Raw genomic sequence first — 114,350 nt, 5'->3', positions numbered from 1 at the left:
GAGCGTGGACGGCTGGTCCGGATCACCGCTGCGGGCCTCAAGGAGAGCCACCCGCACGACATCCAGATGACTGTTGAAGCACCCAACTACCACACGCGGTAGTCGGGCCCTGTAGGAGGAGTGACTGTGCGGGAATTGGTCGAGATCGGCCCCGGCAAGATCGTGGCGCGGGGCTGGCGGCTGTCCGAAGTGGCGCTCGTGCCGACCCGGCGTACCCGGGACATCGACGACGTCTCCACCGAATGGCAGCTCGACGCCTACCGGTTCGAGATCCCGGCCGTGGGGCACCCGTCCGACGCGACGATGAGCCCGACGTCCGTGATCGAGATGGGCCGCCTCGGCGGCCTCGGCGTGCTCAACGGCGAAGGGCTGTGGTGCCGCTACGTCGACCCCAACTCGCTGCTGAAGGAACTGGCGGACACGCCGGCCGAGAACGCCATCGAGCGGCTCCAGGAGATCTACGCCGAGCCGGTCAAGCCCGAGCTCATCGCCGAGCGCATCGGCGAACTGCGCGCGGGCGGCATCACCACCGCCATCCGCTTCAGCCCGCAGCACACCGCCGAACTCGCGCCGCTCGCGGTCGAGGCCGGGGTGGACCTGCTGGTCATCCAGGGCACCATCGTCTCCGCGGAGCACGTCTCCTCGGGCGGCGACGTCCTGAACCTGAAGCAGTTCATCGCGGACCTGGACGTCCCGGTCGTCGTGGGCGGGGCCACCAACTACAAGACGGCGATGCACCTGATGCGCACCGGCGCGGCCGGCGTCATCGTCGGCGTCGGCTCGGACGACTGGTCCACCACGGACACGGTCCTGGGCATCGACGTCCCGATGGCCTCGGCGATCGTGGAGGCCGCGGCGGCTCGCCGCGACTACCTCGACGAGACCGGCGGGCGCTACGTGCACCTGATCGCGGACGGCGAGATGACCAACTCGGGCGCCATCGCCAAGGCCATCGCGTGCGGTGCCGACTCGGTCATGCTCGGCTCGATCCTCGCGGACGCGGCCGAGTCCCCGGCCGCCGGCGCCTGGTGGCACTCCGCCGCCTCGCACCCGAAGCTCCCGCGCGGCCGCTTCCGCCCGGGCGACTCCGGCGACGTCGAGGTCCCCGACCTGGAGGCCATCCTCTACGGGCCCTCGAACTCCTCGGACGGCAGCCAGAACCTCTTCGGAGGCCTGCGCCGCGCCATGGCCAAGACCGGTTACACCACGGTCAAGGAGTTCCAGAAGGCCAGCCTGGTCACCGCGTAGCAGCACCAAGCCCATCGAGGCCCGGTCCGTGAAAGCGGACCGGGCCTCGGCGCGTTCAATGCGGACCGTTTCGGGTTTTCGGGGTTGGAGCCTTGAGGGGTTCGGCTCGTGTCAGAGAGTTTCATCGGAATGGGCGGGATCGGCGGGTTCTGCTGGGGCGTCCGGTTCGGGCCCGACGGGTTCAGCCTTTTGGCTGACCGGCCTGCCCGCTTCACGGACATTTGTGCTCCTGCACACAGGTATCTGTCAGGTAGGCCACGTATCCTTGCGAGCGTGAAGCGCAAGAACCACCCCATTCCCACAAGGAGTGGGGAACAACACACCCTGCCCACGGCGTTGGTGCTGCTGTGACCTGCCCATTCTGCTCCGTGCCCACCGTGCCCGGCGCGCGCTACTGCCACAACTGCGGTGCGCCCCTCTCCCCTGAGGCGACCGCTCCGCAGACAGAGCGCCGGTACGTCACGGTGCTGTTCGCCGACCTCTCCGACTTCACGACCTGGTCCGAGAGCCTCGACCCCGAACGGGTCTCGTCCGTCACCGACCGGCTGCTCGCGGAGTGCGTCTCCGCCGTCAACGAGTTCGGCGGGCATGTGGACAAGCTCATGGGCGACGGCCTCATGGCCGTCTTCGGCGCGCCGCTGTCGCACGAGGACGATGCCGAGCGTGCGGTTCGTGCCGCTCAGGCCATGCAGAAACGGGTGCGTCGTCTCCTCAAAGCCGAGTCCGGTGGTGGTCTTCCCATCGGACTTCGCATTGGGCTGCGCTCCGGTCTCGTCGTCGCCGGCATGCAGGCGAACCTCGAGTACACGGTCATCGGCGACACGGTGAACACCGCTTCCCGCATCTGCGCGATCGCCTCCGTCGGCACCATCTGGGCCGGCGAGGAGACGATGCGCTCCACCAAGCACGCCGCCGCCTGGCGCCGCCTCACCCCCGTGCGGCTCAAGGGCAAGCGCGAACCGGTGGACGTCTACCAGCTCCTGGGCCTCGAAGACGAGCCCGGGACGCGCGCCAGCCTCGGCGACACCGCGCCGTTCATCGGCCGCGACGCCGAGATCGGGCGCGTCAACGGCAGGCTCGAAGCGGTCATCGACCGCGGCGAGCCCCTGGTGCTCATCCACACCGCCGAAGCCGGCATGGGCAAGACCCGCTTCGCCCGCGAAGTGCGCACGGTCGCCACCGAGCGCGGCGCCCGCGTCCTGACCGTGCGGGTCGCCCCGTACGGCGAGGGCCGCCGCTTCGGACCCCTCGCCGACCTGGTCCGCAAGGCCGCCGGCATGCGGTTCGACGACGACCGCGCGACCGCCGAGGCGAAGCTCCGGCGCATCGCGGACGGGCACGCCGACCACGGCGAGTGCCGCCTCAACATCACGCTGCTGCTCGGCCTGCTCGGCCACGGCCGCCCCGGCGCGGCCGACCGCGTCGGCGGGTTCACCGGGCAGCAGTCCGACGCGTACACGATCCCCGAGGCCGTCGCCGAGCTCATCACGCACATGGCCACCCAGGGCCCGCTCGTCCTCAACATCGACGACCTGCACACCGCCTCGGCGGCCGGTATCGACGCCCTCGGCGTCGCGCTCGCGAAGATCCACGGGCCCGTGCTCGTGCTGCTCTACGGGCGCCCGGAACTGACCCGGTCTTCAGGTGTCCTCACCCGGATCTCCGAAGCCGAAGTGCACCCGCTGCCGCCGCTCGCCGGCGCCGACGCGGCCCGCCTGCTCCGGGAGTTCCTCGGCGGCGGGCGCATGCCCAAGCCCGACGAGGACCGCCTCCTGGGCTTCGCGCAAGGCAACCCGTACTACCTCGCCGAGCTGGTCACGCTCCTCACCGAGCAGGGCCTGCTGTCGGGCGACGGCGACCACTGGCGCCTCGCCGCCGGGTCGCTCACCGGCCGCGTGCTCTCCCGCGACCTCGCGCAGGTCCTCGGCGCCCGCATCGACGCGCTGACGCCTGCGGCCCGCGCGCTGCTGCGCGCCGCCTCGATCTTCGGCGACGCCGTGCCCCCCGAGGCCGCGCAGCTGCTGGAGAAGGAGGTCCCCGGCGAGTTCGAGGCCGCGCTCCAGGAGCTGCTCGACCGCCGCATGCTGCGCCGCCGCTCCTACGGCGGCTACCGCTTCGTCACCCCGCTGCTGCGCCAGGCCGCCTACGCGCCCATCGGCAAGGCCGACGCCGCGCACGCGCACGCCGAGATCGCCCGCTGGGCCGCCGACACCGAACTCGAGGGCCAGAGCGCCGACGACCTCGTGGTCTACCACGCCGAGCAGGCCGTGACCCTCGCCAAAGAGGTCGAGATCGAAGCGCTCGACGAGGTCTGGAACGTCCTCCCGCTCGCCGTCGAGGCCGTCCGCAAGCAGGCGGCCCGCGCCATGGACGCCTCCGAGCCCGAGCGCGCCGTCGCGCTCCTCAACGGCGTGGAGCGCCTCGCGCCCCTGTCCTTCGACGACCGCCTCCTGCGCGGCCGGGCCCTCACCCGCCTGGGCCGCAGCGAAGAGGCCGAGTCCGAGATCGAGGGCCTCGCCATCGACATCGGACTCATCGTCCCCGCCGACGAGCACGAGCAGGGCGACCACGAGGAGCACCCGTCCGTGCGGCTCTTCGGCGACGACTTCGCCGAGGACGAGGCCGAACTCGTGGCGCAGCTGCTGCTGCTCCGCGGCCGGCTGCACCGGTACAAGGGCGAACTCCAGGACGCCCGCACCGCTTGGACCGCGGCCCTTGCACTCTCACGCCGCGAAGGGCTCGCCGGGCCGCGCTGCGACGCGCAGTGCCGCATCGGCCTCCTCGACTTCCTCGCGGGACACCTGAACGAAGCCGAGGCCCGCTTCCTCGACGCCTACGACACCGCGTTCGGCGTCGGCGACGACAAGCGCCTGGCCTGGGCCCTGCAGCACCGCGCATGGGTCCTCGTGGCCCGCGGCGACTTCGACGGCGCCGACGACGTGCTCCGCGAAGCGGCGAAAGCCTTTGCGCGCCAGATGGACCTGGTCGGCCGGGCGTGGGTGCGCGGCGTGTCCGCGTTCGCGCTCCTCATGGCCGGGCGCTTCACCGAGGCGAAGCGACTGTCCGATGTGTTCATGCCGATCGGCGAGCGCTCGGGCGACGTGTTCGCCGTCGGGCTCCTGCGCGCCATCGGCGCCGCCGCCCAGGTCTCGCTCGGCCACCCCGAAGGCGCCGATGCGGCCGCCCGCAAGTCGTTCCGCGACTTCGAGCGCATCGACGACGACTGGGGCCGCGGCTTCGCCAAGTACGTGCGGGCCCTCGCGGCCCGCTCGATCGGCGCGCTCGACCACGCCCTCGACCTCGCCCAGGGCGCGGAGGAGTACGGCGCGAAGACCGGCCACCCGCTCCTGATCTCCTTGGCGCACAACCTCAGAGGCCAGTGCGCCCTCGAACTCGGGGACGCGGCGACCGCCGAGGCCGCCGCCGAGGAGGCGCTGGCGCTCGTCACCGACGACGTGCTCGAGCCCGGCCGCGCGGCCAACACCGCGCTCCTGGCCGACGTGCGCGCCGCCAAGGGCGACCGCGCCGGGGCCCTCGCCATGCTCGAACCCCTGGCGGCGCATCACGACGAGCCCGCACTGGGCCGGGCGCGCCGGGCGATCGTGGCCCGCTACGCCCGCCTCCTCGACGAGGACGGCCAGGTCGAGGCGGCCCGCGAGTGGGCGCAGACGACCTTGAAGTCCTTCGGCGAGGACCCGGCGTCGACCGCCTGGGCCGAGCAGTACCTCGAGGCCGCGAAGGTCTCCTGAACGCACGGGCCGCAACGGCTCTCAGGCGCTGTCGCCTGAGCGCCGCCGGCTCGCGTTTGCCGCCCGTCGAGGGCACCGCCACCTGAGGGCATCGTCTCCTGTAAGGACGCACACCCTGTACGCCGGAGGCGACGTGGGTGCTGCCATGCTTGACGCGGAGTGGGGGAGACGCAGCGGGTGGACGGGCGGCCCTTGCGGGCCGAGGCCTTGCGGCACGGGGCCCGTTCCAGTCGGACCGCCCGTCCTCCCGCGCGCTACACGGGGGATGCATTCACTATGAGTCACACGGCTCTTCCGCAGTGGAAGCGACATATCAACCGTTCGGCCAGTTATCGCTGGCTCTTCGTCCAGGGGTATACAGAATCGTGGGCGCGTTGCCGTAACGTTATGCGTCAAAGGTCCCATGACTCGGTTCCCCCAGGCCCGAGTGCCGCGACCTGAGGTCCGGAACAACCCCATGTGCCGATCATCTGATCGGCCCACCGACCTGCACCAGGCACGATGCCAGCACGGTTCGCACCCGTGTGCGTCGCCGAGAACGGAGGCTGTATCACAGTGGACACCATCTCGTCCTACGGTGCTCCAACCGATCCCCACCTCGCCCCGTCCACCCCCGTCTCACCCCCAGGTCAGCGCCCCGAAGCCGACCCGGAAGCCCTCTTCCAAGGCATCGAGCGCCTCACCGGCTTCCGCGAGATCGACCGCGGCGCCTTCTCGATCGTCTACAGCGCCACCCGGTACGACGACGGCTCCGAAGTCGCCGTCAAGGTCGAGGCCCGGCCGCTCACCGACGACGACGCCCGCGAGCGCTTCCGCCGCGAGGTCCAGACCGCCGGGCGCCTCTCCGACCACCCGTGCGTGGTCAAGATGCTCTCCGCCGGCCTCACCCACCAGGCGAACCCGTACGTCGTCATGGAGCGGTGCCGCGGCACCGTGGCCGACCTCCTCGACCGGCACACGACGATCCCGCCGCACCGGACCATCGAGATCGGCATCCGCATCGCGGACGCCCTCGCCGCCGCCCACGAGGCCGGCATCGTCCACCGCGACGTCAAGCCCGCGAACCTCCTCGTCGACCACCACGGCCACGCCGTGCTCGGCGACTTCGGCCTCTCGAGCCTCATCGCCGCGCCCCGCCCGGGCGAGCCCGTCTCGACCATGGCCACGCCCGCGTACGCGCCCCTGGAGGTCTTCCAGATGCGCGAGGTCGGCCCGAGTGCCGACGTCTACTCGCTCGCCGCGACCCTCTACACGATGCTCTCCGGCATGCCGCCGCGCTTCCCCGCCGACGGGGTGCTCGACATCAACGACGTGGCGGCCCTGTTCGATCAGCCGATCCCGGCGATCCCCGGTATATCGCCGCTGCTGCTCGAGATGCTGCGCACGGCCCTGATCAACAACCCCGGCGGGCGCCCGACCGCGGTCGAGTTCCGCGAGTTCCTCGCGAGCATCCCCGAGGCCTCCACCGGGGTGTTCTCCCGCGTCACCGACGACCCGCCGCCGAGCTCCCCCGCGCCCCAGGGCGTCGGTGTCTTCGGCGCGTACTCGTCCCCGCCGAGGGACGAGATCCGCTCGGCCTCGCCTCCCGGCTACGCCCAGCTCGACCCGAGCGCGTTCCCGGACGCGCCCACGACGCTGCGGCTCGCCCCGGGCAAGCGCCGCGGCCGGGTCCCCGAACCGCAGGCGGCGCGCGCGGCCGCGCCCGTCCTCGAGGAGCCGTTCACGTCCCCGGTCGTCCCGGACCTGAACACGCGCCCCGCGAGCCCGCCGGTCAACCCTCCCGCGGGCCCCATGGAGGACGACTTCGGCAACGAGACCACCGCGTGGAAGTCCTTCGCCTCCGGCGGAAGCCGCGACGACCACGACGCGCGCCTGCCGGTTCCCGTGCCGCGCAACGAGACCGGCCTCACCCGCCGCGAGCGCCGCCTCAAGGAGGGCGACAACGACTCCAGCGTCGGCCGCATCGTCGGCATGGGCGCGGGCGCCCTGGTCATCCTCGCGCTCCTCATCTTCGGCGGCATCAAGCTCTTCGGCGGGGAGGAGACCCCCGACCTCGCGGCGCAGTCCAACGCGGGCGACTACGTCAGCTCGTGCACGCTCGAGACCGAAGGGGTCGGCTGCGTCTCGGAGGCCGCGTGCTTCGACGAGGCGTTCGCCGCCACCGACTGCGACGCCGCCCACCGGTGGGAGGCGTACGCGACCGGGCAGCTCCCCGAGGGCGTCACCGACGCCGACGGGGCCCGCGCCGACGCCACCGTGGCCGCCGCCTGCGTCGACGCGCAGGCCGATGGCGGGCCGCTCTCGCAGCTCATCGGCGGCGACTCCCTCGACTGGACCACGGACGTCTACGTCTCCGGCGACGGCACGTTCCAGTGCGTCGCCCAGTTGAAGGACGGCGCCGAGGCCACGGGCACCACGTTCGTCCGCGACGCCGGCTAGCACCGGCCGCGAAAAAAAGGGCCCGGTACCGCGAGGTACCGGGCCCTTCGCCGCGCATGGGGACTGGACACATTCACGGCTCGCAAGCTTCGCCGTGTGCGCGGCTCCAGATCAGAACTCCTCGTCGAGGTCGACCTTGCCTTCCACGGCCACTTGGTAGGCGGTCGCTCGGCGTTCGAAGAAGTTCGTCAGCTCTTGCACGTCCTGGAGCGCCATGAACGGGAACGGGTTCTCCGAACCCCACCGCTTCGGCATGCCGAGGCGCACGAGGCGCTGGTCGGCGGCGTACTCCAGGTACGACTTCATGTCCTTGACGGTCATGCCGGGCATGCCGTCGCCGATGAGGTCCTCGGCGAACTGGAGCTCGGCCTCGACGGCCTCCTCCATCATCGCGACGACCTCGCGGTGCATCTGGTCGTCGAACAGCTCGGGCTCCTCCTGGCGGACCTGGTCGACCACGCTGAACGCGAAGTTCATGTGGCAGGACTCGTCGCGGAAGACCCAGTTCGTGCCGGTGGCGAGCCCGTCGAGCAGGCCGCGGCTGCGCAGCCAGTACACGTACGCGAAGGCGCCGTAGAAGAACAGGCCCTCGATGCACGCGGCGAAGCAGATGAGGTTGAGCAGGAACGTGCGGCGGTCCTCGGCGGTCTTGAGCTCCTGCATGTCGAAGGCCGAGTCGATCCACTTGAAGCAGAAGTCGGCCTTGCGCTTGATCGAGGGGATGTTGTTGACCGCGTCGAACGCCTTCGTGCGCTCCTCCGGGTCGGGCAGGTAGGTGTCGAGCAGCGTCAGGTAGAACTGGACGTGCACGGCCTCCTCGAAGAGCTGGCGCGACAGGTACAGGCGCCCCTCGGGGGAGTTGATGTGCTGGTAGAGGTTGAGCACCAGGTTGTTCGCGACGATCGTGTCGCCGGTGGCGAAGAACGCCACGAGGCGGTGGATGAGGTGCTGCTCCTGGGGCGTGAACGCGTTCAGGTCGGTGAGGTCGGACGCGAGGTCGACCTCCTCCACGTGCCAGGTGTTCTTGATGGCGTCCTTGTACTGCTCGTAGAAGTCCGGGTACTTCATCGGTCGCAGTGTCAGGTTCATGCCCGGGTCGAGCAGCATCGGCGGGTCCTCTCTCGTTTGCGGTGGGCGGGGGTGGTGGCGCGGGGGTGGTGCGGGCGGGACCCGAAGGCCCCGCCCGGACTGGTCGTGCGAGCCGGTCGGCCCTTTACTGGCAGGCCTCGCAGCTCTCCGGGTTCTCCAGGGAGCACGCGATGTCGGCCGGGATGACCTCGAGCTCGGTCGGCTTCTCGCTCTCGGCGGCGGGCGCGCTGACCGTGGTCTGGTTGATGCGCGTGGCCGGGCGGCTGCGCAGGTAGTACGTGGTCTTCAGGCCCGACTTCCAGGCGTACCGGTACATCGAGGAGAGCTTGCCGATGGTCGGCGCGGCCTGGAACAGGTTGAGCGACTGGGCCTGGTCGATGAACGGCGTGCGGGCCGCGGCCAGGTCGATGAGCGCGCGCTGCGGGAGCTCCCAGGCGGTGCGGTACCGCTCCTGGAGGTCCGCCGGGATCTCGGCGATGCCCTGCACGGAGCCTTCGGCGACGATGATCGCCTGGCGCACCTTCTCGCTCCAGATCCCGCGCTCCTTGAGCTCGGTGATCAGGTGGCGGTTGACCTGCAGGAACTCGCCCGAGAGGGTCTCGCGCTTGAAGACGTTCGAGACGACGGGCTCGATGCACTCGGCGCAGCCGGCGATCGAGGCGATCGTCGCGGTCGGCGCGATCGCGATCATCAGCGAGTTGCGCAGGCCGTGCTTGCCGATCTCGGCGCGCACGGCGTCCCAGCGCCCGCCCAGGGTCAGCCGGGCGTCCGCGTAGTGGTCGATGTGGAGCACGCCGTCGTGGGCGCGGGTCTCGTCGAAGTTCGGGTGCGCGCCGAGTTCGGCGGCGAGCTTCGCGGAGGTCTCGTACGCCACGATGGCGATGCGCTCGGCGATCGCGGTCGAGAGCGCCAGCGCCTCCTCGGAGTCGAACGCGAGCTTCAGCTTGAAGAACACGTCGGCCAGGCCCATGCAGCCCAGGCCGATCGGGCGCCACTTGCGGTTGGCCTTCTCGGCCTCCGCGGTCGGGTAGAAGCCGAGGTCGATGGTGCGGTCGAGGAACTTGACCGCGGTGCGCACGGTCTCCTCGAGCCGCTCGAAGTCGAAGCCCTCGGCGGTGGTGTGCTCGGAGAGGTTCACCGATCCGAGGTTGCACACGGCCGTCTCGGAGTCGTTGGTGACCTCGAGGATCTCGGTGCACAGGTTCGAGAGGTGGATGACGTTCTCTTTGCGCGCCGTCTGGTTCGAGGTGCGGTTCGCGGTGTCGGAGAAGGTCATCCAGCCGTTGCCGGTCTGCGCCAGCGTGCGCATCATGCGCCCGTACAGTTCGCGGGCCGAGACGGCCTTCTTGGCCTTGCCCGCGGCCTCGGCGGCCCGGTAGGCCTGGTCGAAGTCGTCGCCCCACAGGTCGACCAGTTCAGGGGTCTCCTTGGGGTCGAACAGGGACCACTGGCCGTCGTCCTCGACCCGGCGCATGAACTCGTCGGGGATCCAGTTGGCGAGGTTCAGGTTGTGGGTGCGGCGCTCGTTGTCGCCGGTGTTGTCGCGAAGCTCCAGGAACTCCTCGATGTCGGCGTGCCAGGAGGCGAGGTAGACGCAGGCGGCGCCCTTGCGGCGCCCGCCCTGGTTCACCGCGGCGACCGAGGAGTCGAGGGTGCGCAGCCACGGCACGATGCCGTTCGAGTGGCCGTTCGTGCCCCGGATCAGCGAGCCGCGCGAGCGCACGCGCGACCAGGCGATTCCGATGCCGCCGGCGTACTTGGAGAGCCGTGCGACCTGGCTGTACCGCTCGTAGATCGAGTCCAGCTCGTCCTTCGGGGAGTCCAGCAGGAAGCAGGAGGAGAGCTGCGCGCGGCGCGTGCCCGAGTTGAAGAGGGTCGGCGACGACGGCAGGTACGAGAGCGTCGACAGCAGGCGGTAGAGTTCGGCGGCCTCCTCGACCGACTGGCTCAGTCCGCATGCGACGCGGAGCATGAAGTACTGGGGGCGCTCGAGCACGGTGCGGTGCTCGGGGTGGCGCAGCAGGTAGCGGTCGTAGACCGTGCGCAGGCCGAAGTACTCGAACCGGTCGTCCGCGGTTTCGTCGATCACGGCGTCCAGGGCCGCGGCGTTCGCGTTCACGAACGCCACCAGGTCGTCCGCGAGCAGGCCGTTCGCGTTGGAGGCCGCGATGGAGGTCGTGAACGAGGTGACGCCCTCGCCCGCGGTCTCGTCCGCGATGTGCTCGGCGAGGAGCCGCGCCGCGAGCTTGGAGTAGGTGGGCTCGGAGGCGACGGTGGCCGAGGTGATCTCGATGGCGCGCTCGCGCAGGGCCGGCACGGTCGCGCCGGGCCACAGGCCCGCCTCGATCTGGGCGATGACCTTCTCGGCGTCCACATAGGGCAGTCCCGCGGCGTGCGCGCGGAGGCGCTCGGCGATGCGGGCGGCGGGACCCTGCTCGGGTTCCCGCTGCTGCGGTGCGGTCGTGGTGGCGGATGGCGTGGTGGCGAGCCCGGTCATCTCTGCATCCCCTCGGAGTCCTGGTGCGATCTGCTGCGGATCGCTCTGGCGGCGCGGCGGCGCCGCCCTCCCCACGCAGTGGGAACGGGAGATGACAGCACCGACCTGACAGAGCAGAATCATACATGTAGTGGTCGGTGCTCGGGGTCGACCCAAGATGTTGCGGTCATCCAGTGTTTTGAACACCGAACCCCCAGCGTGTCAGCTAGGCTCGGAGGTTTCCGCGGGGTCAGCCTAGACCCGCCGTCCGACATTCCTCCCGCGAAACGGCCGCACTCACCCGGGTGTGATCCTCACCGGCCAAACCGCCTGCGACCCCGCCCCCGCCGACTGGTAGCATCGTGGCGGCCTGTTCAGTCAGGCCATGCCTCCGTAGCTCAGTGGATAGAGCACTGGTTTCCGGGACCAGGTGTCGCAGGTTCGAATCCTGCCGGGGGCACAGAATTGCAAGCCAGGTCAGAGCCCGAATTCCTTCCGAACTGGGAGGGATGAATGGCTGGCCAAGGCGGCAATGGAGCCAAAAAGGGGGCCTACGCGAGTTCGCGTAGGCCCCCTTTGGCGTTCCCGTGGGCTGGCTCCTACTTCTTGTCCTTAGGAGGGTTCGGGTCGTTGCCGTAGGAGTTCTTCTGGCTGATCTTCCCGTCCTTGTTCTTGATCACGTGCTCCGCGCCGAGATCTTTCGCCTGCGCCTTGCCCTTGGATACGGCGTCTTTCTTCGTCGCTGCCGTGTTGCTTGCCTTGGTGTTGCCGGTGACCTTGTTCTTCCATTGCCCACCTTCGTGGTAGGTCTCGACGCTCTTTGGCTTCGGCATGGTTGAACTTCCAATCGCTCTGAACTGTTGGCGTGATCCTCGCAGGAGGGCACGACACAATCGATTACTGAGAGTAATACTCTCGTTGCGAGTCGCGGGGAAGTCGTCGAACGGTCAGTGTCTAAAACGGAGCGGATGGGGCCCGCTCGGCTTTTGTACGACCCCACCCAATCCGTTCAGACCTACTCGTCGCTGAAAGCCGCTTCGATCATCTCGGCTCCCTTTGTGATGACTGGCCGGAGCTGGTGGCGGTAAACCTGGCGCGTGGTACGGGTGTCCTTGTGCCCGACCAGGTCGGCGATCATTTCGAGGTCCGCGCCGAGGTCCGACATGATCGACACGAAGGTGTGCCGCGTCTCGCGCGGGCACCACTCGTCCGGGTTGAGCCCAGCGCTCGTAAGAACGGACCGGTAGAACCGCCGGACGTTGCGGGCGAGCTTCACCGTGTTGTTGCGGGTGCCGAACACGTAGCGCGGCTTGGTGCTGTAGCCGTGCTCTGCTCGCCAGGCGAGGTCGCTCTCGCGGTGCTCAAAGAGCGCCGCTACAACCATCTTCGGCAGGGCGATCGTGCGCCTGCTCTTCTGGGTCTTGGTGTCTCCATGCACGCGGACCGAGCGCCACACTTCGACGTGTGGTGGCAGCGTCTCAGTGTGCACCTGATCGCAGGTACACCGCTCGCCCTTGACTGGGTTGAGGTGCGTCCGCTTCCACTCCAGCGGCCGGACTTCTTCGGTGCGGATGCCAGTCATGTTCGACACCACCAGGTAGGCGTGAAACCAGGTTCCCTTGCTGGCCTTGAACACTGCCTTGACCTGCTCGGGGCTCATGGACTTGCTCGGCCGGCCGGGCTTGCCCTCCGGGATCTCCTCGATGAGCGCGGCGACGTTGCGCCCGACCTTGTCGCGGCGCTGCGCGTGCTTGATCGCTCGGTTCAGGACGCTGTGGATCTTCTTGAGCGTGCTGGTCGCATGCGTAGCTGAGTAGTGGATGAGCATGTCGTCAACGTCGTCGGCGGTCAGCTCTTTGAGCTTGACGCCGCCGATTGCCGGGATGATCTGTCCATCGATGACGTAGCGGTCGCGCTTCCGGGTCTCCTCTCCGGCCTTCTGGCCGCGCTTGTGCCAGTCGTTGACGGCGTCTGCGACCGTGTAGGTGGTCGAGGTGTCGAGTCCGGCGTTGAAGTCCTTCAGCTTGTCCCTGAGGGCCTTCTTCGCCTTAGCCTCGGTCTTGCCATATGCCTTGAGACGCTTCCGGCGGCCGGTCCGGGTGCGTCCAACGGACAGCTCGGCGCAGAACGTGTTCTTGGCGGCGTCCCAGTAGACGGTGCCCTCGCCCTTCTCGGCCCGCTTGCGGCCTTCCTGGTTTTCGTTCAATTCGGGCACGGTGCTGCCTCCAGGCCTTCGGCGATGAGCAGGTCGCGGTAGTCCTTCAGCCACTCGGCCGGGATGCGGGTCGCGCGCCCGACCTTGATGGCCTTGAGCCTGCCTTGGGCCATCTCCTCGTAGAGCTTGCTGCGGCCGATCCTGAGGATCTCGCCGCTCTCCCTAACGGTGTAGAACGGCTCCACGTCGAGGTCGGCCCGCCCGGTGTGTGCGTTGACGGCGGCGGTTGTGGGTGTCATGCTGGTGGTTCCTTCCTTCTTGGCGGACGGGAGGACTTGGGCCGGTGACTTGCTGCTAGGCGTGGTCACCGGCCACTCCCATGTCTGGGTGGAGGTCGTAGCGGGGCGAGGCGGGACGCCCGCCCTTGCGGGCGGCACGGGGCCGCTCGCGGAGGTATCCGTGGTCGACCAGGCGGGAGGCGGCGTCGCGGACGGCGGCGGCCGTGCCGAGGGAGCGGCGGCCTCGGACGCCTCGGTACATGTCTCGGACGCTGAGGCCGGGCTTGCCGTGGCGGGTCAGCCAGTCGAGCAGTTCGGCCGCGGGGCCGACTTCGGCGCCCACGCCCATGTAGGACCGGACGCCGAGTGCGTGGTCGGCGAAGTAGTAGCCCAGGATCGTGGCGGCGTCGATCGTGTCGGCTTCGACGGGCGCGGCATGGCCGCTGGTGGGGTAGCGGGCCATGTGGAGCAGGCCCGCGATGCGGACCACGGCACCGGTCCACTTGTTGGCCCAGTTCAGGATCGGCTCCCACTCGCCACCGGGGCCCAGGCGCGGTTCCCGTTCGGCCTCCAGGGCGACCACTCGCGCGCGCGCCTCGGCGGTCAGTTCCAGGACCGTTGCCTCAGAGCGGTGGTGCATGGTGTGGACGAGCCCGGCGACCTTGCGCCCGTAGGTGGCCTTCACCGCGCCCGGGACGGCGGCCGGTGACGGGTTGCGGAACCCCACCCGGGAAGTCGGGAGCGTGAACAGGAACCGCGCCATCAGCCCCCGGTCCTCGAACCCGGGCATCCGCGCGGCCTCGCGCAACACCTCGGGCTGCACGGCGAGGCCGAGCGTCAGCGCGGGAGCGGCCACGTACTCGGCCGGGGCCGACTTGCGGATCACGCGCAGCATGTCCCCGGCGTGGCCCTTGAGGAACACGTCCAAGTCCGGCACGCCGGAGTAGCGGCCCGCGATGGTCGCGAAGATCCCGCCCTCAGCGGACAGGATCGCCAGGCGCCCGTCCTGCTCGGCGAGCAGGGACTTGGCGGCCTCGGGCGTGATGTCGTCGGCGACCAGCTTCGGCTGCAACGGGATACGAACGGCGTCCGCTTCCATCGCGGCCGACTTCGCCCCGTTCGCCGCATCGGGGTCACCGGGGTTCTTGGACGCGACGGCCAGGGCTTGCTCGGCGGCGCGCTTGGCGATCTCGGCTTCGGTGATCGCTTCGATGATGCGGGGCCGGGCGGCCTCGGCTAGTTCGGCCTCGGCTTCCAGGATCGGGCGGACCATCGCCGCGAACACCGACGATTTCCGGTTGCCTGGGGGGAGTGCGCAGCAGGTGAACAGGTTGCACGGTTCGATCCAGTCGGGCCCGGCTTGGACGTGTACCCGGCCCTGCGCGGCCGTCGACAGCGCGGCGAGGGCGATCGAACCGGCGAGGTCGGTCGGTGTCTGGGTGGCCTCGGCCACGGCATCGACCATCGCGCCCAGCCAGTCGGGCAGGCACGCGGCCGGGAACACCGGGAGCGCGCGGGCCTCGGTCAGCGGCACCGGGGCGGGCCATTCTTCGCCCGCTCCTTCGATGCTGTCGAGGAAGGCGCGGGAGCGGGCGAGGACGGCGGCGACGGGTTCGCCGGTCTTGTCGCCGAGCTGGTTGATCTGCGCGGCGGCGACCTTGATGGCGCGGCGCTTGGCGGCGTCGGCGACTTTGCCGGCGTAGTACTCACCGGAGGCGGCGGCCGGGGCGGCGGCCACGAGGTCGTACAGGTAGGGGCCGCCGCCGATCTTCTTGAGATCGCCTTCGGCGTCGAGCCGGAGCGCGACGGCCGTGGCGGCGGTGGGCTCGCCTGTGACGTGTTGGGCGGCGATGGCGTCCCAGATGAGGCCGTGGCGGGGCTCGTCGAACGATCCGGCGTCGACCAGGGCGGCGAGGGCGGGCACGGTGGCGGCGTCGAGCATGGCCGCGCCGAGAACGGCTTGCTCTGCCTGGTGGTTCGGGTTCTTGGGCTTCATGACATTCGGTGTCCTTCCTAGGGGCCGGGGCCGCCGTGCGGCGGCCCCGGTGGTGCGGTGCTTAGAAGTCGCCGGGGGCGACTTGGAGGCAGGTGAGGCCGAGCGCGCGCCAAGCGGCCACGGTCTGGTTGCGGTCGTCGAAGACCCAACGGACGTTGAAGTGCGGTTCGATCCGCTCGCGGTAGATCTCGGTCTTGACCTCGGCATCGCGGCGCTTGTCGCCGATGGCGCGCATGTGGAGGGCGCTGAAGTAGAACGGGAATTGGCGGTGGAGCCAGGTCTCGGTGTCCTCGCGGCACGCCTCGGTGCGACCGGAGACGAACACGATGCGGTAGCCGTTCATCGCCAGGACGGTGACCAGGCGGACGACTTCGACGTTCGGCTGGTCGTCCAGGACGCGCGTCTCGTCGTAGGGATCGCGGTCGCCCATGAGGGCCACGGTCCCGTCGATGTCGGCGATGAGCGCGTTCGGCAGGTAGCCAGCGGGTTCGGTCAGGCTCATGGTGGTGTGCTCCTTCGGGTTGCGGTGGCGGACGGGTTAGCGGGTGCCGTTGCGGTATTCGCGGCGGATGCGGTCGTGGATGCGGCGGCCGAGGCGCACCCGGCGGCCGGAGCCGTCGCAGCGGCGGCAGTAGGTGCCGCCTCGGATGCCGTCGCCTCGGCACCAGATGCACCGGCCGTAGGGGAAGGCCCATAGGCGGAAGGCGTAGGCGGCGGCGAGGCCGAGGGCGATAGCGGCGAGCGGGAGGGTCACGGGAGCCCCTTTCAGCGTGTTTTTGGGTGAGGTCAGGGAGGGGCGCTAGCGGCTAACGCCCTGATCAGGTGATGTGTTGTCCGCTAGCGGGCCCGCTATCGTTAGCGCAGGGCCCGCTAGCGTTAGCGGCCCTTATCGGCCCCCGGATCGGCCCTCGCGGGCCGTGTCGAGGTCGGTTTTGGCGAGGCCGCGCCGGTTGACGACTTCGCCGCCGACACGGCGGCCCACGCCCTTGGTCGATAGGCCGTAGGGCTTGACGGCGGCGGTCAGCGCCTCGGTCTTGGCGGTGTCCTCCAGATCGGCCCACAGCCCGTAGACATCGGGCCGCAGCTCGGCGAGGCGGCCGACCAGGGTCGAGTTCCAGACGTTCGCCTCCCCTGCAGGCCAGACGGCGTGCAGGTCGTCCAAGACGTTGTGCGCGGGCTCCACGGCGACCGTGGTGGCCTGTCCGGCGGCGTGGCCGGTGAGCGTGCCACGTTCGATGCGGAGCGCGCGGGCCCTGGCGGCGATGGCGTCACTCTTGGGCCCGTCGACGAACGCGCCCTTGACGATCAGTGGCTCGTCGGCGGCGCCGACCAGGTAGAACACGCCCCGGTCGCGCTTGGTGAACATGGTGGCGCGGATGCCGTTCTTGTAGGCCGAGGTGCCGAGGATCATGTCGTTCTCGACCTGGCCCATGACCCGCAGGCACGCCCGCGTCCCCACGTTCGCCGAGACACCGGTCGGCAGGGAGTCCTTGTCGGGCCGTTGGGTAGCGAGGATGAGGATGACGCCGAGGGCGCGGCCGAGCTTGACGATCTTCTCGGCCAGCTCGGCGGCCTCCTTCCCGAACTCGGCGTGGCTGAACAGCTCCTGGCACTCATCGATCGCGACCACGAGGGGGTGCAGGCCGAGGACCTTGCGGGACGCCAGTTCGGGCGTGACCTTGTTCTCCGGGCAGATGTCGCGGGGCAGGTCCTTGATGATCCGGGCCCGCTTCTTGCACTCGTTCCGCAAGTCCCGCAACGCAATCAGCGCGGCCTCGATCTCGTCGTCGTCGGCGCCGGACGCGTAGCGGGTGGCGTACTGCTCGGCGAAGGCGAGGTCACCGGTGCCCTTGAGTTCGAAGACCTGGACCTCGGCGCGGGCGTCGAGCCCAGCGGCCAGGACCGGGAGCTTGACCAGGAACGTCTTGCCCATGCCCGGGATCGAACCGACCAGCCAGTTCGTGAACATCAGCTCACCCGTGACCGCCTGGCCGCGCGGGTCGACGCCGAGCGGGAACGGCTGGAACAGGTCGACGGTGCCCGACCGCGCGAGCGGCCAGGTGACGGCCTTGGCATCGGCCAGGTCGGTGTCCCCGACCCAGAGGACCAGGCGGCCCGGGTGCGCGTCGGACTGGCCTTCGGGCCACACGCAGCCCAGGGGCCGGGCGAGGGCGGCGGCGAGCTTGTCGCGCCGGTCGATCACCTCAACGGCAGTGGTCCCGGCGGGCAGGTCAAGGACGGCCCGCCAACCCGCCCCGTCGCGGATGATCGGGTCCACCCAGTGCACGCTCTCCCCGCCCTTGAACATGGCCGACAGGGCAGCGATGCCGATGCGGGACAAGGCTTTCTCGACCATGGGCGAGGTCAGCGGGCGCAGCTTTGCCTTGACCACGGCGCGGGTGACGAGCGGCTTGTCGGCGGGTTTCCCGGCCAGGCCGAGCCCGGCCACGGTCGTACCGAGCGCGCCCCAGGCGATCGGGTCGGGCGTGGCCAGGCCGAGGTACAGGCCCGCGCCGACGAGACCGGCCCCGGCGGTTGCGGTCACCATGCCGCGGAACCGCACCCGGCGGTCGCGGAGCTTGGCGAGCGACTGGTAGGCCTGCCAGTCGTGACCGGCCACCGCATCCGACCTGGCCGGTCGGCCTTCCTGGTCGGAGGCCCAGCGCCAGACCGTACCGATCGCACGGGCCGTACCGACCGGGGCCCAACCCGCAAGGCGCAGGCCGTAGAGCGGTACGCGCACACCGTGGTAGCCACACCGGTACGCCGTCAGGCGTGCCAACCGGGTCAGCTCGGCGGCCAGACCGGACCGCGACAGGACCCATGCCGGGAGGATCGGCGCGCGCCGGTCATCGGTCGGGGCATCCCAGGCCGCGTGCAAAGTCGGGTCGTCCACGAGGACCGTGCCGGCGTCGGCGCGGTCGCCCTCGTCAGGCTCGATCGTCTCGATCTCGAGTGCGGCCTTGTTTGCCTTGAGTTCGGCCTCGCGGGCCTGCCAGTCGAAGTTCTCAATAGTCATTGTCGTTGGCTCCCTTCCAGTTCGGAGCGGTAGCGGTGGGACCGAGCCGAGCAGCTGACCCGGCCCCACCAGAGGAGTTGGCTAGTTGTCTTCCTTGACCAGGTGCGCCAGGGCGGCGCCGAGGCCGAGGACGGCGACAGGGATGCAAGCGACGGCGGCGGTGATGATCGGGTGCGCCGCAGGGACGTTCGCGGCCGACATCAGGTGGTAGGCGATCTGTCCGGCCGCGCCGATGGACAGAGCCGTGAGTGCCGAGATGCGGGCGAACGCGATGGCCTTGGCCCCGGCCCGGCCGGACAGCCAGACGTAGAGGGCGTACGCGGAGTAGGTCTCCATGCCGATCGGGAGCGTGATCGACGTGTCGATCACGAACCCGTCCGCGATGCCCGGGAGCGGGTGCACGGGTCCGAACCCGGCGAGCTGACCCAGGCCCACCCAGCCCGACCAGATAGCGACCGTGGCCGGGAGCATGAGCAGCAGAACGGGCCAGGTCGCCAACCGCTTGCGCGGCTTCGCCTCCGGGACAGAACCGGTCTCGGTAACCGTGTCGGCGTCCGCCTCAGCGACGGGCGCAACCGGGTCTGCGAGGGTCGCGTCCTGCGGGTCCGCCACGACCTCGGCCGCGTCGGCCACGGGCGCGGCCTCGGGTACTTCGGTCTCGGCGGGTCCGGCGAGGACCGCGACGGCGGCGGGTTCGACCGGAACCGGTGCGGTGGTCTCGTCGGTCTCGGGCGGGTTCGGGACGTAGCCGTCCAGTTCGGCCAGGACCGCGTTCGCCTTGGGTGCGCCGATGCGCAGGCGGGCCTTGAGCTGGTTGCGTGAGGGCAGCGAACCCAGTTCGTCAGCCAGGGCCCGGGCCTGCGGCACCAAGTCCTGGACCGGGGCCGGGTAGGCGCTGCGCGTGGTAGTCATCGTCATCAGTGCTCACCCCTTACGAGAGAGAGAAGGTCGGGAAGCCGGGCGCGGTGGTGTCGCCGAGGGCGCGGTCAACGTCGAAGACGACGAACCGCTCCGGCGAGGGACCGGTGAGCGCGTGTTCCAGCTCGGCCAGGTCGCGCTCGATCCGGGGCCACTCGATCTCAATCGCGTCGAGGTCGGCGAACGTGGGCTCCTTGTCGAACCAGTCCGGTGTGGCAATTGCGGTGGTCATGGTGTGCCTCCCCAGGCGGTGTCTTGGCGGACGGGATTGGCTTGGCTCTTCAGCGGGGAGGGAGCCACCCTCACCCGGACAGCACGGGCCCCGCAGGGCCCGGCCGTTTCGCCGGTCAGTCCTCGCCGAACTGGCAGTTGCGCGCTCGCTCCAGCCGTTGCCGCTCGATCTCGCGCGTAGCGGCCTTGTTGGCCTCCTTGCGGTCGCTCGCGTACCGCTTCCACTCCCGGTCGGAGTTGTCGCGCGGCGGCTCGATGGCCTTGAAAAAACCCATGTCGGTGTCCTCTCCTCTGGCTGGCTCGTCAGCGGGCCGGGAGCCACCCGGGCCCGGACGCGGGCCCCGCTGCGCGGGGCCGCGTTTCGCCACTCAGGCGTGGGCAAGTTCCAGGAGGTCGTGGAGCATCTGGGCGTGGGCGGCGAAGACGCGTCCGCCTCGGGAGCGCACGGCGGCCTCCAGCTGGGCGTAGGAGCCTGCGGGCAGCCACAGGGCCCGGCGGGCGTCGTCGGTGCCGACGACGGCGGGCGGGGTGGCCATGTGGAGGTGGGCGATGCCGGGGATGGTGACCATCCAGGCGTGGCGGCCCGCGCGGGGGTCGGTGACGTACCGGGCGTGCTGCATCGCGAACGCCGAGGGGGAGAGCGCGAGGCCGGTTTCCTCGGTCAGCTCGCGGGAGACGGCGTCGAGCGGGGTCTCGTCGGCGTCGAGGCATCCGCCGGGGAGGGCGTAGCCGTGGTTGTCGTCGCGTTCGATCATCAGGAGTTCGCGGAATCCGGCGGCGTCGGTGTTGAACACGATCGCGTCGGCCGCGACTGCTTCGCCCCAGTGCCACAGCTCGCCCCGGCCCTCGGGGAGGTAGGGCTCCAGGGGGTTGAGGGGGAGGCCGGAGGCGTCGAGGTCGAAGCCGACCACGGCGCGGGACTGGCGCAGGGGCCAGTCGATCGAGCGCGGGTCGGTGGCGTCGGGACCATTTTGGACGGTGACGTTGAACATGAGAACTCCAGTGGTGCCTTGGCGGACGGAGGACATCAGGAGATGTCCTGTACAACCTGGCTAGCCAGGTTGGTTATCCATCACCATACGGAGCTTGGCTAGCCATGTCAACCACTTGGGTCAGAAATTTCCATCCTGGCTAGCCAGGTGTTAGCCTGGGGGCATGGATGACTACACAGACGAGTACGACTTCCTGGGGAAACTCGATCCAGACAGCTCCGACAGCTCGTCAATTCAGATCGCAAATCGGCTCAAGGCCGCAATCCTCACGGGCAAGTTCGCCCCCGGCGAGACACTGCCCTCCAACCAAAAGCTTCAGAACCGCTTCGGGGTCGCGCGCGAAACCGTCAAGAGCGCGTTCAAGATCCTCACCGACCGGGAAAAGCTCGTCGTCACCCAGCAGGGCAGGTTGCCGAGGGTGCGAGTCAAGACCCACCGAACCGTCGAGCTCAGGCCTCACGTCGAATCGCTCTTCAAGGACGATCACGTCGCGATCGACTTCGCGGGGTTCTCCGGTGAAACGCTCAAGGGCGTTGTGCTCGAACCGCTCGACCGCATCCGGATGGGGGAGCTGACGCCTCAGGACATCAAGCTCCGGATCATGGTGTCCGACATGCGAATGCCGATGTCGCTCCCGACTCCCGTCGACCCGTCTCAGGACGCAAAGAGCGTCACCGAGCGGATGGCTCGTATCACCGACCGCGCGCTCGAAACCATCGTGAACGACGTGCGCGAGCTGGAAGAACTCGGCCTGATCAAGACGGGATCGGTCGAAGTTCGGATGCACGGCATCTCGCCGGTCTTCAAGCTCTTCATCCTCAACGACGCCGAGGTGTTCTTCGGCTTCTACCCGATCGTCCAACACTCGGTGCCTATCAACGGCGATCGAGTCGAGATCTTCGACCCGATGGGCAAGGACGCCAGCCTGTTCCACTTCTCCAGCACCGGTGAGGACGCTGAACAGGGCGAGATGTTCGTGAGCGCCGCCCGGACCTGGTTCGATTCGCTGTGGGACACCGTCGCGACTACACGGGACATCGGATGAAGCTCGACTTCCAAGAAGCCCTCGCGGGCAAGTCGCTGCTACTGCTCGACTTCGACGGGCCCGTGTGCAGCGTCTTCGCCGGGTATCCCGCCTCGCAGATCGCTGCTGAACTCGTAGAGTCGCTTCGGGAGCTCGCCCCGCAGCTTGCCGACGAACTCAAGGACGAGCAAGACCCGATGGAGGTACTGCGCGGCGCCGCCGGTGCACTGCCTCGCGCTCAAGTCGACAGCATCGACGAGCAACTAAGCCTTGCGGAGCGCTCGGCCGTCGAGAGTGCGGAGCCGACTCCGGGCATGACTGACCTGATCGCCACGGCGGTCACGGCTGGCCTCGCGGTCGCGATCGTGAGCAACAACAGCGCGGAGGCAATCGCCAAATACCTCGAGCAACGCGGCCTCGATGAGGTCATCACGGTCGTCATCGGGAGACCGTTCGGGCTCCCCGAGCGGATGAAGCCGGACCCACACCTCCTGAGCGAAGCGCTGAAGGCGACGGGCACCGACGCGCGGCAGGCCTGCTTCATCGGCGATTCCGTGACTGATGTCGAGGCTGGGAAAAGCGCCGGCGTCATGACGGTCGGCTACGCAAACAAGAAGGGGAAGGCGCAGCGCCTCCAGGATGCGGGCGCTTCGCTCGTCGTCGAGTCATTCTGACCCCCTGGCCAAAATGGCCAATATGGCCAAAACTCCGGAATCACGCGTCTGACCAGGGAATTCATTTGAATCCTGGACATGGCCAAAACTCGGCCAAAACTCAAGAGCACATGGCCAAAAGTCCCGGCGCGAGACCGCGCCGGGACTTTTGGCCATGTCGGGAGGAGTATTGGCCGAGTTTTGGCCATGTCACGACACAGGGCGTTTCCGCAGGTCACTGTGCCTATCCGGGACTTTTGGCCATATTGGCCATTTTGGCCAGGGGTCCGCGCGCCTGGCTGCGGTTCAGTCGCCTGCGAGGAAGCGTTGCACCCGTTCGCGCTGTAGGTCGCGCCAGGCGCGGGAGCGGTCGGCGGCGGTGCCGCGCCAGACGATGCCCTTGAGCTGATCGCCGCTCCAGTAGAGCGTGCAGGCATTCTCCTCGGGAAGGGGGCGCCGGGCGGCCAGCACCAGGCACCCGTCCCGGCGGGAACGGTCGAGGTAAAGGCTCACGACCTCGGTGCGGTCGTCCCACGTGTGGAACCAGTTCATTCGCTCGGGCACGATGGCCGGTAGCGGCTCTGCACCGAGGTCTTCCGTTGCGCCATGGTTGGTAGATAGGCTGTCCATGTCTCTCCCCTTCGACGGGTGAGGCCACACCCTGGGGCCGGTGCAAGGCGGCCGCCAGGGTCTTCCTTTATCCAGGATAGGCCACCTGACTAGGCATGTCTACAGACGTCTAGGGATGTCGATCCTGGTAGATGGGGTTGCGTTCCGGTCTAGCGTCAGCGTATGGACGCAGACGCAGTGATCGACCATGAAGCGCCGACGCCCGTGTACGCGCAATTGGCCGCGATCCTGCGCGCCCGCATCGAGCGCGGCGACTGGCAGCCGGGCCGTCGCATAATGTCCGAGGCACAGTTGGTCCAGGCCTACGGACTCGCCCGCGAGACCACCCGGAAGGCCGTCCGCGTCCTGATTGAAGAGGGTGTTCTGTTCACAGTGCCGGGACGTGGCACCTTCGTTACGGATGACGGAGAGACGGCCGAGTAATTTCGGTCCTCAGGATGAGCGACGCTCAACAGTCACCACTACTCTGACCTTCGTGAGCAACGAAGCGTGGACCCCCGTAGTGCCCACTGGCCGCGAGGAGGCACTCACCGAAGAGTTCCCCAGCTACCTGCGGGAGGCAATCTTCCGGTGGTTCCAAAGTGTTCTCGGAGCGGAGAGCGGCTACGTCTACTCCCACAAGTTTGTGGACTTCCAGAACACAGCACGCACCGACATCGGCTTCCTTGCCGATACTCACCTCAGCTGGAGAAACACAGTACTGCCGCACCTCCGCAAGCTCGGCACCGCAGAATTCACAAACCTCACCGGCTATCTTGCCAGCATCTCGCACTTCAATACGTATTCAGCGCATCCTCTTGAAGGCATCCTCAACGATGGCGGCTCAGCCTGGACAGTGATCCGCTGGAACGACAACCGCGCGCGGCTCACCAAGCGCGTGCCGGATGGTGTCCTCAATGTGGTGCAGGGAGCACTCGACGCCACCGATGCGGCATCCCTGAAGCTCCAGGAGGCGTGGCTCGACGCGTACGGCACCAATCCCCGCGCATCAGTGGCCTACAGCCATGCAGTCGTGGCCGTGGAAACCGCTGCGCTGTCGGTGATCCAACCAAAGGCGGCCGAGCCCACCCTCGCCGACCTGTTCTCGATCTTGGAGGCCGAGACACCCAAGTGGAAGCTCCTCCTCAGGGACAGCACCAAGGCTCCTGGGGCTAAGAGCCTCGCGGTCATGCTCCGGACCCTCTGGAGAGGCCACGAAAGCAGGCACGGACGACCCGACTACGCAGACGCAAGCCTTGAAGAGGCACGGGCCGCAGTGATCCTCGCAGCCACACTCGTGCAGTGGTTCACCTCGGGTGTCGTCAAACCCGTAGAGAAGTGAGTTCCTGGAACGTCAGGTGTCGAGCAGAAGCCGAAATGCTCGAAAATCGACCCGCTGAGAGGCGCTGAGCCAAAACCGGTCTTACCCGAGGTAGGGACCTGTCTCTTACGGTCCGCAGGGACGCTCTCAGCCGGTCACGTTTCCGCAGGTAGCGGGCTGTTTTGCTTTAAATGTGCCGGACTCAGTCCGGAGCTGTTCGCCGGTGGATGAGATGCCCCCATTCCGGCGCGGTCAGGGTCGGTTCCAAGCCCCAGCCCCCGGGCAGCTGGTGCTTGAATTCAGTACGCAGGCGAACCTCTTGCGCTTGAAGCAGACCGACCATTCTCAAATTGGGCGCGTAGAGAATCCCCTGAATCTCCATTCCTCTGAACGCGGCGGGGCCGATGAAGGTCGCATTTGTGAATCGCGCGAGGCTGGAGAAGGTCGTGCCCTTGAACTGCGCGAGATCGTTGAAGGTCGCGCTCTGGAATCGCGCGGCGCTTTTGAAGGTCGCGCCCTGGAATCGCGCAGCGCTGTTGAAGGTCACGCCCTGAAACCACGTGGTGCCGGTGAAGGTCGCCTTTTCGAAATTCGCGGTGCCGTTGAACGTCGCCTTGGTGAGCCGCACAGTGCGGGTGAACGTTGCGTTGGCAAGCACCGCAATACTGGTGAAGGTCGCCTTATCGAACCACGCGGGGCTGTTGAAGGTCGCGCCCTTGAACTGAGCGGTGCCGTTGAAGGTCACGCTCGAGAACCGCACATTGCGGGTGAAGGTCGCGTCCAAGAATCCCGCAGTGCCGGTGAAGGTCGCGTTTGTGAATTGCGCAGGGCCGGTGAAGGTCGCCTTTTCGAACTTTGCGGCGCCGTTAAAGGTCGCATTGGTGAAGTCGGCTCGTGTCAGTTGGCAATCATCGAAGTGCAAGTCGTCAAGGTGGGCGTTGCGTAGGTTCAGCCGGGAGTGATCCCAGTAAAGGTCTTGACTGTCGGGTTTGAGATGGCGTTGTAGGACTTCCTGGGCGATGAGACGGACTTCGCGCTCGGTCTCATCGCTGTCGGGCTCGGCGGGTGCGGGTCCTATGGGATCAAACAGTGGCGACGGGAGCGGACGCTTATTCCTGGATGCCGGTGGCGTGTAGGGGAGACGGAGATAGGAACAGATCTCGTCAAGGACGACCTGACGGAGTTCGCCATGTAGCTGGCCGATGCGTTCGAGGTTGTGGAGGCCGCCGATGCGCACGGCGGGGTTGGTGGAGCCGAGCTGTTCGACCGCGCGGATGCGGGCGTCGGTAATCCGGCGTTGCTCAGCGTCTTCTTTCTCGTCGGCGGCTTTCTGCTCAAGATGCTCCTGTCGACGGAGGGCGTCTAGCTCGAGATGTTCTTGCCGGCGGCGGGCGTCGGCTTCGGCTGTGGCGGTGGTTTTCTCGTGGTGGTGCTGGCGGCGCAAGGCAAGGATGAGGGCGGCGATCGCAGCGGCTCCTGCGCCGGTGGCGAGGGTGTTGCGGCGGGCGTCGGCGCGCAGGCGCGCAAGCTCCAGTTCTGCGGATGCATTCTGGCTTGCGGCCTCAGCCGTGCTGAGACCTGAGTCGGTGGGCGGGTTATCGGGGATGGGGGCAGTGAAGAAGAAGTAGGAGCCGACGATCGCGGTGGCGATGAGGAGGCCAGCAATCAGGGCGGTCAAGGCCCATCCGCTGATCCGTCGTTTCGGCGCGGAGGTGTCGAACTGGGATGGCTGCGGGAGCATCAACCCAGGGTAGGAGTTCAGCGGTTCGCTGGAACCGGAAGGTGGACGATGGCAATGCGCGCGCCATCACTTGCATGCCGCCGAATGTAGGCTTGATCGGTCTACGACTTGTGGCTGCACTTTGGAGCCCTCGAGACTTGAGCTCGCACTCGGGGGCGTGGGAAGACGGCCGGGTGTTCATCAGGGTGTGGGTCGCCGCAGCGGGTCCGGTGTACCGCCCATGGAGCTGAGGGCGCCAGGGGGCCAAATGGGGGGCCTATCGACTCGGTCGGCGGCGGACAACCACGGATGCCCCAGACCTGGCCTGTCGCAGGTCAAGGGCGTGGCCGTCGTGACGACCAGGGTCGGAATATCCGCCGGAGTGCGTTCCGGGACCAGGTGTCGCAGGTTCGAATCCTGCCGGGGGCACAGCGAAGAACTGCGTAACTCATGTCGAGTTACGCAGTTCTTTTTTGCTTCCCGCCGGGTGAGGCCCGGCCGCTTCCGCGGCCGGGTGCTCGAATTGCCTTGTCGCGGTTCAGACCGCTTGGCGGGTGAAGCGCTGGTTGGTGCCGCCGTTGGGGGTGTACTGGGAGATGCGGGCGCCGTCGGCGGTGGAGCGTTCGTAGACGTCCATGGCGAGGCCTGATTGGCGGTTGATGATGCTGACGACGTTGTTGCCGTGGTCGGTCAGGCGCCATTGCTGGCTTGCGGCGCCGGTGTCGGCTTGCTGGGTGATGTCGGCGCCGTTCGAGTTGCTCGCGACCTGGAGGACGAGGCCGGAGTGGCCGGCCTTGATCTTGTAGTGGCCTTCGCCGACGTCGATGAACTGGAACTGCTGGTTGGTGCGGCCGGTGCCCGACCATTGGTGGAGCAGCGCTCCCGCACTGGTGGAGACGCCGTTGATGTCGGCGTATTTCCCGCTGTGCTGCGCGACGAGCCGGTAGGTGCCGGGTTCGGTGGGTGTGGTGTCGCCGAGCGCGGCCTCCCAGCGGGTGCCGGAGCCGGAGGCGTCGGCGGGCAGGCGGTCGCGGGCGGCGGTGTCGCCGTAGAGGCTCCAGCGCATCCAGTCGTGCCAGGTCCTCAGGGCGATGCCGCTGGTGGCGGTGTTCCAGCTGGTGCCGCTGTGGTCCGCGCCGAAGAAGGTGAGGAAGCCCTTGGGCGAAGGCAGTTCCGAGTAGGCCTGCCGCGCGGAGGAGTACGCGCAGACCTCGTCACGGTCGCCGTGGATGAACAGGACGTTGGCCTTGACCGTGCCGCCCGGGTTGCCCACGTCCACGCAGGAGATCGGGACCGCCGCCTTGATACGGGTGTCGGGCCAGGCGGTGAGCAGGCCGTGGGTGGTCATGCCGCCCATGGAGTAGCCGGACACGCCGACGCCGGCCGCGGTGTCGATGTGGCCCGCGAGCGGGTCGCTGCCGCTGTTCAGGGCCAGCGTCCGGGTGAGGACTTCCGAGACGTCGCGCGACAGGTTGCCGTTGTAGGCGTCGCCGACGCTGGAGCTGGTGAAGACGGGCGCCGGGACGATGAAGCCGGCCGCGGCCAGCGGGCGGATGTGGTTCAGGGCGCGCTGCGGGCTGGCGCCGGAGCCGTGCGTGTACTCGCAGATGGGGAAGACCCCGTTGGCGACGGGCGCGTTGGTGACCGGGTTGCCGCCGGGGCTGCCGGTCGCGGGGTAGTACACATAGGTCGAGATCTGGCGGGAACCGCGCGACCAGGTGTACTGCCGCACGCCTACCGCGAACGGCGTCGACGGTGCGGTGGCGGCGAGCGCGGACCCGGCGCCGAGGAGGGACGCGCCCACACCGACCGCTCCGGCCGCGCCCAGGCTCAGCAGGGATCGTCGATTCATTGACATGCGGATTCCTTCATGGAGGGTGGGGGCGGTGGCGAAGTGCCGCCCGGCCGAGTTCGGGGAGTGCGACCGCAGCTCTCGAACGGCTTGCGATCGAGTTGCTAAAAACGTTTCCAGCAACGTCGATTATATCGATACATTTCAATGACGTCAAGGGTGGTCGTGTTCGGGTCGGGGTCAGGCGGATTTGCGGACGACCCGTCCGGTGGGGAGCATGCCGGTCGTGGCCTCGGCGCCGTCGACGGCGATCGCGGCATCGTCGAAGCCCGCGAGGGCGATGGCGCCCGTCACCGACAGGCCGCGGGCGATGGCCGCTTCCACAGCGCCAGCGGCGAGCAGGTCCACGCCAGGGCACACCGCGACCGGTGTGCGCCGCCCCTCTTCGTCAGCGGACGGCGCCGCGCTCTCCTGGAGCACGGCCAGCGCCGCCGGGACGACCGCTTCGCATGAGCTCGGGAAGGGACCTAAGCCGGCTGGGCGGTGCGCTCGGCCGCCAGGAACTCGTCCTTCTTCCAGTGGTGGAAGACGAACGGCGCCAGCGGCACCACCGAGCAGACCAGGGCGATGAGGGTGGTGCCGAAGCCCCAGCCGAGGCGGCGGCGGATCAGGAGCGTCCCCAGGACCAGGAGCACGAACAGGGCGCCGTGCAGGGCCCCGAGCGGCATCACCAGGTCGATCTCCGAGATGCGGCTCAAGAGCGAGCCGAACACGAGGAGCAGCACGAACGACCACCCCTCTGCCAGCGTCAGCATGCGGTAGCGGAAGACGGGGTTCGCGAGCACGGCAGGGTGTCCTTTCGACGGCGTTCCACGGGGTGTCACATGGGGTTTCCTGCGGCCGACACTAACACCGGGATCCTCAACGGCCCCTGTGGTCTTCAACGCCCTTGCGGCAGGTCACGCCCGGGGGAGCGGGCAGCGCCCGGCCGCCGCGCGCACCGCGGCGCTCGAGGCCTCCGGCCGGTGTCGGCCACGGCATAGGATCGGCCCATGCGATCGATACCCCTCGTGGTCACCGTCGGACTCGCGCTCGTCGCGGCCGCCGCCTGCTCGGGCGGCGGGGACCTGCCGCCCGCCGACGAGATGCTCCCCGACGCCGCCACCGCCATGCGCGGCGTCGAGACCGTCCGCTTCGACCTCACCGTGGACGGCGACGTCCCCGGCCTCGACATCAAAGCCGCCGACGGCCAGATCACCGCCGACGGCTCCGCGCAGGGCACCGGCACCCTCACCGCCTTCGGCATGGACATCGAAGCCGAGTACGTGATCATCGGCGAAGACGCCTGGGTCAAGGGCCCCACCGGCGGCTTCCAGCAGATCCCCGTCGGCGACGACATGCTCCCCTACGACCCCACCCTCCTCCTCGACCCCGACTCCGGCGTCGCCGCCCTCCTCGAGACCGCCGAATCCGCCGAACCCGAAGACACCGAGGACATCGACGGCACCGACACCTACCGGTACGCCGTCGAGTTCGACCCCGCCGCCTTCGCCGCCCTCATCCCCGCCGAAGGGGACTGGAACACCGCCACCGTCTGGTTCGACCAGGAGACCTCCCGCATCGTCAAAGCCGAGTTCTCCCAAGGGGACGCGACGGTGACACTGCTCCTCTCCGACTACGACGAGCCGGTGACGATTGCGGCGCCCTGACGTGAAGCGCACCGAGTCCGGCCGCCGCCGGCTCGCCATCAGCGCCGCCGGAGCCGCCGTCCTCATCGGCTCGATCGACGCCTACGTCCTGGTCACCGTCCTGGTCGACATGATCGGCGAGTTCGACATCCCCGTCAACCACCTCGAACGCGCCACCCCGCTCGTGACCGGCTACCTCCTCGGCTACACCGCCGGCATGCCCCTCCTCGGCCGCCTCTCCGACCGGCTCGGACGCGCACCCGTCATCCACGCCTGCCTCGCCGCGTTCGCCATCGGCTCCGTCATCAGCGCGACCGCCACCGACCTCTGGCCCCTCGTCGCCGGACGCGCCCTCCAAGGACTCGCCGGCGGCGCCCTCCTGCCGGTCACCATGGCCCTCGCCGCCGACCTCTTCGCCGCCCGGCGGCGACCCGCCGTCCTCGGCTGGGTCGGCGCCGCACAGGAACTCGGCGCCGTCCTCGGCCCCCTCTTCGGCGCCGCCGTCGCCGCCCTCGTCGGATGGCGCGGCATCTTCTGGATCAACGTCCCCCTCGCCGTGCTCGCCGCGCTGGCGATCCACTACGCCCTGCCGAAGACCGAGCGGCGGCCCGGCGCCGGGCGCGTCGACTACCTCGGCGGGCTCCTGCTCGCCACCGCCTTGGGGCTCTTCACGGTCGGGCTCTACAACCCCGACCCCGAGCACGCCGTCCTGCCCTCCTGGGGGCCGCCCACCGTGCTCGCGGGCGTCGCCGTCCTCATCGCCTTCGGGCTCCAGCAGTGGCGCTCCTCCACCCGCCTCCTCGACCCGGCCGGGGTCTCCTGGCGGCCCTTCGCCGCCGGACTCGCCGCGAGCCTCGCCGCCGGGGCCGTCCTCATGGTCACCCTCGTCGACGTGCAGCTCCTCGCCCAGACCCTCCGCGGCCTCGACGCCACGGGCGGCGCGCTGCTCCTGCTCTGGTTCCTCATCGGCCTCCCCGCCGGCGCCCTCCTCGGCGGATTCCTCGCCTCCCGCCTCGGCGAACGCGTCCCCACGGTGACCGGCTTCGCCGCCGCGGCCGCCGCCTACTGGTGGATCGGCACCGCCGTCCCCGACATCGAACCGGGCCTCGCCCTCGCCGGGGCCGCCCTCGGCGTCACGATCGCCCCGCTCTCCTCCGCCGCCCTGCGCACCACCCCCGAGGACAGCCACGGCACGGCCTCCGCCGCGGTCGTCGTCGCCCGCATGATGGGCATGCTCATCGGCGTCGCCGCCCTCACCTCCTGGAGCCTCCACCGCTTCCAGCAGGCCACCGCCGACCTCGACACGCCCCTGCCCTTCGGCGTCCCCGAAGCCGAGTACCTTGCGGCCCAAGCGGAATACCTCAAAGCCTTCAACGCGGCCCTCGCCGCCCAGTACGCCGAGGTCTTCACCGCCGCCGCCGCCATCTGCGCCGCCGCCGCACTCGTCTCGCTGGCTATTCCCGGACGTGTGCGAGACCGCAACTCCTCGCTGACCGGGCCCTTCTCTGGATAGGGTTGGCCACATGGCGGATCTTTCTGTGGTCGAGAATGTCGACGAGCACCGGTACGAGCTGCGCGACGACGAAGGGGCCGTGCTCGGCTACCTCGAATACCTCCCCCGCGAGGACTTCTTCGTGCTGCCCCACACCGAAGTGGACCGCTCCCTGCGCGGCCAGGGCTGGGGCGACCGGCTCGTGCGCCACGCCCTCGACGACCTGCGGACCAAAGGCACCAAGGCCTACCCGACCTGCCCGTTCGTGGACCGCTGGATCCAGCGCCACGACGAGTACGAAGACCTCCGCTACCAGCCCTAGACACCTCTGCCGCGGACTGTTCACCTCCGCTTCAACTTCGGGTTCATCCACAGTTCACTTAGGGATGAAGCATCTTCAATATGCGTCTCCCGGTCGCCGAACCCCGGTCCTCGTCCCGCCTCCGCGCGAACGGGGGCCGCTGATGCTGTCCGCGCTCATCCTCCTGCGCCACGTCGCCCTCCCCGCAGCCGAACCCGCCCCCCTCACCGACGCGCAGTCGCGCCGCGCCTGGGCCCTCGCCGACTTCCTCCAGCTCTACAACCCCACCGCACTCCTCAGCGGCCCCGGCCGCGCCTGCGCCGACACCCTCGCGCCCCTCGCCAGCCGCCTCGACCTCCGCGTCACCGCCACCGACGACCTCAGCGCCGCCGCCCCCACACTCCCCGGCGCCCCCCACACCGCGGTCTGGCTGGCCGCCAAAGCACTCCGCACCCTCCCCGACCCCCGCCGCACCACCGTCGTCTGCGCCGAAGGCATCGTCCTCGCCGCACTCCTCGTCGCCGTCGCCGCCCGCGACGGCCACGACCTCGCCGGCCACGACCTCACCCTCCCGCTCGACGGCCCCGACACCGCCCCGCCCGGCACCGGATGGGTCCTCCACCGCGACGACGGCCGCCTCGTCGACGTCAAACCCCTCGCCGCCCGATAACGCCGTAAATCAATTGCTCCCGCAGGTCAGGAGACAGTAGGCTCGACCGTTCGTCTGCTTCAATCCTGTACAAATCCACCGGGAGACAAGCGTGTCTGCAAGCGAACTCCAAGCCGAACTCGACCACCACGAATACGCCCGCGCCCAGATGAGCGCCATGCGCGACCTCACCGAGGGCATCCACCGCATCTACTCCGGCGACTTCAACGAATCCACCAAGAACCTCGGCCTCGGCGACGTCCGCTCCGACCACCTCTTCGGCTGGGCCATGGCCAACTACACCGTCCCGCGCCTCGCCGACCTCACCGACCGCGACATCGCCCTCTTCTTCGGCCGCATCTGGATGGACGACGGCGAGGACTTCCACATCGGCCGCCGCCACATCCGCGACGAGCACGGCGACCCCGTCGTCCTCGACTGGCGCGCCCCGCTCTCCGAGCAGTACTACCGCGCCTCCGCCCACAACCGCCAAGACGTCGCCAAACGCCGCCGCTTCGGCTTCCAAGGCGCCCGCATCACCGGCTTCGAAGACGAGAACCTCCTCCTCGGCGAAGAAGTCGCCTCCGACATCCTCACCGAGGAGATCGAACGCCCCCGCACCGGCCCGATGCGCGACATCGTCGCCACCATCCAGCCCGAGCAGGACGAGCTCATCCGCCGCGAAGCCGCCGTCAACCTCTGCGTCCAAGGCGCCCCCGGCACCGGCAAGACCGCCGTCGGCCTCCACCGCGCCGCCTGGCTCCTCTACAACTACACCGAGAAGCTCGACAAGGCCGGCGTCCTCGTCGTCGGCCCCAACGAAGGCTTCCTCTCCTACATCTCCGGCGTCCTCCCCACCCTCGGCGAATCCTCCGTCTGGCAGGTCACCGTCCAGCAGCTCACCGGCGCCCACACCGCCCTCGCCGCCGACACCCACGAAGCCGCCCTCGTCAAGCACGACGCCCGCATGGCCCTCGTCTGCGAACGCGCCGTCTGGGGCCGCGTCGGCACCGCCGCAGACGGCGGCGTCACCCCCGACGACGGCCTCCTCATCGCCGACGGCGGCTGGCGCTGGCGCCTCGGCCAGCGCTACCTCGACGAGGCGATCGCCAACGCCCGCAAGCACACCCGCACCTACACCGCCGGGCGCGCGGCGGTGGAGGACGCGATCGTGCAGGGCGCGCGCCGCCAGGCCGAGATCCGCTCGGGCCACTCTCCGGACGGCAAATGGGCCACGAAGCTCAAGCGCACCGAGTCGGTGAAGGCGTTCATGGAGGCGGTGTGGCCGAAGCTCAACACCAAGACGGTGATGAAGCAGCTGTACGGCGACGCGGCCTTCCGCGCCGACGCCACGCGCGGCATCCTCACTGAGGAGGAGGCGGCCCACCTGGCGGGGAAGCCGACGAAGCCGACCCCGGGGGACCTGCTCATCTTCGACGAGATCGAGTCGCACCTGAAGCTCCGCGAGCCTTCGGAGTCCTTCGGCCACATCGTGATCGACGAGGCCCAGGACCTCTCGCCGATGCAGTGCCGGGTGATCGCCCGCCGCTCCGGCAAGGGCTCGGTCACGGTGCTCGGCGACCTCGCCCAGGGCACCACCCCGTGGGCCGCGTCGTCCTGGCAGGACCAGATGCGCCACCTCGGCAAGGAGCAGGTCGAGCACACCGAGCTGACCACCGGCTTCCGCGTCCCGGCGGTCATCATCGCCCTCGCCAACCGGGTCCTGCCGCACCTGGGGGTCGACGTCGCGCCCGCCCGCTCGATCCGCTCCGACGGCTCCCTCGACACGGTGGCGACCGCCGACCTCGAAGCGGGCGTCCGCGAGGCGGTCGACCGGGCGCTCGCGGAGGAGGGCCTCGTCGGCGTCATCGCCGCCGACGACCGGGCCGCCGCGCTGCGGCCCCTGCTGGAGGGCACCGAGCGGGTGGAGCTCGTGGCCGCGAGCCTCGCCAAGGGCCTCGAGTACGACCACGTGGTGGTCGTGGAGCCCGCCGAGATCGTCGCCGCCCCGCCCGTGCCGAACCACGGCCCGCAAGCGTCGCCGGGAGCGGAGGGCGCCGCGGTCGAGGGCATCGGCCTCCGCCACCTCTACGTCGCCCTGACGCGGGCGGTCTCGCGGCTCACCGTCGTCCACTCGCGGGCGCTGCCGCCCGAGATGGAGGCCTGAGACTCCGCCACTACCGGTTGTTTGTCCGAAACTTCCCGAAACCGGCCCTTCCAGGTGTAACGATGATCCAATTGCGGGCTTTGCGGCCCACAGTGGATCCACACACGGGGGAGTGGTCATATGCGACCAGCACAAGCGAGGGCCAGCGTCCTCGCCGGAACGGCGGTGCTCGCCGCCGCGGCGCTCGCCGCCTGCGGCGGCGGCAGCGATTCGGGCGGCGGCGACACCGACGTCACCTGGGCGGTCAGCTCGGGCTGGGAGTCGTGGAACGAGAACACGGCCGACGGCAACACCTCATACCTGCACCAGGCCCTGTCTCCGGGGACGACCGCGCTCGGCGACTTCGACCAGGACGCCGAGTGGGTCTTCAACGACGCGCTCCTCGCGAAGGCCCCGGAGTTGACCGGCGAGTCGCCGATGACCGTGGCGTACACGCTCAACGAGAACGCCCAGTGGTCCGACGGCGACCCGTTCGACGTGGACGACTTCACCTACATCTGGCACCAGATGTCAGGCAAGGCCGAGCACTGCGACCAGACCCAGTGCCTGCCCGCCTCCACCGACTGGGGTGCGAACGTCGCCTCGATCGAGCAGGAGGGCGACGTCGTCACCATGACCTATGTGGACGGCTACCTGGACCCCGAGTGGCAGTACTTCCAGACGCCGATGTACCCGGCCCACATCGCCGAGGCCAACGGCTTCCCGAACTGGGCCACCGACCCGGCCCAGATGGGCGGCAGCGCCACCTGGTTCACCCAGAACGCGCCCACCTGGTCCACCGGGCCGTACAAGCCGACCGACGCGTCCCCGGGCGAGTTCGTCGTCTTCGAGCCCAACGAGAACTACCAGGGCTCGACCAAGCCGGCCCTGGACAAGCTGACGATGAAGGTCGTCGAAGGCACCGAGGCGATCATCACCGAGCTGCGGCAGGGCTCCATCGACGGAGCCTGGCCCTCGGAGTTCAGCCAGGAGGAGCTCGACAAGGTCAAGGACGACTCGGCGGTGACCACCGAGGTCTACGAGGGCTCGATCTGGCTCCACATCGACACGAACATGAACAACACGTTCCTGGCCGACCAGGCGCTGCGCCAAGCGGTGTTCACGGCGATCGACAACGGGGACATCATCAAGAAGGCCTACCCGGACACCGAGGTCTCGGCGCGCCTGAACCACTTCTTCAACCAGCAGTCGGAGTTCTTCGTGGACGAGATCGGCTCGTCCGACCCGCCGCAGGGCACCGGCGACGAGGCCGCGGCCAACGCGGCGCTGGAGGCCGCGGGCTACACCACCGGCGAGACGCTGATGACGCCGGAGGGCGAGGCGGTCACGCTGAACTTCCGCTACGGCGAAGGGGACGCGACCCGCACGCTCGCCGGCGAACTCGTGCAGTCCTACCTGAGCGAGATCGGCATCGACGTGACCCTCGAGGCGATCCCCGACGGCCAGCTCGGCACGGTCCTCTCCGAAGGGGACTTCGACATGGTCATCTTCGGCTGGTCGGGCACGCCGGCGTTCACGACCGCGCCGCAGCAGTACTTCGGCTCGGACTCGTCGTCGAACTTCGGCCAGTTCCGGCTCGACGGCCTCGACGAGGCGATCGCGAAGGTGCGCTCGACGACCGACATCGCCGAGGCGGCGCAGTTCGCGAACGACGTGGAGGCGATGGTCGTGCCGCAGGCGTTCACGCTGCCGATCTTCGACGAGCCGCAGTCGGTCGTGTACCTGAACGGGAACCTCGCCGGGCTCGTCCCCAACGGCAACAGCCAGGCGGGCCCGATGTGGAACATCCAGGAGTGGAAGCCCGCGTAGGGCTCGGATTCCAGTGCGGGGGCGGCCTGAACGGGCCGCCCCCGCTGCGTATCGGTCAGGTAACAATGCTCAGGCAACTTCGTACCGATGCGTGGCCTTCGCCCGTGATACATGGCACTGTGGCACCCAGCACTGCCGAGCGGCCGCCTGGCCCCTCCGCGACCCCTGTGACGGCGACGAAGCCCCCAACGGCGCATCAGGCGAACCCCCTCGGCCGGACACCCTATGGAGGAGAACACACATGGCTCTGACTCGTAGAGCATTCGGCGGCCTCACGATCGGCGGTTCCTCCGCTCTCATGCTGGCCGCATGCGGTGGCAACGACGGTGACGGCGGCAGCGAAGGGGGCGGCGAACTCGTCTGGGCGGTCTCGTCGGGCTGGTCGGCCTGGAACCGGAACACCGGTACCGGCAACGCCTCTGCCACCAACATCGCCACGACCCCGATGAACCCGGTCGGCACTCTCGGGTACGACTTCGACCCCGAGGGCAACGTCTTCTACGACGAGGCGATCTTCGAAGGCGCGCCGGAACTCCTCAACGAGGCCCCGATGCAGGTCCAGCTCACCCTGAAAGAGGGGGCCCAGTGGTCGGACGGCAAGCCGGTCCGCCTGGAGGACTTCATCTTCCAGTGGTACTCGACCTCCGGCGACCCGCTGCACGCCAACCAGGAGAAGGCGCTGCCCGCCGGCACCGCCATGGCGAACATCGCGAGCATCGAAGAGCCCGAGCCGGGCAAGATCGTCCTCACCTTCAAGGAGGGCACCACCGACCCCGAGTGGATCTTCAACGGTGGCGTGTACCTGCCCAGCCACGTGGCCGAGGCCAACGGCTTCGAGGCATGGGCCACCGACCCTGAGGTCATGGGCGACGCGGTCAACTTCTTCAACGACGACCTGTGGGACGTCGTGATCGGCCCGTACAAGCCGGTCGAGTGGAAGGTCGGCGAGTACGTCATCTACGAGCCGAACGAGAACTACCAGGGCGAGCACAAGGCCTCGTACGACAAACTCACCATGAAGGCCATCGAGGGCATCGAGGCCCAGGTCACCGAGCTCCGCCAGGGCACCATCGCCGGCTGCTGGCCCAATGACTTCAGCCTCGAGATCATGCAGCCGCTCGAAGACCAGCCGGAGCTGGCGTACGAGACGTACGCGGGCGCGACCTGGTCGCACTTCGACATGAACGTCAACAACACGTTCCTCAAGGACGTGGCGCTGCGCCAGGCGGTGTTCACCGCCATCGACATCGAGGAGATCAAGTCCCGGGCCTTCCCCGGGACCGAGGCCCCGTGGCTCGGCAACCACTTCTTCACCGAGGAAAGCCCGTACTACGTGGACTACACGGGTCCGGCGAACTACGGCAAGGGCGACATCGAGGCGGCCAAGACGATTCTCACCGGCGCCGGCTACACCACCAACGGCGACGGGAAGCTCCTGGCTCCCGGCGGCGAGCAGGTGCTGTTCAACTTCCGCTTCGCCTCCTCGAACGAGATCCGCAAGCTCACCGGCGAGATCATCCAGGCGCAGCTGGTCGAGCTGGGCATCGACCTGGAACTCAAGGGCTTCGGCGACGACGAGCTCTCCACGACCCTCTCCGAGGGCGACTTCGACCTGGTCGTCTTCTCCTGGGTCGGCAATCCGGCGTTCACCACCTCGCCCGACCAGTTCTTCTCGCCGGATTCGGACTCGAACCACGGCAACTACGACGACCCGGTCATCAACGAGCTGCTGCCGCAGGTCCGCGCCACGCTCGAGCTCGACGCGGCGGCCGAGGTCGCGAACCAGATCAGCGCCCAAGCCGTGGCGCAGGCATACACCCTGCCGCTCTACAGCAGCCCCATGGCGGTCTTCTGGAACACCGAGATGGTCAGTGGCCTTGAAGTGAACCCGGCCAGCCAGGCCTCGGCACTGTGGAACGTCCGGGAGTGGAAGCGTCCCTAGTACCACATTCCGGGATGGACGGCCGCTCGAAGCCGTATTGGATTCGCCACCATCCGTCCTGTTAATTCAGTGAATTCCCCCGTGGGGCCGATGCCACATCGGCCCCACGGTCCATGTGTGGCACCGGCTTCGCGGCGCAAAGTCACGAATACATCACGAATAAACTCCAGTTGAGGCCGCGACCATGTCAATCCCCTCACGTCTGTGCAAGTGTTTGTCACAACACCGCCGAGGGCGCCACTGACGCCTTCCCCAACCCGATCCCTCGGGGCTCGGGTATCCGGACGCGAGGCATCGGCGCCTTCGCGAAGGCCCCTCGGCATCGATACCTGGAGGAGAACACTCATGGCTCTGACCCGTAGAGCTCTCGGCGGCCTGACCATCGGCGGTACGGCCGCCTTCACCCTGGCCGCCTGCGGCGGCAACGAAGGCAACGGCGGCTCCGGTGCCACCGAGCTCACCTGGGCGATCCCCTCGGCGTGGGAGTCCTGGAACGAGAACACTCAGTCCGGCAACAACTCGTACGGCCACCAGGCCATGTACCCCATGCGCTACGGACTCGACGGCAACACCACCGGCGACTGGGACGAGAACGGCGAGTTCCACCTCAACGACGCCGTCTTCGCCTCCTCGGAGATCATCTCCGAGGCCCCGCTCCAGGTCCAGTACACGCTGCAGGAGAACGCCCAGTGGTCGGACGGCAAGCCCGTCCGCGTCGAGGACTTCATCTTCCAGTGGTACAGCATCTCCGGTCTCGAGGAGCACGCCGACCAGACCAAGGCGCTCCCGGCCTCGACCAGCTACGGCCCCAACATCGCCTCCATCGAGTCCCCTGAAGAGGGCAAGATCGTGGTGACCTTCATCGACGGCTACCTCGACCCCGAGTGGCAGTTCAGCCCCACCGTCTACCTGCCCTCGCACGTCGCCGAGGCCGAGGGCTTCGCCGACTGGCAGACCGACCCGGCCGTCATGGGCGACGCCATCGCCTGGTTCGAGCAGAACCTTTCCGACGTCGTGACCGGCCCCTACAAGCCCGTCGACTTCAAGATGGGCGAGTACATCACATACGAGCTCAACGACAAGTGGAACGGCTCGGTCAAGCCCACCGTCAAGAAGCTCACCATGAAGGTCGTCGAGGGCACCGAGGCGGTCGTCACCGAGCTGCGCCAGAGCACCATCGCCGGCGCGTGGCCCAGCGAGTTCTCCCAGGAGGAGTTCGACAAGGCCGCCGAGGACGAGGCCCTCGGCCAGGAGATCTACGAGGGCGGCGTCTGGCTCCACATCGACACCAACCTGAACTCCGAACCGCTCAAGGACGTGGCCCTGCGCCAGGCGATCTTCACCGCCATCAACGTCGCCGACGCCATCGGCCGCGTTTACCCGTCGACCAAGGTCTCTCAGCGCCTCAACCACTTCTTCGGGCAGAAGAGCGAGTTCTTCCAGGACCTCATCACCCCGACCGGCCAGGGCTCGGGCGACCCCGTCAAGGCCGCCCAGATCCTCACCGAGGCCGGCTACACCGGCGCGGCCGAGGGCGAGAAGCTGACCAAGGACGGCACCGCGGTCCCCAACCTCGTCTTCCGCTTCGGCGAGGGCGACGCCACCCGCACCACGATCGCCGAACTGGCCCAGTCCCAGCTGGCGCTCATTGGCCTCACCGTCGACCTCAAGGCGATCCCCGACGGCGAGCTCGGCACCGTGCTCACCGAGAGCGACTTCGACCTGGTCATCTTCGGCTGGTCGGGCAGCCCCACGTTCGTGGCGGCCCCCAACCAGTACTTCAAGACCGGCGTCAACTACGGGAACTACTCCTTCCCCGAGCTCGACACGGCGATCGACGCGCTCAAGACCACGTCGGACCAGGCCGAGGCCGCGGCCCTCGCCAACGAGGTCGAGGCGATCGCCGTGCCGCTCGCCCTGACCCTCCCGCTGTTCGACGAGCCGCAGGGCATCCTGTGGAACAAGAACCTCATCGAGGGCGTCAAGGGCAACGGCAACAGCCAGGGCGGCCCGATCTTCAACTGCGCCGAGTGGAAGACCGTCTAAGAGCTCAGTGAGCTGAGCGGCGGGGCCTCCCTGGGCCCCGCCGCTTCAACGTTTCGAGAGCCGAGGTTTCGGCGGCGTCGCCGCGAGGTGAACGTTCGCCACTCCTCCGCCATCCCTCGCCCTACCTCTCTTCGCCTCGGCCGCACCGTCGCGGCCGACCCGGACCGACCGCGGCCCTCGTCTCCGCGACCGGACCGGCGCGCGCGGACGCCCTGCGGCGGTGACCGCCAGACGAGAGTTCTCGCTGGCAGACGGTGAATTTTCACTTATCGCCGCCATTCAGGGAATGAACGTCACGGGAACATAACGAACGAAGCTCATCTCGTGTTCGGTTGTCCGAAACCCGGGATTCCCGTGGAAGGCTGTACCTCGCGTCACTGACCGCCGCCGATCCGAACAGGAGCCCGGCGGCACGGCCCGGAGCCCCGAACCCACCTCGGTGCTCCCGCCGGTCGGTGGCGCAAACCTTCGAGAGGAACCATGAAGCGACACCACACGGCGGCCGTCGCCGCCCTCGCCTGCACCGCCCTGGTGCTGACGGGTTGCGGACAGGACGGCGAGTCCGCCACCTCCAGCCTCGATGCCTGCCTCACCGACCCCGCCGGCTGCAACTCCGGCGAGCGGGCCGACGGCGGCGAGATCACCTGGGCCCTCGACGGCTCGTGGGGCACCTGGAACCAGAACACCTCCGAAGGCAACAACGCGTACGTCAGCGCCGCGCTCGTCGGCATGTGGCCCTACACCGGCCAGTTCGACCCCAGCGGCGAGTACGTCTTCAACGAAGGCATCCTCGGCTCCGCCCCCGAACTCGTCAAAGAGGACCCGGTCACCGTCGAGTACACCCTCAAGGACGGCGCGAACTGGGGCGACGGCACCGACATCACCGTCGACGACTTCATCTACCACTGGTACGCCACCTCCGGGGACGAGTCGCTCTGCGACGGCTGCGACCCCGCCAACACCACCCGCGGCTCCCAGGTCGAGTCCATCACCGGCGACGGCGCCCACGTCACCGTGACCTACAAGGACTCCTACCACTCAGCCGAGTGGCAGTACGAGGAGATCCTCTCCTCGCCCGCCCACGTGGCCGAGGCGCAGGGCTTCGACTGGCAGAACGACCCCGCGGACATGAAGGCCGCCGAGGACTACTTCTCGGAGACCATCCCCACGTGGACCACCGGCCCCTTCACGATCGACGACGCCAAGGTCGGCGAGCACGTCATCTACGTGCCCAACGACGACTGGGCCGGTGAGACCGAGGTGACCCTCGACAAGGTCACCTTCCGCGTCATCGACGGCCTCGAGAACATCGTCACCGCCCTGCGCAACGGCGAGATCGACGGCGCCTCCCCGTTCTCGGTCACCGCCGAGACCATCACCCAGCTCCAAGGCGCCGACGGCCTCGAGTACGCGGTCGCGGGCGGGCCCTCCTTCGAGCACATCGACCTGAACACGAAGAACGAGTTCCTCGCCGACCCCGTGCTGCGCCAGGCGATCTTCACCGCCATAGACATCGAGAACATCATCTCGCGCACCTACGCGTACGTGCAGTCCGACATCGAGCGCAAGGGCAACCACCTCTTCCGCAACGGCTCGGACTACTACACGGACTACCTCTCGGCCACCGGCCAGGGCACCGGCGACATCGAACTCGCCTACGACCTCCTCGAAGAGGCCGGCTACGAACTCGACGGCGGCGTGCTGAAGGACCCCGACGGCAAGGCCGTCGAGCTCGACTTCCGCTACTCCGAGTCCAAGGAGAACCGCCGCATCACCGGCGAGCTCGTCCAGGCGAACCTCGCCGACCTCGGCATCCAGGTCGAGCTGCGCTCCATCCCCGACGCCGACCTCGGCACCGTCCTCGGCGAGGGCGAGTTCGACATGATCGACTTCGGCTGGAGCTCCGAGCCCGTGTTCGTCGCCGCCGCCTCCCAGTACTGGGAGACCGGCTCCGGATCCAACTTCGGCGCGCTCTCCGACCCCGACCTCGACGAGCTCATCGCCGAGATCAACGGCACCCTCGACATCGACGAGGCCGCCGTGCGCGCCAACGCCGCCGTCCAGCAGGTCGTCCAGGACGCCTACTCGCTCCCTATCGTGGACACACCGGTCGCGGTCATGGTCTCCGATAGGTTGGTCAACGTCCGCGACAATTGGGCGTCGCAGCAGCGAGCCGCGTACAACATTGCAGAGTGGGGCGTGGCCGCTGAGTGACCTCGAGCAGAACCCGAGCGGAGCCGCAGGCGCACCGCGAACCGGAAGAAGTTTGGAACAGTGCCAGGGGCTCACGGACCCGGCCGCAGAATGGGGAGTCAGTGAGCCGTAGGAGAGGCCGCGTCGCTGCGCGGCCGGGCCGGTCGGCAGGCGAACCGGTCCACACCAGAGAAACCGTTAACGAGGCATTATGGTTGTATTCATAATCCGGCGCATCCTACTGATGATCCCGGTGCTGCTGGGAGCCACTATCTTGTGCTTTGTCCTGGTCGACGCGGTGAACGACCCCGTCCAGGACATGGTCTTCGAGATCCAGCAGTCCACCGGCGAACCGGTGCCCCAGTCGACCGTCGACGCCCTCGAGGAGTCGCTGTACTACGACCGGTCCATCCCCGAGCGCTACTGGATCTGGCTCACCGGCATCGGTGACACCAACGGCGACATCGGCCTCCTCAAGGGCGAATGGGGCCCCTCCATCGAGGGCTCCGCCATGGACATCGGCTACGAGATCTCCACCCGCTTCTGGATCACCCTCCGGCTGGTCCTGTTCGCGACCCTCGCGTCCATCGGCCTCGCCATTCTCTCCGGTGTCGTCAGCGCGGTCAAGCAGTATTCTCGCACTGACTACACGCTGACCTTCCTGGGCTTCCTGTTCCTGGCCATGCCGGTGTTCTGGCTCGGCTCGCTGTTCAAGGAAGGCGCGGTGCAGCTGAACAAGATCCTCGGCTCCACGGTCTTCCAGACCTACGGCTCCGGCTCCACCGGCTTCCGAGGCAACGGCTGGGAGGTCTTCGCCGACTCCCTGCCCTACCTCATCGTGCCGACCCTGGTGCTCATGCTCGGCGGCTACGCCGCGATCTCGCGGTACCAGCGCGCCTCCATGCTCGAGGTCATGAACTCCGACTACGTGCGGCTCGCCCGCGCCAAAGGCGTTCGCAACCGCACCGTCATGCGCCGGCACGCCCTGCGGACCGCGCTCATCCCGGTCGCGACCTTCGCGCCCCTCGCCCTCTCCGGCGCGATGGGCGGCGCCATGGTCACCGAGAGCATCTTCGGCTGGCGCGGCCTGGGCGTCTACTCCCTGGACGCCATCCGCGCCGGCGACACGTTCGTCGTCATGGCCTACGTGCTCATCTCAGGTCTGGTCGTCCTCATCGGCGTCCTGATCTCCGACATCCTGTACGGCGTGCTCGACCCGAGGATCCGCTATGAGTAACACCGCATCGCCCCGCCTTGACGCGGAGGCCCTCACCAGCAAGGAACGCGGCCAGTGGGAGATGGTGGGCCGCCGCTTCTTCCGGCACCGCGCCGCCGTCGTCAGCCTCGTCATCTTCCTGCTGATCGTGCTGTTCGCCTACCTGGGCCCCTTCCTGTGGAAGTGGGACTACAAGATCCACTCGGAGATCCCCTCGTGGGCCGCCCCGAGCCTGGACCACCCGTTCGGCACCGACAAGGCCGGGCGCGACATGCTCGGCGCGATGATGCAGGCGACGAAGCAGTCGCTCAACGTCTCGCTCGTCGTGGCCATCGGCTCCACCGTCCTCGGCGCGCTCTACGGCGCCGTCGCCGGCTTCTACCGCGGCTGGGTCGACTCGATCATGATGCGCTTCCTCGACATCATGTTCGTGATCCCCTTCCTGGTCATCACCGGTGCGATCGCGGGCGCCATCGACTCCAGCGTCCGCTGGTACCACATGGCGTTCATCCTCGCGATCTTCGGCTGGACCTCGATCGCCCGCGCCGTGCGCGCCGAAGTGCTATCCCTGAGGGAGAAGGAGTTCATCGAAGCCGCCCGCTCGGCGGGGGGCTCGGACTGGCACATCATCGTGAAGCACCTGATCCCGAACACGATGAGCGTCATCATCGTCTCGGTGACGCTGCAGATCGCCTTCGCCATCCTGTCGGAGACGACCCTGTCCTTCCTCGGTCTGGGCATCCAGAGCCCCGACACGTCGCTGGGCCTCCTCATCGAGGCGGCGGGCGCGTCGGCGTTCAACGAGCACTGGTACCTGTTCTACATCCCGGGTCTCATGATCATTCTCATCGCGCTCACCATCAACTTCATCGGTGACGGCCTGCGCGACGCCATGGACCCGCGGCAGACGATGGTGAGGCGATAGCGATGTCGAACATCTCAGTGAGCACCAACGGCGCCAAGCGCTCCACCGGCACCAAGGGCGACATGGTCCTGGAGGTGAACGACCTCAACGTGTCGTTCCCGACCGACGACGGCCTCGTCCACGCCGTGCGCGGCGTGACCTACGAGCTGCGCCGCGGCCAGAGCCTCGGCATCGTCGGCGAGTCCGGCTCCGGCAAGTCGGTGACCTCCATGGCGATCATGGGCCTCCTGCCCAAGACCGCCCAGATCACCGGCTCCGCCCGGCTCGAGGGCGACGAGCTCCTCGGCCTCGGCGACGCCGAACTCTCCCGCATCCGCGGCAAGAAGATCTCCATGATCTTCCAGGACCCGCTGACCAGCCTCAACCCGGTCTACACGGTCGGCTTCCAGCTGTCCGAGGCCATCCGCGTCCACTACCCGGACGTCAACAAGGCCGAGGCCCGCAAGCGCTGCATCGACCTGCTCGACTCGGTCGGCATCCCGAACCCGCAGCAGCGTGTCGACGCCTACCCGCACGAGCTCTCCGGCGGCATGCGCCAGCGCGTGGTCATCGCCATCGCCATGGCGAACAACCCGGACGTCATCATCGCCGACGAACCCACCACGGCCCTCGACGTCACGGTCCAAGCCCAGGTCCTCGAGGCCCTGGAGAAGGCCCGCGAAGAGGTCAACGCCGCGCTGATCCTCATCACGCACGACCTCGGGGTCATCGCCGGGCACACCGACGACGTCCTCGTCATGTACGCGGGCAAACCGGTCGAGCAGGGCTCCGTCGACGAGATCTTCTACGAGCCGCGCATGCCCTACACGCTGGGCCTGATCGGATCGCTGCCGCGCATGGACGAGGACCGCAGCCAGCGGCTCACCCCCGTCCACGGCACGCCGCCGTCGATGCTCAACCTGCCGCCGGGCTGCCCGTTCCGCCCGCGGTGCCCCATGCACCAGGACATCTGCGCGGAGGTCGAGCCGGCCCTCATGCCGATCGGCCCCACCGGGCACGTCTCGGCCTGCCACTTCTCGGACCAGCTCGAGGGCAAGGCCCCCGACGACGTGTTCGCGGCCGTGGCCACCGACCTGTCGGTCGAAGCGGAGGTCGAAGCCGCCGAGGCCGAGGCCGCCGCCCTGCACGCTCAGGAGGAGGAGAAGTGAACGCCATGCTCGACACTCCGCAGACCGCGGCGAACCCCGTCATCGCCGGGAGGAACCTGGTCAAGGAGTTCCCCGTGCGCGCCAAGGGGATCCTCCGGCGCAAGGTCGGGGCGGTCCACGCCGTCTCGGGCGTGAGCCTGGAGATCGGCCAGACCGAGACGCTCGCGCTCGTCGGCGAGTCCGGCTGCGGCAAGTCCACGACCGCGCGGCTGATGATGAACCTCATCCCGCCGACGTCGGGCGAGATCCTCTACGAGGGCCGCGACCTGACGAAGCTCTCGCGCAACCAGATGCGGCCGATCCGCCGGGACCTCCAGCTGGTGTTCCAGGACCCGATGGCCTCGCTGGACCCGCGCATGACGGTCTTCGAGATCATCGCCGAGCCGCTGCGCGTGCACAACCTGTTCAAGAACGGCGGCCGCGACCGGGTCAACAGCCTGATCGAGATCGTCGGCCTGAACCCGGAGCACCGCAACCGGTACCCGCACGAGTTCTCCGGCGGCCAGCGCCAGCGCATCGGCATCGCCCGTGCGCTCGCGCTCCAGCCGAAGGTGCTCATGCTCGACGAGCCGGTGTCGGCCCTCGACGTGTCGATCCAGGCCGGCGTGATCAACCTACTGGAGGACCTGCAGGACGAACTGGGGCTGTCGTACCTGTTCGTCTCGCACGACCTCTCGGTGGTGCGGCACATCGCCGACAAGGTCGCGGTCATGTACCTCGGCAAGATCGTCGAGGAAGGGACCACGGACCAGCTCTTCGCCGGCCCGGCCCACCCGTACACGCAGGCCCTCATGTCGGCGATCCCGCTGCCGGACCCGCGCAAGGAGCGGACCCGCGAGCGCATCGTCCTCCAAGGCGACGTGCCGAGCCCGTCCAACCCGCCTTCGGGCTGCCGCTTCCGCACCCGCTGCCCGCTGTTCCAGGAACTCGGGGAATCGCAGCAGGCCAAGTGCATCGACGTCGAGCCGCTCCTGCGGTCCGACCACGCGGGCCTGACCCGCGCGGCCTGCCACTACGCGGAGCCGAAGCAGCTCGTCTAGCGAACGCTGCACGGGGCCGTTCCACCTTTCCGGTGGGGCGGCCCCGTCTCTTTCTCCCTCATCGGTTCGCGCGCCCGCGCCCTCCAGTGCGAGACTTCCGCCATGACCGCATCAGCCAAAGCCACCGTGACCGCCCTGCTCGCCGAACTCGGCGACCGGTGGGAGACCCGCGAGAAGATCGCCGCCGCCCGGGAGCGCCTCACCGCCGACCTCCCCGGCTGGAAGGTCCCGGCCGCCTACGGACTCGGGGTCTACGACGTCTCCGGCGAACTGGTCTTCGGCCACAAGAACACCGGCGACCACCCGCTCCCGGCCGCGGTCATGGCCACGATCCTCGGCCACGAGGGCGGCTCGGAGTCGTACGAGGTGGACGCGGCCACCCTGCAGCAGGCGATCCGCCTCCTCGAACCGGCCGGGGCGTGCCGGGACTACGACCACCCGAACCTGGCGGACTGGAAGCAGGTCCTCAAGCTCCTCAGGGGCGACCGGCAGCTCGAGGCGAGGATGGTGTTCGTCGCCGACTTCGACGACTGGCGCGACAACGACGACGTCGACGACCTCTGCGAGGCCGTCTACTACGCCGCCAAGGCCGCCGGGAAGGCGAAACCGGGCCGCGGCTGAGAGACCCGCGGTCCGGTCTGCAACGACTCGGTCAGTCGACGTGGTACGCCTGCATGCAGCCCACGTGCGCGAAGCCCCATGTGTCGTTCCAGTCCACGGCGACCCACACCTTCGACGAGGACCCGCAGGTCTTGTGCTGCCCGCCGTCGGTGAACGGCGAGCACCAGGACCCGTCGACCCAGGTCCCGGCCGGGATCTTCGGCCCGATCTGCTTCGCACTCGCGCTCGGGTACTCGCGCACCACGGTCGCGACGCTGAACGCCGCGCTGCAGTACACGCTCTCGGTGTCGTCGGCCGCCTGGACCGCCACCGGAACCTCGGACCCGACCGGCTCTGCCGCGGCGGGAGCGGCCCACACCGCCCCGATCGCCAGAGCAGCGGCCGCACTGGCCAGAACTCGTCGCATTTGACCACCTCGTTGTAGGACGACAATGCCGCCCCATGCTCGCAGCGGCAGGCGATCCCGGTGGCCTGAATCGCCGGCGCCCGATTGTCGGAAAGACGATAACGGGGGCCGACCCGACTCCCTCTCGGGACGGACTTGGCGCGGCTTCAAGCGGGCGCCGACGAAGGGGCAGAGTCAATGCGGGGTTGGGACGCGGGCCTCCGGCTTGGCTGGAGCCTGGTTCAAGCGGGCAGCGACGAAGGGGCAGGGCGAGGTCCGGATGCGGGTCCCGGGCCCGAATTCCCTCCGGTTCAACCGGCAGCGACGAAGCGGCAGGGGCAGGGCGAGGTCCGGATGCGGGCCTCCGGCTCGGCTAGGCCCAGGCTCAAGCGGGCACCGACGAAGCGGCAGGGGCAGGGCGAGGTCCGGATGCGGGACCCGGGCCCGATTTCCCTCCGGTTCAACCGGCAGCGACGAAGGGGTGGGGTAGCGGCCAGGCTGGGTTGCGGCCGACCGGCTTGACGGGGTGCGGGTGCAACCTGGCAGCGGCAAAGGGATGGCACCTTCCCCGGTTGCAGTCCGGCCCTTGGCCCTCACCTGGCCCGGGTTCAACCTGGCAGCGACAAGAGGTGCGCTCCCTCCCCGGTCGCACTGCGGCCTGCGGGTCGGATCTCCCCGCTGACTCCGCGAGGGCGCATCCCAGGTGCCCCTTTCGACCCTGGACATGCTGAGGGGCCCGGTCCCCCTTGGGAATCGGGCTGCGCTGGCCATGACCCGCGCTCCCCTCAGCAGTCGCCCGCTGAGGGCAGGTTAAGAACGGTGGATCGCCCGGGTCCTCCCGCATCGCCACGGGTGCCGTCTCTTTGGCGGCCTCGGTCTTCCGGAACCGCTCCCGGGTCTTGACGATCACGGCTTCCATGCTCTTCTGGGCGTACCAGGCGGCATAGTCGGTCAGCTCGCGTCGATACGTGGGCGACCATTCCGTGGAGTCATGCCCGTTCGGCAAGTCCTTGAAAAGGTCCGCTTCCCACTCCTCGTCGGTGCAGCCGGTGCTCTTGTGCCGGATCGAGACGCGGCCCGGGCCGGTCTTCTCAATATCCCATTTGCCCGTATGTATCCGACCGTGATGGAACCTGCAGAGGAGGACCAGGTTCTCAGCGGCCGTCAAGCCCCCGTCTGCCCAATGCTCCAAGTGATGCGCCTCGGTCCAAGCGATCGGAGCCCGGCAACCGGACCAGGCGCACCCGGTTGGCTGCTCGAGTTCGAGTTTGTGGCGGAGGGCCGTGTTGGGGAGGCGCTTGGCTCGGCCCAGTTCGATGGCTTCGCCGGTGCTGTAGTCGAAGACCGAGGGGATGACCCCGGCTTCGCAGGCGAGGAGGCGGGCCTTGGCGACGGAGACCGGCTTGCCGTCGAGCATGGGGAGCCGACCGGTCTTCTCGCCGCGCAGGGTCGCGAGGTCGCAGGTGAGGTTCAGGGTGGCGGTGTGGCCGTGGCGCTTGGGAGCCGAGGGGTCGGTGCCGTAGGCCGCTGCCATCTGGTGCAGCGCTTCGGCATTCCGGCCGGAGACTCGGGGGAGTAGACCATCGGCGTCCTTGTCCTCTTGGCGAGGAGGGGGAACGGCGGTCTTCAGGGCGTTGCTGATGAGCTTCCCAGTGTCATCGGTGAGCAGGCCTTCGATGTCCCACATGCCATCAGGGCGCTGGTTGACCTCCAGCCAGGCCAGGGACTGCTGGCTCAGCTCGTCGAGGAGCGACTGCTGGTCGAAGAGCTCGGCGCAGATGCGGTCGAGGTGCTCGGCGAGTTCGGCGCGGGTGGAGTGGATGCAGTACTCCCGGATCAGCTCCTCGGGAGTTCGGCAGAGCACTGCGCCGTACGGGGATTCGACCGGGGCGGGGTAGGGGACCCGGGAGTAGACGGCCAGGCCCTCGCGCTCGATGCGGCGCATGGCGTAGGCGATGGCGTCGATGCGGGCGGCCCCTGCGAGGGCGGCCTCGGTGAGGTGCTTGAACTTCGGGGAAAGGCGGGCAATGGAGGCGATCTGGCCCGCGCAGGCCTCATTGAGACTGAAGGACTCCTTGATCCAGTCGCGGATGCCGGAGAAGCCGTCGCATTCCTTGTGGAGCCCTTGAGAGGTGTAGGCGATCACTGCTTGCAGGAGATTGGCCTCGACTGCGCAGAGCTGAGAGGTGAGGGAATCGATCCGGGGGCGCAGGACTGCCGCCTGAGAGTTTCGATCTGTGCCATTCATCCTGCTCACCCCCTTGGGAGTTATCCGATTAGTCTTGTGGCGGTTATAGATTAATGATGACAGGTAATGGTCTTGGTGGCATCACTCGAAGGGGTGAATATCAGGCCATTGTGGACCGAGATGGCTCGGAATGCGGGCCGCGGGCCGACATCCGACCTGGGCTTCGTACTGCCTCTTTGTCGCCGCCGCTTGAACTTTGTGTACAGCACGCCGAAAGTCGAAGTGGGACACTGGAGGCACACGCCGCTTGTCGCCGTTGCTTGTACCGCAAGGGAAGTGGACCGCCAACTGTCGGAATCACGACACTTCGGTGTTCCCTCAGGTGAGCGCGCCGGACGGGAAACTTGGGGGGTCCATCACGCTCGGATTCCCGCTAGCGTGGCAGCATACGGGCCCGAGTGGTGGAATCTGGTAGACACAGTCGGCTTAAAACCGGCCGTCGTGAGACTTGCGGGTTCAAATCCCGTCTCGGGCACGGAGGTGGGATGAACTTGTCGGCCAACGGGATCGGACGGAGTGGGGCCGTCCGACCCTCGGAGTGTCGTTCCTCGCATTCCCGGCATCGCCGTCCGAACGGGTGATGGTCGCCCAGCCCCCGGATAACGTCACGCTCTGTGTTCGCACCGTCGATGACCTGGTGGATCGGTTCTGTGAACCGGGAGTTTCAGGCTCGGTACGGACTGCATGGACAGGTTGACTGCGCAGGGACACCGTGCTATCCAGGGAGGCGAGCGCGATACCATTTTGTCGAAACGGCCGGTGGGGACATGGCTTTCCATTGTGCTGCAATGACTTTGTCACTTCCCCGGTATCGCGGAAGCCGTAGGCCAGTGTCGTGAGGATGGCGATGCCCGAAACACCTCTGTCCACAACTCAAACTTTCCAGCCCACCGGTCCGCCGCCGCCTCATCCCTACGGTTCCATTGCCGCAGAGGGACCCGGGGAGTCGGGGGATCTCAAGGCCCGTCTGCTGCGCATCGCACTCCTGCCGCTCGTATCCGCGGTGCTGGTCGGTGCCGGTGTCGTGGTCTTCTTCAATCTGGCTCCAACGGACGGTCCCTCATGGACCGCTCCGGCGGTGCTCGGCCTCGCCGCGGTGCTCATCGCGCTCGTGGCCTACCTGTCCGCCAGCGCCGCCTCCAAGGTCGACGCCGACCTGGGCCGTCAGGTGGTCGCGGTCCGTCGAGCCACTGTCGAGACGCATTTCAAGGTCTGGCAGGTCCTCGACGACCTGCAGCGGGAGCTGCCCGTCGACCAGCGATGGTCGGTTCCGCTCCCCAACGCCTCGGCCAGTGCGGCCACGACCGGCGAGGCGTTGCGGCTCCTGGCCGCGGAGGCCCGGCAACTCCGTGCGGCCGCCGAGGCGGTCACGGCGCGAAGCGGGCGTCCCGCCCCGCAAGCGCCGGCCCGCAGTCCGCAGCCTGCGACGACTTCGGGTCCGATCGATGCGGTGAGCGTGCATTCGCGCGTGGGCATCTTCGTGAATCTGGCCCGGCGCCTGCAGTCACTGGTGCACCGGGAGATCGAGCAGCTCGACGAGCTCGAGAACCAGGTGGAGGACCCTGATCTCCTCAAGGGCCTGTTCTCGGTCGACCACTTGGCGACGCGCATCCGCCGCCACGCGGAGAACCTGGCGGTCCTGGGCGGTGCGACCTCGCACCGGCAGTGGTCGCGTCCGGTCAACGTCTACGAAGCGCTCCGCAGCGCCGTCGCGGAGGTGGAGCAGTACGCGCGAGTGAAGCTGGTGCGCCCCATCGACGGCACGCTCAAGGGCCACGCGGTCGCGGACGTCATCCACCTGGTGGCGGAGCTGGTGGAGAACGCGACGACGTTCTCGGCGCCGAACACGCAGGTGCTCATCCGGGTCGCCCGGGTGCGCACGGGCCTGGCCGTCGAGGTCGAGGACCGCGGCCTGGGCATGGAGGCGCACGAGCGGGACCGGTTCAACACGATGCTGGCGACGCCGGACCAGGTGGATCTGGACGAGCTGCTCGCGGACGGCCGCATCGGCCTGTACGTGGTCTCGTCGCTGGCGCACCGCCATGAGCTGACGGTGCAGTTGCAGTCCAACATCTTCGGCGGCACGCAGGCGATCCTGGTGATTCCCGAGGTGCTGCTGGGCGACGACACGCCCAAGGCCCCCGCGCCGCGGGAGCTGCCTGCGCCGCCGGTGCAGGCGATGCCGGTGCGCCAGCCGGGGGCGGCGGCGCCGTCGCCGCACCTTCCCTCGGTGCAGCTGCGCCCCTTGCCTACCGCGGGTACCCGACACTACGGTGGTTCCGTGCCTCAAGCTCGCATGGACGGACCGGTCAACGGCCACAGCACTGCAGCCACGAGGGTCGACACCGGTGCCCTGCCGGTGACGGCCGAGATCCCCGAGGTGGATCCCGATCACCCGGGCGGGCACGGCTTCGGTTCGGGCACTCGTCCGGAGCTTCCGAAACGCGCGAAGCAGACGCACCTGGCGCCGCAGTTGCGCGATGCGCCGCAGCACGGGGCCCGAGGTTCGGAGGCCGGCCACGACCCGGGTCTGATGAAGGCGTTCCAGCAGGGCCGACAGCGCGCGGACTTCGATCCGCAGATCCCCGCATCCGATGGTTCCGTTTCTCCGTACAGGAATGAGGAGTTGTAATGGCAGGCGATGAGGCAGGCGCGCCTTCAGATCTCAGCTGGCTGTTGGCCGGGCTGGTGAGGAAGGTTCCGCACACGCGAAGCGCACTCCTGCTGTCCTCGGACGGTATCAAGAAGGCGTTCCACGGCATGGGCGTCGACCAGGCCGACCAGCTCTCGGCGATCGCGTCGGGCATGTTCTCGCTGGCGCGGAGCGCGGGCGTGCAGTTCGGTTCGTCGGCGGGCGTTCGCCAGGTGGTGGCGGAGCTCGACGACACGCTGCTGTTCGTGTCGACCGCGGGCCAGGGCGCCGTCCTGGCCGTGGCGGCGGGACGCGAGGCGGACGCGGGAGTCCTCGGCTACGAGATGTCCATTCTGGTCAAGAGTGTGCGCCCGTATCTGGAGACGCCCGTGCGCAGGGCCGCGGCCGCCAGCGGTGAAATGGTCGGCTGATGGCCGACTTCGAGCATCAGCCGCTGCTCGACGACGATGCGGGGCCGCTGGTGCGGCCCTACACCGTGTCGAACGGCCGCACCGTGCCGACGAAGAAGATGGACCTGCTGTCGCTGGTCCGGTCGACCGGGCAGATGCGGCCGGCGCAGTTGGAGGCCGAGCACGCCGAGACCCTGCTCCTGTGCCGGGAGCCGATCTCGGTCGCCGAGGTCTCGGCGCACATGCGCCTGCCGGCGATGGTCATCAAGGTGTTGCTCTCCGATCTCGTCGACTGCGGAGCGATCGTCACCCACGCTCCGGACCCGGCCGTCGACCCCACTGACCAAACCGTATTGGAGGCACTCCTCAATGGCCTACAACGGCGACTTTGACCGCTCGCCAGCACAACAACCAGCACTGCCCACTGCCATCAAGCTGCTCGTCGCCGGGGGGTTCGGCGTCGGCAAGACCACCTTCGTCGGGGCGGTCTCGGAGATCGAGCCGCTGAGCACCGAGGAGACCATCACGATGGCCTCGATCGGCACGGACGACCTCACCGGCGTCGGAGACAAGGTGACGACGACCGTGGCGTTGGACTTCGGCCGTATCACCCTCGACCGGCAGCACATCCTGTACCTGTTCGGCACGCCCGGTCAGGACCGGTTCTGGTTCATGTGGAATGAGCTTTCGGACGGGGCCTTCGGCGCGGTGGTGCTGGCGGACACGCGGCGCTTGGAGGACTGCTTCCCGGCGCTCGACTTCTTCGAGCGGCGGGGCACGTCGTTCATCGTGGCGGTCAACGAGTTCGAATCCGGCTTCCACTACGAGCCGGAAGAGGTCAGGGCCGCATTGGACCTCAAACCGAATATCCCGATCGTCTGCTGCGACGCACGCGATCCACGTTCCGCGACCTTGGTGCTGGTCACGTTGACCAAGCACCTGATGTCGGCCGCTGCTTCCAGCGTCCGGTGAAGGAGCCCAGCATGTCCATGCCCGAGAGCGAGTTCCGACTCACGATCACGCCCGATGACCCGGGAGCCACCGAGCGGGCCAAGCGCCTGCGCGACCTGGGGATCGGCAATCTGCCCGACCCCGAGTTCGATGAGCTCGCCCACGAGCTGACCGAGCTCACCGGTGCGCCTTACGCGATGGTGAACTTCATCGACGAGGAGCACCAGTACTTCGCGGGCCTCGCGGCCCCGACCCCGGATGCGGCCAGCCAGGCGATCGCGGGGGCCTCCGAGGCCCCCGAGGTCGGCCGCGAGATGGACCGCGACCACGGTTACTGCCCGCATGTGGTGGTGCGCGGCAAGGCCCTCGTCCTGGGGGACGTCTGCGACTACCCCCGGTTCGCGGGGAACCCGGTGGTCGACAAGATCGGCATCCGCTCCTATCTGGGGGCGCCGCTGATCGACGACGAGGGGAACACGCTGGGTACGGTGTGCGTGGTCGACACGGAGACCCACGACTGGGGCCGCCCGGGCCTGGAGATCATCAAGGGCATGGCCGCCAAGGTGATGGACCGGATCCGGGAGCGCAACGCCGGGATCCAGTCCGGCAATTCTCTGCAGGGGTGAACGAATGGGGAGGCGGCCGACGCCGCCTCCCCATTGCTGCATGCCCGAGCTTCCGGCCGATCCTCCGGATCTCGCGCTCTAGTGCACTGCGACCGCCTCGCCGTTGACGATGCGCTCGGACCACTGGCCCTTGGTCCGTCCCATCGCCGCCTCGGCGAGGCGCAGGCGCTGCACGTCGGAGGTGCCTGCGGGGGCGAAGATGTGGTACGCGTCCCGCAGGAACCGCTCGATCGGCCGCTCGGTGGTGAGGCCGATCGCGGCATGGATCTCCATCGCCTCGCGCGCCGAGTCCAGTGCGGACTCCACGTTGACGAGCTTGGCGTTCATCAGCTCGATGTCGCAGGGCATGCCCTGGTCGAGCAGGTGCACCGCGTGGTAGGCGGTGATCCTGGCCGTCATGAGCCGTGAGGTGATCTGTCCGATCTTCTGCTTGATGTTGTCGAGCTCGGCGAGGGGCTTCCCGTACAGCTCCCGTTGGGACGCGTAGGCGACGGTCTCGTCGAGGATCGCCTGGTGGATGCCGAGCGACACCGCCGTCAGGTTGGAGCGCCCGTACAGGATCGACGAGGAGTAGGCGACCGAGAGGCCTTGGCCCTCTTCGCCGAGCCGGTTCGTGGCGGGCACGCGGCAGTTCTCGAACAGGAGCTCCCCGAAGCTGAACCCGTGCAGGCCCATCGTGGACTGCTGCGGGGCCAGTGCGAACCCGGGCCGGTCGGACTCGACGAGGAACGCCGTGAGCCCCTTGGGGCCCAAGCCGGTGCGCACGACCACGCCGTGGAGGTCGCCGACATGGCTGTTGCCGACGAAGACCTTGTGGCCGTTGAGGATGTAGTCGTCGCCGTCGCGGACGGCCCTGGCGCGCATGCCGAGCACGTGGCCGCCGGAGGCGGATTCGGTGACGGCGATCGTGGGGAGGCAGTCGCCGTAGGCGACCTTGGGCAGCCAGGTCTTCTTCTGCTCGTCCGAGCCGTAATGGAGGATCTTGGCGACCCCGAGCTGGGAGGCCTGCACCATCGCGCCCATGGCACCGGAGACTCGGGCCAGTTCTTCGATGATGATGGTCTTCGCCAAGTGCCCCATGCCCATCCCGCCGTAGTCGACGGGGATGGTGACTCCGAGCCAGCCTTGGGCGGCGATGAGGCGGGAGAGCTCGTGGTGGACGGTCTTCTGGGTCTCCATCTCGGGGACGCGCGGGCGCACTTCGCGTTCGGCGAAGGCCCGGACCTCGGCTCTGAGGGCGTCGTGCTGTTCATTGGTGAAGTAGCCGGTCGTCAACGGGTAACCCCCTGTGGGCGTCTTGCTCGCCTATGACCGCTCCGCAGCAGTCCCCACCGGTGACGAGCTGTATATGCGAGTTGTATTCGCAGTGACTGTAGCAACCGGTTTCGCATGGGGCAAGGGTCGACAATGTGGACACGCAGTTGTGACGGGTCAGTAACAAGTCGCTGTGCTGCAAGGGATCACGTGCGCGAATACGAGTCTCGTATCGCGAGAGTGAGGGTGCGCTAACCGTCGCATTGTGCTACGGGATAGGCCGTCTTTACTGTTATCGGGGCGTTGTGAAGGCGTTATGCTGCGTTGACTCGGGTGCAATCGTCCCATGATTGGATCTGACTGGGGGCAGCCCCGGCCCGCCATCCCATCGACCTCCAACGGAGTGCCATGTTCACCATCAGAAGGAAGCGCCGCGCCGTGGCCGTCGTCGGCGCCGCGGCGCTCGCCGCGACCACGCTCGCCGTCGGCGCGTGGTCGGCCAACGCCGGCCAGCACCACCCCAACCGCGAGGTGGACCTGCAGCTGCTGGCCCTCAACGACTTCCACGGCTACATCGAGGCCAGCGCCTCCAACACGTGGCCGATCGACGGCGTGAACACGCCCGTGGGCGGCGCCGAGTACCTGGCGACCCACCTCGAAAAGGCCCGCGAAGGCGAGCGCTACTCCACGACCGTGGCCGCCGGCGACCTCATCGGCGCCAGCCCCTTCCTCTCCGCCGTGTACGACGACGAGCCGACGATCGAGTCCCTGAACGCCATGGGCGTCGAGGTCTCCTCGGTCGGCAACCACGAGTTCGACGCCGGGTTCGACGAGCTCAACCGCATCATCGAAGGCGACGGGGACTTCGAGGGCGCGGACTTCCCATACCTCGGCGCGAACGTCGTCGACGAGGCCACCGGCAAGCCCGTCCTGGACCCGTACTGGGTCAAGGACTTCGGCCGCGGCATCAAGGTCGGCTTCATCGGCATGACCCTGGAGGGCACGGGCGACATCGTCTCCCAGTCCGGCATCGCGGGCCTGGAGTTCACCGACGAGGTGGAGACGGCCAACAAGTACGCCAAGGAGCTCAAGCGCAAGGGCGTCAACGCGATCGTGGTGCTCATGCACGAGGGCGGCGTCCCGGTCGCCGAGGACACCGGCCACGAGTGCGAGTCGCTGGACGGCACGGCGGTCGGCATGTCCGGCCCGATCGTGGACATCGCCGAGAACATGACCCCGCTCGTTGACGTCCTGGTCACCGGCCACACCCACAACGAGTACGTGTGCTCGGTGCCCGACCCGGCCGGGAACCCGCGCATGGTCACCTCCGCGTCCTCGTACGGCCGCGTGTTCACGCAGATCGACGCGACGTATGACAAGCGCACCAAGGACATCGTGCGCTCGTCGGTGACCGGTTCGAACACGATCGTCACCCGCGACGTGGAGCCGAACGGCGAGCAGCAGGACATCATCGCCTCCTACACGGGCGAGGGCTACGACGAGGTCGCCAACCGCCTGGTCTGCCTCATCGCCGAGGACATCAAGCGCGCGCCGAACGGCAACCGCGCCGTCGAGTTCCCCCTCGGGAGCCTCATCGCCGACGCGCAGCTGTGGAACACCGCGAGCGCCGACACCGGCGGAGCCGAGCTGGCCCTCATGAACCCCGGCGGGGTGCGCCAGGACCTCGTGTACGGCGCCGGCACCCCCGGCGAGGTCACGTACAAGGAGGTCTTCGAGGTCCAGCCGTTCGCGAACTACGTGGTCACGCTCGACCTGACCGGCGCGCAGATCCTGGCCGGGCTCCAGCAGCAGCTGCCGAGCGCGGCCCGCTCGACGACCCTGCAGCTCCAGGTCTCCGAGGGCTTCACGTACACATGGGACAAGACCAAGACGGGCACGGACCAGATCGTGGCCGACTCGCTCATGCTCAACGGCGAGCCGATCGCCATGGACCAGACCTACCGGGTCACGATGAACTCGTTCCTCGCCGACGGCGGCGACTCGTTCACCGCGTTCAAGGACGGCACCAACCGCCTCTTCGGCGAACTCGATGTGGACGCGTTCGAGGACTACCTCGCGGAGTTCGGCACCGCCGCGGCGCCGCTCCAGGCGCCCGAGCTCGGACGGGTCACAGTGATCTCCTAGCTGTCTGAGTGGATTCACAGCGGCGGAGCAGGGAATGCTTCGCCGCTGTGTCGTGTTCAGGGCAGTGACCGGATAGGCTGATAATCACCCTTGAAATTCCAACGGAGGACCGCAGGTCATGGCAATGCAGAGCAGGAACTCATCCCTTCGAAATATGGTGAAGACCCAGTACAACGAGCAGCACATGGGTGCCGCGTACGGGCCTTACGGGCAGATGACCCAGGCTCCGCAGGCTGAGACCATGCGGATCGACGACGTCATCGTCCGTACTGTGGCGCTGGTCGGCGCGACCTTCGTCGCGGCGATCCTCACGTACTCGATGGTCGCCGACGGCATCGCGAACAACGACGCGGACGCCATCGGCACCGCCATGATGCTCGGGACGATCGGCATGGTCGTGGGCCTCGGCATCATGATCTTCTCGATGTTCAAGCCGGTCACGAACCCGTTCGTGGCCTTCGCGTACGCGATCGGCCAGGGCCTGCTCCTCGGCGGCGTCTCCGCCGTGTTCGAGCAGCAGTGGCCGGGCATCGTCGTGAACGCCCTCCTGGCGACCATCCTCGTGTTCGGCGCGATGCTCGCGCTGTACAAGTTCCGCATCCTGAAGAACTCGCCGATGTTCACCAAGGTCATCGTCGGCGCGGGCATCGGCATCTTCGCCCTCTCGATGGTCAACCTCATCGCGGGCGCGTTCGGCATGGACCTGGGCCTGTTCGCCGCTCCCGGCGAGTCGGCCTCGGCGCTCCAGTGGATCATCGCGATCGGCATCACGCTGTGGGCCGCGTTCTCGTTCATCCTCGACTTCGACATGATCGAGTACGCCGCGAACAACGGCGCCGCGAAGAAGTACGCCTGGGCGGGGGCCTTCGGCCTCACCGCGGGCCTCATCTTCCTGTACTGGAACCTGCTGCGCCTCCTGTCCTACTTCCAGGGCGACTAGCGGCTTTGAGCACCGAACTCGAGCGGGCGATCGGGCGTGTCGTCGAAGGCACGCGCCACTGGTCGCCCGCTCGCCTGTCCTCTCGGGCGACGGCGATGCACGCCCTCGTCCAGGCCCTGGCCGACCTCGCGGCCGACGCCGAGGGCCAGCCGCGGCGGATCGTGCCGCGCCTGCCGAACGACACGCACCTGCCCGACCAGCTGCAGGTGATCGGCCTCGACCTCCTCGAGTTCGAGTCGAAGCTCACCGAGGAGCAGCGGGCCGCCGCCGAAGCGGCGATCCAGCGGGCCCGGTCCGCGCTGTTCTAGGCGTTCCAGCCGGCCATGAGCAGGGCGGCGTCGTCCAGGGCCTCCACCACGTTGTCGGACTCCCAGCGCAGCACGCTGCGCCGCGTCCGCGTGTCCCGGTCCTCGATGGCCGCGAGGCGGAAGTCGAGGCGCTGCACGGCCTCGCTGAGGTCGATGCCGCGCGGCGGCGCGTCGCCCCGGGCCAGCGCCGCCAGCCGCAGGTAGGCCGTGTCGAGCGAGTCCGCGAACGCGTCGACCCCCGCGAGGCCCGTCGCCTGCTCGTCCCGGCCCAGCGTCGCATTCACCGCCACCAGGGCCCTTGCCGCCCTTGACAATGCCGCCTCCGCACCGAGTGCGTCCGCCGAGAGCGGGCCCGGCCCGGCGACCGGTTCGGCCTTCGCCTGGTCGGCGGCGGCGGTGAGGGCGGAGCGGCGGGCCCGGATCTGGTCGATCGCGGCGTGCATGACCTTGCGGTCGTAGTCGGCCGGGTGCGCCTGGCGGTCCAGGGAGAGCCGGGCGTAGTCGCGGTAGGCGTCCACGAGGTCCCCCAGGAGGTCGCCGAGGCGGCGGGTCTGCCAGGTGGGGGCGAGCGTGTAGAAGCCGATCGCGAGCGCCGCGCCCACGAGGGTGCAGGCGCCCCGGTCGAGTGCGGCGGCGATCGGGTTCTCACCCGAGAGGTCGATCTGGAACACGGTGAAACCGGAGACGGCCGCGGCGAACACGAGCATCGACACCGGCCGCGTCAGATAGGCGATGAGCGCGTACGCGAGCACGACCAGGCTCAGCCACAGCTGGTCCTGCGGCAGCAGCATCCCCAGGAGCGAGGCGAAGACGACGCCGCCGGTGGTGCCGACCGCGCGGGTGACGCCGCGGGTGAGGGTCCCGGCGAAATCGGCCTGCAGCACCAGCCAGGCGGTGAGCGGGATCCAGTAGCCGTGGCCGGTGGGCCAGGCGAGGCCGATGGTCATGGCGAGCGCGATGACGCCGGCGCGGCGCAGCGCGTGGTGGATCACCGGGTCGCGGCGGTGCAGGCGGGCCCGGAGCTGGCCCACGGCCTGGCGGGCGGTGCCGGCGGCGTGCGCGAGCGCGGGGTCGGCGACGACGTCGTCGCCGCCGGCGGTGAGGCGCTCGGCGAACCCGCCGGTCTCGTGGAGGGTGCGCAGGAGCCCGCCGATCTCGGTGGGCATGGTGCCGGTGGCGGTGGCCATCGGGTTCTGCGAGAGGCCGTCGAGGAGGGCGTCCCAGTCGAGTTCGGTGGGGGCGCGGGAGGTGATCTGCTCGGCGAAGTGGCCGAGGAGCCGGGCGGCGAGTTCCAAAGCCTCCGAATAGAACTCGACGGTGTCGCGGTCCTGCGCGTCGGCGCGGGCGCGCGCCGAGGCGACCCGGCCGATCGCGGTCGACACGGCGTAGATCTGGCGGCGCGCCTCCAGGACCGCCGCGGGCAGGGCCCGGCGGCGGTCGAGTTCCTGCGCGGCCTCGAAGAGCGGCTCGGTGCGGAACGGCGCGTTGGGGTCGGCGGCGAGCGCGTCCGCTTCGGCCGCGAGGGCCAGCCAGGCGTCGGCGAGGGTGCGCCGGTCCTCGGCCCACCGGTAGTACGGGGGCAGGAGCGCCGTCAGCGCCTGCACCGCGCCGCCCGCCGCGCACGCGACCGCCGCGAGGAGCACCCCGGCTTCGGCGGTGAGGTGATCGGCGAGGAAGAACATGATGCCGGAGACGGTGAACGTGACGCCCGCGATGTGCGTGACCGAGCCGATGAACGTGAGCGTGAACGCGTAGGCGGCCGCCGCGGCGATGAGCACGATCGGGTCGCCGATCGAGCCGAGCACGACCCCGAGCGCGCCGGCCGCGCCGACCAGCAGCGGCAGCGAGGGCCCGGTGCGGGTGCCGGGGGTCAGCATCGCGACGCCGCCGAGCCACGCGCCCATGACCGCGGCCTGCCCCCACGAGGGGTGGCCGGCGAACGCGACGGCGCTCATGGCGACCGCGATGCCGAACGCGGCGCGCACCGCGAGGACCGGCACGGCCTCGCCCGGCGTCCATGACCGCAGGTCCCGGCCGACCCGGCGGAACGATTCGCGGACCCCAGGGTTGAGCACGTCATCAGGGTAGCCGCGCCTTCCGGTGTGAGGCCCCTTACCGGTTACCCTGGTGGCATGCGACAAACGGTGCTGGTGGTCGACTTCGGTGCGCAGTACGCGCAGCTCATTGCGCGGCGCGTCCGCGAAGCGAACGTCTACTCGGAGATCGTGCCCTCCTCGATGCCCGCGAGCGAGATGCTCGCCAAGGAGCCGGCCGCGATCATCCTCTCGGGCGGTCCTTCGAGCGTGTACGCCGAAGGCGCCCCGCAGGTGGAGAAGGCCCTGTTCGAGGCCGGCGTGCCCGTGCTCGGCATCTGCTACGGCTTCCAGGCCATGGCCGCCTCGCTCGGCGGGACCGTGGCCAGGACCGGGCTCTCCGAGTACGGCGGCACCCAGCTCGACGTGCTCTGCCCCTCGAAGCTCCTCGACGGGCTCCCCGACCACCAGTCGGTGTGGATGAGCCACGGCGACTCCGTGACCGAGGCCCCCGCCGGGTTCGAGGTCGTGGCCCGCACCAACGGCGCCCCCGTCGCGGCGTTCGAGAACCTCGAGGCGCGCCTCGCGGGCGTCCAGTACCACCCCGAGGTCGCCCACACCCCGCACGGCCAGGCCGTCATCCGCCACTTCCTGCACGACATCGCCGGCATCAAGCCGAACTGGACGAACTCGGCGATCATCGACGAGCAGGTCGCCGCCATCCGCGAGCAGGTCGGCGACAAGCGCGTCCTCTGCGCCCTCTCCGGCGGCGTCGACTCCTCCGTGGCCGCCGCACTCGTGCACCGCGCCGTCGGCGACCAGCTGACCTGCGTCTTCGTCGACCACGGGCTGCTCCGCGCCGGCGAGGCCGAGCAGGTCGAGAAGGACTACGCGCAGCTCACCGGCATCGACGTGCGCGCCGTGGACGTCTCCGAGCAGTTCCTCACCGCCCTCAAGGGCGTCACGGACCCCGAGGAGAAGCGCAAGATCATCGGCCGCGAGTTCATCCGCACCTTCGAGGCCGCCGCCCGCGAGATCGCCGCCGAGAAGGACATCGAGTTCCTCGTCCAGGGCACCCTGTACCCCGACGTCGTCGAGTCCGGCGGCGGCACCGGCACCGCCAACATCAAGAGCCACCACAACGTGGGCGGCCTGCCCGACGACCTCCAGTTCGCGCTCATCGAACCGCTGCGCACCCTCTTCAAGGACGAGGTCCGCGCGATCGGTCTCGAACTGGGCCTGCCCGAGGCCATGATCTGGCGCCACCCGTTCCCCGGCCCCGGCCTGGGGATCCGCATCGTCGGCGAGATCACCCGCGAACGCCTCGACCTGCTCAAGGCCGCCGACGCGATCGCCCGCGCCGAACTCACCGCCGCCGGCCTCGACCGGTCCGTGTGGCAGTTCCCGGTCGTGCTCCTCGCCGACGTCCGCTCCGTGGGCGTCCAGGGCGACGGCCGCACCTACGGCCACCCGATCGTGCTCCGCCCGGTCTCCTCCGAGGACGCGATGACCGCCGACTGGTCCCGCCTGCCCTACGAGCTCCTCGCGAAGATCTCCACGCGCATCACCAACGAGGTCGCCGACGTCAACCGCGTCGTGCTCGACGTCACCTCCAAGCCCCCGGGCACCATCGAATGGGAATAGCCTCAGCGCACGGCCCGCAAGCGTCGCCTCTCGGCTCATACACGGCCCGCAAGCGTCGCCCCTCTGCTCACGCACGGCTCGCAAGCTTCACCGTGGCGCCGTGATCACGCCGTACAGTTGAGGGATGCAATTCCGGATAGCTGCGTACGGGGAGGTCCGTGACGAGAACGGCCGGGTCCTGCTGACGAGGCGGACCCGCGGGCGCGAAGCGGGCCCCTGGCACCTGCCGGGCGGCGTGCTCGACCACGGCGAGCCCCCGAAGCGGGCCGCCGGACGCCTGGTCGGCGAGCACACCGGCTACGAGGTCGCCGTCGGCGCGCCCCTCGAAGCGGTCGCCGTCGCCAGGCGGGGCGTCCACACCAACGCGATCATCTACACCGCGAAGGTCACCGGCGAACCCGGCGACGACTTCGAAGGCGACGCCGCCGAATGGGTCGAACCGGCCCGCGCGGCCGCCGAATCCCATTCGCCGTTCGTCTCCGCCTGCCTGCACCTCGCCGACGACCGGCTCGCCGGACGCGTCGACAAGGCCCCGCAGGAGACCCGGCCCGTCCCGCCCTCGAAAGCCAAGAAGGGCCGCCGCAGACGGGGCCAGCGCTTCGGCGCGTACGGGGTCGTCGCCGACGGCGACGGCCGCATCCTCCTCGCCCGCATCGCCGAGGGCTACCCCGGCGGCGGCACCTGGCACCTGCCCGGCGGCGGCGTCGACTTCGGGGAGTCCCCGCGCGCGGCCGTCTCCCGCGAGATCTACGAGGAGACCGGCCAGGCCGCCCAGGTCGGCGAACTCCTCAACGTCACGTCGTTCCGCCACCGCCGCGCGATCGGCCCCGAGGGGTACCCGCTCGACTGGCACGGCGTGCGCGCCATCTACTCGGCCACCGTCGAGGACCCCTCCGCCGCGCAGGTGATCGAGGCCGCGGGCGGCTCCACGAGCGAATCGCGCTGGTGGGACGCGGACGCGCTCGACGACCTGCCGCTGTCGGCGGCCGTCGAGGACGCCCTCCAAGTGGTCGACTTGAAGAATCTCGCAGCCCAGGCCTAACGCCAGCGCGCGAGCACCGTCTCTCCGGCGCGGATGGTCTCTCCCGGGACGACCGCGGCTTCGGCGGCGCCCGCGGGCAGGTACACGTCGGTGCGGGAGCCGAACCGGATGAGGCCGTACCGTTCGCCTTTCGCCACGGCCGCACCGGGTTTGGTGCGGTTGACGATGCGGCGCAGGAGCGCGCCGGTGCGCTGGGCGACGACGACGCGGCCGCGCGGGGTCGACAGGACCGTGTAGCAGGCGGCGTTGTGCTCGGCTTCGGGCGCGCTCACTTTGGCGTAGCCGCCGCGTTCGGTGAACACGTCCACGACTTCACCGGCGACGGGCGCGCGGTTGATGTGCACGTCGGTGACCGAGAGGTACGCGCTGATGCGCAGCCATTCGGCGCCGGCGGTGCCGGTGGCGGCGCCGAAGCGCTCGTCGACGACGGTCTCGACGGCCATGACGCGCCCGTCCGAGGCGGCGAGCACCGCTTCGGGCTCGTCGTCCTCGCCGCGCAGGTCCGCTTCGCGCTGCGGGTCGCGGAAGAACGCGGCGACCGGGACGGCGGCGAGCGCGGGCAGGACCCACGCCTTCGAGGAGGGCCTGATCTGCTTCGCGGCCCAAGCGGCCCCGAAGAGCAGCCCGGCGGCGATCACGCCGTTCGAGTCGAGGTGCATCGAGGGCGTGACGGCGACCGAGGAGGCGCGCCACGCGGGGGCGAGGTCTTCGGCGGGGGCGATCGCGTGCGGTTCGCCTTCGCGCTTGGCGGCGGAGCCGATGCGGAGCTTGTGGATGCGCACGGGCGGGAGCGACCGGACGATGAGGTCGGTGCCGATGCCGTACTCGGCGACGAGCTCGGCGATCTCCTCGCGGGCGGGCGCGGTGAGCGTGGCGGCGAAGGAGAGCACGCCGCCGGGCGCGACCTTCCCCCGCAGCAGCTCGATGTCGGCGATGAACGCCTCGGCCTCGACGGTGACGGGGGAGGCGAGCATGACCTCTTCGGCCGGTTCGGCGTCGGCGAGCGCGGCGACGGCGGTGACGTTCCCGGCGGTCCAGGAGCCCTCGGCCGCAAGAGAGGCCTTCAGGTCCTCAATGGAGACCGGGTCGGCGACGACGGTGAGCCGGTCGGCGGGCATCAGCGCCTCGAGCGCGGCGGTGAGGACCGGGTTCCCCCAGGCCGCGCCCACGACCAGGCCGGTCTTGGGGCCCCTCCGGCGAGCGAATTCGTCGGTGATGCCGCGAGCGGCGGCTTTCGAGATCGGCATGGCTTCGACTATAGAGCGCCTGTCTGACGGGTCCGGGTCGCGTTCGCGTGTTGCGCAAGGGTGAGACGCGACCATTGCCCTGGTTTGGGATCGTACTTTCGGCGGGTTCTGCACATCGTTCGGATGAGTGGCCGCGCCGTCACTCTGGGTCGTCTCGTTTCCCCTCTTGTCAGGCCGACCCGGCACTCCACTCACGACCTGCCGCCTCAAGTCCGCTCCCAGGAGGACCGAACCACGATGAGACTCAAGACGATCCGCACTCCGCTCGCGGGCACCGCCGCGCTCCTCGCCGCCGCTCTCATGAGCACGGCCGCGGGCGCCCCCGCCCGGGCCGAGGAGCCCGAGCCGGTCTCCGGCGACATCGTCACCGCCCCCGGCCTGGAGCTGCGCGGGCGGTTCGCGGAGGAGCGCTACGACGTGTGGGCGAACGTCCTCGGCCTCAAGCCGCACGGCGGCGAGGAGACGCTCGTCGTCTACTGCATCGACATCCACACCCCGCTCGACACCGAGAGCCCCTACACCGAGGGCGACTGGGAGGAGTCGGAGGTCGCGAACCTCGAAGAGGTCCGCTGGGTCCTGTTCAACGGCTTCCCGAACGTGGGCGCCGAGGAGCTCATCGAGACCTCCGGCGGCGAGGTGAACCCCGACTGGTCCGATGAGGAGGTCGCCGAGGTCGCCTACGCGGGCACGCAGGCCGCCGTCTGGCACTTCACGGACGCCTGGGACCTCTTGGCGGACAACCCGGTCAAGGGCGGCAACAGCGGCGAGGACGAGGCGGTCCTCGCGGTCTACGAGCACCTCACCGAGGACACCGGGCGCGTCCCGGACCCGTCCGAGTTCACCGTGGACCTCGAGGGCGAGGAGTCGGCGACCTTCGTCGACGGGCGCTTCGGCCCCTACACGATCCGCTCCAACGCCGGCCCCGTCGAGCTCACCGCCGAAGGCGGCCGCCTCGAGACCGAGGGCGGCGACGCGGTCGAGTCCCGCAAGGACGGCGAGGAGTTCTGGATCGTCCTCGACGAGGACACGAACGAGATCACCGTCAAGGGCACCGCCGCCTACGACCTGCCGGTGGGCCGGGTCTTCCTGGCCACCACCGACGAAGCGCTCTCGGACGACGCGGTCAACCCGATGACCGTGGGCGACTCGCAGAAGCTCATCCTGGCGCAGCCGCGCGAAGGCGAGGTCCCCGCCGAATGGCGCTTCGCCCTCGACGCGCCGCCGGAGGCCAGCGCCCCGCCGAAGCCGCAGCTGCCCGTCACCGGTTCGACCCTGAGCGTCGCCTTCGCGGCGGGCCTGGCGCTCCTGGTGGGCGGCATGACCGTGATCGCGCTGGGCAAGCGCCGCAAGGCTTCCGACCACTAAGACCTGAAGGATGCGGGCGCCCGCTTGCCGATGGCGAGCGCCCGCTGCCGCAGGAGCGTTCCGGACCACGTCGAACGGTCCGGACCCGGGCGCGCTCCGCGGTTCCAAGAAAGCCCGGTGCATGGTGCGGCCGGGGCCGGGGGAAGCGATCCCCCCTGGCCCCGGCCACTTCCGTCCCACCGGTACCCACTCGCCACCGTCCTTCGCCGACGGCCCGGCCTATACCGAATCGTTATAGTGGCGCGGCTCTCCGAGCTCGCGCCATTTCCCTTGCCGCGCAGTCGAAACCCAGCTCGGAGATTTCCTGCCGCCGAATGCAACCGGCAGCGTGCCGCTAACGTGTCGCATGAAGAGTCGGTACCGATTCAAGACTCGCAAGCACCCTCAGACCGCGTCAATCCCTCGGAAAAGCAAAGGGACTTCAACCAATGATGACCAAAGCCCTGAAAGGGACGATGGCCGCTGCTGCCGGCGTCGCACTCGGCCTCACCGGCGTCACCGCCGCTCAAGCCCAGGACGAGGAAGCGGGAATCCTCGCCGCCGGCAACGTCGTGATCGAGGACGACGGCATCGAGCTGTACGGCACCGCGGGCGGTGAGGAGAAGGAGCCGAACGCCTCGATGATCGCCCTCGACACCGGCGACGGCGAGTACCGCACCGTCTACTGCATCCAGCTCGAGGTCGACCTCGAAGAGCAGTACCTCCACGAAGAGCGCCCGTGGGACGACGTCCCCGTCGAAGACCTCCCGAAGGTCCTCGGCGTCCTCCTCGCCGGCTACGACGGCACCAACGCCGGCGAGCTCCTCGAAGAGGCGGGCCTGGCGAGCGACGACTACGGCGACGTCACCCAGGACCAGCTGGCCTACGCGGCCACCCAGTCCGCCATCTGGTCGCTGACCGACGGCTGGACCCTCGACGCCACCGACCCGACCGGTGACGACGTCGCCGACGAGATCGTCCCGGCGCTCCAGGCCTGGCTGCTCGAGAACTCCGCGCCCGTCGAGGAGCCCGAAGAGCCCTACTTCGACTACGACGCCACCGACGCCAAGGTCGAAGGCACCACCGTCGGCCCGTTCACCGTCGACACCAACATCGACTCGCTCAGCTTCGAGCAGCCCGAAGGCGCCACCGTCGTCGACGAGAACGGCGAGGAGCTCACCACCCTCACCGACGGCCAGGTCTTCTCCGTGAAGTTCGACAAGGCCGAGACCGCATCGGTCACGATCATCACCGACATCGTCGAATGGACCACCCCGGCCGGCCGCACCTTCGTCCCGGTCGACGCCGACGGCGCCGACGTCGAGGGCCAGCGCCTCATCCTCGCCGAGGAGTTCACCGAGGAGTTCTACTTCGAGATCCCCTTCGAGATCACCGTCGACGAGGTCCCGAGTGAGTCCCCGAAGCCGCAGCTGCCCGTCACCGGTTCCAGCCTGACCACCGTCGCCACCGTCGGCGGCGCGGTCCTGCTCGCCGGCGTCGCCGCGATGGTGCTCATGCGCCGCCGCGCCGCCCGCGCGGACTGGGGCTCGGACGCTTAACAGCGACTGAACACTGCGACAAACGCCACACGCCCGCTGGTCACACCGGCGGGCGTGTGGCATACTTGCCGCGTGACTCAGAGCGCGCGATTTTACTTTTACTACGGCCGGAACCGTCCGAGCCGTAGGTCGTCGCGCTGACACACCGACCTACCGGCCCCGGGCGAACAGCCCGGGGCTTTTTTCACGCCTGGGCAAATGTACGGCTCGCCAGCGCCGCCGCGAGGCGGCTACCGCCCGGAGTTCGATACACGCATCGCTCTAAGGAGAAGCCCTGATGACCGCATCCGCCGAAATCGCACCTGACGAACTCCAGGACCTGCGCACCGAGATCGACGCCCTGGACGCCGAGATCATCCGCCTGTGGCAGCGCCGCGCCGAAGTCTCCAAGCGCGTCGGCGAGATCCGCATGGCCAACGGCGGCACCCGCCTGGTCCTGGACCGCGAACGCGCCATCCTCGAGAAGTACCGCTCCGCCCTCGGCGACGACGGCATCCAGATCGCGATGCTCGTCCTGCGCTCCGGCCGCGGACCGCTCTAAGCCGCAGACCGCTCTCAAGAGTGACGCCGCGCCGTAGCCGGGCCTTGGAAGACCACCGTCGTGCCCGGCGCGGCAACTGCGCCTCCGTGATGCCTTGCAAGCTGCGGCATAATTGAACGCGATGAACGACCTTCTGACCGGCCTCAACGAACCGCAACGCCAAGCCGTCGAGCACGCCGGATCCCCGCTGCTCATCGTCGCGGGCGCGGGCTCGGGCAAGACCCGCGTCCTCACCCACCGCATCGGCCACCTCCTGGCCGAGCGCGGCGCCCACCCCGGCGAGATCCTCGCCATCACCTTCACCAACAAGGCCGCCGCCGAGATGCGCGAACGCGTCGACGCCCTGGTCGGCCCGCGCTCGCGCGCGATGTGGGTGCTCACCTTCCACTCCGCGTGCCTGCGCATCCTCCGCCGCGAGGCGCACCGGCTCGGCTGGAAGTCCAGCTTCACGATCTACGACACCGACGACGCCCGCCGGCTCCTCACCCAGATCGTCAAGGACCTCGGGCTCGACTCCAAGAAGCAGTCGCCGCGCTGGTTCGCCGCCGAGATCTCCCGGTTGAAGAACGAGCTCATCGGCCCCGAGGAGGCCGCCGCGAAGGCCGACGACGCCCGCGGGAAGCTCGTCGCCGACGTGTACGGGCAGTACACCGAGCGCCTGCGCCTCGCCCAGGCCGTCGACTTCGACGACATCATCGGGTCCACAGTGCACCTGTTCCAGGCGTTCCCGGAGGTCGCGAAGTCGTACCGGCTGCGGTTCCGGCACGTCATGGTCGACGAGTACCAGGACACCAACCACGCCCAGTACACGCTGGTGCGCGAACTCGTCGGCACCGGCGAGGACCGCGCCGAGCTGTGCGTCGTCGGCGACGCCGACCAGTCGATCTACGCCTTCCGCGGCGCCACCATCCGCAACATCATCGAGTTCGAGCGGGACTTCCCCGACGCCAAGACGATCCTGCTGGAGCAGAACTACCGCTCCACCCAGACGATCCTCGACGCCGCCAACGGGGTCATCCGCAACAACACCGAGCGCGGCCGCGAGAAGCGGCTGTGGAGCGACGAGGGCCCCGGCTCGGCGATCCTCGGCCACACCGGCGACAACGAGCACGACGAGGCGGCCTGGGTCGCCAACCGGATCGACGAGCTCGTCGACGCCGGCGAGACCAGCTTCGGCGACGCCGCGATCTTCTACCGCACCAACGCCCAGTCGCGCGCGTTCGAAGAAGTGTTCGTGCGCCGCGGCATCCCGTACAAGGTCGTCGGCGGCGTGCGCTTCTACGAGCGCAAAGAGGTCCGCGACATGCTCGCGTACCTGAAGCTCACCGCGAACCCCGACGACACGGTCTCGGCGATGCGCGTCGTCAACACGCCCAAGCGCGGCGTCGGCGACCGCGCCGTCGCCGAGATCGAAGCGCTCGCGGCCAGGCTGCGGCTCTCCTTCCCGGCCGCGCTGCACCGCGTCGACGAGGCCCCCGGGGTCTCCGGCCGCGCCCGCACCGGCATCAAGCGGTTCTGCGAGATCATCGACGCGGCAACGGAACTCGCGAAGACCGCCCCGCCCGAAGAGGTGCTCGACAAGCTCATCGGGGACACCGGCTACCTCGAGGGCCTGGAGCAGTCCAAGGACCCGCAGGACGAGGGCCGCATCGAGAACCTGCAGGAGCTCGTGGCCGTCGCCCACGAGTTCACCGAGTCGGTCGTGCGCGGCACCACCGAGGCCGACGAAGCCGACCTCACCGCCGACGTGCCGTCGTTCCTGGAGCACGTCGCGCTCGTCTCCGACGCCGACTCGATCCCCGACCCCGAGGCGGAGGAGGGCGGGGTCATCACGCTGATGACCCTCCACACCGCGAAGGGGCTGGAGTTCGACACGGTGTTCCTCACCGGCCTCGACGACGGCCTGTTCCCGCACGAGCGGTCGATGAACAAGCCCGGCGACATGGAGGAGGAGCGGCGCCTCGCGTACGTGGGGCTCACCCGCGCCAGGAAGCACTTGCATCTGACCCGCGCCGGGACCCGCAACATCTTCGGGCAGCCGCAGTACTATGCGGCCAGCCGCTTCCTCGCCGAGATCCCGGGCGACCTCATCGAATGGTCCGAGTCCGCGCCGCCGCCGCGCGTCGTGAAGCCGAAGTCGACCGCGAACTTCGGCTCGCCGATCGTCATGCGCAACGCCGCGGACATTCCGTCACTCGACGTGGGGGACAGGGTCACCCACGACAAGTGGGGCCTCGGCCGTGTCGTCGAGCTCAAAGGCTCGGGCCCCAGGGCCCAGGCGCGCATCGACTTCGGCGACGGCGAACCGAAATGGGTCATCCTCAGGCTCGCACCGGTCAGCAAATTGTGAGCGTCGCTCACTGTCGTACCCGTGTGGGATGGTGTCCTTTTCACTGGTAGTGGAGAAGGTGGGATAGGGAGGGTACCCGGGGCCGCCCGTACGCCCTCCTGCCCGCCGCCTCAGCGCAGGTCGAGCCCGACCTCCGCGAGGTAGCTCAGCGGCTCCACCGGCTCGCCGTTCACATGCACTTCGAAGTGCACATGCGAGCCGAACGAGCGGCCCGTGTTGCCCGCATTCGCGATCTGCCCGCCCGCGTCCACCCAGTCGCCCTCGCCCACGAGCACCTCGGAGTTGTGCGCGTAGTAGGTCTCGACGCCGTCGCCGTGGTCGATGATGACGAGGTTCCCGAACCCCGTCTCCCACCCGGCGTGCGTGATCGTGCCCGGATACGCGGCGTACACCGGGTCGCCGGTCGCGGCGTCGAAGTCGACCCCGTTGTGGTTGCGGCCCCAGCGCTGCCCGAACAAGGACGTGATCGTGATGTTGTCCAGCATCGGCTCCCACTTGATCTGCGCGTCCTGCCCCGTCACCGGCGACGTCCGCTCCGACATCACGACCTCCTCGGCCGTCGCCGCGCCCAGCGGCGCATCGGCAGGGGACCCGCCGTCCGACCCCGTCTCCGGGACGCTCGCCTCGGCGGCGAGCGCCGCGATGTCGGCGACCGCCTGCGACGTACCGGGTTCGCTCTCTTCGGAGGAGAACCCGGCCCCCGTCGCCATGGCGACGATCGACGCCCCGGCCACGGCCGAGCCGACGACGGCGGTGTAACGGCGTTGCGTCCCCGCCAGCAGCGGGGAGAGTTCTGCGGCCCACGAGGCGCGGTGCTGGCCCCTCGTGCGGTGCGGCCGGGCGGCGTGACGCCTGATCTGGTCGGCGGATACCGGTCCGGTGTCGGACATGCGTACTCACCCTTGATGAAGCTGGCGAGCCGTGAAGCGGCACGGCTCGTGGCGGTGCCCATCGGCGGCGGCGGAGGACTCGGAGTCCCGGGGGGCCGGCCGGCCGTGGGCTTGGCAACCGCCACACGGTAGCGCCGCGAGCGACGCTCGCGCGAGATTCGTCACCGCCCGGCGTGTCGCGACAATCAGGACATTCCCGGGCGGTAGTGGTCACGCGTTCACCGTGATGATTGATGACTCGCGAGACGTCAGGAAGTGCCGATTCATGACTCGCGCGCTTCGTCGAGAAGCGTGGCCTTCGACTCGGTGAACAGCCGCACGATCTCCGGCCGCACCTCGGCCCGCTCCGACAGCGGAGCGGCCCACTCGACCCGGACCGCCGCCTCGGCGCCGTCCACGACCACCGCGAAATCCGCGCCCTCGCCGTCGAAGCCGGTCATGCGGGCCGTCGCTGCATCGCGCCTGCCGCCCGCGCCCCGGCAGATCACGAGCGTGTCCGCCGCGTGGTCGGTGTTCATGTGGTGGCAGATCGCGGCGACCACCTTCGGCTCGAACGGGTTGCGGTCCAGGCCCTCGCCGAGTGCCGCGAGCACCGCCCCGTTGTGGTCGTAGGCCAGCAGGACCTCCTCGATGACGCGCGCCCGGTCGGCCTCGGCGAGGTCGACTCCGTCGAGCCGCGAGCGGTACTCCTCCTTGAACGCCTTGGGGCTCTTGATGTCTGCGAACTCGTAGAACGACGCGCCCGCGGCCTCGAAGCCGTAGTTGCGGCGGGCGGCCTTGCCGAAGGCCTGGCCGCCGGAGAGGTCGCCCAGGTAGCGGGTGTACGCGTGGGCGATGTAGCCGCCGGGCCAGTCGGCCGTCACCGCGTCGATCCGGTCCACGTAGGCCCTCGTCTCCGGGAGCGGTTCGATCCCTGAGCGCCACTTCGGTCCCATTAGGAACTGCAGGTCCGCCTCGATCGCGGGAACGCGCGCCAGCTCAGGGAACACGAACGGCCCCGCCACCGGGTCGTCGGCGAAGCGCGCGGCCGCGGCCTCGATCGCCTCGTACACGAAGTACTGCTGGGCGTGCCAGCGCGTGTAGTCGCCGACGCTCAGCGAGCCGTCGAAGAGCCGGTCGAACACGCCCGGGGCCTTGATCGCATCGGCGTCGGCCGAGGGGTCGAGGCCTTGATGGCGCGACCAGGAGGCTTCGCGGATCCGGGCCGAGAAGAGGGTCGTACCGGTGTCGGCCGGGCCGTTCGCAGCGGCGGTGTCTGCTGGCATGTGCGCATTCCTTTGTCGAACTACGATCATGTTCTTGAGTAAGGCGAGCCTAACCTATAGGGGTGCCTGCGGGTAGGCGCGCGAACACCCGACCCGTGAGCAAGGCTCGTGCGGGCATCGGAGAGAATGGTCATGAGCCGTGCTCACCCGTACGGTTGAACCAGAAAGAGCGCGAGAATCACGGTCCCAAGCCTTCCCCAGGGCCTGCGGACTGTGGCACCATGGGCTCTACTGGTCCCCTTGACAGCACATTCCCACACCTCACGGGAGGCCTCGTGAAACCGGTCAAACTTTTCAAGAAGCTCGGCGCTGCGCTTTCCGCGGGTCTCCTCGCGCTCGGCATCATCGCCGGGGCCGCCTCTTCGGCCTCCGCCGACGTGGTGGCGAACGGCGGGAACGCCGGCGAGCTCTCCAGCGCGCAGCCCGATGGCGCAACGGCGCTGGGGATCGCCAACGCCGGCGAACTGTCCTAGCGACGGTCCCGCGATCAGCGCCGTGCGCCGGGGCCGTCGATGATCCGCCAGCGCCATCCCCAGATCTTCAGGATCCTGCCCTGGCTGTTCACCGCGCTTCCGTTCGCGCTGATCGCGGGAACGCTCGTCCGCTTCGGGTTGCCCGACAGCAGCCCGCCGGTGCAGCTCGCGCTCTTCGCGGTCGGATTCGCCGCGGCGCACTCGCTGCTGATCATCCAGTACTTCCGGCACCACCGCATCGCCTACAGCCTCGCGGACATCCCCCTCGTCCTGGCACTGTTCTACCTCGACCCGTTCTGGGTCATCGCGACCCGGCTGGCCGCCTCGCTCTTCGTCTACGCGCGGCGTTACGTCGTCCAGGACATCGGCGCGCTCAAGCCGCTCTTCAACACCTCGCTCACCACGCTCGGCGCGGCGTCGGCGACCGTGTTCGTCGCCGCAGTCGGCCTGCGCGGCGCGGCCGACCCCTACACCTGGCTCGTCCTCATCGGCGCCACCATCATCGCGGGCGTCGTCACGACCGTCTTCATCTCGGTGATGCTGCTCATCATCGACGGCTGGAAGAGCCTCCTCAACGCCTGGTCGGGCTTCCTGCTGAACATGGTCGGCCCCGTCCTCGCCGCCTCGACCGGCGTCCTCGTGCTCATCCTCTTCGAAGCGACTTTGTGGACCGCGGTCCCCGTCGGGATCGTCACCGTCGCCATGCTCTACTTCGCACGGAACTACATCGCGCTCCGGCGGCAGCGCCAGGTGCTCACCCAGCTCAACGACTTCACCCAGCTCGTCTCGGACTCGGTGCGCTCCAACCGGCTCATCGATGCGATGCTCGGACGCCTCCGCGAGATCCTCGCCGCCGAGGCCGCCACCGTGTGGGTGCCCGCCGAAGGCCGCTACTCCGAGATCCGCCTCACGGCGGGAGCCGACGACGTCGGCCTCACCGACCTCGACCCCGTCCCGGTCGTCTTCCAGCGGGAGGTCATCGCCAGCGGTGAGTCCATGCTCCTGGGCATCAAGAACGCCACCGCCGAGCAGCGGGCCCTCCTTGAGGACGCCGACCTCCGCAACGTGATGCTGGTGCCGCTCCGCGCCGGCGACGACGTCTACGGCTGCCTCTCGGTCGCCGACCGCATGGGCGGCCAGGAGTCGAGCTTCCTCCCGGTCGACCTGCAGCTGCTGGAGACGGTCGCCGCCCATGTGAGTGTCGCCGTCGACAACTCCCGGCTCACCGACCAGCTCCGCTACGACGCCTACCACGACCCCCTCACCGGCATGGCCAGCCGCCGCCGTTCGCTCGAAGCCCTCCAAGAGGCGCTTTCCATCACCGTTCCCGGCGAGGTCGTCGCCGTGTTCATGTTCGATGTGGACTCGCTGCACGAGATCAACGACGCGCTCGGCCACGAGGCCGGCGACACTGCGCTGAAGGAGTTCGCGAAGCGCCTCAAGGACCACGCGCCCGCGGCGTCGTTCCTCGGCCGCATCGACTCCGACGAGTTCATCCTCCAGACCCGCCTCGCCTCGACCGACGAGGCGCTCGACACCGCGCGGCGGCTGCGCGCGGCCGTCCAGGGGCCGTTCGAGGTCGGCGGGGTCGCGGTGAGCCTCTCAGCGGCCGTCGGCGTGGTCACGCACCCGGACTTCGCCGCGGACGCCGACGAGCTCCTCAAGCGCGCCGACGGGGCCACCAGGCAGGCCAAGAACGCGGCGGACGGCGTGCAGCTCTACCACTCGGGCCTCGAATCGGAGAGCCTGCGCCGCATCGGTCTCGCCTCCGACCTGCGTCGGGCGCTGGACCGCGGCCAGCTCGAAGTGCACTTCCAGCCGAAGGTCCGGCTCGACCGGGCCCTCGGCGACTCCGGGGCGGTCATGGGCGCGGAGGCGCTCGTGCGGTGGCCGCACCCGACGTTCGGGCTCGTCGCGCCGGAGGAGTTCATTCCGATCGCCGGGTCGACCGGTCAGCTCGGGCAGCTCACGGAGACGGTGCTGGACGAGGCGCTGCGGCGTTCGGCCGAATGGGCCGGTGAGGACGGGGCGCTGCCGATGGCGGTGAACCTGTCGCCGCGCACGCTCGCCGACGCGGACTTCCCGGACAAGGTCGCGGCGCTCCTGGAGCGGCACGGGGTCCCTGCGGAGCGGTTGACGTTCGAGATCACCGAGGACGACGTGGTCTCGGGGGAGCCGCGGCTCACGCCGGCGCTCGACCGGCTGCACGAGATGGGCGTGCGCCTCTCGGTGGACGACTTCGGCACCGGGTACTCCTCGCTCGCGTACCTGCGGCGGCTGCCGGTCCAGGAGATCAAGATCGACCTGCGGTTCGTGCAGGGCATGGCGACCGACGCGGACGACCGCGCGATCGTGGAGGCGGTCCTGGGCCTGGCCCGGCACTTCGCGATCGACGTCGTCGCGGAGGGCATCGAGGCCCACCAGACCGTCGAGCAGCTGCGCGGGCTGCAGTGCGAGGCCGGTCAGGGCTACTACTTCTCGCGTCCGCTGCCGGCCGACCGCTTCGCGGCGTGGCTCGCCCAGCAGGACGGCGGACGTGGTCAGAGCCGCCTCCGGGTGGTCTAGGAGGGGCCCCGGCCGCACTACTGTGGCCCGCACCGCAAGGCGGGCCCCGCGTTCGTTCTGGGCGGCCCGTCATGTACTCTTGTCAAGGCCGCGAGGGAAGCCTCGCGATCGCCCCTATAGCTCAGTCGGTAGAGCGTCTCCATGGTAAGGAGAAGGTCTGCGGTTCGATTCCGCATGGGGGCTCGGAAGCACTTCAAGCCAGTTTTCAGCGAAGTGCCGTACTGCTCACACAGAGCCATCTGGTGGCAGTGAGCGCACGGCGGTGTAGCTCAGTGGTAGAGCAAACGACTCATAATCGTTGTGTCGGCAGTTCGATCCTGCCCATCGCTACTTTTGTAAAGCGTCGACCACCGAGATATGCTGGTCGACGCTTTGTTTTGTTCAAGAACGGTCCGCCGCCCGGCGGGTCGAGTTAGAGGAAGGCACTCATCGTGGCCAAGGCTACTGACGTCCGCCCCAAGATCACCATGGCGTGCGTGGAGTGCAAGGAGCGCAACTACGTCACGAAGAAGAACCGGCGGAACCACCCCGACCGGCTCGAGCTCAAGAAGTACTGCCCGCGCTGCAAGACCTCGCAGGTCCACAAAGAGACCCGCTAGTCTTCCCCGCTCCGGTACATGCTCAACACTTCGTACGCAGGCCGGTCCTTGCCGCCCACCGAACCGGTGGTCATCACCCCGGATTCGGTGACCCGTTTCGCCCAGGCCCTCGGCCTTGACGACGACGGGACGGTTCCGCCCACATTCTTGATATCGCTCACGCTGCCCGCGGCGGAGCGGCTCATTGACGACCCCGACTTCGGGCTCGACTGGAGCCGCGTCCTGCACCGAGAGCAGCGTTTCGCGTACCACCGTGAACTGCGGGCGGGCGCGGCCGTGTCGTGCGCTTCGACCATCGAGTCGATCAAGTCCGTCGCCGGGAACGACCTGCTCGCGCTGCGCACGGACGTCATGGACGGCGATGTGCTGGCCGCCGAGGTGTGGACGACCCTGTTCGTGGCTGGAGACCCCGCATGAGTCTGAGCGGACTGGCCGTCGGCGAGACCGTGTTCACCACGGCGTTCCCCGTGACGCGGGCCGACCTCGTCGCCTATGCGGACGCCTCCGGGGACCAGAACCCGATCCACCAGGACGAGGCCGCGGCGAAGGCCGCCGGGCTCCCCGATGTGATCGCCCACGGCATGTACACGATGGGCCTGGTCTCGCGCGCGGTGCGCGAATGGGCCGCCGGCGCCGGGATCGACGCGACACTCACGGACTTCTCCGCGCGTTTCGCGAAGCCCGTGGTGGTGCCCGCCGACGGCGGTGCCGAAGTGGTCGTGGAAGGCAAGGTCCGCAAGCTCGACGAGACCTCGGTCGAGCTGGCGATGACCGTGACGAGCGCCGGTGAGAAGGTGCTCGCCCCGGCGCGCGCGACCCTCGCCGCGAAGTAGCGAAGCGGTAGCGAACGGCGCTGCCCCCCTGGTCAGCGCCGTTCTCGTTTGTCCACAGGCCTGTGGACAACTCGCTTCGTTACGAGGGGTAGTCGAAGAAGCCCTTGCCGCTCTTGCGGCCGATCTCGCCGGCGGCGACGAGGCGGCGCAGGAGCGCGGGCGGGAAGAACTGCGGGTCGGCGGTGTCCTCGTAGATGTTCTCGGTCGCGTGCGTGATCACGTCGATGCCGGTGAGGTCGGCGGTGGCGAGCGGGCCCATCGGGTGCCCGAAGCCGAGCCGGCAGGCCGTGTCGAGGTCCTCGGCGGAGATCACGCCGTCTTCGACGAGCCGGGCCGCCTCGTTGACGAGGGCGCAGATGAGGCGCGTGGTCGCGAACCCGGCGACGTCCCGGTTGACGACGACGCAGGTCTTCCCGGCGGTCTCGGCGAACTTGCGGGCCGCCGCGAGCGTCTCGTCGGTGGTGTGGATGCCGCGCACGAGCTCGCACAGCTGCATCATGGGGACCGGTGAGAAGAAGTGGGTGCCGACGACCCGTTCGGGATGCGTTGCGGCGGCGGCGATCTCCGTGATCGGGATGGCCGAGGTGTTCGTCGCGAAGACGGTCTCGGGCGAGCAGATCGCCGAGAGCTTGCGGAACACCTCCTGCTTGACCGCGAGGCGCTCGAAGACGGCCTCTACGCAGATCTGGGAGCCCGCGGCGGCCTCGAGGTCGGTGGCGACGGAGATCCGGTCGACGGCCGCCTCGGCGTCCGCTGCGGTGACCTTCTCCTTCGCTACGAAGCGGTCGAGTGAACCGCGGATCGCCGCCTGCGCGCGGTCGAGTGCGCCCGCGTCAGTGTCGATCAGTGTGACGTCCAGGCCGCCCAGGCTCGTGACCTGCGCGATCCCGGAACCCATGAGTCCCGAACCGATTACCGTGACTTTTGCCATGGGGCGAGGCTATATGGTCGGTGCATGGCGGTCAATCTCACCAGGATTTATACGAAGACCGGCGACGACGGCACGACCGGTCTCGCCGACTTCTCCCGCGTCCCGAAGACGCATGTCCGGCTCGCGGCCTACGGGGACGTGGACGAGGCGAACGCGGTGATCGGCGCGGCGCTCGCCCTGCACCAGGGCGAGATCGGGGAGCGGGAGCGGGAGATCCTGCTCGCGGTCCAGAACGACATGTTCGATGTGGGCGCCGACCTCGCGACGCCGGTGTCGCCCGACCCGAAGTACCCGCCGCTGCGCATCGACGACTCGTACGTGACGCGCCTGGAGGGCTGGATCGACGAGTGCAACGCCGATCTGGAGGCGCTCCGGTCGTTCATCCTGCGCGGCGGGACGCCGGGCGCGGCGCTGCTGCACCAGGCGTGCACGGTGGTGCGGCGGGCCGAGCGGTCGGTGTGGGCGCTGCTCGACGCCGAGCCGGACACGACGCACCCGGTGCCGGTCACCTACCTCAACCGCCTGTCCGACCTGCTGTTCGTCCTGGCCCGCTGTGCGAATCGACGGCTCGCAAGCGGCGCCGAAGGTGCCAGCCCGGGCGGCGACGTGCTCTGGAAGCCCGGCGCGGGAAGCGGCGAGTTACCGCTTGCCGGGTTGATCGAGGGGGAAATGAGCAGGTTTCTTTCCGGCGTGTTGTGAAATCGTTACTGCTCTGCGCAGGGGTTCCAGCTTGACGAGAGCGATAACACGGGTCAGGATATGAGCGGTAACATGCGTTCACGCAAATATCGAAAACCCTCATATTCAACACGCTTGAAAGGCGACCCCCACGTGTTCAAAAAAGCTCTCGCCGGCATCGGCGCCGGTGCACTCCTCCTGACCATGGCCGCTTGCGGCAGCGACGACGGCGGCTCTGAAGGCGGCGGCGACGACGGCAGCCTCGTCATCGGCTTCGCCCAGGTCGGCGCCGAATCCGCTTGGCGCACCGCCAACTCGAAGTCCATCCAGGACGCGGCCGAGGCCGCGGGCCACGAGCTGAAGTTCAACGACGCCCAGCAGGACCAGGAGAAGCAGATCGAGGCCGTCCGCGGCTTCATCAACCAGCAGGTTGACGTCATCGTCCTGGCACCGGTGGTCGAGACCGGGTGGACCGACGTCCTCCAGGAGGCCGAGGACGCGGGCATCCCCGTCGTCCTGGCCGACCGCGGTGTCGAAGCCGCCGACGAGGACCTGTACGTGACGCGCCTCGGCTCCGACTTCGCCGAAGAGGGCCGCAAGGCCGGCGCATGGGCGGCCGAGACCTTCGCGGACGACGCCGACGGCACCAAGATCCTGGAGCTCCAGGGCACCACCGGCTCCGCTCCCGCGAACGACCGCAAGGCCGGGTTCTTCGAGGTCCTCGACGCCGAAGGCCTGAACTACGAGATCGTCGACTCCCAGTCGGGCAACTTCACCGCCGAAGAGGGCAAGGCGGTCATGGAAACCTTCATCACCACCCACGGCCTCGACGGCATCGACCTGCTGTACGCCCACAACGACGAGATGGGCCTCGGCGCGATCCAGGCCATCGAAGAGGCCGGCAAGGTCCCCGGCACCGACATCCAGATCATCATCGTCGACGGTTCGACCGCCGGCTTCCAGGCGGGCGTCGACGGCAAGCTCAACTACATCGTCGAGTGCAACCCCGCCTTCGGCCCGCAGCTGATGGAGGTCCTCGAGTCGGTCGTCGCCGGCGACGAGGTCGAGAAGTTCACCCCGGTCGAGGAGGGCGTCTTCGACGCCACCCAGTTCGAGGCCGAGCTCCCGAACCGCCAGTTCTAACGGCACTCCCCCTCCGTCCGGGCGGGCCCGCGAGGCCCGCCCGGACAATGCCGATCCCGCAGCGCACCGACCCCAGAGTGCTCCAATCCAAAGCGAAGGTCTCATCCCATGTCTGACGACCCGATCGTCCAGATGACCGGGATCAGAAAGGACTTCACCGGTGTCCGCGCCCTCGACGGCGTGGACTTCACCCTCAGGCCAGGAGAGATCCACGCCGTCATGGGGGAGAACGGTGCCGGGAAGTCCACACTGATCAAGGTGCTCACGGGCGTCCACAACCCGGATGCCGGCGACATCCTGCTCGACGGGAAGCCGGTCCGGTTCCACAGCCCGGGCGCGGCCCAGGCCGCCGGCATCTCCACGGTCTACCAGGAGGTCAACCTCACCGACAACCTGTCGGTGGCCGAGAACCTCTTCGCCGGGCGCGAACCGCGCGTCGGCCCGTTCATCAACTTCCGCGCCATGCGCCGCAAGGCGAAGGCGCTCCTGGACGACATCGGGATCGACCTCAACGTCGCCGCGCCCCTGTCCTCCTACTCGATCGCCATGCAGCAGCTCGTCGCGATCGCCCGGGCCGTCGACATCGAGTCGAAGGTCCTCATCCTCGACGAGCCGACCTCCTCGCTCGACCGCGACGAGGTGGCCGTCCTCCTCGGCGTCATGCGCCGCCTCGCCGCCAAGGGCACCGCGATGGTGTTCATCTCCCACTTCCTCGAGCAGGTCTACGACATCTCCGACCGGATGACGGTGCTGCGCAACGGGAAGCTCGTCGGCGAATGGGCGACCGCGGACCTGCCGGAGAACGACCTCATCGGGCACATGCTCGGCCGCGAGGCCGCCACGCTCGAGCAGATCGAGCGGGCCGCCGCCGCGCACCACGTCGCCGACGAGGAGCCGCTGGTCACCGCGACCGGCCTGGGCCGCAAGGGCTCCATCGCCCCGTACGACCTCACCGTGCGCCGCGGGGAGGTCGTGGGCCTGGCCGGGCTGCTCGGCTCCGGGCGCACCGAGACCATCCGGCTCATCGCCGGCGCCGACCGCGCCGACTCCGGGTCGCTGCACTTCGACGGCGAGAGCACCGCCTCCCGCATGGGCGGGCACAACCCGCGCACCGCCGCCGCGCGCGGCATCGCGTTCTGCCCTGAGAACCGCAAGACCGAAGGGCTCGTCGGCGACCTCACGGTGGCCGAGAACATGATCCTGGCGATGCAGGCCGCCCGCGGCTGGGCCCGGTCCATCCCGGTGGCCCGCCGCGACAAGCTCGTCGCCGAGTTCATCGAGAAGCTCGACATCCGCCCGGCGAACCCGGACATGCCCGTGAAGAACCTCTCGGGCGGCAACCAGCAGAAGGTGCTCCTGGCCCGCTGGATGCTCATCGAGCCCAAGCTCCTCATCCTCGACGAGCCCACGCGCGGCATCGACGTCGGCGCCAAGGCCGACATCCAGAAGCTCGTCGCCGAGCTCTCCGCGGACGGGATGGCGGTGCTGTTCGTCTCCGCCGAGCTCGACGAGGTCACGCGCCTCTCCGACCGGATCGCGGTCCTGCGCGACCGCGAACTCATCGCCGTGCTCGAATCCGAGGCCGACATGACCACCGAGAAGATCGTCGACACCATCGTGGCGAAGGGCGGGGACCGATGAACGCCTACGCGAAGCGCCTCATGTGGCCGGTGCTGATCCTGCTGGCGCTCATCGTCGTCAACATCGTCGCCACCGGCATCGACTTCATCGTCCCGAGCGTCAACGACGGCCGCCTCGGCGGCGCGTTCGTGAACATCCTGCGCCGCTCCGCGCCGCTGCTGCTCATCGCGCTCGGCATGACGCTCGTCATCGCCACCAAGGGCATCGACCTCTCCGTGGGCGCGGTCTACGCCATCGGCGCGGCCATCGCCTGCCAGATGATCATCGACGCCCCCGACCAGTCCGCCGCTGGCCTCATCTTCACCGCCGTGGCCGTCGCGCTCCTCGTCACCGCCGTGATCGGCGCGTGGAACGGGACCATGGTGGCGTACTTCGGCATCCAGCCGATCGTCGCCACCCTCATCCTCATGATCGCCGGGCGCGGCATCGCGCAGCTCATCACCGGCGGCCAGATCCCGAAGGTCGAGGACTCGAGCCCGTTCACGCAGCTCGGCCGCGGCGAGATCCTCACGATCCCGCTGCCCATCTGGATCGCCGCGCTCGTGTTCACCGCGATCGCCCTGCTCACCCGCAAGACCGCCCTGGGCATGCTGCTCGAGTCCGTCGGCGGCAACCCCGAGGCGAGCCGCCTCGCGGGCATCCGGTCCAAGGGCATCACCGTCCTCGTGTACCTGGTGTGCGGGCTGTGCGCGGGCCTGGCCGGGCTCATCGGCGCGGCCAACCTCGGCAGCGCCGACGCCAACAACGGCGGCCTGTGGATCGAGCTCGACGCGATCCTCGCCGTGGTCATCGGCGGCACCGCGCTGCTCGGCGGCCGGTTCTACCTGCTGGGCACCACCATCGGCGTCGTCATCATCGGCACGCTCGAGGACACCATCATCAACGTCGGCCTCTCCAGCCAGTGGCAGTTCACCGCGAAGGCCATCGTGGTCTTCGCCGTCGCGCTGCTGCAGAGCCCCGAGTTCCGGGGCTGGATCCTGAAGCCGTTCAAGCCGAAGCCGGAAGTCTCCGCGCCCGCGCCCGCCGAGGAGGTACCGGCCAAATGACCACCGAGACACTGACCGAGCGCCCCGCGCGCTCGACCCTGTTCGACGGGCTCACCAAGTACATCCCGATCGGTGCCACCGTGGTGCTGCTCGTCGTGATGTACCTCGGCGGCATCGCGAACTTCCGGAACTTCGACAGCCCGCAGGTCCTCGCCGGCCTCTTCATCGACTACGCGCCGCTGCTGGTCATCGCGATCGGCATGACCTTCGTGATCCTCTCCGGCGGCATCGACCTCTCCGTGGGCTCGGTGATGGCGTTCTCGACGATGGCGTGCGCCTGGCTCACCGTCGACGCGGGCGTCTCGGCGCCGCTGGCGATGGTGCTGGTGCTGGCCTTCGGCACGGTGTGGGGGCTGCTCATCGGGGCCGTCATCCACTACTTCAACGTGCAGCCGTTCATCGCGACCCTCGTGGGGCTCTTCCTGTTCCGCGGCCTGACGCTCCAGATCTCCGACACCGACGTGTCCATGCGCGAGGTCGACTTCTGGCAGTGGGGCATGACCCACGTCGAGTTCGGCGGGAAGGTCCGCGACGGCGGCTTCTGGCTTCCGTACCTGTCGTTCATCGCGTTCGCGGTCGTCATCATCGCCTTCGTGGTCCTCCACTACACCCGGTTCGGGCGCGGCGTCTACGCCGTGGGCGGCTCGGAGCAGTCCGCGCTGCTCATGGGCCTTCCGGTGGCGCGCACCAAGATCGGCGTGTACGCGATCAGCGGCTTCTGCGCCGCCCTCGCCGGGGTGCTGGCCGCGTTCGCGACCAAGAGCGCCAACCCGCTGGCCAACATCGGCGCCGAACTCGACGCGATCGCCGCCGTCGTCATCGGCGGGACGCTGCTCACCGGCGGCGCCGGGTTCGTGCTCGGCACCGTCGCGGGCGTCATGGTCTGGGGCCTGCTCAACACGCTCATCGCCTTCCACGGCGGACTCTCCTCGTGGTGGGCGCGGATCGTCATGGGCGTGCTCCTGCTGGCCTTCATCCTCCTGCAGCGCTTCCTGGCCCGCTCGGGCGAGAAGCGGCGCACTTAGGCTCCACTCTCCGCACCGCGAGGGCCGTCCATCTCCTGATGGGCGGCCCTCGTCGTTATTCGGTTCGACGGAGCTGTACGCCAAGATGTAGTATGTATGCTATCGATTAGCGAACTGATACTGCGGAGATGAACCATGGGACACCCCCCGGCTCACGACGGGCCCGCCATCGCCGTATCCGACCTCCGGATGCGTTACGGCGACAAGGACGTGCTCACCGGGCTCGACCTCGAGATCGAGCCCGGCGGGGTCACCGCCCTCCTCGGCCCCAACGGGGCGGGCAAGACCACCACCATCGAGATCCTCGAAGGCTTCCGCGCCCGCTCGGACGGGCGCGTCTCGGTCCTCGGCGTCGACCCCGCGAACGGCGGCGAGGCCTGGCGCGCCCAGCTCGGCGTCGTCCTCCAGGAATGGCGGGACAACGGCAAGTGGAAGGTGCGCGACATCGTCGCGCACTTCGCCGAGTACTACCGGCCGTACGCCGAGCCCTGGGGTGCCGACGAGCTGCTCGAGATGGTCGGCCTCGCCGCCCAGTCCGGGCAGCGCGTACGGACCCTCTCGGGCGGCCAGCGCCGCCGCCTCGACGTGGCCCTCGGCATCATCGGCCGCCCGTCCCTGCTGTTCCTCGACGAGCCCACGACCGGGTTCGACCCGCACGCCCGCCGGGAGTTCCACGAGCTCATCCACCGGCTCACCGACCTCGACGGCACCACGATCCTGCTCACCACCCACGACCTCGACGAGGCCGAGAAGCTGGCCGAGCGGATCCTCATCCTCGCGGGCGGGCGCATCATCGCCGACGGCTCGCCCGACCAGCTCGCCCGCGCCGCCGCGACCACCGCCGAGGTGAAGTGGGTCCAGGACGGGCAGCTCCAGATCCACGCCACCGAGGACGCCACCGACTTCGTGCGCAAGCTCCTCGCCACCGACGACGGCCGGGTCACCGACCTCGAGATCCGCCGCGCCAGCCTCGAGGACGCCTACCTGGAGCTGGTCGCCGAGTTCGAGGCCGGCGAGGCCGCGACCGCCGTCGACACCTTCAAGGAGGCCACTCGATGAGCACCAACACCCTCCACGAGTACCGCACCGGTTGGAAGCGGGGCTTGATCGAGACGAAGATCTCGCTCACCTCCCCGGGGGACCTGATGGGCTTCATCATGCCCACCGGGATCGCGATCGTCGTGCTCCTGTTCATGCAGCGCGCCGAATTCGAGGGCGCACCGGTCTCCTTGGGCTCCATGAACATGCCGAGCCTCATCGGCATGAACGTCGTCTTCGGCGGCATCACCGCGATGGTCGGCGCGCTCGCGATGGACCGCACCAACGGCACGCTCCTGCGCGCCAAGTCCATGCCCGGCGGCATGACCGGCTACCTCGTCGGGCACCTGGTCTCCACGGCGCTGTTCATCTGCGTCACGGTCGTGGTGCTCCTCGCCGTGGGCCTGCCGCTGTTCGACGGCCTCGAGTTCGGGACCCCCGACCGGTGGCTGATGTTCGTCGCCGTGCTGCTCATGGGGCTCATCGCGGCGCTGCCGATCGGCGCGGTCATCGGGGCGCTCCTCGACAACCCGCGGAACATGGGCCTCATCATGCTCCCCATCATGGGCCTGATCGCGATCTCCGGGATCTTCTACCCGATCACGGCCCTGCCGGGCTGGCTGCAGGGCGTCGGGCAGGTCTTCCCGATCTACTGGATGGGCCTGGGCATGCGGCACGCGCTGCTGCCGGACGCGATGGCGGCCGTGGAGATCGGCGGCGAATGGCGCACCGTTACCATGTTCGCCGTGCTCGCGTTGTGGGCGGTGGCCTCGATGGCGTTGGCGCCCAGGCTGCTGCGGCGGATGTCGCGGCGCGAATCGGGTTCGGCCGTGGCGGCGCGCCGCGCCGACATGCAGAGGGACTGGTGATCGAGGCGTGGCCGGGGACGAGGTCTACAACCGCATCGCGATGCTGCGCGCCGAACGGGGCGTCTCGCGGCGGCAGCTGGCCGACGCCCTCGGCGTCCACTACCAGACCGTCGGCTACCTCGAACGCGGCGAATACAGCCCGAGCCTCCACCTCGCCCTGAAGCTCGCCGAGTACTTCGAGGTGCCCGTGGAAGTCGTGTTCTCCACCAAGCCATTCCCGCGCCTCGGCGCGGGAACCTGAGTAGAGTCGCGCCTCGGCGCCTGAACGGACAAGGACCCCACTCCAGGAAGACGGGCCCCGCGCTCCGGCAACACCACGGCCCCCGGCCGGCCGGAGCGCGGGGCCCGTTTGTTCACGTCGCGGCCACCGGCGCGTCGACCTCGGCTGGGAGGGTGAGGGCTGTTCACCCCGATTCCCAAGCCATTGGAGACAACAGTGCAGATTGCTCGTCGGCGGCTGCTGGCCGCCGGAGCCGGCGGCGCGGTCCTGCTCGGGACCCCCGGGATCTCGTACGCGTCCTCGCGCCCCAAGCTCACCCACGGCGTCCAGTCCGGAGACGTGACCGCGCAAGGCGCGGTCCTGTGGACCCGCGCCGACCGCGGTTCGCGCATGCGCGTGGAGATCGCGACGCGCCCCGATTTCAAGCACGCCCGCCAGATCGGCGGCCCGTCGCTCACCGCCGACACCGACTTCACCGGGAAGGTGCGGCTCAAGGGCCTGCGCCCCGGGCAGCGGTACCACTACCGGATCCACGCCGAGGGCGAGCGGCGGTCCGAGGCGCTGGAGGGCTCGTTCACCACGGCCGCATGCGAACCGGCGGACATCAGGTTCCAGTGGTCGGGCGACCTCGCCGGGCAGGGCTGGGGGATCAACCCGGACTTCGGCGGGTACCGGATCTTCCAGGCCATGGCCGACGCCGAACCGGACTTCTTCCTGTGCTCGGGCGACTTCGTGTACAGCGACGGCCCGCTCGCGGAGTCGGTGGCGCTGCCGGACGGCACGACGTGGAAGAACACGCTCGTCGACGAGAAGCTGAAGGTCGCCGAGACGCTCGAGGAGTACCGGGGCCAGTTCAAGTACAACCTCTTGGACGAGAACCTGCGGGCGTACCTGGCGGCCGTGCCGATGGTGAACCAGTGGGACGACCACGAGGTCACCAACAACTGGTACCCCGGCGAGATCCTCGACCTGCCGCAGTACACCGAGAAGAACGTGGACGTGCTCGCCGCGCGGGCCCGGCAGGCCTTCGCGGAGTTCACGCCGGGCGGCTTCGACGCCGCGGGCCGGATCTACCGGAAGCTCGCGTACGGCCCGCTGCTGGACGTGTTCGTGCTGGACATGCGGACCTTCAAGAGCCCCAACCCGGACGCGGACGGCCCGACCGGGACCGTGCTGGGCGAGGTGCAGCTGGAGTGGCTCAAGCGGGAGCTGCGCCGCTCGAAGGCCACCTGGAAGGTGATCGCGGCGGACCTGCCGATCGGTCTGGTCGTGGGCGACGGCACCGGTGCGCAGGAAGGGGTCTCGAACGGCGCCGGGGGCGCGCCGGGCGGGCGCGAGGGCGAGATCGCGGGGCTGCTCTCGTTCGCGAAGCGCGAGGGCGTGAGGAACCTGGTGTGGCTGACCGCGGACGTGCACTACACCGCGGCGCACCACTACAGCCCGGACCGGGCGGTGTTCCAGGACTTCGACCCGTTCTGGGAGTTCGTGTCCGGGCCGTTGAACGCGGGCGCGTTCGGGCCCAACAAGCTCGATGCGACGTTCGGGCCCGAGGCGGTGTTCGTGCAGGCGCCTCCGGCGGCGAACACGTCGCCGGCGCAGGGCTTCCAGTTCTTCGGCGAGGTCGCGATCGACGCCGAGACGGAGGTGTTCACGGTGTCGCTCAAGGACCTCGACGGCGGGACGCTGTTCACGAAGGCGCTCGAGCCGGTCGCTTAGGCGTGCGAAGAGAGGCCCGCGGGCGGCGACTCCCGCGGGCCTCTCGCGTCGGGTCAGCCGAGGAGCAGCAGGTCTTCGACGGCCGGGATCAGCGGCGCGGCCTGGGCCCGCTGGTCCGCGCCGGCGGGCATGTCGCCGATGTCGGCGCCGCAGAGGCCGGCGATGAGCAGGGCGCTGAGGGCCCAGTTCAGTTCGGCCGGGTCGGCGGCGCCGTGCCGGTCGTCGATGTTCCAGGTGAACGTCGCCTGCCGTTCCCCGTCGGCGGAGTGGAACGAGTAGGTCTGGTGGCCGAGGCCGCCGCCGGTGTGGCCGAGGAAGACCTCCTGCTCGGACGCGCCGGGGCAGGTGAGCGGGAGCCCGATGAGGCCGAGGCCGTAGACGGTGCCGTCACCGGTCTCGACGTACTGGCTCATCTCGGCCAGTGCGGCGTCGTCCAGGAGGGTGCCGTCGGTGAGGGCGTCGTAGAAGTCGTTGACGTCCTCCATGGTGGACATGACGCCGCCCGCGGCCCAGAACTGGTTGTTGGAGAGCTTCGTGGTGTCGAAGTAGGGGTGTCGCGGGTCGCCGGTGGTCAGGTACGGGACCGGGTTCGCGCCGCGGATGCCGGAGGTGTCGTCCTTCGGGAGGTACGTGTCGTCCAGGTCGGCGGGGTCGAAGACCCGGTCGTCGAGGACCTCGTGGAGGTCGTCGCCGGTGAGCTCCTCGATGAGGAGGCCGAGCGCGATGTACCCGGTGTTGGAGTACGACCAGTTCGTGCCGGGTTCGAACAGCAGCGGGTCCTGGGTGCCGATCTCGACGAGTTCCTCTGGGCTGTAATGGGTCCGGTAGTTCGCGTAGAAGTCGGCGGGGTCGCCTTCCCACAGCGAGACGTACAGGTAGTAGAAGTACTCGAACATGCCGCTGGTGTGCTGCATGACCTGCCGGACCGTGGGCTCCTGCTCGTAGGGGAGGAGGCCGGGGAGGTAGTCGCTGAGGGGCCGGTCGAGGTCGACGTCGCCTTCGTCCTGGAGCTGGAGGAGCACGGTCGCGACCATGGACTTGGTGAGGCTGGCGATGCGGACGCGGTCGTCCTCGTCGACCTGCCCGCCGCCGCCGTCGATGCGGCGGGTGCCGGCGGTCTCGGCCCAGGTGTCGTCGCCGAGGCGGACTTCGGCGGTGACGGAGTGGTCGGCGACGTCGTGGAGCGCTTCGAGCTTCCGGTCGAGCAGGTCCTCATCGAGGCCGGTGGGTGCGGCGCCCGCGGCGCCGGGGGTGGCGATGATCGCGAGCGCGAGTGCGCCCGCCAGGGGGAGGTGAGTGCGCATGCCGCCACGGTATCGGCCCGAATCGGGCGGGTCCACCCCGAAACGGCTGAAGTTCGCATGGGCCGCAAGGAGGACGCGACGGCGAAGCGCCTCCTCCGTTGTGGGGAGGAGGCGCGGGTCAGTCGCGGCCCGAGTAGAACTCCGCCCCTGGTGGGGCGGCCTCGAGCCAGGAGAGGAAGCCGGTGACGGCCGAGGTGGTCATCGCGAGCTCCACTTCGCCTGTGGCGCTCTTGCATCGCAGGATCGCGACTTCGGGGGGGAAGATCTGGGCTTCGGGCCCGACCGGCTTGCGGCGCTCGGAGACCTGGACGTCGTGGCGCAGGAGCGAGTAGCGGGGGCCGAACGCGAGGGAGAACATCCGGTACCAGCGGAGCGTGCCGCTCTCGTAGACGGCGAAGCCGGGGGCCCAGCCGCGCCCCTCCATGTGCCGGGAGAGCCTGGCCGCCATGGCGACCGAGCCCGAGCGGGACAGGAAGGAGCGGCGGACGTAGGTCAGCACCAAGAACACCGCGACGGCCGCCGCCAGTGCGGCGACGACGAGCAGTGCCTTCAGCATGACTATGCCGAAGCGGGGGCGACCGCCTCGGCGGTCTCGGCGAGGATGGTGACCCCGTCGGTGGTCACCGACAGGAAGCCGCCCTCGATCTGCCAGGCCAGTTCGCCGCCGTCGACCGGCTGCACCCTCACGGTGCTGTCGACCCGCAGCTCGCCCAGCAGGGGTTGGTGGTTCGGGAGGATTCCCAGTTCGCCTTCAGTGGTGCGCGCGTACACGGCCTTGGCCGCTCCGGACCACACTTTCGAGTCGACTGCTACGACTTCGACGTTCAGTTGCCCTGCCACAACGCTCCTTCAGCAGACTCCGGGATGGTTACCGGAAGTCTAGACGGACGCGGGTGCGAACGTCGAATCGCCCAAGGGCGGGGGACGGGGTGATCACCGGCACTGACCGGGGAATGAAGAAGGCCCCCGGCGATGCCGGGGGCCTGCAAGTTCACACGTGAGCGTTACACGCGGGCGCGCCGAGCCAACCGCTCGGGGTCCATGATGATGACGCTCTTGCCGTCCAGGCGCAGCCAGCCGCGGCCGGCGAAGTCGGCGAGGGCCTTGTTCACGGTCTCGCGGGAGGCGCCGACCAGCTGGGCGAGCTCCTCCTGCGTCAGGTCGTGGGTGACGCGCAGGACGCCGCCGTCGCGGGTGCCGAAGCGGCTCGCCATGTGCAGGAGGGCCTTCGCGACACGACCGGGGACGTCGGTGAAGATGAGGTCCGCCATCGAGTCGTTCGTGCGACGCAGCCGGCGTGCTATCACGCGCAGCAGCTGCTCGGCGATCTCGGGCCGGTTGGCCAGCCAAGGGCGCAGCGCCGTCTTCGACAGGCGGGCCATGCGGGTGTCGGTCAGAGCGGTGGCGGTGGCGGTGCGGGGACCGGGGTCGAACAGCGCGAGCTCGCCGACCATGTCGGACGGGCCCATGACCGCGATCAGGTTCTGGCGGCCGTCGGCAGAGCGACGCCCCAGCTTCACCTTCCCGGACATGACGATGTAGAGACTGTCACCCGGCTCGTTCTCGGTGAAGACGGTCTGGCCCTTGTTGACGTCGACGTACTCCATCTCTTTGATGAGCGACTCGACAGCTTCGGGATCTACGCCCTTGAACAGGGCGGCCCTGGCCAATACATCTTCCATGTCCGTTCGCACCTTTCTTCAACGCACCGCTAGTGCAAGTACTGAGTCTATGCCTCTTGTCCGCATTGCGGGAGCGAGACCCCCGTAAATCCACATGCGCACGTAGACGCCGGAATCGACATTCGTATCCGAATGAATGCGTTCCGTCGGTTCCGAGCGTCACCGCGAGAGACTCACCACGCCGTCTCAGCAGGGTGTACGTTCCGGAAAACGGAAAGCGTCGACAGCGACCGGTACAGCCTACCTGCAATGTGACGCCACGCCCAGTATCAGGCAATGGCGTATTCCCACAGGAACCCACAGATCACGTACAAGATCCGGTGCCGACGGGGCCCGAAGCGGTGCGCCCCGCGTCCAGGACAGGCGCGGACTCGTCCATGGTGAGCGCGTATCCGGTCTCCGGGTCGTCGATGGCGGCGGCGAAGATGACTCCGATCACCTCGCCGTGCGGGTTGAGCAGGGGGCCGCCGGAATTGCCGCCGATGATCCGCGCGTAGAGCTGGTAGACCTCGCGGGTGACCGTGCCGTCGTCGTAGATGTCGGGGCCGGTGACGATGCGCGCCTCGCGGATGCGGGCGGCGGTCGCGGTGTAGGGGCCGCCGCCGGGGTAGCCGAGGACGATCGCGTCGTCGCCGGAGGCGGCGGTGTCGGACTGGAGCGGGAGCGGTGCGGCGTCGAGGTCGGGGACGCTGAGGATCGCGAGGTCCTTCTCGGGCTCGAACACGATGACCTCGGCGTCGTACAGGTCGCCGTCGGATTCGACCTGCACCTGCTCGGTGCCGGCGACGACGTGCGCGTTCGTGGCCACGAGGCCGTCGGCGTAGACGAAGCTGGAGCCCTCGATCTGGCGGTCGCAGGAGGGGGCCGAGCCGTGGACCTTGAGGACCGAGTCCTCGGCGTTGACGACCACGCTGGAGGCGGCGAGCTCGGGGTCGGGCGGGTCGACGTCGCGGGCCTCGGTCGGGTCGAGCCCGGAGAACACGTCCGGCATCCCGGAGGTGTTGAGCGATTCGCGCATCGACTCGTAGACGCCCTTGACCGCCTCGGGCATGTGCTCGTCGATGCCGGTGAGGAGGCTCGAGTTGCGGACGGCGGAGGCGACCGCGGGCATCGAGGAGTTCGCGAGCGGCGCGGCCGCGACCCAGGTGACCAGGAGCACCGCGGCGACGGAGACGAGCGGGCCCGCGAGGTGGTCGAGGCGCTTGGAGCCGTCCCGGCGCAGCCGCCGGCGGAGCTTGTACCCGATGGAGGTGGCGATGGCCATGCCGCCCAAGGCGAGTGCGAAGACGACCAGGAGCGAGGCGATGAGCTTCGCGAGCGCCTCGGTGTAGAAGTCGGCGGCGAACGGCGCGAGCTGCGTGCCGAGGATCGCTCCGCCGAGGAAGCCGAAGAACGTGGTCGCGGAGGCGATGAAGCCCTCGCGGTAGCCGTTGATGGCGAACAGGAGCGCCAGCAGCACGATCACGACGTCGACGAGGAGTCCGGCAGTGGTCGGCTCCATGCGCCCTCCGTTCAGTGCCGTTCGAGCTCCATCGTCCGTTCGGCGTCCCAGGGGCGGGCCCAGCCGCCCAGGTCCAGCAGCCACGACAGTACCCCGGCGGTGAAGCCCCAAATCAAGGGCACGCCTTCGATCTCGAAGCCGGGGCCGCTGCGGCCGGACGGGAATCTGACGGTGCCACGGGAGGCCGGGTCGGCCAGGAGCGGCAGCGGCACCTGGTGCGCGGCGGCCACTTCGGAGGCCGCCTGCGGCGCGACGAGGTGCGGGCGCTTCCACAGGGCCAGCACGGGCGTGACCGCGAAGCCGGACACCGGGATCCACAGTTTCGGGAGCGACCGGCCGACGGACACCGATGCCGGGTCGACCGCGAGCTCTTCGGCGGCCTCGCGCAGCGCGGTCGCCGCGGCGTCGGCGTCACCGGGTTCGGTGCCGCCGCCGGGGAACGCGACCTCGCCCGGGTGGTGGCGCAGGGTCGCGGCGCGCTGCTGCAGGAGCACCGAGGGGCCCTCGTCGCCGTCCTTGAGCAGCACCAGGACCGAAGCGGTCCGGGCGTCGGCCTCCTCGTACGGCTGCAGGTGATCGGCGATCACCCGCATGACCGAGGGCGGCTCGGCCTCGGCCGCGGCCTTCAGCAGCGGCGGCCACCAGTCGGGGCGGGGATCGCTCATGAAAGCTCCAGACCGAACGCCGACTCGGCGGTCTCGACCATCGACTCGGTGGTGACGCCCGGTTCGGCCACGAGCGCGGCCACGGTGCCGTCCGTGCGCACGTAGGCCATGCCCGGCAGGCCCGGCACACCGAGCCCGATCCGCACGGCCTCATCGGGATCGAACACCGAAGGGAAGGTCATCCCGAACCCCTCGGCGAACGAGCGCCCGACGTCCCGCGCATCGGCCGTGTCCACCCCCAGCACGTCGACCTGGTCGCCGTACGCCTGGTAGAACGCCTCGACCTCCGGCGCCTCCGCCTGGCACGGCCCGCACCAGCTCGCCCACAGGACCACGACCATCGGCTTCCCGCCGGGGCCGACCGACGTCGCCGCCTCGTCGCCGAGGCAGTCCAGCTCCAGGTCGCCGACCCCCTCGATCGGCGCCGAACCGGAGGCGCAGGCGACCGACCAGGTCGGCTCGCCCTCGTCGGGGACCGAGACGCCCGGCTCCGGGGACTCGCTCGTGCAGGCCGCCAAGAAGCAGAGTGCGGCGGCAGCCGTCAGGACCCGCTTCACGCGCTCACCGCGTTCTCGACGCCCGCGAGACGAATCAGCTCGTCGACGTTGTCGCCCTTGAGGAGTTTCGCCGCCTCGGCCGGGTCCGTGGGGCCCTCGCCGTACGACGGGCACTGCTTCGCGAGCGTGCACGCCCCGCACGCGGGCTTGCGCGCGATGCAGACGCGGCGGCCGTGGAAGATGATCCGGTGCGAGAACATCGTCCACTCTCGGTGGTCGATGAGCTTCTGCAACTCGAACTCGAGCTTCACCGGGTCCTTGCCCGCGACCAGTCCGAGCCGGTTCGTGATCCGGATCATGTGCGTGTCCACGGTGATCCCCGGAACGCCGAACGCGTTGCCGCGGATGACGTTCGCCGTCTTGCGGCCGATGCCCGGCAGCTTCACCAGGGACTCCATGTCCTCCGGGAGCCTCCCGCCGTGATGCTCGACCAGGGCCTTCCCCAGGCCCATGATCGACTTCGCCTTGTTGCGGTAGAAACCCGTGGGCCGGATGATCGCCTCGACCTCTTCGGGATTCGCCTCCGCGTAGTCCTCCGCGGAGCGGTACTTCTTGAACAGCGCCGGCGTCGTCAGGTTGACCCGCACGTCCGTGCACTGCGCCGACAGGATCGTCGCCACCGCCAGCTCCAGCGGATTCGTGTAGTCCAGCTCGCAATGCGCGTCCGGGTGGGCCGCAGCGAGGAGGCGGTCGATGACGCGGGCCCGGCGCTTCTTGGCCAGCTCGCTTTCAGTGCCCTTCCGGGCGTCGGCGGCGGTCACCCCGCCATCGTACGCGGGCGCCCGGGCAGCCGACCGCCTCGCCGCACGCCGCGCCCGCCCCGCAGCACCAGCGCGGACACCCCGATCAGGCCGCCCCCGGCCGCCGTCGCCGCCGCACTCCACACCGGTGAGATCCCGGCCTCGACCGGCGCCGCCGCCCGCGGCAGCACCTCCGCCGCCACCGCCGCGGCCACGTCCACGATCCCCTCGCCCAGGCCCGGCCCGCCCGCGGACGCCGTCTCCGTGAGCGCCCGCCGCACCTGGTCGGCGCTCCACTCCGGATGCGCCGAACGCACCACCGCCGCCGCCCCCGACACCACCGCCGAAGCGAACGAGGTCCCCGTCACCGTCTTGTACCCGCCGCCCGGTTTCGCCGCGTGCAGATCCACGCCCGGCGCCGCCAGGTCCGTCTCCCCGCCCGTGACCGCCGTCCGCCACCGGTCGCCGTGCTGGTCCGAGCCCGTCACCGCCAGCACGTCCGAGACCCGCGCCGGGAACCACACGTCCTCGTCCGGCGCGTCCTCGTGCTGGTTCCCCGTGCACGCCACGATCAGCACGTCATGCCGCTCCGCGTACGCGATCGCCTCCGCGAACGGCGGCGAGTCGTAATGGCCCCCCAGGGACAGGTTCACGATGTCCGCACCGTTGTCGACCGCCCACTCGACCGCCGCGCCCACCATCGCCGAATCGTGGTACCGGTTCTCGTCGTCCAGGACCCGCACCGGCAGGATCGCCGCGTCCGGGGCGATCCCCGGGTGCCGCGACTCCGCGCTCCCCGCGATCAGCCCCGCCACGGCCGTACCGTGCCCCACCGGGTCGGCCTGCCCGAACGCCCGCTCGTACACCGGCCCCGGATCCGACCCGAACGCCAGCAGCCGCGGCTCCGCACCCGGGTCGATGTCGACATAACTGCGGCCGGGGAGCACCGCCCCCTCCAGGGCCGGGTGATCCGCGTCCACACCCGAGTCGATCACCGCCACTGTGACCCCCTCGCCCGTCGCCACCGGCCAGGCCTCCGGGGCCCGCACCGCGGAGAGGTGCCAGGCGCCGGGCGCGGACGCCCGGCCCGTGTGCGCGGAGAGCAAGAGCGCCAACAGCGTCGAGCACAGACAGGCGAGAACGAAGCGTGCAGAGCGGTCTCCCATGAGAACCGGATCGTTACACAGCGACAGGCCCACAGCGTGGGAATGACACACGTTCTCCTTTATGAATTCGTTATTCTCGCCCTACTGACGGAAACTTGACAGCGCCCTCGCGTTACGGTGACGATCGCGAGGGGACGCCGCGTTCGCTCGACATGCACGGCGAAGCTTGCGAGCCGCAACCGTGCACCGCCCCATCCAAGACCGGTAGGGGGGAAGGGCTGAGTGGGATCGATGTGGGAACCCAGTAACGAGATCGAGCACCGCCTCCGCGAGGCGCTGCGGGCCGAGGACCAGGACGGATACTTCCGCATCCTGGCGCAGATCGAACTCGTCCTTCCATTGTCCTATGAGGACTCGAACGGGTCCGGCGCCGACACCTGGGCCACCTGGACCACCGACGACCGCACCCACATCCTCGCCTTCACCTCCGAAACCGCCCTCCAGACGTGCCTGCGCGACAACGCCGGCGCCTCCCGCCGCGTCTCCTTCGCCGCGCTGGCCGAGGCCTGGCCCGACGAGGAGTGGTGGCTCGCCGTCAACCCCGGCCTGCCGATCGAGGGCTACCTCCCGGCCTGGTTCGTCACCCAGGTCGCCCAGGGCATGACCACGGTCCCGGCCGAGTCCGCCCCTGAACCCGCCGCCGACCCGTACGGCGACACCTATTCCTCTGGCGCGCAAGCGTCGCCGTTCGCGGCCGCGCAGTCGGACCCGTTCGCGAACCCGATGGCGCCCGCCCCCGAGCCGCGCCGCGAGAGCTTCATGCCCCCGGCCCCGCCGGTGCCCGACGTGCCGCCCGCCCCGCGGCGCTCCTCGGACCTGAACGGCACCGCGCAGCAGCAGTCCACCGTCGGCGGCACCACCCCCGCGGGCCTGCCGCTGCGCCAGCCGCCGCGCGACGAGACCCCTGAACCCGACGGGTTCAACGGGCACGCCTTCGCGTCCCAGCCGCCGCCCGAGCCCGAGCAGTCCCAGCCCCGCTCGCAGGGGTTCGGCTCCCAGCCGCGCGGCACCGGATCGCAGCCGCGCGAGTTCGGCTCCCAGCCGCAGGGCTTCGGGTCGCAGCCCCAGGGCTTCGGCTCCCAGCCGCAGCACCACTCGCAGCCGCCGGCCGTGCCGACCCCGCAGGCGTTCCCCGGCGACTCGCAGTGGCCGAGCCAGCCGAACCCGCAGGACCAGTGGCCCGACGCGCCCGACTGGCTCCGCGATCAGCAGCCCGACCCGTCGACGCTGCCGACCCGCGCACCGGCCCCGCCGCACGCCGCGCCCACCCCGTACCCGGCCGGCGAGTCCTTCGGCGGCGCCGCCGCGTTCGGCGCCCCGACCCCGGCCGCGCCGCAACAGGCGTACCAGGGCGGCGGCGCCTTCGGCAACGACCCGTTCGACGCCGACGCGCGCTCCGCCGAATCGTTCGCGTCCATGTCGAGCGCGTTCGGCCGGCGCCCCGCCGACGAACCGCAGCCGAGCGTCCAGACGCAGGACCAGGGGCAGCCGACCGAGCTCACCGGCGACGAGGCCGAGCCGCTGCTCGCCGAGGCCGCCTCCTCCGGCGACACCGCAGCGTTCCTCCAGACCCTCCTGTGCGCCAGCGTGATCCTGCCGATCGGCGACCCCGAGGCCGCGCACCTGCGCGTCGGCGACCCGGCGTTCCGGTGGGCCAGCGACATCGTCGACGGCATCATCGGCATCACCGTCTACACCACGATCGAGCGCATGGCCGAGCGCGCCGGCGAGGACACCCCGCACACGGTCGTCCCGTTCGGCTGGCTCATCCAGCACTGGCCCGCGCAGGACTACGCGCTGTACGTCAACCCCGGGACCTCCGTGGGCGCCAACATGAGCGGCCCCGAGATCGAACCGCTCATCAAGTGGGCCGAGGCGAAGGACCTGCTCGCGTTCGCGACCGAGATGGAGAAGCGCCAGGCCGCGGCCGCGCGCGCCGAATCGCCGTCGCACAAGGTCCAGCCGATCCTGTGGCAGAAGACCATCCCGCACCAGCAGGTGCCGTTCTACCTCGACCGCGGCTACGACCGCGTCGGCGGCTTCGTGCACCCGGCCGAGGCCGTGGACCACCTGCGCACGCCCGCGCAGCTGTACCTGGCGCTGGGGCTCATCCGCCTGAACGAGGAGTTCAGCCCCGCCGACGACTCGGTGCACGTGCTCCGCTGGATCGGCTACCGCACGGACCTCTACCCGACCGCCTTGGGCGGCAACGACTACGCGACGGCCGAAGCGCGCGGCGGCACCGTCGTCGAGCCCGGCCCGTTCCGCGGCGACGGGTTCGCGCCCTCCGAGGGCGACGAGCGCATCCCCGAGCACAAGGTCGACTCGGTGCGCCTCCCGCACGGCGCGAAGATCCTCCGGATCGACTCCCGCGGCGAGGTCACCGAACTGGCGTTCTACGACGCCGACACCCGCGAGTGGACGCCGATCGACGGCGCCTACGCGAAGGGCCCCGCGGCCATCGAGGCCCCGCCGACGCCGGCGCTGCCCGCCGCGCCGGCCGTGCCCGCGCCGAGCGGCCCGATGGGCGAGGCGTACGGGTACGACTCCGCGTTGGGCGAGGCCTGGGGCGACGCCGACGGCCACTACGACCTCGTGCGGCCCAAGCCCGAGGAGCGGGCCGCGCACGTGCTCGACACCCGCGACCGCGAATGGAAGGACGCCTGATGCGCGACGGCTACATCGCCCGCTGGAAGGGCGCCGAATACGACTCGAGCCCCGACGGCGCCCACGTGCGGCTGTACTCGCCCACGGGCGGCGACGGGTTCGTCGAGGTCGCCGACGGCCGGTTCCGGCGCGGCGTGCCGATCGGCGAGCTCGAGGACTTCTTCTACGTGCGCACCGTCGCCACCTGGCGCGGCGAGCCGTTCCTGGTGCTCGGCGCGTCGGGGGAGTGGCTGCGGCTGGAGTACCGCGGCGGCCGCAGCGACGTGGCCCGCTCGCTCGGGCTCGAGCCGTACGACAACGGCGTGTACCAGATCTGGGCGCCCGCCGAGGAAGTCACCGACATCAGCGAGCAGTACCTCTAAGACCTACTGGCGAGCCCCGGCCGACCGGCCGGGGCTTTCCGCGTGCCCGGGCGAATCCGCTGGGCTCGACCGTGAGGCGAAAGTGTCAGGAGACCGCTTTCACATGGATGCCGTTTGATGTATAGTTCAGGAAAATAAGAAAGCGTTTGCCTCCGTCTTCGGCGGCGCGTGCGAGCCGTAGATCTCGCGCAGTCCGCGGCGAATCCGCGGCCGTGCCTCCGCGTCCGGCCGGCAAGCGCTTCCGCAGCCATGTTCGGCAAGGTCTGGAGCACATCCCTATGGCAGAGAGAATCACCGTCGGCATCGCCCTCAACGGGGTGACCGGGCGCATGGGCTACCGGCAGCACCTCGTGCGCTCACTCCTCGCCATCCGCGAGCAGGGCGGCGTGGAGCGCGCCGACGGCAGCGTGATCTGGCCCGAGCTCACCCTGGTCGGCCGCAGCGCCGACAAGCTCGCCGAGATCGCCGGCCGCCACGGCCTCGACAAGTACACGACCAGCCTGGACGAGGCCCTCGGCGACGACAAGATCGACGTCTACTTCGACGCCCTCACCACCCAGCACCGCCTCGCCGCCGTCAACTCGGCCATCAAGGCCGGCAAGCACGTGTACACCGAGAAGCCCATCGCCACGAACCTCGACGACGCCCTCTCCCTGGCCCGCGCCGCGCGCGACGCCGGCGTCAAGAACGGCGCGGTCGCCGACAAGCTGTACCTCCCCGGCCTGCGCAAGCTCAAGCGCCTGGTCGACTCCGGCTTCTTCGGCCGGGTCCTCTCCGTCCGCGGCGAGTTCGGCTACTGGGTCTTCGAAGGCGACTGGCAGGAGGCCCAGCGGCCCTCCTGGAACTACCGCGCCGAAGACGGCGGCGGCATGGTCCTCGACATGTTCCCCCACTGGTCCTACGTCTTCGAGGAGACGTTCGCCAAGGTCAAGTCCGTCTCCGCCCACGTCACCACCCACATCCCCGAGCGCTTCGACGAGCACGGCAAGGCCTACGCCGCCACCGCCGACGACGCGGCGTACGCGGTCTTCGAACTCCAGGACGGCACCGTCGTCCAGATGAACTCCTCCTGGGCCACCCGCGTCGACCGCGAGGAGCTCGTCGAGTTCCACGTCGACGGCACCGAGGGCTCCGCGATCGCCGGCCTGCGCAAGGCCCGCGCCCAGCACCGCGTCCACACCCCCAAGCCCGTCTGGAACCCCGACATCGACCAGCCGATCCCGTTCCGGCAGCAGTGGCACGAGGTCCCCGACAACGAGGTCTTCGACAACGGCTTCAAGATCCAGTGGGAGGAGTTCCTGCGGCACGTCGTGGACGACGAGCCGTGGCACCACGACTTCCTCGCCGCCGCCCGCGGCGTGCAGCTGGCCGAGGCCGGCTACCGGTCCGCCCGCGAAGGCCGCCGCATCGAGCTGGAGGACCTGGTCCTGTGACCCGCAAGTTCACCTCACGCGTCATCTACTCCGCGGCCCACGTGGTCGCGGACCCCTTGGCGGACAACGGCCCCGGCCGCCCCGCCCAGGTCGACTGGGACGCCACCATCGCCTACCGCCGGCACCTGTGGGACCTCGGCCTCGGCATCGCCGACGCCATGGACACCGCCCAGCGCGGCATGGGCCTGGACTGGGAGGCCACCAAGCAGCTCATCCGCCGCTCCGCCGAAGCGGCCGGCCCGGACGACCTCCTCGCCTGCGGCGTCGGCACCGACCAGCTCGGCGCCGCACCGACCACCATGGACGAGATCCGCGCGACCTACCTCGAGCAGCTCGGCGTGGTCGAGGACGCCGGCGCGGGCACGATCCTCATGTGCTCCAGGGCCCTCGCCGCGAGTGCGAAGAGCGCCGACGACTACAAGGCGCTCTACGCCGAGCTCCTCTCGGAGGTCAGCGGCAAGGCGATCCTGCACTGGCTCGGCCCGATGTTCGACCCGTCGCTCGAAGGCTACTGGGGCTCCTCGGACCTCGAGGCCGCCGCGGACACGTTCATCGAGATCATCACCGAGAACGCGGCGAAGATCGACGGCATCAAGATGAGCCTCCTCGACGCCGAAGCCGAGATCGCGGTGCGCCGCAGGCTCCCCGAAGGGGTCCGCTGCTACACCGGCGACGACTTCAACTACCCGCGCCTCATCGCCGGCGACGAGTTCGGGCACTCCGACGCGCTCTTGGGCATCTTCGACCCGCTCGCGCCGCTCGCGTCCAAGGCCGTGCAGCGCTTGGACGAAGGCGACATCGCCGGCTTCCACGCGATCCTGGACCCCACGGTCCCGCTGGCGCGCAAGGTCTTCGAGGTTCCCACGTTCAACTACAAGACCGGCGTCGTGTTCCTGGCCTGGCTCTCGGGCCACCAGGACCACTTCAGGATGGTCGGCGGACTGGAATCGGCCCGGTCGATCACGCACCTCGGTGAGATCGTCGACCTCGCCCTCGAAGTGCACCTCTTCCCCGACGAAGCGCTCGCCGTCGACCGCTTCAACGCCCTGCTCAAGGTCGCGGGCCAGCCGAAGCGGACGCTCGCATGAGCATCATGGAGCGGTTCTCCTTCAACCACGCCACCGCGAAGTTCTGGGACCAGCGCGAGGCCGTCGAGGCCTGCGCGCGCACCGGCTCCGGGATCGGCCTGTGGCGCGAACCGGTGCAGGAGATGGGCGTCGAGGCGAGCGCGAAGCTCGTCGAGGACTTCGGCGTCGCCGTCACGAGCCTGTGCCGGGCCGGGTTCTTCACCGACCCGACCGAGGCCGCCCTCGAGGACAACCGCAAGGCGATCGACGAGGCCGCCGCCATCGGCGCGCCGACGCTCGTGCTCGTCTCGGGCCCGATCCAGCCGGGCGGCACCATCGACAGCGCCCGCGAGGGCGTCAAGACCGCACTCGCCGAGCTCGCGCCGTACGCGCTCGAGCAGGGCGTGACGCTCGCGATCGAGCCGCTGCACCCCATGTTCGCCTCCGACCGGTGCGTGGTGACCACGCTCAAGGAGTCGCTCGACCTGGCCGCGCCGTTCGACCCGGCCGCCGTCGGCGTCGTGGTCGACACGTACCACCTCTGGTGGGACCCGGAGGTGTGGAACGGGATCGAGCGGGCCGGCGCCGAAGGGCGCATCGCCTCGTTCCAGCTCGCCGACTGGGTCACCCCGCTCCCGGCGGGGGTCCTCACCGGGCGCGGGCAGCTCGGGGACGGCTGCATCGAGATGCGCCGGTACCTGGACGCGGTGGACGCGACCGGGTTCGACGGCCCGATCGAGGTCGAGCTGTTCAACGACGCGCTCTGGGCCCGCCCGGGCGCGGAGGTCTTCGAAGAGACCAGGGCCGCTTTCGAGCGGGTCCTGACATAGGCGCCGCGGGCGCGGACCGGCCGGTTGGACTGGCCGGACCCCGCGCCCGCGGACGACCCCCCCGGAATGCCGCGGGGGCGGGACCGGTTGGGGTCAAGACCCCGGTCCCGCCCCCGCGGTCGGTTTTTCCAAGCCGTGCGGAGGTTCAGTCGTTGAAGTGGTCGCGGCCGTTGAGGAGGCGCTCGCGGTCCTTTTCGGTGGCGTCGCGGTGGCCGGTGTAGCTCGCGAAGACCACCAGGTTCTCGGTGTAGTCGCCGGTCTCGCGGTCGAAGGCGCCGCCGCAGGTGATCAGGCGCAGGGCCGGCTCGGGCTCGATGCCGAAGACCTCTTCGTACGGCAGGCGCCGCTTCGCGTAGGACTCGATCGCGGTCACCTTGAAGGCGACGACGATCCCGTCCTCCCGGGTGACCTCGATGCGGTCGCCCTTGTCGACTTCTCTGAGCGGGAAGAACACTGCGGGGCCGGAGCGCTCGGTGTCCACGTGCCCTATGAGGACCGTGGGCCCGAACTCGCCGGGCGTGGGACCGGCCTCGAACCAGCCCGCCTCGTGGGGGCGCCACATGCGGGGGACCTCGAAGTTCCCCTCGTAGTCGAGGCCGAGCGCGGTGAGCGGGGCGTGGACGCCGACCGCGTCGATGTCGACGCGGGTCGGCTCCGAGCGGTCGAGCCAGGTGCCGCCCGCGGGGTCGGCGACGGCGAACGGGTCGTCGTGGAACGGGCTCCCGAACTGCGGCATCCGCAGCGAGGGCACCGGGACGACGCTGCCGAGCATGAGCCCGAGGCCCCCGGCGAGCACGAACGAGAGGATGACAGCGGCCACCGGCCGGAACGCGGGTTCCGGCCGGTGGCAGGGTCTTGCGGTTTCAGGTCGTTCCTCGGGCGACGCGTCGCCCGCCGGTTCAGACGGCAGTGACATTGCTGCGGCGCTTGAGCACCCAGAGCCCCGCGGCGGCGATCAGCACCGCGGCGGCGCCCGTCCACAGGACCGCCGTGGCCGCATCGGAGGCCGTCGAGCCGCCGCCGGTGGCGGCGCCAGTCCCCGAAGTCACCGTGAACTTCGTCGAGGCGGTGTCGGAGCCGCAGGTCACCGTCACGGTGTACGTGCCGGGCTTCATCTTCTCCGTGACGGTGAAGCTGCCCTGCGCGTTGTTGTTGTTCTTCGGCAGTTTGAAGCTGGTGTCGGTGTTCTCGACATCGCCCGTCGCGTCCATGTCGCAGTTCGCGGCCAGCACGTCCACCCGGGTGCCGACGGCGCCCGCCGTCGGCGAGAGCGTGACGGTGATGGCCGCGTTCGCAGGAACGGCGCTGGTCAGCACGAGTGCGACGCTGAGGCTCAGCGCGGCGAGCATCCCTCGGATGGGCTGCGTCATTCGCATGGGCACGGTTCCTCCCGAACGGCGCCGGGTCGCGCCCGGCACGTGACGTGTCAATGGCTCACGGTAACGGCTCTTGTGGACGCAGCAGGCGGTTTCAAGGGAAAACCGGCACTACCGGACACGCCTGCGGAGTCGGGAATCGGACAAGCTGCTCCGCGAAGCGGACGGGCAACTCAGTCGCGAAGCGGACGAGCAACTCAGTCGCGAAGCGGACCGGCAACCCAGTCGCGAAGCGGAGGGACAACCCGGCTGCGAAGCGGACCGGCACCTCAGCGGAGCGGACCGGCAATGCCGCCGCGGAGAGGACCGGCGACCGAGCTGCGATGAAGACGGGCGGCCCAGCTGCGAAGCGGACGGGCAATTAAGCCGCGCTTCGCGGCTGCAGGTCTGGAATTAAGCGGCGGCGTCTGCCACGATGAGGGCATGAGGCTTCCCGGGAGCGGTCTGGTCAGCGGTCTCGCCGCGACCGCGCGCACCGCCGCGCGCCGCACGGTCACCAGCCAGTACCCCGAGAACGAACCGGTACTGCCCGAGCGCACCCGGGGCGTGATCGCCCTGCACGAACCGAACTGCACCTCCTGCATGCTGTGCGCCCGCGAATGCCCCGACTGGTGCATCTACATCGACTCGCACAAGGAGACCGTCGAGGTCGAAGGCGCCGCCCGGCCGCGGCAGGTGAACGTCCTCGACCGCTTCGACATCGACTTCTCGCTGTGCATGTACTGCGGGATCTGCGTCGACGTGTGCCCCTTCGACGCCCTCTTCTGGGCCCCCGACTTCGCCTACGCCGAAGGCGACATCCGCAACCTGCTCCACGACAAGGAGCACCTGGGGGAGTGGATGGGCACCGTCCCGGACGCCGCGAAGCCGGACGGTGTCGAGTGACGCTCGCCGACGTCCTGCTCCTGGCGTTCGGGCTCCTCGCGCTCGGTGCCGCGCTCGCCGTCGTGACCACGAAGCGGATCGTGCGGGCCGGACTGTGGCTCGCGGTCGCGTTCGCCGGGATCGCGGGGGCCGCGCTCGTGCTCACCGCCGAGTTCCTCGCGTGGGTGCTCGTCCTCGTCTACGTCGGCGCGATCGTGGTGCTGCTGCTCTTCGCGACCATGCTCACCAGGGCCCCGACCGATCCGGCCGACGACCTCGACCGGGCGAGGCTGCCCGGCGCGCTCATCGCCGGCGGGGTCGGGCTCGGCCTCGCGGCCGTCGTCACCGGCGCCTTCGGCTGGACCAGGGCCGGGACCGCCGACCGCGAGAGCGGCGGGGCCGCCGTCATGGGCGAAGCGGTCTTCGCCGACTGGGTGCTGCCGTTCGAAGTGCTGTCGCTCCTGCTGCTCGCGGCCCTGGTCGGAGCGGTCGTCGTCTCGACCCGGAGCAGCGGCGCCACCGAGCAACAATCACGTAACGAAGGTTTACTAGCCGCGCGGTAAGCTGGCGGCCATGACCTCACCGATATTCGCACTGGCCGACGAGTACATCACCGCGTTCGCCCGGCTGCACCCCATGTTCGCCGGGTCGGCCGGCATCAAGGGCGACTTCGGCGTCGCCACCGATTTCGGCCCCGAGGCCGTCGCCGAGCGGGCCGAGCTCGACCGCGACACGCTCGCGAAGCTCAACGCGCTCACCTCGACCGGCCCCGCCGACGACCTCGCCCGCCTCCACATGGCCGAGCGCCTCGACGTGAGCGTCGCCCAGCACGAGGCCGGCGAATGGCGCCGCGCCCTGCGCGTGCCCTACGGCATGCTCCAGAGCCTGGTGAGCTATGTGGACCTGACGCCGCGCCGCACCGAGAACGACTGGCGGCTCAACGCCTCGCGGATGCGCGCCATCCCCCAGATGCTCACGACCTGGCGTCAGACCCTCGAGGCCGGGATCGCGGCGGGCCAGACCGTCGCACTCCTCCAGGTCACCGAAGGCGCGAAGCAGGCCCGCCGCAACGCCGAGTCGCGCACCTTCGACAAGCACCTCGCCGCGTACGGCGACGGCCCCCAGGCCCGCGACCTGCGCGAGGCCGCCGAAGCCGCCTACCAGGCGTTCAACGGCATCGCCGACTTCCTGGAGCGCACCTACGCCCCGCACGCCGCCGCGAGCGACGGCGTGGGCGAGGAGCGGTACCTCCTCGCGGCCCGCTCCACCCTCGGCGCGGTCCTCGACCCCCGCGAGGCCTACGACTGGGCCTGGGACGAACTGCACCGCATCGAGGACGAGATGATCGCCGAGGCCGCGGGCATCGCCGCCGCGCACCGGCTCTCCGGCGCCGGGCTCGACGAGGTCATCGCCCACCTCGACGCCACCCAGGCCGTCGACACCCACGAGGCGTACCTGGCCTGGCTCACCGAGAAGCACCAGAGCGCCCTCGAAGCGCTCAACGGCGTCCACTTCGACATCGACCCGCGCCTGATGAACCTCGACGTTCAGATCGTGCACGGCTCCTCCGCCGGCTCGGCCTACTACACCGGCCCCAGCGAGGACCTCTCCCGGCCGGGCCGCACCTGGTGGCCCGTCGCCGAACGCGAGACGTTCCGCACCTGGGGCGAGCTGACCACGGTCTTCCACGAGGGCGTGCCCGGCCACCACCTCCAGATCGGCCAGACCAAGGTCACCGGCGACGGCCTCTCCCGCTTCGCGAAGGTCTTCGGCTCCGTCTCCGGCCACGCCGAGGGCTGGGCCCTGTACGCCGAGCGGCTCTCCGACGAGCTCGGCTGGTTCGCCGACACCGGCACCCGCCTCGGGATGCTCAAGGGCTCGGCCCTGCGGGCCGCCCGCGTCGTGATCGACATCGGCTGGCACCTCGACCTGCCGCTGCCCGCCGCCGAGGCCAAGCTCCACGGCGAGCGCTGGAACTTCGACGTCGCGCTCGACGTGCTCAAGACCCGCGGCCGCATCGCCGAGCACCGCGCCTACCCGGAGATCGTCCGCTACGCGGGCTGGCCCGGCCAGGCCATCTGCTACAAGCTCGGCGAACGCGCCTGGGTCGACGCCCGCGCCGAGGCCCAGGCCGCCGCCGGAGCGGCCTTCGACCTGAAGGCCTGGCACACCAGGGCCCTCAACCTCGGCCCGATCGGCCTCGACAACCTCGCCTCGGTGCTGCGCGGGTAGTCGGTATCCACGCATGAGCAACGGGCCCGAGGCGAAAGCCTCGGGCCCGTTCCGGTGCGCGACTTCGTCACGCTCACAAGACCACTGTTCTTTGCTCTAGGACCAGCGCTCGGCCATCTCCGATGCGGCCCGGTCGATCTCCTCGCCCAGCTGGCGCAGGTGCTCCTTCTCGAGCTCGGCGAGGCTCGCGGTGAGGCGGTCGGCCCGGTCCGCGCCCGGCAGCCGCAGCAGCCAGTTGCGGGCGATCACGGCCTGGCGGTACCGGTCGAGCAGGCGCTCGAGGTCCGCCATCGGCGCCACGACGTCCATGGCGACCTGCCCGAGCGCGGGCGCGGCGGCTTCGGCGAGGTAGTGCGCCTCCCGCGCCGCGATGCGCGTCTCGTCCCGCGCGAGCACGAGGTCGGTGGCGTGGCTGAGCCGCCCGTAGGTGTCGAGCAGGTGCGTCCTGGCCTGCGACAGGACGCCCATGAGCGAGGACGCGGGCTTGTCGCCGTCCCGGCTGAGCCGGGCGTGCTCGGTGAAGAGCCGCACCTGGCTGAGCAGGACCGCGACCCAGGTCTGGGAGGCGATCCCCTCGGTCTGGCGGTAGGACTCGCGCATCTCGTATTCAAGGGCCGCATACCATTTCGGGTGCTCAGAGGCCTCGAGCGCGAGCTGGTCGAAGCGGTCGGAGAAGTGGACGCGGAGCTTCTCGAGGTCCTCGGTGTGCTTGAGCGCTTCGAGCAGGTGGTCGAGTTCCTGGCTGCGCGGCGGCGTCTCGGTGAACAGGTGCGCGTACCCGCGGATCACGGTGCGCAGCTGGTGGATGGTGACGCGGACGGTCCCGGCGGAGCCGGGCGCCTGGCGCTCGAAGGCCGCGATGGCGCGGTTGAGCGCGTCGACGTGATCGGAGATGTAGGTCTGGACGACGACGCCGGCGCGTGTCGACGCCGTCATCGGCTGCGGGCCGGCTTTTGCCGGCGCTGCGGGTGCTGACATGGCTCCTCCCCCCGGAAGACCTGCTGGTTCAAGTATTCCAGGAGGCCTCCGGAGGGAGGAGTCGAAGCGGCGATTATGTCGACGAACGTTCAGGTTCCAGCCCTGCGCGCGTCGCCTTCACGAATCACCGCGTTGTCACGCGGGCATGCACTCCATGGCCGGCATCGTCGACAGGTTGCCGCTGACATTGAAGCCGAAGCTCGCCGTCCCGCCCGATGCGATGGTCGCGTTCCAGCCGGACGGTCCGGCCATCTGCATATCGCCCATCGTGGTGATCGTGGTGTTCCACGAGTCCCGGATGGTGACGCCGGAGTTCGGCGCCCACAGCCAGTGGATCATCCAGTCGCTCATGGTCGAGGCGCTGGTGTTCTTGACGGTGATGTTGACCGTCGCGCCGCCGCTCCACGAGTAGATGGAGGCGGTGGCGGTGCAGGCGCCCGTCGGGCCGCCGGTCGGTCCGCCCGTGGGGGTCTCGGTCTCGGTCGGCGGGTCGACGACGCCGCCGTCGTTGCCCGGCAGGTTCGCGCCCGGGCGGATGCCGGTGACCTCGCCGTTGCCGCCGTCGAAGACGACGTCGGAGCAGGCGTAGAAGTTCTCGGTCGAGTCCGAGCGCACCCAGTGCGTGAAGACCACGTGGTAACCGGACTTCTGCGGCAGCTTCAGGTTCGCGTAGTAGTAGTGGTCGTCGCTCCCGGGCCCGCCGTTGGAGGCCGGGTTCGTGAAGGTCTGGAACTTCTCGAGGTCGTCCCAGGCGAGCGGCTGGTTCGGGTCCCACCCGTCCTTGGTGATGTAGAGGTCGAACTTGCCGGGGTGGTGGGCCCAGTTGTTGTAGCGCCACTCGACGTTCGCGCCGGCGGTCACGTGGGTCTTCGGCCAGTTGCCCGGCTCGTTGAACGCCGAGAAGTCGTACGGGCCGCGGCCCCCGCCGTCGCAGATCTGCCCGTCGGGGATGTAGCCGACGGTCTTGCCCGCGCCGTTGGAGTCGAGGTTCCCGAACCAGTTGTAGAACGGGGTGGACCCGCCCTGGTCGAGGGCGGCCTGGCAGGCTTCGTTGTAGGGGTCGAGCTGGCCGCCCCCGCTGAGGCCGTCGAAGTAGCAGAAGTACTGGCGCGAGCCCGGGAAGACCGTGGCGCCGTGGGCTTCGGCCTCGTCTCTGCTGAAGAGCCCCGTGATGGTCATGGCCGTTACTGCGGCCAGGACCATTGACATGACGGCGGCGATTCTGCGGCGTCTGCCGCCGAGCGCCGACGTGGCGGTGGTGGACATGGAATTACTCCTCTGCCGGACATGGAGCGCTCCCAACCTGGCCCTCGAAGAGCCAGCGCGATCTTGTGGACTGCTGCTGACGATATCGTGATATTCGAGTGTATCTATATCACTTGGTGGAACGCAACGGTATCCGGCCGCCCGGCAAGGAACGATTCGATTCGCGGACGCGCGGATACACTCGGCTCCATGGACACCGGAGACACCGCCCCCGCATTCACCCTCGACGACGAGACGGGGACGCCCCGCAGCCTCGACGAGCTCCTCGAGAACGGCCCCGTCGTGCTCTTCTTCTACCCGCAGGCGATGACACCGGGCTGCACCGCCGAGGCCTGCCACTTCCGCGACCTCGCCGCCGACTTCGAGGCTGCCGGCGCCACCCCGGTCGGCATCTCCAACGACACGGTCGACCGCCAGGCCGCGTTCGCCGCCAAGCACTCCTTCGGCTACCCGCTCCTGTCCGACCCGGAGGGGAAGATCGCCGAGGCCTTCGACGTGCGCCGCAAGCTCGGCATCATCGCCACCAAGCGCAAGACCTTCGTCATCGGCGAGGGCCGCGTCATCCTCGGTGCGTTCAAGAGCGAGCTGAACATGAACGCCCACGCGGACAAAGCCCTCGAGCTGCTGAAGAACCGGTAAGCGAAGAGGCGGCCCTAGGGCCGCCTCAATCGCAACGCTCAGGTGTTGCGGTGCTTCAGTTTTAGGTCGCAAGCTCCCAGCCGTGGCTCAGATGCCAGTCGCAGGCTCGCGAGCCTCAGATTCCGTTCACAAGTTCTCGGCAGAGCCTCAGACTCCGGTCGCAAGCTCCCGGCAGAGCCTCAGATTCCGCTCGCAAGCTCGCGGCAGAGCCTCAGATTCCGCTCGCAAGCTCCCGGAATGCCTTCCCCCGGTGGGAGATCGCGTTCTTCTCCGCCGCGGTGAGCTCGGCGCTGGTGCGGTCGAAGCCGTCGGGGGTGAAGAGCGGGTCGTAGCCGAAGCCGTTGGCGCCCTTCGGTTCACGTCCCACGGTCCCGTGCATTTCGCCGTGGACCACGAGCTCGCGCCCGTCGGGCCAGACGATCGCGGCGGCGCACACGAACTTCGCGCCGCGCAGGCCGTCAGGGACGTCCGCGAGCTGGTCGAGCAGCAGCGCGTTGTTCGCCGCGTCGTCCTTGGCGCTGCCGGCCCAGCGGGCCGAGAGCACGCCGGGCATCCCGTTGAGGGCGTCAACGGCGAGACCGGAGTCGTCGGCGATCGTCGCGAGCCCGGTGTGCTTGACACCGTCATGGGCCTTGAGCAGCGCGTTCCCTGCGAACGTCAGCTCGGTCTCGGGGGTCTCGGGGTAGTCGGCGACGGCGTTCAGGCCGACGAGCTCGATGTGCGGAGCGGCCTCGGCGAGGATCTCCCGCAGCTCGTCGATCTTCCCGGCGTTGCGGGTGGCGAGCAGGACCCTCATGGCGAGAGCAGGGTCCGGGCCTGGAGGCCGGCGAGTTCCTTGCAGCCCTTGAGGGCCAGGTCCAGCAGCGAGTCGAGCTCGGCGCGGTTGAACACCGCCTCCTCGCCCGTGCCCTGGACCTCGACGAAGTCGCCTTCGCCGGTGCAGACCACGTTCATGTCGACCGAAGCGGCGACGTCCTCCTCGTAAGGAAGGTCGAGCACCGGCACGCCGTTGACCACGCCGACGCTGATCGCCGCGACCGAGGTCGTCAGGATCTTGTCGGGCTTGCGGGCGATCTTCTGCTCCTTGAGCCAGTCCACGGCGTCGTGCAGGGCCACGTAGGCCCCGGTGATCGCGGCTGTGCGGGTCCCGCCGTCCGCCTGCAGCACATCGCAGTCGAGCGTGATCGTGTTCTCGCCGAGGGCTTTGAAGTCGATGCAGGCGCGCAGGGAACGGCCGATGAGACGCGAGATCTCATGGGTCCGGCCGCCGATCTTCCCGCGGATCGACTCGCGGTCGGAGCGCGAGTGCGTGGACCGCGGGAGCATCGAGTACTCGGCGGTCACCCAGCCCTCGCCGGACCCGCGGCGCCAGCGCGGGACGCCGGGCGTCACCGTCGCGGTGCAGAGCACCCGGGTGCGGCCGAATTCAACGAGCACCGAGCCCTCGGGGTGGTCGGTCCAGGAGCGGGTGAACTTCACGGGGCGCAGCTCATCGGCGGCGCGCTTGTCAGGTCGAGTCATCCCCACCAGACTACGGGACCCCTGACGCGTGTGAAACACTAGTTGCTGCCCATCGCCGGACCACCCGGCACGGCACCCGGCGCATCGGCGACGATGCCGCCGGCCACTGCTGGCGCGAGTGGCGACTGATCCTTCCGATCCGCCGCGCCGCGCTGCGCGCGAGTGGCGGAACTGGCAGACGCGCAGGATTTAGGTTCCTGTGTCCTAGGACGTGGGGGTTCGAGTCCCCCCTCGCGCACCAGAGTAATCATGTTTGAACCCAGCCGGACGTACGAAACGTCCGGCTGGTTCTTTTTTGTCCGTTTTTCGCATGTGAACATGTGTGAGAGCGAGGCCCGTGCCTCGTCCCCATGATCCGTAGCTGGCGGCAGCTCGGCTGTCGCCTCGCCGCGAATGGAAGTGGCCGGCTCAGCGCTCGCAAGGTCCTCCAACAGCTCCGGATCAAGGAGCGTAGCGAACGGCTCGGTCATCTCGAAGCGGTCCACGGCGCCGTCTTCGCCGATGTAGAGCTTTTTGAACAGCCCTTGATTAATCAATCTCCGGATGCGTGGGTTGGCTGCGAGGTACTGGTTGGCGCAGTCCTTCGCCATCTCCAGGGCGAGATCCAGCGTGTCCTCCAGGTTCGTGACGTTTCTCGTTGCGTCCGTGATCGCCTGCCGTGCCTCGTCAATGTCCCGCGTGAGCCGGGCCATCTCGCCCTTCATGAGGTCGAGCGGTACCGCACCGGCGTAGTGAGCCTGGATCAGCTTGGCGCGTTGTTCTTCGGCGTCCTTGAGCCGCTTCTCGGCTCGGCGCTTGTTCTGGGCAACCTCTTCGCGCTCGCTTTCGAGCTCCTTCATGACGCCTGCGCGGATCATCTCGGCCCGGTCGGCTGGCAGCCGCAACGAGCGGTAGAAGTCCTCGATGGCGGGCTCGATTTTGTCCAGTCGTACGTATTTGCGGGTGCAGGGCTGGCGCTTGGTCAGGTGCGACAGGCAGACGTAGTACACGTAGACGCCACCGGACTTGCCGGTGTTCTCGGAGTAGATGAGGCGTGCGCCGCACTCACCGCAGAAGATCGTGCCCTTGAGGTAGTGCGGGTGCTTGCGCTCCTTCTCCCCGGTGAGGCGATGGGCTGAAAGCACGTCTTGGACGCGCAGCCACGTCTCGCTGCTCACTAGTGGCTCGTGCTTGCCTTCGTGGTAGATACCTCGATAGGGGACGACCCCCATGTAGTAGGGGTTGCGCAGCATGTGGTGGACGCCGTTGATGGTGAGTGGCTTCGCGGTGCGCTTGCGGGTGGCGCGAGTCCGCAGCCCTTGGGCGTTGAGCGCGTCGACCAGTTGCCGGATGGCCCAGTCGCCAAGGGCATACTGCTCGAACGCCCAGCGCACCAGCGGCCCGCGCTCGGGGTCAACGATGATCGTGCGGATGTCCGCCCCGTCCCGAAACTCGCGGTGGTTGAGGTACCCGATCGGCGCTCGGTACGGCGTGCCTCCGGCTTTAGCCTTGCCGTCCATACCCTTGAGGACTTCCACGGCGAGGTTGTCCGAGTGGTACTGCGCCACGTCGGCCATCATGTTGTAAAGCAGTCGCCCTGCAGGCGTCTCGTCCACCGGCTCAGACACCGAGATGAGCTTGGCCCCCGCCCGAGCAATCGCGGCGTTTATCTCCACGTCGTCCGCTCGGTTGCGAGCGAGCTGGTCGATCTTGTGCACGACGACGTTCGATTCGGCGAGACTTCAACTCGCGCAACATCTTCTGGAGGAGCGGGCGGTTGGCGGACTTGGCTGACTCACCAGCGTCCACGTACTCCTCGACCAGGATGCCACCGAGCTGTCGCACCTTGAGCAGGCATGCCTCACGCTGCGCCGGGATCGAGTAGCCCTCCATCTCGCCCCCGACGCGGGCCTGTTCCTCGGTGCTCACCCGCAGGTAGATGACGATTCGGAGCACGTGGTCAAGCGACGGCGGCTCCTCACCTTGTAGCTCGCGAACCAGTGAACCGAGGCCGCCGGAGGGGTCGTTGAGCTGTTCGATAAGCAGCTCGCGCTTGCCCTGGTATCGAGCGGTTCTGGTGTTCCGAATGCGGGTGCTCTCCGCGATTCCGGTGAGATCAAGATCCATTCCTTGATCCGTGTACGACGATTCTTCTTTCATGCCGATTCTCCTTTCTCTCACGAGAACGCGTCTATCCGCGTCTCAGTCCAGGCAGGGTACACCTGGGAAAACGTCCCCGCCAGACACGATTTTGTTCATATAAATACATTCCCATGTATTTATTATTTCAGCCTTTTCGACTCTTGGGAGCTGTGGATTTGACAGCTTTCAATCGAGTCGTGGGCTATAGTTCCGCCATGAGCAACTCACCCATCATGTCGAACGTGACGTATCGGTCCCTAGTTCTAATTTCGGCACTAAATGACGTAGGTCACGAGCCCCATCCGCTCGCAATCGACGGCTACTCTTCCACTCCGATGCCATCAGACGAGAAATACGAGTCCTCAATCGAGAGAATGCAGAGACTCATGATGTACCGTCGTGAGCCGGAGCAAGTCGTCGACTTCTTCTTGAATTCTGGTTGGGTCGCGCATGGTGATAATGGATTGATAATTACTGATCTTGGTCGCCACGTTCTACAAGCCCATCGGATGCTCACTGGCATCTCGGATGAGGCCACGCAAGTTTGCGAAGTTCTCAACTCCTCAGAAGATGAGAGTGGCCTCCCTGTCACCCAGCTAACTCGATTCACAAGCGAAGCTGGAGCGGGCCTACTTGTCGACCCCTATTTTCTTCCAGACATGCTTCCGTGGCTTCTTCGGAGCACCAAAATTACAAGAGTCCTGGTCAAGGAACCGAAGCACCCGCCGAAGAAGAAGGCGGGACCGATCCAACTGCTTGCTTCCGCATTGCATGATCTTCAGGCTGAGGTGAAGGACCGATTGGAAGTGAGGTATTCCACGAGCACTAACCTGCATGACCGTTGCATAATCAGCGAGGATAAAACAGTCTCCCTTCTAGGGACTTCGCTTACGGGTATTCATAGTCATCTCACCGTGATCTACCCTCTACCTTCATCTTTGCAGCGGTCGTACGTCGCTACGATCGAGAAATTCTGGAAGGAAGCTACTTTGATCCAGCCTCAATCGCTTCGGAGCGAATCGAACACAGTCGAAGCGCCGTCCGGGAAATGAGGGTGAAGAGGGGCTAGCACGCCACTCTTCACCCCTGACCTGAGCAGAAAGTTCTAGCTCTGGTTGCTCTTGCGACGAGGCGTCGTCTTCGCCTCTGCGCTCGCCGGAGTCTCAGACCCGAACAGCGCCTGGATGGCGTCGCGCCGGGCCGCCGCCTCGCGCTCGATCTCCTCGAGCGCAGCAGCGGCACGAGCGGCGAAGTCGCCTTCGGCACGCTTGCGGGCTACGTACTCCTCGACCGCGCGCCGCAGGGCATCGGCGAGGGACAGCCCGTCCAGCTGGGCCACCAGCGTGAACTGCGCGTGCAGTTCATCCGGCAGCTTGATGCCTAGCGTCTTGATGCCCGAACTCTTGGGCTCCATAACGCTCCTCCTCGGTGTGGTGCGGCTGGCCATCTCCCTGTAGAGATGACGATTCTCAGCCGCAGGCCCCCGACGAGCCCCTGAACACCTCACGGGTCGCAGCCCTCCCGCTCGGTAGCTGAGCGATGCTCGGCCCGCCACTCCGCCAAGCGCTGTCGAGCCAGCGCGACGTACACCGGGTTAAGCTCACAGCCGATCCAGTCCCGCCCGTGCATCTCCGCAGCCAGCGCCACCGTCCCCGAGCCCATGAACGGATCGAGCACCACGCCCGGCACCGTCTCCGCATCGCACGTGCAACCTGGGCGAAGTTCGCCGAGCTGTGGCGGCTGCCGGTCGCGATCCACCTTGGCTCGCAGCCAGGGTGTGCCGCATTCCGCGCACACCTTCTCGGGGCACGTTGCGAGTAGCGGCGTCTCCACCAGTCCCAG

103 protein-coding genes, 5 tRNA genes and 1 pseudogene (2 of these 109 only partly in view) are annotated in these 114,350 nt (G+C 69.1%); 65 read left to right on the top strand and 44 right to left on the bottom strand.

The features are described from left to right. The 4 genes from guaB to QWI33_RS14800 form a co-directional block, all read left to right on the top strand. A protein-coding gene (guaB, locus tag QWI33_RS14815; protein ID WP_353895486.1) for an IMP dehydrogenase crosses the window boundary here: on the top strand, positions 1-102 show its 3' portion. 1,389 nt of this gene lie to the left of the window's left edge; only the last 102 of its 1,491 coding nucleotides appear in the window; its start codon lies beyond the left edge, outside the window; it ends in the stop codon at positions 100-102. A gap of 24 nt (positions 103-126) precedes the next feature. Next, positions 127-1,248 carry a GuaB3 family IMP dehydrogenase-related protein gene (locus QWI33_RS14810; RefSeq protein ID WP_289957922.1) on the top strand — a complete coding sequence of 374 codons (1,122 nt, stop codon included), beginning with the start codon at positions 127-129 and terminating at the stop codon, positions 1,246-1,248. A gap of 347 nt (positions 1,249-1,595) precedes the next feature. Next, positions 1,596-4,997: an adenylate/guanylate cyclase domain-containing protein gene (locus tag QWI33_RS14805; protein ID WP_435367584.1), complete on the top strand. Its 3,402-nt coding sequence runs from the start codon at positions 1,596-1,598 to the stop codon at positions 4,995-4,997. Between the two features lie 555 nt (positions 4,998-5,552). After that, a complete protein-coding gene (locus QWI33_RS14800) occupies positions 5,553-7,436 on the top strand; it encodes a serine/threonine-protein kinase (protein WP_289957920.1) in 1,884 nt (627 codons plus the stop codon). Positions 7,437-7,547: 111 nt separating this feature from the next. Here the strand turns inward: QWI33_RS14800 and QWI33_RS14795 are convergent, their stop codons facing one another. Both QWI33_RS14795 and QWI33_RS14790 read right to left on the bottom strand, forming a co-directional pair. After that, positions 7,548-8,543, bottom strand: coding sequence for a ribonucleotide-diphosphate reductase subunit beta (locus tag QWI33_RS14795; protein ID WP_289957919.1), 996 nt, complete (start codon positions 8,541-8,543; stop codon positions 7,548-7,550). Between the two features lie 106 nt (positions 8,544-8,649). Further along, on the bottom strand, positions 8,650-11,022 hold the full coding sequence (locus QWI33_RS14790; RefSeq protein WP_289957918.1) for a ribonucleoside-diphosphate reductase subunit alpha: 2,373 nt from the start codon (positions 11,020-11,022) through the stop codon (positions 8,650-8,652). 366 nt (positions 11,023-11,388) lie between these two features. On the opposite strand from QWI33_RS14790, the gene QWI33_RS14785 reads away from it, so the two are divergent. Continuing rightward, positions 11,389-11,461, top strand: a tRNA-Arg gene (locus tag QWI33_RS14785). A gap of 139 nt (positions 11,462-11,600) precedes the next feature. Here the strand turns inward: QWI33_RS14785 and QWI33_RS14780 are convergent. The 11 genes from QWI33_RS14780 to QWI33_RS14730 all read right to left on the bottom strand — a co-directional run bounded on the left by QWI33_RS14780 (position 11,601) and on the right by QWI33_RS14730 (position 20,626). Next, complete coding sequence (locus tag QWI33_RS14780) at positions 11,601-11,834, bottom strand: DUF2188 domain-containing protein (protein ID WP_289957917.1); 234 nt, start codon at positions 11,832-11,834, stop codon at positions 11,601-11,603. Positions 11,835-12,016: 182 nt separating this feature from the next. Then, the gene (locus tag QWI33_RS14775; RefSeq protein WP_289957916.1) at positions 12,017-13,216 is read right to left on the bottom strand and encodes a site-specific integrase; all 1,200 of its coding nucleotides are present in this window, start codon (positions 13,214-13,216) and stop codon (positions 12,017-12,019) included. Further along, positions 13,204-13,455 (bottom strand): helix-turn-helix domain-containing protein, encoded by a 252-nt coding sequence (locus tag QWI33_RS14770; RefSeq protein WP_289957915.1) that lies wholly within the window; start codon positions 13,453-13,455, stop codon positions 13,204-13,206. The genes QWI33_RS14775 and QWI33_RS14770 overlap by 13 nt, the downstream gene beginning before the upstream one ends. Positions 13,456-13,510: 55 nt before the next feature. Beyond that, on the bottom strand, positions 13,511-15,430 hold the full coding sequence (locus tag QWI33_RS14765; RefSeq protein ID WP_289957914.1) for a DUF3987 domain-containing protein: 1,920 nt from the start codon (positions 15,428-15,430) through the stop codon (positions 13,511-13,513). Positions 15,431-15,491: 61 nt separating this feature from the next. Next, positions 15,492-15,932, bottom strand: a complete 441-nt coding sequence (locus tag QWI33_RS14760) for a phosphatase domain-containing protein (protein WP_289957913.1) — start codon at positions 15,930-15,932, stop codon at positions 15,492-15,494. A gap of 36 nt (positions 15,933-15,968) precedes the next feature. Beyond that, positions 15,969-16,184: a hypothetical protein gene (locus tag QWI33_RS14755; RefSeq protein WP_289957912.1), complete on the bottom strand. Its 216-nt coding sequence runs from the start codon at positions 16,182-16,184 to the stop codon at positions 15,969-15,971. Between the two features lie 132 nt (positions 16,185-16,316). Then, positions 16,317-18,449 (bottom strand): FtsK/SpoIIIE domain-containing protein, encoded by a 2,133-nt coding sequence (locus QWI33_RS14750; protein ID WP_289957911.1) that lies wholly within the window; start codon positions 18,447-18,449, stop codon positions 16,317-16,319. An 81-nt stretch (positions 18,450-18,530) separates the two neighbouring features. After that, positions 18,531-19,367, bottom strand: a complete 837-nt coding sequence (locus tag QWI33_RS14745; protein ID WP_289957910.1) for a hypothetical protein — start codon at positions 19,365-19,367, stop codon at positions 18,531-18,533. Between the two features lie 13 nt (positions 19,368-19,380). Further along, complete coding sequence (locus QWI33_RS14740; RefSeq protein WP_289957909.1) at positions 19,381-19,599, bottom strand: hypothetical protein; 219 nt, start codon at positions 19,597-19,599, stop codon at positions 19,381-19,383. A gap of 115 nt (positions 19,600-19,714) precedes the next feature. Further along, positions 19,715-19,873, bottom strand: coding sequence for a hypothetical protein (locus QWI33_RS14735; protein ID WP_289957908.1), 159 nt, complete (start codon positions 19,871-19,873; stop codon positions 19,715-19,717). Between the two features lie 93 nt (positions 19,874-19,966). After that, on the bottom strand, positions 19,967-20,626 hold the full coding sequence (locus QWI33_RS14730; RefSeq protein WP_289957907.1) for an NUDIX hydrolase: 660 nt from the start codon (positions 20,624-20,626) through the stop codon (positions 19,967-19,969). Positions 20,627-20,753: 127 nt separating this feature from the next. Between QWI33_RS14730 and QWI33_RS14725 the strand changes: the two genes are divergently transcribed. Further along, a complete protein-coding gene (locus QWI33_RS14725) occupies positions 20,754-21,635 on the top strand; it encodes a winged helix-turn-helix domain-containing protein (protein WP_289957906.1) in 882 nt (293 codons plus the stop codon). Continuing rightward, a complete protein-coding gene (locus QWI33_RS14720) occupies positions 21,632-22,288 on the top strand; it encodes an HAD family hydrolase (protein ID WP_289957905.1) in 657 nt (218 codons plus the stop codon). The genes QWI33_RS14725 and QWI33_RS14720 overlap by 4 nt, the downstream gene beginning before the upstream one ends. 285 nt (positions 22,289-22,573) lie before the next feature. On the opposite strand, the gene QWI33_RS14715 is transcribed toward QWI33_RS14720, so the two are convergent. Beyond that, positions 22,574-22,897 carry a hypothetical protein gene (locus QWI33_RS14715; protein ID WP_289957904.1) on the bottom strand — a complete coding sequence of 108 codons (324 nt, stop codon included), beginning with the start codon at positions 22,895-22,897 and terminating at the stop codon, positions 22,574-22,576. Positions 22,898-23,059: 162 nt separating this feature from the next. On the opposite strand from QWI33_RS14715, the gene QWI33_RS14710 reads away from it, so the two are divergent. Continuing rightward, positions 23,060-23,320 (top strand): GntR family transcriptional regulator, encoded by a 261-nt coding sequence (locus QWI33_RS14710; protein WP_289957903.1) that lies wholly within the window; start codon positions 23,060-23,062, stop codon positions 23,318-23,320. A gap of 52 nt (positions 23,321-23,372) precedes the next feature. Next, entirely contained in the window at positions 23,373-24,218 is an 846-nt protein-coding gene (locus QWI33_RS14705) for a hypothetical protein (RefSeq protein WP_289957902.1), read from the top strand. 181 nt (positions 24,219-24,399) lie between these two features. Here the strand turns inward: QWI33_RS14705 and QWI33_RS14700 are convergent, their stop codons facing one another. From QWI33_RS14700 to QWI33_RS14685, 4 genes are all read right to left on the bottom strand, one after another. Further along, entirely contained in the window at positions 24,400-25,938 is a 1,539-nt protein-coding gene (locus QWI33_RS14700; protein ID WP_289957901.1) for a pentapeptide repeat-containing protein, read from the bottom strand. Between the two features lie 517 nt (positions 25,939-26,455). After that, positions 26,456-27,775 (bottom strand): RICIN domain-containing protein, encoded by a 1,320-nt coding sequence (locus tag QWI33_RS14695; RefSeq protein WP_289957900.1) that lies wholly within the window; start codon positions 27,773-27,775, stop codon positions 26,456-26,458. A gap of 174 nt (positions 27,776-27,949) precedes the next feature. Then, positions 27,950-28,189, bottom strand: coding sequence for a hypothetical protein (locus tag QWI33_RS14690; protein ID WP_289957899.1), 240 nt, complete (start codon positions 28,187-28,189; stop codon positions 27,950-27,952). A gap of 47 nt (positions 28,190-28,236) precedes the next feature. Then, positions 28,237-28,554: a DUF3817 domain-containing protein gene (locus QWI33_RS14685; RefSeq protein WP_270116107.1), complete on the bottom strand. Its 318-nt coding sequence runs from the start codon at positions 28,552-28,554 to the stop codon at positions 28,237-28,239. Between the two features lie 207 nt (positions 28,555-28,761). Between QWI33_RS14685 and QWI33_RS14680 the strand changes: the two genes are divergently transcribed. The 14 genes from QWI33_RS14680 (at position 28,762) to QWI33_RS14615 (ending at position 46,946) form a co-directional block, all read left to right on the top strand. Next, complete coding sequence (locus QWI33_RS14680; RefSeq protein ID WP_289957898.1) at positions 28,762-29,418, top strand: LppX_LprAFG lipoprotein; 657 nt, start codon at positions 28,762-28,764, stop codon at positions 29,416-29,418. Position 29,419: 1 nt separating this feature from the next. Beyond that, the gene (locus QWI33_RS14675; protein WP_289957897.1) at positions 29,420-30,910 is read left to right on the top strand and encodes an MFS transporter; all 1,491 of its coding nucleotides are present in this window, start codon (positions 29,420-29,422) and stop codon (positions 30,908-30,910) included. 10 nt (positions 30,911-30,920) lie between these two features. Beyond that, positions 30,921-31,211, top strand: a complete 291-nt coding sequence (locus tag QWI33_RS14670) for a GNAT family N-acetyltransferase (RefSeq protein WP_289957896.1) — start codon at positions 30,921-30,923, stop codon at positions 31,209-31,211. A 142-nt stretch (positions 31,212-31,353) separates the two neighbouring features. Then, on the top strand, positions 31,354-31,860 hold the full coding sequence (locus QWI33_RS14665; protein WP_289957895.1) for a histidine phosphatase family protein: 507 nt from the start codon (positions 31,354-31,356) through the stop codon (positions 31,858-31,860). A 91-nt stretch (positions 31,861-31,951) separates the two neighbouring features. Next, entirely contained in the window at positions 31,952-34,006 is a 2,055-nt protein-coding gene (locus tag QWI33_RS14660; RefSeq protein WP_289957894.1) for a HelD family protein, read from the top strand. Between the two features lie 120 nt (positions 34,007-34,126). Then, positions 34,127-35,815 carry an ABC transporter family substrate-binding protein gene (locus QWI33_RS14655; RefSeq protein ID WP_289957893.1) on the top strand — a complete coding sequence of 563 codons (1,689 nt, stop codon included), beginning with the start codon at positions 34,127-34,129 and terminating at the stop codon, positions 35,813-35,815. 241 nt (positions 35,816-36,056) lie between these two features. Then, the gene (locus QWI33_RS14650) at positions 36,057-37,757 is read left to right on the top strand and encodes an ABC transporter substrate-binding protein (protein ID WP_289957892.1); all 1,701 of its coding nucleotides are present in this window, start codon (positions 36,057-36,059) and stop codon (positions 37,755-37,757) included. A gap of 345 nt (positions 37,758-38,102) precedes the next feature. Continuing rightward, a complete protein-coding gene (locus tag QWI33_RS14645) occupies positions 38,103-39,803 on the top strand; it encodes an ABC transporter family substrate-binding protein (RefSeq protein WP_289957891.1) in 1,701 nt (566 codons plus the stop codon). A gap of 480 nt (positions 39,804-40,283) precedes the next feature. Next, a complete protein-coding gene (locus QWI33_RS14640; RefSeq protein ID WP_289957890.1) occupies positions 40,284-42,017 on the top strand; it encodes an ABC transporter family substrate-binding protein in 1,734 nt (577 codons plus the stop codon). A gap of 190 nt (positions 42,018-42,207) precedes the next feature. Beyond that, a complete protein-coding gene (locus tag QWI33_RS14635; protein WP_289957889.1) occupies positions 42,208-43,233 on the top strand; it encodes an ABC transporter permease in 1,026 nt (341 codons plus the stop codon). Then, the gene (locus QWI33_RS14630) at positions 43,226-44,137 is read left to right on the top strand and encodes an ABC transporter permease (protein WP_289957888.1); all 912 of its coding nucleotides are present in this window, start codon (positions 43,226-43,228) and stop codon (positions 44,135-44,137) included. The genes QWI33_RS14635 and QWI33_RS14630 overlap by 8 nt, the downstream gene beginning before the upstream one ends. A 2-nt stretch (positions 44,138-44,139) precedes the next feature. Continuing rightward, positions 44,140-45,285 (top strand): ABC transporter ATP-binding protein, encoded by a 1,146-nt coding sequence (locus QWI33_RS14625; RefSeq protein WP_289957887.1) that lies wholly within the window; start codon positions 44,140-44,142, stop codon positions 45,283-45,285. Positions 45,286-45,290: 5 nt separating this feature from the next. Further along, positions 45,291-46,325, top strand: a complete 1,035-nt coding sequence (locus QWI33_RS14620; RefSeq protein WP_289958323.1) for an ABC transporter ATP-binding protein — start codon at positions 45,291-45,293, stop codon at positions 46,323-46,325. Between the two features lie 102 nt (positions 46,326-46,427). Continuing rightward, on the top strand, positions 46,428-46,946 hold the full coding sequence (locus QWI33_RS14615; protein ID WP_289957886.1) for a hypothetical protein: 519 nt from the start codon (positions 46,428-46,430) through the stop codon (positions 46,944-46,946). A 31-nt stretch (positions 46,947-46,977) separates the two neighbouring features. Here QWI33_RS14615 and QWI33_RS14610 read toward each other — a convergent pair whose 3' ends face one another. Then, positions 46,978-47,352 carry a hypothetical protein gene (locus QWI33_RS14610; protein ID WP_289957885.1) on the bottom strand — a complete coding sequence of 125 codons (375 nt, stop codon included), beginning with the start codon at positions 47,350-47,352 and terminating at the stop codon, positions 46,978-46,980. Positions 47,353-47,791: 439 nt separating this feature from the next. Continuing rightward, the gene (locus tag QWI33_RS14605; protein WP_289957884.1) at positions 47,792-49,477 is read right to left on the bottom strand and encodes an HNH endonuclease signature motif containing protein; all 1,686 of its coding nucleotides are present in this window, start codon (positions 49,475-49,477) and stop codon (positions 47,792-47,794) included. Positions 49,478-49,971: 494 nt separating this feature from the next. Between QWI33_RS14605 and QWI33_RS14600 the strand changes: the two genes are divergently transcribed. The 6 genes from QWI33_RS14600 (at position 49,972) to QWI33_RS14575 (ending at position 54,198) form a co-directional block, all read left to right on the top strand. After that, positions 49,972-50,054 (top strand) — tRNA-Leu (locus tag QWI33_RS14600). Between the two features lie 366 nt (positions 50,055-50,420). Then, the gene (locus QWI33_RS14595) at positions 50,421-52,211 is read left to right on the top strand and encodes a sensor histidine kinase (RefSeq protein ID WP_289957883.1); all 1,791 of its coding nucleotides are present in this window, start codon (positions 50,421-50,423) and stop codon (positions 52,209-52,211) included. Next, positions 52,211-52,642: a roadblock/LC7 domain-containing protein gene (locus tag QWI33_RS14590; RefSeq protein WP_289957882.1), complete on the top strand. Its 432-nt coding sequence runs from the start codon at positions 52,211-52,213 to the stop codon at positions 52,640-52,642. Before QWI33_RS14595 ends, QWI33_RS14590 begins: the two co-directional genes overlap by 1 nt. Continuing rightward, a complete protein-coding gene (locus tag QWI33_RS14585; protein ID WP_289957881.1) occupies positions 52,642-53,013 on the top strand; it encodes a DUF742 domain-containing protein in 372 nt (123 codons plus the stop codon). The genes QWI33_RS14590 and QWI33_RS14585 overlap by 1 nt, the downstream gene beginning before the upstream one ends. Next, positions 52,991-53,593 carry a GTP-binding protein gene (locus QWI33_RS14580; protein WP_289957880.1) on the top strand — a complete coding sequence of 201 codons (603 nt, stop codon included), beginning with the start codon at positions 52,991-52,993 and terminating at the stop codon, positions 53,591-53,593. Before QWI33_RS14585 ends, QWI33_RS14580 begins: the two co-directional genes overlap by 23 nt. A gap of 11 nt (positions 53,594-53,604) precedes the next feature. Beyond that, positions 53,605-54,198, top strand: a complete 594-nt coding sequence (locus tag QWI33_RS14575) for a GAF domain-containing protein (RefSeq protein WP_289957879.1) — start codon at positions 53,605-53,607, stop codon at positions 54,196-54,198. A gap of 78 nt (positions 54,199-54,276) precedes the next feature. On the opposite strand, the gene QWI33_RS14570 is transcribed toward QWI33_RS14575, so the two are convergent. After that, positions 54,277-55,473 (bottom strand): acyl-CoA dehydrogenase family protein, encoded by a 1,197-nt coding sequence (locus tag QWI33_RS14570; RefSeq protein ID WP_289957878.1) that lies wholly within the window; start codon positions 55,471-55,473, stop codon positions 54,277-54,279. A gap of 387 nt (positions 55,474-55,860) precedes the next feature. On the opposite strand from QWI33_RS14570, the gene QWI33_RS14565 reads away from it, so the two are divergent. The 3 genes from QWI33_RS14565 (at position 55,861) to QWI33_RS14555 (ending at position 58,845) form a co-directional block, all read left to right on the top strand. After that, on the top strand, positions 55,861-57,597 hold the full coding sequence (locus tag QWI33_RS14565; protein ID WP_289957877.1) for a bifunctional metallophosphatase/5'-nucleotidase: 1,737 nt from the start codon (positions 55,861-55,863) through the stop codon (positions 57,595-57,597). Between the two features lie 154 nt (positions 57,598-57,751). Continuing rightward, positions 57,752-58,537 carry a Bax inhibitor-1/YccA family protein gene (locus QWI33_RS14560; RefSeq protein WP_289957876.1) on the top strand — a complete coding sequence of 262 codons (786 nt, stop codon included), beginning with the start codon at positions 57,752-57,754 and terminating at the stop codon, positions 58,535-58,537. Positions 58,538-58,542: 5 nt separating this feature from the next. Next, positions 58,543-58,845 carry a hypothetical protein gene (locus QWI33_RS14555; protein WP_289957875.1) on the top strand — a complete coding sequence of 101 codons (303 nt, stop codon included), beginning with the start codon at positions 58,543-58,545 and terminating at the stop codon, positions 58,843-58,845. Here QWI33_RS14555 and QWI33_RS14550 read toward each other — a convergent pair. Then, complete coding sequence (locus QWI33_RS14550) at positions 58,842-60,920, bottom strand: FUSC family protein (protein ID WP_289957874.1); 2,079 nt, start codon at positions 60,918-60,920, stop codon at positions 58,842-58,844. The genes QWI33_RS14555 and QWI33_RS14550 overlap by 4 nt on opposite strands. A 57-nt stretch (positions 60,921-60,977) precedes the next feature. On the opposite strand from QWI33_RS14550, the gene guaA reads away from it, so the two are divergent. Further along, positions 60,978-62,522, top strand: a complete 1,545-nt coding sequence (gene guaA, locus QWI33_RS14545; protein ID WP_289957873.1) for a glutamine-hydrolyzing GMP synthase — start codon at positions 60,978-60,980, stop codon at positions 62,520-62,522. 124 nt (positions 62,523-62,646) lie between these two features. After that, complete coding sequence (locus tag QWI33_RS14540) at positions 62,647-63,564, top strand: NUDIX hydrolase (RefSeq protein WP_289957872.1); 918 nt, start codon at positions 62,647-62,649, stop codon at positions 63,562-63,564. On the opposite strand, the gene QWI33_RS14535 is transcribed toward QWI33_RS14540, so the two are convergent. Beyond that, a complete protein-coding gene (locus tag QWI33_RS14535) occupies positions 63,561-64,811 on the bottom strand; it encodes a phosphatidylserine decarboxylase (protein WP_289957871.1) in 1,251 nt (416 codons plus the stop codon). The genes QWI33_RS14540 and QWI33_RS14535 overlap by 4 nt on opposite strands. 237 nt (positions 64,812-65,048) lie before the next feature. Here QWI33_RS14535 and QWI33_RS14530 point away from each other — a divergent pair, with 237 nt between their 5' ends. The 4 genes from QWI33_RS14530 to pcrA all read left to right on the top strand — a co-directional run bounded on the left by QWI33_RS14530 (position 65,049) and on the right by pcrA (position 70,605). Then, complete coding sequence (locus QWI33_RS14530) at positions 65,049-66,176, top strand: Cys-Gln thioester bond-forming surface protein (protein ID WP_289957870.1); 1,128 nt, start codon at positions 65,049-65,051, stop codon at positions 66,174-66,176. A gap of 428 nt (positions 66,177-66,604) precedes the next feature. After that, positions 66,605-67,714 (top strand): Cys-Gln thioester bond-forming surface protein, encoded by a 1,110-nt coding sequence (locus tag QWI33_RS14525; protein WP_289957869.1) that lies wholly within the window; start codon positions 66,605-66,607, stop codon positions 67,712-67,714. Positions 67,715-67,991: 277 nt separating this feature from the next. Next, positions 67,992-68,255: a chorismate mutase gene (locus QWI33_RS14520; RefSeq protein WP_289957868.1), complete on the top strand. Its 264-nt coding sequence runs from the start codon at positions 67,992-67,994 to the stop codon at positions 68,253-68,255. A 121-nt stretch (positions 68,256-68,376) separates the two neighbouring features. Next, positions 68,377-70,605, top strand: a complete 2,229-nt coding sequence (gene pcrA / locus QWI33_RS14515) for a DNA helicase PcrA (RefSeq protein ID WP_289957867.1) — start codon at positions 68,377-68,379, stop codon at positions 70,603-70,605. 110 nt (positions 70,606-70,715) lie between these two features. On the opposite strand, the gene QWI33_RS14510 is transcribed toward pcrA, so the two are convergent. Both QWI33_RS14510 and QWI33_RS14505 read right to left on the bottom strand, forming a co-directional pair. Next, positions 70,716-71,495 carry a M23 family metallopeptidase gene (locus QWI33_RS14510; protein WP_289957866.1) on the bottom strand — a complete coding sequence of 260 codons (780 nt, stop codon included), beginning with the start codon at positions 71,493-71,495 and terminating at the stop codon, positions 70,716-70,718. Positions 71,496-71,758: 263 nt separating this feature from the next. After that, positions 71,759-72,760: a biliverdin-producing heme oxygenase gene (locus QWI33_RS14505; RefSeq protein WP_289957865.1), complete on the bottom strand. Its 1,002-nt coding sequence runs from the start codon at positions 72,758-72,760 to the stop codon at positions 71,759-71,761. 275 nt (positions 72,761-73,035) lie between these two features. Between QWI33_RS14505 and QWI33_RS14500 the strand changes: the two genes are divergently transcribed. From QWI33_RS14500 to QWI33_RS14470, 7 genes are all read left to right on the top strand, one after another. Next, positions 73,036-73,233 carry a hypothetical protein gene (locus tag QWI33_RS14500; protein ID WP_289957864.1) on the top strand — a complete coding sequence of 66 codons (198 nt, stop codon included), beginning with the start codon at positions 73,036-73,038 and terminating at the stop codon, positions 73,231-73,233. A gap of 39 nt (positions 73,234-73,272) precedes the next feature. Further along, entirely contained in the window at positions 73,273-75,798 is a 2,526-nt protein-coding gene (locus QWI33_RS14495) for a putative bifunctional diguanylate cyclase/phosphodiesterase (RefSeq protein WP_289957863.1), read from the top strand. Between the two features lie 110 nt (positions 75,799-75,908). Continuing rightward, a tRNA-Thr gene (locus tag QWI33_RS14490) sits at positions 75,909-75,981 on the top strand. A 75-nt stretch (positions 75,982-76,056) separates the two neighbouring features. Beyond that, a tRNA-Met gene (locus QWI33_RS14485) sits at positions 76,057-76,128 on the top strand. Positions 76,129-76,229: 101 nt separating this feature from the next. After that, positions 76,230-76,397, top strand: a complete 168-nt coding sequence (gene rpmG, locus QWI33_RS14480) for a 50S ribosomal protein L33 (protein ID WP_270116154.1) — start codon at positions 76,230-76,232, stop codon at positions 76,395-76,397. Between the two features lie 18 nt (positions 76,398-76,415). Then, positions 76,416-76,814: an FAS1-like dehydratase domain-containing protein gene (locus QWI33_RS14475; protein WP_289957862.1), complete on the top strand. Its 399-nt coding sequence runs from the start codon at positions 76,416-76,418 to the stop codon at positions 76,812-76,814. After that, complete coding sequence (locus QWI33_RS14470) at positions 76,811-77,230, top strand: MaoC/PaaZ C-terminal domain-containing protein (protein WP_289957861.1); 420 nt, start codon at positions 76,811-76,813, stop codon at positions 77,228-77,230. The genes QWI33_RS14475 and QWI33_RS14470 overlap by 4 nt, the downstream gene beginning before the upstream one ends. A 79-nt stretch (positions 77,231-77,309) precedes the next feature. Here the strand turns inward: QWI33_RS14470 and QWI33_RS14465 are convergent, their stop codons facing one another. Then, positions 77,310-78,161, bottom strand: coding sequence for a 3-hydroxyacyl-CoA dehydrogenase family protein (locus tag QWI33_RS14465; RefSeq protein WP_289957860.1), 852 nt, complete (start codon positions 78,159-78,161; stop codon positions 77,310-77,312). A 24-nt stretch (positions 78,162-78,185) separates the two neighbouring features. On the opposite strand from QWI33_RS14465, the gene QWI33_RS14460 reads away from it, so the two are divergent. The 9 genes from QWI33_RS14460 (at position 78,186) to QWI33_RS14420 (ending at position 87,537) form a co-directional block, all read left to right on the top strand. Continuing rightward, complete coding sequence (locus tag QWI33_RS14460) at positions 78,186-78,860, top strand: cob(I)yrinic acid a,c-diamide adenosyltransferase (RefSeq protein WP_289957859.1); 675 nt, start codon at positions 78,186-78,188, stop codon at positions 78,858-78,860. A 132-nt stretch (positions 78,861-78,992) separates the two neighbouring features. After that, positions 78,993-79,982: an ABC transporter substrate-binding protein gene (locus QWI33_RS14455; RefSeq protein WP_289957858.1), complete on the top strand. Its 990-nt coding sequence runs from the start codon at positions 78,993-78,995 to the stop codon at positions 79,980-79,982. Positions 79,983-80,090: 108 nt separating this feature from the next. After that, complete coding sequence (locus QWI33_RS14450; protein WP_289957857.1) at positions 80,091-81,623, top strand: sugar ABC transporter ATP-binding protein; 1,533 nt, start codon at positions 80,091-80,093, stop codon at positions 81,621-81,623. Further along, entirely contained in the window at positions 81,620-82,669 is a 1,050-nt protein-coding gene (locus QWI33_RS14445) for an ABC transporter permease (RefSeq protein WP_289957856.1), read from the top strand. The genes QWI33_RS14450 and QWI33_RS14445 overlap by 4 nt, the downstream gene beginning before the upstream one ends. Further along, positions 82,666-83,694: an ABC transporter permease subunit gene (locus tag QWI33_RS14440; RefSeq protein WP_289957855.1), complete on the top strand. Its 1,029-nt coding sequence runs from the start codon at positions 82,666-82,668 to the stop codon at positions 83,692-83,694. The genes QWI33_RS14445 and QWI33_RS14440 overlap by 4 nt, the downstream gene beginning before the upstream one ends. A gap of 135 nt (positions 83,695-83,829) precedes the next feature. Beyond that, positions 83,830-84,753 (top strand): ABC transporter ATP-binding protein, encoded by a 924-nt coding sequence (locus QWI33_RS14435; RefSeq protein WP_289957854.1) that lies wholly within the window; start codon positions 83,830-83,832, stop codon positions 84,751-84,753. Continuing rightward, complete coding sequence (locus QWI33_RS14430; RefSeq protein ID WP_289957853.1) at positions 84,750-85,601, top strand: ABC transporter permease; 852 nt, start codon at positions 84,750-84,752, stop codon at positions 85,599-85,601. The genes QWI33_RS14435 and QWI33_RS14430 overlap by 4 nt, the downstream gene beginning before the upstream one ends. A gap of 40 nt (positions 85,602-85,641) precedes the next feature. Then, the gene (locus QWI33_RS14425; RefSeq protein ID WP_353895483.1) at positions 85,642-85,842 is read left to right on the top strand and encodes a helix-turn-helix transcriptional regulator; all 201 of its coding nucleotides are present in this window, start codon (positions 85,642-85,644) and stop codon (positions 85,840-85,842) included. Positions 85,843-86,037: 195 nt separating this feature from the next. After that, on the top strand, positions 86,038-87,537 hold the full coding sequence (locus QWI33_RS14420; RefSeq protein WP_289957851.1) for an alkaline phosphatase D family protein: 1,500 nt from the start codon (positions 86,038-86,040) through the stop codon (positions 87,535-87,537). 53 nt (positions 87,538-87,590) lie between these two features. Here QWI33_RS14420 and QWI33_RS14415 read toward each other — a convergent pair whose 3' ends face one another. The 9 genes from QWI33_RS14415 to QWI33_RS14375 all read right to left on the bottom strand — a co-directional run bounded on the left by QWI33_RS14415 (position 87,591) and on the right by QWI33_RS14375 (position 95,101). After that, positions 87,591-88,841, bottom strand: coding sequence for a serine hydrolase domain-containing protein (locus QWI33_RS14415; RefSeq protein WP_289957850.1), 1,251 nt, complete (start codon positions 88,839-88,841; stop codon positions 87,591-87,593). 118 nt (positions 88,842-88,959) lie between these two features. Continuing rightward, positions 88,960-89,397 carry a DUF2550 domain-containing protein gene (locus QWI33_RS14410; RefSeq protein ID WP_270116170.1) on the bottom strand — a complete coding sequence of 146 codons (438 nt, stop codon included), beginning with the start codon at positions 89,395-89,397 and terminating at the stop codon, positions 88,960-88,962. Positions 89,398-89,399: 2 nt separating this feature from the next. After that, on the bottom strand, positions 89,400-89,681 hold the full coding sequence (locus tag QWI33_RS14405; RefSeq protein ID WP_289957849.1) for a F0F1 ATP synthase subunit epsilon: 282 nt from the start codon (positions 89,679-89,681) through the stop codon (positions 89,400-89,402). Positions 89,682-89,845: 164 nt separating this feature from the next. After that, positions 89,846-90,523 carry a Crp/Fnr family transcriptional regulator gene (locus QWI33_RS14400; protein ID WP_026924818.1) on the bottom strand — a complete coding sequence of 226 codons (678 nt, stop codon included), beginning with the start codon at positions 90,521-90,523 and terminating at the stop codon, positions 89,846-89,848. Between the two features lie 304 nt (positions 90,524-90,827). Beyond that, the gene (locus tag QWI33_RS14395; RefSeq protein WP_289957848.1) at positions 90,828-92,024 is read right to left on the bottom strand and encodes a MarP family serine protease; all 1,197 of its coding nucleotides are present in this window, start codon (positions 92,022-92,024) and stop codon (positions 90,828-90,830) included. An 11-nt stretch (positions 92,025-92,035) separates the two neighbouring features. Continuing rightward, positions 92,036-92,689, bottom strand: coding sequence for an NUDIX hydrolase (locus QWI33_RS14390; RefSeq protein ID WP_289957847.1), 654 nt, complete (start codon positions 92,687-92,689; stop codon positions 92,036-92,038). Further along, entirely contained in the window at positions 92,686-93,246 is a 561-nt protein-coding gene (locus tag QWI33_RS14385) for a TlpA family protein disulfide reductase (protein WP_289957846.1), read from the bottom strand. The genes QWI33_RS14390 and QWI33_RS14385 overlap by 4 nt, the downstream gene beginning before the upstream one ends. Beyond that, a complete protein-coding gene (nth, locus tag QWI33_RS14380) occupies positions 93,243-94,007 on the bottom strand; it encodes an endonuclease III (protein WP_289957845.1) in 765 nt (254 codons plus the stop codon). Before nth ends, QWI33_RS14385 begins: the two co-directional genes overlap by 4 nt. Continuing rightward, positions 94,004-95,101, bottom strand: a complete 1,098-nt coding sequence (locus tag QWI33_RS14375) for a S8 family serine peptidase (RefSeq protein WP_289957844.1) — start codon at positions 95,099-95,101, stop codon at positions 94,004-94,006. The genes nth and QWI33_RS14375 overlap by 4 nt, the downstream gene beginning before the upstream one ends. A gap of 282 nt (positions 95,102-95,383) precedes the next feature. On the opposite strand from QWI33_RS14375, the gene QWI33_RS14370 reads away from it, so the two are divergent. From QWI33_RS14370 to QWI33_RS14350, 5 genes are all read left to right on the top strand, one after another. After that, positions 95,384-97,819: an SseB family protein gene (locus tag QWI33_RS14370; protein ID WP_289957843.1), complete on the top strand. Its 2,436-nt coding sequence runs from the start codon at positions 95,384-95,386 to the stop codon at positions 97,817-97,819. Then, the gene (locus tag QWI33_RS14365; RefSeq protein WP_344473611.1) at positions 97,816-98,181 is read left to right on the top strand and encodes a UCP033725 family protein; all 366 of its coding nucleotides are present in this window, start codon (positions 97,816-97,818) and stop codon (positions 98,179-98,181) included. Before QWI33_RS14370 ends, QWI33_RS14365 begins: the two co-directional genes overlap by 4 nt. A gap of 278 nt (positions 98,182-98,459) precedes the next feature. After that, a complete protein-coding gene (locus tag QWI33_RS14360) occupies positions 98,460-99,614 on the top strand; it encodes a Gfo/Idh/MocA family protein (RefSeq protein WP_289957842.1) in 1,155 nt (384 codons plus the stop codon). Beyond that, positions 99,611-100,702, top strand: coding sequence for a dihydrodipicolinate synthase family protein (locus QWI33_RS14355; RefSeq protein WP_289957841.1), 1,092 nt, complete (start codon positions 99,611-99,613; stop codon positions 100,700-100,702). Before QWI33_RS14360 ends, QWI33_RS14355 begins: the two co-directional genes overlap by 4 nt. Before the next feature lie 5 nt (positions 100,703-100,707). Then, entirely contained in the window at positions 100,708-101,511 is an 804-nt protein-coding gene (locus tag QWI33_RS14350) for a sugar phosphate isomerase/epimerase family protein (RefSeq protein WP_353895481.1), read from the top strand. A gap of 145 nt (positions 101,512-101,656) precedes the next feature. On the opposite strand, the gene QWI33_RS14345 is transcribed toward QWI33_RS14350, so the two are convergent. Beyond that, entirely contained in the window at positions 101,657-102,331 is a 675-nt protein-coding gene (locus tag QWI33_RS14345) for a class F sortase (RefSeq protein WP_289957838.1), read from the bottom strand. A 79-nt stretch (positions 102,332-102,410) separates the two neighbouring features. Continuing rightward, positions 102,411-102,887 (bottom strand): hypothetical protein, encoded by a 477-nt coding sequence (locus QWI33_RS14340; RefSeq protein WP_289957836.1) that lies wholly within the window; start codon positions 102,885-102,887, stop codon positions 102,411-102,413. Positions 102,888-103,310: 423 nt separating this feature from the next. On the opposite strand from QWI33_RS14340, the gene QWI33_RS14335 reads away from it, so the two are divergent. From QWI33_RS14335 to QWI33_RS14325, 3 genes are read left to right on the top strand one after another with little or no spacing between them, the layout of a single operon-like run. Then, positions 103,311-103,772 carry a 4Fe-4S binding protein gene (locus tag QWI33_RS14335; RefSeq protein WP_289957834.1) on the top strand — a complete coding sequence of 154 codons (462 nt, stop codon included), beginning with the start codon at positions 103,311-103,313 and terminating at the stop codon, positions 103,770-103,772. Beyond that, a complete protein-coding gene (locus QWI33_RS14330) occupies positions 103,769-104,314 on the top strand; it encodes an NADH-quinone oxidoreductase subunit J family protein (RefSeq protein ID WP_289957833.1) in 546 nt (181 codons plus the stop codon). Before QWI33_RS14335 ends, QWI33_RS14330 begins: the two co-directional genes overlap by 4 nt. Before the next feature lie 10 nt (positions 104,315-104,324). After that, entirely contained in the window at positions 104,325-105,983 is a 1,659-nt protein-coding gene (locus QWI33_RS14325) for a DUF885 domain-containing protein (RefSeq protein WP_289957832.1), read from the top strand. A gap of 96 nt (positions 105,984-106,079) precedes the next feature. Here the strand turns inward: QWI33_RS14325 and QWI33_RS14320 are convergent, their stop codons facing one another. Together QWI33_RS14320 and QWI33_RS14315 are read right to left on the bottom strand one after the other, a co-directional pair. Continuing rightward, positions 106,080-106,961 (bottom strand): CHAD domain-containing protein, encoded by an 882-nt coding sequence (locus QWI33_RS14320; RefSeq protein ID WP_289957831.1) that lies wholly within the window; start codon positions 106,959-106,961, stop codon positions 106,080-106,082. Positions 106,962-107,096: 135 nt separating this feature from the next. After that, positions 107,097-108,227 carry a lytic polysaccharide monooxygenase gene (locus tag QWI33_RS14315; protein ID WP_289957830.1) on the bottom strand — a complete coding sequence of 377 codons (1,131 nt, stop codon included), beginning with the start codon at positions 108,225-108,227 and terminating at the stop codon, positions 107,097-107,099. Between the two features lie 189 nt (positions 108,228-108,416). Between QWI33_RS14315 and QWI33_RS14310 the strand changes: the two genes are divergently transcribed. Next, complete coding sequence (locus tag QWI33_RS14310; protein WP_289957829.1) at positions 108,417-108,866, top strand: peroxiredoxin; 450 nt, start codon at positions 108,417-108,419, stop codon at positions 108,864-108,866. A 211-nt stretch (positions 108,867-109,077) separates the two neighbouring features. Here the strand turns inward: QWI33_RS14310 and rdgB are convergent, their stop codons facing one another. Then, on the bottom strand, positions 109,078-109,662 hold the full coding sequence (gene rdgB, locus QWI33_RS14305) for an RdgB/HAM1 family non-canonical purine NTP pyrophosphatase (RefSeq protein WP_289957828.1): 585 nt from the start codon (positions 109,660-109,662) through the stop codon (positions 109,078-109,080). Next, positions 109,659-110,387: a ribonuclease PH gene (gene rph / locus QWI33_RS14300; protein ID WP_270116194.1), complete on the bottom strand. Its 729-nt coding sequence runs from the start codon at positions 110,385-110,387 to the stop codon at positions 109,659-109,661. The genes rdgB and rph overlap by 4 nt, the downstream gene beginning before the upstream one ends. Before the next feature lie 156 nt (positions 110,388-110,543). Between rph and QWI33_RS14295 the strand changes: the two genes are divergently transcribed. Further along, positions 110,544-110,628 (top strand) — tRNA-Leu (locus tag QWI33_RS14295). A 709-nt stretch (positions 110,629-111,337) separates the two neighbouring features. On the opposite strand, the pseudogene QWI33_RS29390 reads toward QWI33_RS14295, so the two are convergent. Further along, positions 111,338-112,259 (bottom strand): annotated as a pseudogene (locus QWI33_RS29390) (recombinase family protein); the annotation flags it as partial. A 464-nt stretch (positions 112,260-112,723) separates the two neighbouring features. Here QWI33_RS29390 and QWI33_RS14280 point away from each other — a divergent pair. Further along, the gene (locus tag QWI33_RS14280; RefSeq protein ID WP_289957825.1) at positions 112,724-113,560 is read left to right on the top strand and encodes a hypothetical protein; all 837 of its coding nucleotides are present in this window, start codon (positions 112,724-112,726) and stop codon (positions 113,558-113,560) included. 53 nt (positions 113,561-113,613) lie between these two features. On the opposite strand, the gene QWI33_RS14275 is transcribed toward QWI33_RS14280, so the two are convergent. Further along, positions 113,614-113,922: a ribbon-helix-helix domain-containing protein gene (locus QWI33_RS14275; RefSeq protein WP_289957824.1), complete on the bottom strand. Its 309-nt coding sequence runs from the start codon at positions 113,920-113,922 to the stop codon at positions 113,614-113,616. A gap of 89 nt (positions 113,923-114,011) precedes the next feature. Beyond that, positions 114,012-114,350, bottom strand: partial view of a DNA-methyltransferase gene (locus QWI33_RS14270; RefSeq protein WP_289957822.1) — the final stretch only. 711 nt of this gene lie beyond the right edge of the window; 339 of the gene's 1,050 nt are visible here — the last part of the coding sequence; its start codon lies beyond the right edge, outside the window; it ends in the stop codon at positions 114,012-114,014.

This window comes from Glycomyces tritici (assembly GCF_030403505.1).
This window is presented reverse-complemented; position numbering and strand designations above follow the sequence as displayed.

Excerpts from the sequence above, each read along its gene's own strand:
- QWI33_RS14795 (WP_289957919.1), bottom strand. The coding sequence starts at position 8,543 with ATGCTGCTCGACCCGGGCATGAACCTGACACTGCGACCGATGAAGTAC.
- QWI33_RS14790 (WP_289957918.1), bottom strand. The coding sequence starts at position 11,022 with ATGACCGGGCTCGCCACCACGCCATCCGCCACCACGACCGCACCGCAG.
- QWI33_RS14780 (WP_289957917.1), bottom strand. The coding sequence starts at position 11,834 with ATGCCGAAGCCAAAGAGCGTCGAGACCTACCACGAAGGTGGGCAATGG.
- QWI33_RS14770 (WP_289957915.1), bottom strand. The coding sequence starts at position 13,455 with ATGACACCCACAACCGCCGCCGTCAACGCACACACCGGGCGGGCCGAC.
- QWI33_RS14765 (WP_289957914.1), bottom strand. The coding sequence starts at position 15,430 with ATGAAGCCCAAGAACCCGAACCACCAGGCAGAGCAAGCCGTTCTCGGC.
- QWI33_RS14760 (WP_289957913.1), bottom strand. The coding sequence starts at position 15,932 with ATGAGCCTGACCGAACCCGCTGGCTACCTGCCGAACGCGCTCATCGCC.
- QWI33_RS14750 (WP_289957911.1), bottom strand. The coding sequence starts at position 18,449 with ATGACTATTGAGAACTTCGACTGGCAGGCCCGCGAGGCCGAACTCAAG.
- QWI33_RS14745 (WP_289957910.1), bottom strand. The coding sequence starts at position 19,367 with ATGACGATGACTACCACGCGCAGCGCCTACCCGGCCCCGGTCCAGGAC.
- QWI33_RS14740 (WP_289957909.1), bottom strand. The coding sequence starts at position 19,599 with ATGACCACCGCAATTGCCACACCGGACTGGTTCGACAAGGAGCCCACG.
- QWI33_RS14735 (WP_289957908.1), bottom strand. The coding sequence starts at position 19,873 with ATGGGTTTTTTCAAGGCCATCGAGCCGCCGCGCGACAACTCCGACCGG.
- QWI33_RS14730 (WP_289957907.1), bottom strand. The coding sequence starts at position 20,626 with ATGTCCTCCGTCCGCCAAGGCACCACTGGAGTTCTCATGTTCAACGTC.
- QWI33_RS14725 (WP_289957906.1), top strand. The coding sequence starts at position 20,754 with ATGGATGACTACACAGACGAGTACGACTTCCTGGGGAAACTCGATCCA.
- QWI33_RS14720 (WP_289957905.1), top strand. The coding sequence starts at position 21,632 with ATGAAGCTCGACTTCCAAGAAGCCCTCGCGGGCAAGTCGCTGCTACTG.
- QWI33_RS14715 (WP_289957904.1), bottom strand. The coding sequence starts at position 22,897 with ATGGACAGCCTATCTACCAACCATGGCGCAACGGAAGACCTCGGTGCA.
- QWI33_RS14710 (WP_289957903.1), top strand. The coding sequence starts at position 23,060 with ATGGACGCAGACGCAGTGATCGACCATGAAGCGCCGACGCCCGTGTAC.
- QWI33_RS14700 (WP_289957901.1), bottom strand. The coding sequence starts at position 25,938 with ATGCTCCCGCAGCCATCCCAGTTCGACACCTCCGCGCCGAAACGACGG.
- QWI33_RS14695 (WP_289957900.1), bottom strand. The coding sequence starts at position 27,775 with ATGTCAATGAATCGACGATCCCTGCTGAGCCTGGGCGCGGCCGGAGCG.
- QWI33_RS14680 (WP_289957898.1), top strand. The coding sequence starts at position 28,762 with ATGCGATCGATACCCCTCGTGGTCACCGTCGGACTCGCGCTCGTCGCG.
- QWI33_RS14670 (WP_289957896.1), top strand. The coding sequence starts at position 30,921 with ATGGCGGATCTTTCTGTGGTCGAGAATGTCGACGAGCACCGGTACGAG.
- QWI33_RS14665 (WP_289957895.1), top strand. The coding sequence starts at position 31,354 with ATGCTGTCCGCGCTCATCCTCCTGCGCCACGTCGCCCTCCCCGCAGCC.
- QWI33_RS14655 (WP_289957893.1), top strand. The coding sequence starts at position 34,127 with ATGCGACCAGCACAAGCGAGGGCCAGCGTCCTCGCCGGAACGGCGGTG.
- QWI33_RS14650 (WP_289957892.1), top strand. The coding sequence starts at position 36,057 with ATGGCTCTGACTCGTAGAGCATTCGGCGGCCTCACGATCGGCGGTTCC.
- QWI33_RS14645 (WP_289957891.1), top strand. The coding sequence starts at position 38,103 with ATGGCTCTGACCCGTAGAGCTCTCGGCGGCCTGACCATCGGCGGTACG.
- QWI33_RS14640 (WP_289957890.1), top strand. The coding sequence starts at position 40,284 with ATGAAGCGACACCACACGGCGGCCGTCGCCGCCCTCGCCTGCACCGCC.
- QWI33_RS14635 (WP_289957889.1), top strand. The coding sequence starts at position 42,208 with ATGGTTGTATTCATAATCCGGCGCATCCTACTGATGATCCCGGTGCTG.
- QWI33_RS14630 (WP_289957888.1), top strand. The coding sequence starts at position 43,226 with ATGAGTAACACCGCATCGCCCCGCCTTGACGCGGAGGCCCTCACCAGC.
- QWI33_RS14625 (WP_289957887.1), top strand. The coding sequence starts at position 44,140 with ATGTCGAACATCTCAGTGAGCACCAACGGCGCCAAGCGCTCCACCGGC.
- QWI33_RS14620 (WP_289958323.1), top strand. The coding sequence starts at position 45,291 with ATGCTCGACACTCCGCAGACCGCGGCGAACCCCGTCATCGCCGGGAGG.
- QWI33_RS14615 (WP_289957886.1), top strand. The coding sequence starts at position 46,428 with ATGACCGCATCAGCCAAAGCCACCGTGACCGCCCTGCTCGCCGAACTC.
- QWI33_RS14610 (WP_289957885.1), bottom strand. The coding sequence starts at position 47,352 with ATGCGACGAGTTCTGGCCAGTGCGGCCGCTGCTCTGGCGATCGGGGCG.
- QWI33_RS14595 (WP_289957883.1), top strand. The coding sequence starts at position 50,421 with ATGGCGATGCCCGAAACACCTCTGTCCACAACTCAAACTTTCCAGCCC.
- QWI33_RS14590 (WP_289957882.1), top strand. The coding sequence starts at position 52,211 with ATGGCAGGCGATGAGGCAGGCGCGCCTTCAGATCTCAGCTGGCTGTTG.
- QWI33_RS14585 (WP_289957881.1), top strand. The coding sequence starts at position 52,642 with ATGGCCGACTTCGAGCATCAGCCGCTGCTCGACGACGATGCGGGGCCG.
- QWI33_RS14580 (WP_289957880.1), top strand. The coding sequence starts at position 52,991 with ATGGCCTACAACGGCGACTTTGACCGCTCGCCAGCACAACAACCAGCA.
- QWI33_RS14575 (WP_289957879.1), top strand. The coding sequence starts at position 53,605 with ATGTCCATGCCCGAGAGCGAGTTCCGACTCACGATCACGCCCGATGAC.
- QWI33_RS14565 (WP_289957877.1), top strand. The coding sequence starts at position 55,861 with ATGTTCACCATCAGAAGGAAGCGCCGCGCCGTGGCCGTCGTCGGCGCC.
- QWI33_RS14560 (WP_289957876.1), top strand. The coding sequence starts at position 57,752 with ATGGTGAAGACCCAGTACAACGAGCAGCACATGGGTGCCGCGTACGGG.
- guaA (WP_289957873.1), top strand. The coding sequence starts at position 60,978 with ATGCGACAAACGGTGCTGGTGGTCGACTTCGGTGCGCAGTACGCGCAG.
- QWI33_RS14540 (WP_289957872.1), top strand. The coding sequence starts at position 62,647 with ATGCAATTCCGGATAGCTGCGTACGGGGAGGTCCGTGACGAGAACGGC.
- QWI33_RS14535 (WP_289957871.1), bottom strand. The coding sequence starts at position 64,811 with ATGCCGATCTCGAAAGCCGCCGCTCGCGGCATCACCGACGAATTCGCT.
- QWI33_RS14530 (WP_289957870.1), top strand. The coding sequence starts at position 65,049 with ATGAGACTCAAGACGATCCGCACTCCGCTCGCGGGCACCGCCGCGCTC.
- QWI33_RS14525 (WP_289957869.1), top strand. The coding sequence starts at position 66,605 with ATGATGACCAAAGCCCTGAAAGGGACGATGGCCGCTGCTGCCGGCGTC.
- QWI33_RS14520 (WP_289957868.1), top strand. The coding sequence starts at position 67,992 with ATGACCGCATCCGCCGAAATCGCACCTGACGAACTCCAGGACCTGCGC.
- pcrA (WP_289957867.1), top strand. The coding sequence starts at position 68,377 with ATGAACGACCTTCTGACCGGCCTCAACGAACCGCAACGCCAAGCCGTC.
- QWI33_RS14510 (WP_289957866.1), bottom strand. The coding sequence starts at position 71,495 with ATGTCCGACACCGGACCGGTATCCGCCGACCAGATCAGGCGTCACGCC.
- QWI33_RS14505 (WP_289957865.1), bottom strand. The coding sequence starts at position 72,760 with ATGCCAGCAGACACCGCCGCTGCGAACGGCCCGGCCGACACCGGTACG.
- QWI33_RS14495 (WP_289957863.1), top strand. The coding sequence starts at position 73,273 with ATGATCCGCCAGCGCCATCCCCAGATCTTCAGGATCCTGCCCTGGCTG.
- QWI33_RS14475 (WP_289957862.1), top strand. The coding sequence starts at position 76,416 with ATGCTCAACACTTCGTACGCAGGCCGGTCCTTGCCGCCCACCGAACCG.
- QWI33_RS14470 (WP_289957861.1), top strand. The coding sequence starts at position 76,811 with ATGAGTCTGAGCGGACTGGCCGTCGGCGAGACCGTGTTCACCACGGCG.
- QWI33_RS14465 (WP_289957860.1), bottom strand. The coding sequence starts at position 78,161 with ATGGCAAAAGTCACGGTAATCGGTTCGGGACTCATGGGTTCCGGGATC.
- QWI33_RS14460 (WP_289957859.1), top strand. The coding sequence starts at position 78,186 with ATGGCGGTCAATCTCACCAGGATTTATACGAAGACCGGCGACGACGGC.
- QWI33_RS14450 (WP_289957857.1), top strand. The coding sequence starts at position 80,091 with ATGTCTGACGACCCGATCGTCCAGATGACCGGGATCAGAAAGGACTTC.
- QWI33_RS14445 (WP_289957856.1), top strand. The coding sequence starts at position 81,620 with ATGAACGCCTACGCGAAGCGCCTCATGTGGCCGGTGCTGATCCTGCTG.
- QWI33_RS14440 (WP_289957855.1), top strand. The coding sequence starts at position 82,666 with ATGACCACCGAGACACTGACCGAGCGCCCCGCGCGCTCGACCCTGTTC.
- QWI33_RS14435 (WP_289957854.1), top strand. The coding sequence starts at position 83,830 with ATGGGACACCCCCCGGCTCACGACGGGCCCGCCATCGCCGTATCCGAC.
- QWI33_RS14430 (WP_289957853.1), top strand. The coding sequence starts at position 84,750 with ATGAGCACCAACACCCTCCACGAGTACCGCACCGGTTGGAAGCGGGGC.
- QWI33_RS14425 (WP_353895483.1), top strand. The coding sequence starts at position 85,642 with ATGCTGCGCGCCGAACGGGGCGTCTCGCGGCGGCAGCTGGCCGACGCC.
- QWI33_RS14415 (WP_289957850.1), bottom strand. The coding sequence starts at position 88,841 with ATGCGCACTCACCTCCCCCTGGCGGGCGCACTCGCGCTCGCGATCATC.
- QWI33_RS14410 (WP_270116170.1), bottom strand. The coding sequence starts at position 89,397 with ATGCTGAAGGCACTGCTCGTCGTCGCCGCACTGGCGGCGGCCGTCGCG.
- QWI33_RS14400 (WP_026924818.1), bottom strand. The coding sequence starts at position 90,523 with ATGGAAGATGTATTGGCCAGGGCCGCCCTGTTCAAGGGCGTAGATCCC.
- QWI33_RS14395 (WP_289957848.1), bottom strand. The coding sequence starts at position 92,024 with ATGGAGCCGACCACTGCCGGACTCCTCGTCGACGTCGTGATCGTGCTG.
- QWI33_RS14390 (WP_289957847.1), bottom strand. The coding sequence starts at position 92,689 with ATGAGCGATCCCCGCCCCGACTGGTGGCCGCCGCTGCTGAAGGCCGCG.
- QWI33_RS14370 (WP_289957843.1), top strand. The coding sequence starts at position 95,384 with ATGTGGGAACCCAGTAACGAGATCGAGCACCGCCTCCGCGAGGCGCTG.
- QWI33_RS14360 (WP_289957842.1), top strand. The coding sequence starts at position 98,460 with ATGGCAGAGAGAATCACCGTCGGCATCGCCCTCAACGGGGTGACCGGG.
- QWI33_RS14350 (WP_353895481.1), top strand. The coding sequence starts at position 100,708 with ATGGAGCGGTTCTCCTTCAACCACGCCACCGCGAAGTTCTGGGACCAG.
- QWI33_RS14340 (WP_289957836.1), bottom strand. The coding sequence starts at position 102,887 with ATGCGAATGACGCAGCCCATCCGAGGGATGCTCGCCGCGCTGAGCCTC.
- QWI33_RS14335 (WP_289957834.1), top strand. The coding sequence starts at position 103,311 with ATGAGGCTTCCCGGGAGCGGTCTGGTCAGCGGTCTCGCCGCGACCGCG.
- QWI33_RS14325 (WP_289957832.1), top strand. The coding sequence starts at position 104,325 with ATGACCTCACCGATATTCGCACTGGCCGACGAGTACATCACCGCGTTC.
- QWI33_RS14320 (WP_289957831.1), bottom strand. The coding sequence starts at position 106,961 with ATGTCAGCACCCGCAGCGCCGGCAAAAGCCGGCCCGCAGCCGATGACG.
- QWI33_RS14315 (WP_289957830.1), bottom strand. The coding sequence starts at position 108,227 with ATGTCCACCACCGCCACGTCGGCGCTCGGCGGCAGACGCCGCAGAATC.
- QWI33_RS14310 (WP_289957829.1), top strand. The coding sequence starts at position 108,417 with ATGGACACCGGAGACACCGCCCCCGCATTCACCCTCGACGACGAGACG.
- rdgB (WP_289957828.1), bottom strand. The coding sequence starts at position 109,662 with ATGAGGGTCCTGCTCGCCACCCGCAACGCCGGGAAGATCGACGAGCTG.
- rph (WP_270116194.1), bottom strand. The coding sequence starts at position 110,387 with ATGACTCGACCTGACAAGCGCGCCGCCGATGAGCTGCGCCCCGTGAAG.
- QWI33_RS14280 (WP_289957825.1), top strand. The coding sequence starts at position 112,724 with ATGAGCAACTCACCCATCATGTCGAACGTGACGTATCGGTCCCTAGTT.
- QWI33_RS14275 (WP_289957824.1), bottom strand. The coding sequence starts at position 113,922 with ATGGAGCCCAAGAGTTCGGGCATCAAGACGCTAGGCATCAAGCTGCCG.